General features: G+C 62.9%; 103 protein-coding genes (2 of these 103 cut by a window edge). 70 read left to right on the forward strand and 33 right to left on the reverse strand.

Annotation, left to right across the window (positions count from 1 at the left end; genetic code table 11):
* The 20 genes from FA94_RS24190 to nadC all read left to right on the forward strand — a co-directional run.
* On the forward strand, positions 1–72 hold the 3' end of the coding sequence (locus FA94_RS24190) for an SDR family NAD(P)-dependent oxidoreductase (protein ID WP_197070239.1). Its footprint begins 669 nt before the window's first position; 72 of the gene's 741 nt are visible here — the last part of the coding sequence; its start codon lies off the left edge, out of view; its stop codon occupies positions 70–72.
* Positions 69–1,445, forward strand: coding sequence for a class I adenylate-forming enzyme family protein (locus tag FA94_RS24195; RefSeq protein WP_035556012.1), 1,377 nt, complete (start codon positions 69–71; stop codon positions 1,443–1,445). The genes FA94_RS24190 and FA94_RS24195 overlap by 4 nt, the downstream gene beginning before the upstream one ends.
* Positions 1,446–1,449: 4 nt before the next feature.
* Complete coding sequence (locus FA94_RS24200) at positions 1,450–1,692, forward strand: hypothetical protein (RefSeq protein ID WP_035556013.1); 243 nt, start codon at positions 1,450–1,452, stop codon at positions 1,690–1,692.
* Positions 1,689–2,735, forward strand: coding sequence for a 3-oxoacyl-ACP synthase III family protein (locus FA94_RS24205; RefSeq protein ID WP_051980706.1), 1,047 nt, complete (start codon positions 1,689–1,691; stop codon positions 2,733–2,735). Before FA94_RS24200 ends, FA94_RS24205 begins: the two co-directional genes overlap by 4 nt.
* On the forward strand, positions 2,732–3,601 hold the full coding sequence (locus FA94_RS24210; protein ID WP_081936083.1) for an alpha/beta fold hydrolase: 870 nt from the start codon (positions 2,732–2,734) through the stop codon (positions 3,599–3,601). Before FA94_RS24205 ends, FA94_RS24210 begins: the two co-directional genes overlap by 4 nt.
* Positions 3,602–3,682: 81 nt before the next feature.
* Positions 3,683–3,973, forward strand: coding sequence for a YciI family protein (locus FA94_RS24215; protein ID WP_035556017.1), 291 nt, complete (start codon positions 3,683–3,685; stop codon positions 3,971–3,973).
* A 62-nt stretch (positions 3,974–4,035) separates the two neighbouring features.
* The gene (locus tag FA94_RS24220) at positions 4,036–5,628 is read left to right on the forward strand and encodes an FAD-dependent monooxygenase (RefSeq protein WP_156126698.1); all 1,593 of its coding nucleotides are present in this window, start codon (positions 4,036–4,038) and stop codon (positions 5,626–5,628) included.
* A 108-nt stretch (positions 5,629–5,736) separates the two neighbouring features.
* Positions 5,737–6,399, forward strand: a complete 663-nt coding sequence (locus FA94_RS24225) for an HAD hydrolase-like protein (protein ID WP_197070240.1) — start codon at positions 5,737–5,739, stop codon at positions 6,397–6,399.
* 43 nt (positions 6,400–6,442) lie between these two features.
* On the forward strand, positions 6,443–7,129 hold the full coding sequence (locus FA94_RS24230; RefSeq protein WP_051980708.1) for an HAD family hydrolase: 687 nt from the start codon (positions 6,443–6,445) through the stop codon (positions 7,127–7,129).
* 73 nt (positions 7,130–7,202) lie between these two features.
* Positions 7,203–8,447, forward strand: a complete 1,245-nt coding sequence (locus FA94_RS24235; RefSeq protein ID WP_035556022.1) for a Rieske 2Fe-2S domain-containing protein — start codon at positions 7,203–7,205, stop codon at positions 8,445–8,447.
* Positions 8,444–8,923 (forward strand): aromatic-ring-hydroxylating dioxygenase subunit beta, encoded by a 480-nt coding sequence (locus tag FA94_RS24240; RefSeq protein ID WP_035556024.1) that lies wholly within the window; start codon positions 8,444–8,446, stop codon positions 8,921–8,923. The genes FA94_RS24235 and FA94_RS24240 overlap by 4 nt, the downstream gene beginning before the upstream one ends.
* Positions 8,920–9,267: a non-heme iron oxygenase ferredoxin subunit gene (locus FA94_RS24245; protein ID WP_035556026.1), complete on the forward strand. Its 348-nt coding sequence runs from the start codon at positions 8,920–8,922 to the stop codon at positions 9,265–9,267. Before FA94_RS24240 ends, FA94_RS24245 begins: the two co-directional genes overlap by 4 nt.
* Before the next feature lie 74 nt (positions 9,268–9,341).
* The gene (locus FA94_RS24250) at positions 9,342–10,550 is read left to right on the forward strand and encodes an ABC transporter substrate-binding protein (protein WP_035556028.1); all 1,209 of its coding nucleotides are present in this window, start codon (positions 9,342–9,344) and stop codon (positions 10,548–10,550) included.
* A 104-nt stretch (positions 10,551–10,654) separates the two neighbouring features.
* Positions 10,655–11,386 carry a bifunctional nicotinamidase/pyrazinamidase gene (pncA, locus tag FA94_RS24255; RefSeq protein ID WP_035556030.1) on the forward strand — a complete coding sequence of 244 codons (732 nt, stop codon included), beginning with the start codon at positions 10,655–10,657 and terminating at the stop codon, positions 11,384–11,386.
* 138 nt (positions 11,387–11,524) lie between these two features.
* Positions 11,525–13,510: an acyltransferase family protein gene (locus FA94_RS37380; RefSeq protein WP_051980709.1), complete on the forward strand. Its 1,986-nt coding sequence runs from the start codon at positions 11,525–11,527 to the stop codon at positions 13,508–13,510.
* Between the two features lie 80 nt (positions 13,511–13,590).
* The gene (locus FA94_RS24265) at positions 13,591–14,535 is read left to right on the forward strand and encodes an ABC transporter substrate-binding protein (RefSeq protein WP_051980710.1); all 945 of its coding nucleotides are present in this window, start codon (positions 13,591–13,593) and stop codon (positions 14,533–14,535) included.
* Positions 14,532–15,404 (forward strand): ABC transporter ATP-binding protein, encoded by an 873-nt coding sequence (locus FA94_RS24270; RefSeq protein ID WP_035556032.1) that lies wholly within the window; start codon positions 14,532–14,534, stop codon positions 15,402–15,404. Before FA94_RS24265 ends, FA94_RS24270 begins: the two co-directional genes overlap by 4 nt.
* A gap of 51 nt (positions 15,405–15,455) precedes the next feature.
* Positions 15,456–16,172: an ABC transporter permease gene (locus FA94_RS24275; protein ID WP_231585022.1), complete on the forward strand. Its 717-nt coding sequence runs from the start codon at positions 15,456–15,458 to the stop codon at positions 16,170–16,172.
* 38 nt (positions 16,173–16,210) lie between these two features.
* Positions 16,211–16,942 (forward strand): ABC transporter permease, encoded by a 732-nt coding sequence (locus tag FA94_RS24280; protein ID WP_051980711.1) that lies wholly within the window; start codon positions 16,211–16,213, stop codon positions 16,940–16,942.
* A gap of 48 nt (positions 16,943–16,990) precedes the next feature.
* Positions 16,991–17,827, forward strand: coding sequence for a carboxylating nicotinate-nucleotide diphosphorylase (gene nadC / locus FA94_RS24285; protein WP_035556038.1), 837 nt, complete (start codon positions 16,991–16,993; stop codon positions 17,825–17,827).
* Positions 17,828–17,892: 65 nt separating this feature from the next.
* On the opposite strand, the gene FA94_RS24290 is transcribed toward nadC, so the two are convergent.
* Positions 17,893–18,717 (reverse strand): IclR family transcriptional regulator, encoded by an 825-nt coding sequence (locus tag FA94_RS24290; protein WP_035556040.1) that lies wholly within the window; start codon positions 18,715–18,717, stop codon positions 17,893–17,895.
* 249 nt (positions 18,718–18,966) lie between these two features.
* Between FA94_RS24290 and otnK the strand changes: the two genes are divergently transcribed.
* The 6 genes from otnK (at position 18,967) to FA94_RS24320 (ending at position 25,412) form a co-directional block, all read left to right on the forward strand.
* Positions 18,967–20,292 carry a 3-oxo-tetronate kinase gene (gene otnK / locus FA94_RS24295; protein ID WP_035556042.1) on the forward strand — a complete coding sequence of 442 codons (1,326 nt, stop codon included), beginning with the start codon at positions 18,967–18,969 and terminating at the stop codon, positions 20,290–20,292.
* Entirely contained in the window at positions 20,289–20,951 is a 663-nt protein-coding gene (gene otnC / locus FA94_RS24300; RefSeq protein WP_035556044.1) for a 3-oxo-tetronate 4-phosphate decarboxylase, read from the forward strand. The genes otnK and otnC overlap by 4 nt, the downstream gene beginning before the upstream one ends.
* Before the next feature lie 169 nt (positions 20,952–21,120).
* On the forward strand, positions 21,121–21,912 hold the full coding sequence (gene otnI, locus FA94_RS24305) for a 2-oxo-tetronate isomerase (protein ID WP_035556045.1): 792 nt from the start codon (positions 21,121–21,123) through the stop codon (positions 21,910–21,912).
* A 58-nt stretch (positions 21,913–21,970) separates the two neighbouring features.
* Entirely contained in the window at positions 21,971–22,951 is a 981-nt protein-coding gene (denD, locus tag FA94_RS24310; protein ID WP_035556047.1) for a D-erythronate dehydrogenase, read from the forward strand.
* A gap of 229 nt (positions 22,952–23,180) precedes the next feature.
* Positions 23,181–24,383, forward strand: a complete 1,203-nt coding sequence (gene pcaF / locus FA94_RS24315) for a 3-oxoadipyl-CoA thiolase (protein WP_035556049.1) — start codon at positions 23,181–23,183, stop codon at positions 24,381–24,383.
* 432 nt (positions 24,384–24,815) lie between these two features.
* The gene (locus FA94_RS24320) at positions 24,816–25,412 is read left to right on the forward strand and encodes a hypothetical protein (RefSeq protein WP_035556051.1); all 597 of its coding nucleotides are present in this window, start codon (positions 24,816–24,818) and stop codon (positions 25,410–25,412) included.
* Positions 25,413–25,457: 45 nt separating this feature from the next.
* Here the strand turns inward: FA94_RS24320 and FA94_RS24325 are convergent, their stop codons facing one another.
* A complete protein-coding gene (locus tag FA94_RS24325; RefSeq protein WP_035556052.1) occupies positions 25,458–26,429 on the reverse strand; it encodes a DUF535 family protein in 972 nt (323 codons plus the stop codon).
* Positions 26,430–26,619: 190 nt separating this feature from the next.
* Between FA94_RS24325 and FA94_RS24330 the strand changes: the two genes are divergently transcribed.
* From FA94_RS24330 to FA94_RS24340, 3 genes are all read left to right on the forward strand, one after another.
* Positions 26,620–27,324: a response regulator gene (locus FA94_RS24330; protein WP_035556054.1), complete on the forward strand. Its 705-nt coding sequence runs from the start codon at positions 26,620–26,622 to the stop codon at positions 27,322–27,324.
* Positions 27,325–27,462: 138 nt separating this feature from the next.
* Complete coding sequence (locus FA94_RS24335) at positions 27,463–28,263, forward strand: alpha/beta hydrolase (RefSeq protein ID WP_051980712.1); 801 nt, start codon at positions 27,463–27,465, stop codon at positions 28,261–28,263.
* A gap of 13 nt (positions 28,264–28,276) precedes the next feature.
* Complete coding sequence (locus tag FA94_RS24340) at positions 28,277–29,404, forward strand: ATP-binding protein (RefSeq protein WP_035556058.1); 1,128 nt, start codon at positions 28,277–28,279, stop codon at positions 29,402–29,404.
* Between the two features lie 97 nt (positions 29,405–29,501).
* Here the strand turns inward: FA94_RS24340 and FA94_RS24345 are convergent, their stop codons facing one another.
* Positions 29,502–31,838, reverse strand: a complete 2,337-nt coding sequence (locus FA94_RS24345) for a patatin-like phospholipase family protein (RefSeq protein ID WP_081936087.1) — start codon at positions 31,836–31,838, stop codon at positions 29,502–29,504.
* 439 nt (positions 31,839–32,277) lie between these two features.
* On the opposite strand from FA94_RS24345, the gene FA94_RS24350 reads away from it, so the two are divergent.
* Together FA94_RS24350 and FA94_RS39565 are read left to right on the forward strand one after the other, a co-directional pair.
* Positions 32,278–33,273 (forward strand): hypothetical protein, encoded by a 996-nt coding sequence (locus tag FA94_RS24350; protein ID WP_035556059.1) that lies wholly within the window; start codon positions 32,278–32,280, stop codon positions 33,271–33,273.
* An 11-nt stretch (positions 33,274–33,284) separates the two neighbouring features.
* On the forward strand, positions 33,285–33,767 hold the full coding sequence (locus FA94_RS39565; RefSeq protein ID WP_063771796.1) for a hypothetical protein: 483 nt from the start codon (positions 33,285–33,287) through the stop codon (positions 33,765–33,767).
* Between the two features lie 72 nt (positions 33,768–33,839).
* Here the strand turns inward: FA94_RS39565 and FA94_RS24360 are convergent, their stop codons facing one another.
* The 3 genes from FA94_RS24360 to FA94_RS24370 all read right to left on the reverse strand — a co-directional run bounded on the left by FA94_RS24360 (position 33,840) and on the right by FA94_RS24370 (position 37,929).
* Positions 33,840–34,232 (reverse strand): hypothetical protein, encoded by a 393-nt coding sequence (locus tag FA94_RS24360; RefSeq protein ID WP_035556061.1) that lies wholly within the window; start codon positions 34,230–34,232, stop codon positions 33,840–33,842.
* Between the two features lie 58 nt (positions 34,233–34,290).
* Positions 34,291–36,132 (reverse strand): S10 family serine carboxypeptidase-like protein, encoded by a 1,842-nt coding sequence (locus FA94_RS24365; RefSeq protein WP_035556062.1) that lies wholly within the window; start codon positions 36,130–36,132, stop codon positions 34,291–34,293.
* A 579-nt stretch (positions 36,133–36,711) separates the two neighbouring features.
* Positions 36,712–37,929: a sensor histidine kinase gene (locus FA94_RS24370; RefSeq protein WP_035556064.1), complete on the reverse strand. Its 1,218-nt coding sequence runs from the start codon at positions 37,927–37,929 to the stop codon at positions 36,712–36,714.
* Between the two features lie 274 nt (positions 37,930–38,203).
* Between FA94_RS24370 and FA94_RS24375 the strand changes: the two genes are divergently transcribed.
* Positions 38,204–38,575, forward strand: a complete 372-nt coding sequence (locus FA94_RS24375) for a response regulator (RefSeq protein ID WP_035556066.1) — start codon at positions 38,204–38,206, stop codon at positions 38,573–38,575.
* A 59-nt stretch (positions 38,576–38,634) separates the two neighbouring features.
* On the opposite strand, the gene FA94_RS24380 is transcribed toward FA94_RS24375, so the two are convergent.
* Positions 38,635–39,543 (reverse strand): LysR family transcriptional regulator, encoded by a 909-nt coding sequence (locus FA94_RS24380; RefSeq protein WP_035556069.1) that lies wholly within the window; start codon positions 39,541–39,543, stop codon positions 38,635–38,637.
* Between the two features lie 106 nt (positions 39,544–39,649).
* Here FA94_RS24380 and FA94_RS24385 point away from each other — a divergent pair, with 106 nt between their 5' ends.
* Positions 39,650–40,531: an aldo/keto reductase family oxidoreductase gene (locus FA94_RS24385; RefSeq protein WP_035556071.1), complete on the forward strand. Its 882-nt coding sequence runs from the start codon at positions 39,650–39,652 to the stop codon at positions 40,529–40,531.
* Between the two features lie 234 nt (positions 40,532–40,765).
* Positions 40,766–41,923, forward strand: coding sequence for an acyltransferase family protein (locus FA94_RS24390; RefSeq protein WP_051980714.1), 1,158 nt, complete (start codon positions 40,766–40,768; stop codon positions 41,921–41,923).
* A 32-nt stretch (positions 41,924–41,955) separates the two neighbouring features.
* Here the strand turns inward: FA94_RS24390 and FA94_RS24395 are convergent, their stop codons facing one another.
* Positions 41,956–42,849 (reverse strand): LysR family transcriptional regulator, encoded by an 894-nt coding sequence (locus FA94_RS24395; protein ID WP_035556073.1) that lies wholly within the window; start codon positions 42,847–42,849, stop codon positions 41,956–41,958.
* Positions 42,850–43,029: 180 nt separating this feature from the next.
* Between FA94_RS24395 and FA94_RS24400 the strand changes: the two genes are divergently transcribed.
* On the forward strand, positions 43,030–43,356 hold the full coding sequence (locus tag FA94_RS24400) for a carboxymuconolactone decarboxylase family protein (RefSeq protein ID WP_035556075.1): 327 nt from the start codon (positions 43,030–43,032) through the stop codon (positions 43,354–43,356).
* A 92-nt stretch (positions 43,357–43,448) separates the two neighbouring features.
* Complete coding sequence (locus tag FA94_RS24405; protein ID WP_035556077.1) at positions 43,449–44,453, forward strand: aldo/keto reductase; 1,005 nt, start codon at positions 43,449–43,451, stop codon at positions 44,451–44,453.
* A gap of 43 nt (positions 44,454–44,496) precedes the next feature.
* Here the strand turns inward: FA94_RS24405 and FA94_RS24410 are convergent, their stop codons facing one another.
* On the reverse strand, positions 44,497–45,405 hold the full coding sequence (locus FA94_RS24410) for a LysR family transcriptional regulator (RefSeq protein WP_081936089.1): 909 nt from the start codon (positions 45,403–45,405) through the stop codon (positions 44,497–44,499).
* Positions 45,406–45,475: 70 nt separating this feature from the next.
* On the opposite strand from FA94_RS24410, the gene FA94_RS24415 reads away from it, so the two are divergent.
* Positions 45,476–46,252 (forward strand): NAD(P)H-dependent oxidoreductase, encoded by a 777-nt coding sequence (locus FA94_RS24415; protein WP_035556081.1) that lies wholly within the window; start codon positions 45,476–45,478, stop codon positions 46,250–46,252.
* A gap of 223 nt (positions 46,253–46,475) precedes the next feature.
* A complete protein-coding gene (locus tag FA94_RS24420) occupies positions 46,476–47,327 on the forward strand; it encodes an alpha/beta hydrolase (protein ID WP_035556082.1) in 852 nt (283 codons plus the stop codon).
* Positions 47,328–47,375: 48 nt separating this feature from the next.
* On the opposite strand, the gene FA94_RS24425 is transcribed toward FA94_RS24420, so the two are convergent.
* Complete coding sequence (locus FA94_RS24425) at positions 47,376–48,668, reverse strand: aspartate carbamoyltransferase (protein WP_035556083.1); 1,293 nt, start codon at positions 48,666–48,668, stop codon at positions 47,376–47,378.
* A gap of 423 nt (positions 48,669–49,091) precedes the next feature.
* Between FA94_RS24425 and dapA the strand changes: the two genes are divergently transcribed.
* Positions 49,092–50,030, forward strand: coding sequence for a 4-hydroxy-tetrahydrodipicolinate synthase (gene dapA, locus FA94_RS24430; protein WP_051980715.1), 939 nt, complete (start codon positions 49,092–49,094; stop codon positions 50,028–50,030).
* Here the strand turns inward: dapA and FA94_RS24435 are convergent.
* The 4 genes from FA94_RS24435 to FA94_RS24450 all read right to left on the reverse strand — a co-directional run bounded on the left by FA94_RS24435 (position 50,027) and on the right by FA94_RS24450 (position 54,858).
* Entirely contained in the window at positions 50,027–50,833 is an 807-nt protein-coding gene (locus FA94_RS24435; RefSeq protein WP_035556084.1) for a hypothetical protein, read from the reverse strand. The genes dapA and FA94_RS24435 overlap by 4 nt on opposite strands.
* Before the next feature lie 96 nt (positions 50,834–50,929).
* On the reverse strand, positions 50,930–53,041 hold the full coding sequence (locus FA94_RS24440) for an EAL domain-containing protein (protein ID WP_494471396.1): 2,112 nt from the start codon (positions 53,039–53,041) through the stop codon (positions 50,930–50,932).
* Between the two features lie 90 nt (positions 53,042–53,131).
* On the reverse strand, positions 53,132–53,473 hold the full coding sequence (locus FA94_RS24445; RefSeq protein WP_035556086.1) for a DUF4148 domain-containing protein: 342 nt from the start codon (positions 53,471–53,473) through the stop codon (positions 53,132–53,134).
* Between the two features lie 410 nt (positions 53,474–53,883).
* Entirely contained in the window at positions 53,884–54,858 is a 975-nt protein-coding gene (locus FA94_RS24450; protein WP_231585024.1) for an HPP family protein, read from the reverse strand.
* 156 nt (positions 54,859–55,014) lie between these two features.
* Between FA94_RS24450 and FA94_RS24455 the strand changes: the two genes are divergently transcribed.
* The 3 genes from FA94_RS24455 to tetH all read left to right on the forward strand — a co-directional run bounded on the left by FA94_RS24455 (position 55,015) and on the right by tetH (position 58,640).
* The gene (locus FA94_RS24455) at positions 55,015–55,887 is read left to right on the forward strand and encodes a LysR family transcriptional regulator (RefSeq protein ID WP_035556090.1); all 873 of its coding nucleotides are present in this window, start codon (positions 55,015–55,017) and stop codon (positions 55,885–55,887) included.
* 264 nt (positions 55,888–56,151) lie between these two features.
* The gene (locus FA94_RS24460; protein WP_197070241.1) at positions 56,152–57,741 is read left to right on the forward strand and encodes a serine hydrolase; all 1,590 of its coding nucleotides are present in this window, start codon (positions 56,152–56,154) and stop codon (positions 57,739–57,741) included.
* An 89-nt stretch (positions 57,742–57,830) separates the two neighbouring features.
* Positions 57,831–58,640, forward strand: a complete 810-nt coding sequence (gene tetH, locus FA94_RS24465) for a thiosulfate dehydrogenase (protein WP_035556092.1) — start codon at positions 57,831–57,833, stop codon at positions 58,638–58,640.
* A gap of 145 nt (positions 58,641–58,785) precedes the next feature.
* Here the strand turns inward: tetH and FA94_RS24470 are convergent, their stop codons facing one another.
* Positions 58,786–59,478, reverse strand: a complete 693-nt coding sequence (locus tag FA94_RS24470) for a response regulator transcription factor (protein WP_035556094.1) — start codon at positions 59,476–59,478, stop codon at positions 58,786–58,788.
* 463 nt (positions 59,479–59,941) lie between these two features.
* Between FA94_RS24470 and FA94_RS24475 the strand changes: the two genes are divergently transcribed.
* From FA94_RS24475 to FA94_RS24490, 4 genes are all read left to right on the forward strand, one after another.
* Complete coding sequence (locus FA94_RS24475) at positions 59,942–60,319, forward strand: response regulator (RefSeq protein ID WP_035556095.1); 378 nt, start codon at positions 59,942–59,944, stop codon at positions 60,317–60,319.
* A gap of 153 nt (positions 60,320–60,472) precedes the next feature.
* Complete coding sequence (locus tag FA94_RS24480) at positions 60,473–61,696, forward strand: cytochrome P450 (RefSeq protein ID WP_035556097.1); 1,224 nt, start codon at positions 60,473–60,475, stop codon at positions 61,694–61,696.
* Between the two features lie 204 nt (positions 61,697–61,900).
* The gene (locus tag FA94_RS24485) at positions 61,901–62,887 is read left to right on the forward strand and encodes a zinc-dependent alcohol dehydrogenase family protein (RefSeq protein WP_035556099.1); all 987 of its coding nucleotides are present in this window, start codon (positions 61,901–61,903) and stop codon (positions 62,885–62,887) included.
* Positions 62,888–62,959: 72 nt separating this feature from the next.
* Positions 62,960–64,213, forward strand: a complete 1,254-nt coding sequence (locus tag FA94_RS24490; RefSeq protein WP_231585025.1) for an ABC transporter substrate-binding protein — start codon at positions 62,960–62,962, stop codon at positions 64,211–64,213.
* Here the strand turns inward: FA94_RS24490 and FA94_RS24495 are convergent.
* Positions 64,210–69,531 (reverse strand): trifunctional serine/threonine-protein kinase/ATP-binding protein/sensor histidine kinase, encoded by a 5,322-nt coding sequence (locus tag FA94_RS24495; RefSeq protein ID WP_081936091.1) that lies wholly within the window; start codon positions 69,529–69,531, stop codon positions 64,210–64,212. The two genes, FA94_RS24490 and FA94_RS24495, sit on opposite strands and share 4 nt — an antisense overlap.
* A 95-nt stretch (positions 69,532–69,626) precedes the next feature.
* On the opposite strand from FA94_RS24495, the gene FA94_RS24500 reads away from it, so the two are divergent.
* Positions 69,627–71,285: a GMC family oxidoreductase gene (locus tag FA94_RS24500; RefSeq protein ID WP_197070242.1), complete on the forward strand. Its 1,659-nt coding sequence runs from the start codon at positions 69,627–69,629 to the stop codon at positions 71,283–71,285.
* A gap of 118 nt (positions 71,286–71,403) precedes the next feature.
* Here the strand turns inward: FA94_RS24500 and FA94_RS24505 are convergent, their stop codons facing one another.
* The 4 genes from FA94_RS24505 to FA94_RS24520 all read right to left on the reverse strand — a co-directional run bounded on the left by FA94_RS24505 (position 71,404) and on the right by FA94_RS24520 (position 75,399).
* On the reverse strand, positions 71,404–72,870 hold the full coding sequence (locus FA94_RS24505; protein ID WP_197070243.1) for a YncE family protein: 1,467 nt from the start codon (positions 72,868–72,870) through the stop codon (positions 71,404–71,406).
* Positions 72,871–72,907: 37 nt separating this feature from the next.
* Positions 72,908–73,324: a DUF305 domain-containing protein gene (locus tag FA94_RS24510; protein WP_156126824.1), complete on the reverse strand. Its 417-nt coding sequence runs from the start codon at positions 73,322–73,324 to the stop codon at positions 72,908–72,910.
* A 253-nt stretch (positions 73,325–73,577) separates the two neighbouring features.
* Entirely contained in the window at positions 73,578–74,654 is a 1,077-nt protein-coding gene (locus tag FA94_RS24515) for an NAD(P)H-dependent flavin oxidoreductase (protein WP_035556103.1), read from the reverse strand.
* A gap of 4 nt (positions 74,655–74,658) precedes the next feature.
* The gene (locus FA94_RS24520) at positions 74,659–75,399 is read right to left on the reverse strand and encodes an SDR family NAD(P)-dependent oxidoreductase (RefSeq protein WP_035556105.1); all 741 of its coding nucleotides are present in this window, start codon (positions 75,397–75,399) and stop codon (positions 74,659–74,661) included.
* 433 nt (positions 75,400–75,832) lie between these two features.
* Here FA94_RS24520 and FA94_RS24525 point away from each other — a divergent pair, with 433 nt between their 5' ends.
* The 9 genes from FA94_RS24525 (at position 75,833) to FA94_RS24565 (ending at position 86,248) form a co-directional block, all read left to right on the forward strand.
* Entirely contained in the window at positions 75,833–76,777 is a 945-nt protein-coding gene (locus FA94_RS24525) for a hypothetical protein (RefSeq protein WP_035556107.1), read from the forward strand.
* A 138-nt stretch (positions 76,778–76,915) separates the two neighbouring features.
* A complete protein-coding gene (locus FA94_RS24530; RefSeq protein WP_035556108.1) occupies positions 76,916–77,683 on the forward strand; it encodes a bestrophin-like domain in 768 nt (255 codons plus the stop codon).
* A 66-nt stretch (positions 77,684–77,749) separates the two neighbouring features.
* Positions 77,750–78,964, forward strand: coding sequence for a DUF2252 domain-containing protein (locus FA94_RS24535; RefSeq protein ID WP_035556111.1), 1,215 nt, complete (start codon positions 77,750–77,752; stop codon positions 78,962–78,964).
* 270 nt (positions 78,965–79,234) lie between these two features.
* Positions 79,235–80,638: a GH1 family beta-glucosidase gene (locus tag FA94_RS24540; RefSeq protein ID WP_035556113.1), complete on the forward strand. Its 1,404-nt coding sequence runs from the start codon at positions 79,235–79,237 to the stop codon at positions 80,636–80,638.
* Positions 80,639–80,809: 171 nt separating this feature from the next.
* Positions 80,810–82,048 carry an ABC transporter substrate-binding protein gene (locus tag FA94_RS24545; protein WP_035556115.1) on the forward strand — a complete coding sequence of 413 codons (1,239 nt, stop codon included), beginning with the start codon at positions 80,810–80,812 and terminating at the stop codon, positions 82,046–82,048.
* Positions 82,049–82,059: 11 nt separating this feature from the next.
* Positions 82,060–83,040: a carbohydrate ABC transporter permease gene (locus tag FA94_RS24550; protein ID WP_035556117.1), complete on the forward strand. Its 981-nt coding sequence runs from the start codon at positions 82,060–82,062 to the stop codon at positions 83,038–83,040.
* The gene (locus FA94_RS24555) at positions 83,040–83,957 is read left to right on the forward strand and encodes a carbohydrate ABC transporter permease (RefSeq protein WP_035556119.1); all 918 of its coding nucleotides are present in this window, start codon (positions 83,040–83,042) and stop codon (positions 83,955–83,957) included. The genes FA94_RS24550 and FA94_RS24555 overlap by 1 nt, the downstream gene beginning before the upstream one ends.
* A gap of 6 nt (positions 83,958–83,963) precedes the next feature.
* The gene (locus FA94_RS24560; RefSeq protein WP_035556121.1) at positions 83,964–85,136 is read left to right on the forward strand and encodes an ABC transporter ATP-binding protein; all 1,173 of its coding nucleotides are present in this window, start codon (positions 83,964–83,966) and stop codon (positions 85,134–85,136) included.
* Positions 85,137–85,204: 68 nt separating this feature from the next.
* On the forward strand, positions 85,205–86,248 hold the full coding sequence (locus tag FA94_RS24565; protein WP_035562928.1) for a LacI family DNA-binding transcriptional regulator: 1,044 nt from the start codon (positions 85,205–85,207) through the stop codon (positions 86,246–86,248).
* Here FA94_RS24565 and FA94_RS24570 read toward each other — a convergent pair.
* From FA94_RS24570 to FA94_RS24580, 3 genes are all read right to left on the reverse strand, one after another.
* Positions 86,218–87,075, reverse strand: coding sequence for a PA4780 family RIO1-like protein kinase (locus FA94_RS24570; RefSeq protein WP_035556123.1), 858 nt, complete (start codon positions 87,073–87,075; stop codon positions 86,218–86,220). The genes FA94_RS24565 and FA94_RS24570 overlap by 31 nt on opposite strands.
* 179 nt (positions 87,076–87,254) lie before the next feature.
* On the reverse strand, positions 87,255–88,511 hold the full coding sequence (locus tag FA94_RS24575; protein WP_035556124.1) for a type II toxin-antitoxin system HipA family toxin: 1,257 nt from the start codon (positions 88,509–88,511) through the stop codon (positions 87,255–87,257).
* Positions 88,498–88,881 carry a helix-turn-helix domain-containing protein gene (locus FA94_RS24580; RefSeq protein ID WP_063771797.1) on the reverse strand — a complete coding sequence of 128 codons (384 nt, stop codon included), beginning with the start codon at positions 88,879–88,881 and terminating at the stop codon, positions 88,498–88,500. Before FA94_RS24580 ends, FA94_RS24575 begins: the two co-directional genes overlap by 14 nt.
* A 488-nt stretch (positions 88,882–89,369) precedes the next feature.
* On the opposite strand from FA94_RS24580, the gene FA94_RS24585 reads away from it, so the two are divergent.
* A complete protein-coding gene (locus FA94_RS24585) occupies positions 89,370–91,082 on the forward strand; it encodes a SulP family inorganic anion transporter (protein WP_035556126.1) in 1,713 nt (570 codons plus the stop codon).
* A 13-nt stretch (positions 91,083–91,095) separates the two neighbouring features.
* On the opposite strand, the gene FA94_RS24590 is transcribed toward FA94_RS24585, so the two are convergent.
* The 3 genes from FA94_RS24590 to FA94_RS24600 all read right to left on the reverse strand — a co-directional run bounded on the left by FA94_RS24590 (position 91,096) and on the right by FA94_RS24600 (position 93,220).
* Entirely contained in the window at positions 91,096–91,455 is a 360-nt protein-coding gene (locus FA94_RS24590; protein ID WP_035556128.1) for a hypothetical protein, read from the reverse strand.
* A gap of 76 nt (positions 91,456–91,531) precedes the next feature.
* Complete coding sequence (locus FA94_RS24595; RefSeq protein WP_035556129.1) at positions 91,532–92,170, reverse strand: LysE family translocator; 639 nt, start codon at positions 92,168–92,170, stop codon at positions 91,532–91,534.
* 174 nt (positions 92,171–92,344) lie between these two features.
* Positions 92,345–93,220 carry a LysR family transcriptional regulator gene (locus FA94_RS24600; protein ID WP_035562933.1) on the reverse strand — a complete coding sequence of 292 codons (876 nt, stop codon included), beginning with the start codon at positions 93,218–93,220 and terminating at the stop codon, positions 92,345–92,347.
* Between the two features lie 183 nt (positions 93,221–93,403).
* Between FA94_RS24600 and FA94_RS24605 the strand changes: the two genes are divergently transcribed.
* From FA94_RS24605 to FA94_RS24630, 6 genes are all read left to right on the forward strand, one after another.
* On the forward strand, positions 93,404–93,838 hold the full coding sequence (locus tag FA94_RS24605) for a VOC family protein (protein WP_035556130.1): 435 nt from the start codon (positions 93,404–93,406) through the stop codon (positions 93,836–93,838).
* A gap of 328 nt (positions 93,839–94,166) precedes the next feature.
* The gene (locus FA94_RS24610; protein WP_035556132.1) at positions 94,167–97,421 is read left to right on the forward strand and encodes an efflux RND transporter permease subunit; all 3,255 of its coding nucleotides are present in this window, start codon (positions 94,167–94,169) and stop codon (positions 97,419–97,421) included.
* 22 nt (positions 97,422–97,443) lie between these two features.
* Positions 97,444–98,667 carry an efflux RND transporter periplasmic adaptor subunit gene (locus FA94_RS24615; protein ID WP_035556134.1) on the forward strand — a complete coding sequence of 408 codons (1,224 nt, stop codon included), beginning with the start codon at positions 97,444–97,446 and terminating at the stop codon, positions 98,665–98,667.
* Entirely contained in the window at positions 98,664–100,160 is a 1,497-nt protein-coding gene (locus FA94_RS24620) for an efflux transporter outer membrane subunit (protein WP_035556136.1), read from the forward strand. Before FA94_RS24615 ends, FA94_RS24620 begins: the two co-directional genes overlap by 4 nt.
* A gap of 88 nt (positions 100,161–100,248) precedes the next feature.
* The gene (locus FA94_RS24625) at positions 100,249–100,935 is read left to right on the forward strand and encodes a heavy metal response regulator transcription factor (protein ID WP_007176723.1); all 687 of its coding nucleotides are present in this window, start codon (positions 100,249–100,251) and stop codon (positions 100,933–100,935) included.
* Positions 100,932–102,398, forward strand: coding sequence for a heavy metal sensor histidine kinase (locus FA94_RS24630; protein WP_035556138.1), 1,467 nt, complete (start codon positions 100,932–100,934; stop codon positions 102,396–102,398). Before FA94_RS24625 ends, FA94_RS24630 begins: the two co-directional genes overlap by 4 nt.
* On the opposite strand, the gene dinB is transcribed toward FA94_RS24630, so the two are convergent.
* A complete protein-coding gene (gene dinB / locus FA94_RS24635; RefSeq protein ID WP_035556141.1) occupies positions 102,365–103,531 on the reverse strand; it encodes a DNA polymerase IV in 1,167 nt (388 codons plus the stop codon). The two genes, FA94_RS24630 and dinB, sit on opposite strands and share 34 nt — an antisense overlap.
* Positions 103,528–103,866, reverse strand: a complete 339-nt coding sequence (locus FA94_RS24640; protein ID WP_156126699.1) for a type 2 periplasmic-binding domain-containing protein — start codon at positions 103,864–103,866, stop codon at positions 103,528–103,530. Before FA94_RS24640 ends, dinB begins: the two co-directional genes overlap by 4 nt.
* Positions 103,867–104,207: 341 nt before the next feature.
* On the opposite strand from FA94_RS24640, the gene FA94_RS24645 reads away from it, so the two are divergent.
* Together FA94_RS24645 and FA94_RS24650 are read left to right on the forward strand one after the other, a co-directional pair.
* Positions 104,208–104,561: a BON domain-containing protein gene (locus tag FA94_RS24645; protein ID WP_035556144.1), complete on the forward strand. Its 354-nt coding sequence runs from the start codon at positions 104,208–104,210 to the stop codon at positions 104,559–104,561.
* 42 nt (positions 104,562–104,603) lie between these two features.
* On the forward strand, positions 104,604–105,482 hold the full coding sequence (locus FA94_RS24650; RefSeq protein ID WP_035556146.1) for an alpha/beta fold hydrolase: 879 nt from the start codon (positions 104,604–104,606) through the stop codon (positions 105,480–105,482).
* Positions 105,483–105,579: 97 nt separating this feature from the next.
* On the opposite strand, the gene FA94_RS24655 is transcribed toward FA94_RS24650, so the two are convergent.
* Positions 105,580–106,521: an AEC family transporter gene (locus FA94_RS24655; RefSeq protein ID WP_035556148.1), complete on the reverse strand. Its 942-nt coding sequence runs from the start codon at positions 106,519–106,521 to the stop codon at positions 105,580–105,582.
* Positions 106,522–106,833: 312 nt separating this feature from the next.
* Between FA94_RS24655 and FA94_RS24660 the strand changes: the two genes are divergently transcribed.
* The 3 genes from FA94_RS24660 (at position 106,834) to FA94_RS24670 (ending at position 110,730) form a co-directional block, all read left to right on the forward strand.
* The gene (locus FA94_RS24660; RefSeq protein ID WP_035556150.1) at positions 106,834–107,529 is read left to right on the forward strand and encodes a gluconate 2-dehydrogenase subunit 3 family protein; all 696 of its coding nucleotides are present in this window, start codon (positions 106,834–106,836) and stop codon (positions 107,527–107,529) included.
* A gap of 82 nt (positions 107,530–107,611) precedes the next feature.
* On the forward strand, positions 107,612–109,390 hold the full coding sequence (locus tag FA94_RS24665; protein ID WP_035556152.1) for a GMC family oxidoreductase: 1,779 nt from the start codon (positions 107,612–107,614) through the stop codon (positions 109,388–109,390).
* Positions 109,390–110,730, forward strand: coding sequence for a c-type cytochrome (locus tag FA94_RS24670; RefSeq protein WP_051980719.1), 1,341 nt, complete (start codon positions 109,390–109,392; stop codon positions 110,728–110,730). The genes FA94_RS24665 and FA94_RS24670 overlap by 1 nt, the downstream gene beginning before the upstream one ends.
* A gap of 30 nt (positions 110,731–110,760) precedes the next feature.
* Here FA94_RS24670 and FA94_RS24675 read toward each other — a convergent pair whose 3' ends face one another.
* The 4 genes from FA94_RS24675 to FA94_RS24690 all read right to left on the reverse strand — a co-directional run bounded on the left by FA94_RS24675 (position 110,761) and on the right by FA94_RS24690 (position 113,657).
* A complete protein-coding gene (locus FA94_RS24675; RefSeq protein ID WP_051981300.1) occupies positions 110,761–111,381 on the reverse strand; it encodes a hypothetical protein in 621 nt (206 codons plus the stop codon).
* A 367-nt stretch (positions 111,382–111,748) separates the two neighbouring features.
* Positions 111,749–112,327, reverse strand: a complete 579-nt coding sequence (locus FA94_RS24680) for a YceI family protein (RefSeq protein ID WP_035556154.1) — start codon at positions 112,325–112,327, stop codon at positions 111,749–111,751.
* A gap of 60 nt (positions 112,328–112,387) precedes the next feature.
* Positions 112,388–112,987 (reverse strand): YceI family protein, encoded by a 600-nt coding sequence (locus FA94_RS24685; protein WP_035556156.1) that lies wholly within the window; start codon positions 112,985–112,987, stop codon positions 112,388–112,390.
* A gap of 115 nt (positions 112,988–113,102) precedes the next feature.
* A complete protein-coding gene (locus FA94_RS24690; RefSeq protein ID WP_035556157.1) occupies positions 113,103–113,657 on the reverse strand; it encodes a cytochrome b in 555 nt (184 codons plus the stop codon).
* A gap of 228 nt (positions 113,658–113,885) precedes the next feature.
* Between FA94_RS24690 and FA94_RS24695 the strand changes: the two genes are divergently transcribed.
* Both FA94_RS24695 and FA94_RS24700 read left to right on the forward strand, forming a co-directional pair.
* The gene (locus tag FA94_RS24695) at positions 113,886–114,902 is read left to right on the forward strand and encodes a GGDEF domain-containing protein (RefSeq protein ID WP_035556159.1); all 1,017 of its coding nucleotides are present in this window, start codon (positions 113,886–113,888) and stop codon (positions 114,900–114,902) included.
* A gap of 144 nt (positions 114,903–115,046) precedes the next feature.
* Positions 115,047–115,343 carry the 5' end (the start) of an arsenic transporter gene (locus tag FA94_RS24700; RefSeq protein WP_035556161.1) on the forward strand. It continues 954 nt past the right edge of the window, so the window shows 297 of its 1,251 coding nt (coding positions 1–297); its start codon is at positions 115,047–115,049; its stop codon lies off the right edge, out of view.

Consider the following 115,343-nt stretch of genomic DNA (forward strand, 5'->3'; position numbering starts at 1 on the left):
GCGATCGATTTCTTCCTGCGGCCCACGAGCGACTTCGTGACCGGGCAGAACCTCTTCCTGGGTGGGGTATGAACGCGCTCGACGTCCTCGACGCGCGGTTCACCGCCGCCGGCGATGCGACTGCGCTGGTGATCGGCGGCGACAGATTTTCCTATGCGGAGCTGCGCGCCGAGGTCATGCGAGTCGAGCGGGTGCTCAGCGCGCAGGACTGCATCGCGGGAACCGTCGCCCTCGTCGCCGACTACTCCTTGCAGTCGGTCGCTTATCTGGTCGCGCTCTGGCGGCTGCATAACGTGGTCGCGTTGTTGAGCGGGCGTCAGGCGAATCAGGAGAGCGAGCTGATTTGCCTCGCCGAAGCGCGTTGGGAAATCCGCATAGACGCAGGAAAAGGCGTCGAACTCAGGCGCACCGGCGTCGCGACCACGCATGCTTTGCTCGCGGGGCTGAGCAGAAGGCGCGAACCGGGGTTCATCATTTTTTCCTCGGGCTCGACCGGACGTCCGAAAGCGAGCGTCCATCGGGCATGGCCGTTTCTGGACAAACACCTCGCGCCCAAACGGTGTCTGCGCTCGATTTCGTTTCTGTTGTTCGATCACATTGGCGGTCTGAACACGCTGCTTTATGTCCTGTTCAACCAGGGTACGTTGATCGTGCCCGCGTCCCGGCGCCCGGAAGTGGTCGCGCAGGCTATCGAAACGCAGCGCGTGCAGGCACTGACGACGTCGCCCACTTTTCTGAATCTGCTGATCTTTAGCGGGGCGCTTGAGCGTTTCGACCTGAGTTCGCTGCAGGTCGTGAACTACGGCACCGAGCCGATGCCCGAGCGCGTGCTGGAACGGCTCACGGCCGTGCTACCGGCAACACGCTTCTCCCAGGCGTACGGATTGACCGAGACGGGCGTCGTACCCACCCGGTCGGAATCGTCGAGGTCGAACTGGCTCAAGATCGGCGGCGCGGGATGTGAGGTTCGCGTGGTGGACGGCCTGCTCGAGATCCGTAGCGAAACGACGATGCTTGGCTATCTGAATGCCGAAAGCCCGTTCACCGCCGACGGTTACTTCAAGACGGGCGATGCAGTCGTGCAGAAGGGGGACCACTACAGGATCGTAGGTCGCCAGTCGGATCTGATCAACGTGGGCGGCGAGAAGGTGTATCCGGCGGAGATCGAGCATGTGCTCAAAGATGTCGACGGTGTGATCGACGTCATGGTGAGCCGCGCCGAGCATCCGCTTGTCGGTCACATGGTGGCAGCGACCTTCCGCCTCGCCGAAGTCGAAACGCTCGACACATTTCGTAAGCGGCTGTACGCGTTCTGCCTGGACAGACTCCCATCTGCCTGGATTCCTCGCAAGATTCGTATCACGACCGAGCCGCTGCACGGCGAGCGCTTCAAGAAATTGCGCACGCCGCTCAGCCTTGATTCACTTGCCAATGAAGAGGCCTGACGTCATGGACATGGAAGAACTACGGGTGGAACTTGCCGCCCTCCTCGAAGTGCCGGTCAGCGAACTGACCGACGACGCGTCGCTGCACCAGTTTGTCAACTGGGATTCGCTTTCGATGGTCTCGCTGATCGCAATTCTCGCTGGCGGCGGCTTGAACTCCGTGAATGTATCGAGGCTCGAGAAGCTCGACACAGTGGGCGATATTCGCGGCCTGCTCACGCCGGTTTGCGAGAGCACTGCGCGATGATCGTCTCGTTCGATCGTGTCCGCGTGTCCGCGATCACGGCCGCGCTACCCGCCGCGAGGCTCGACATGGCGAGCCTCGCCGACGAGCACGGAGCGCTCGAGGTCCGGCGCATCATCGAGAGTACCGGGATTCGCTCGGTGCGGGTGGCGGGCGGCCTGTCGACGGGTGATTTGTGCGAAGCGGCCGCGCGGCACCTGCTCGCCGAGGCGTGCGTGCAAACAGAGGCAATCGACGCGGTAGTCGTCGTCACGCAGACTCCCGACGATTTCATGCCAGGCGCAGCGGTTGGTCTGCAGGCGCGACTCGGTCTATCAGAGGAGTGCCTCGCGTTCGACATCGACTACGGTTGCTCGGGCTACGTGTATGGCCTTTTGCAGGCGTCGATGCTCGTGCAGGCTGGTTGCCGGTCGGTGCTGCTGTGCACGGGTGACGTCACTACCAAGCTGCTTAAACCCGGTGACCGTCACGTGCGGATGGTGTTCGGCGACGCGGCGAGCGCGTCGCTTGTCGAGGCGGGCGATGGGCGAATCGACTATGCGTGCCGTACCGACGGAAGCGGTGCGAGCCACTTAAAGACGCCGATTAACTATGCCAACGGTCCGCACGGCTCGGCGCGGGTCGGGCATCTCCATATGAGCGGCAACGAGGTCATGAATTTTGCGTTGTCGCGTGTGCCGCCGCTGATCGACCAACTGCTTGCGCACTGCGGTATCGACAAGGCTGCGCTCGATCTCGTGGCTCTCCATCAGGCCAACCAGTTCATGCTGCGCTACCTGCGCAAGATCATGAAACTCTCCGAGGAGCAGACACCAATCGGTTTGTCCGACGTCGGCAATACCGGGCCTTCATCGATTCCGCTGCTGCTGGCAGGCGGTCATGGCTTTGCTGGACGCTCGCTCAAGGAGTCACTGCTGTGCGGGTTTGGTATTGGCTTGTCGCTGGCGGCGGCGCGGCTCGATCTTTCTGCAACGCGCCTGATCGCGCCGGTCAATGTCGCCGCACCGCTCGTGCCTGACCACGTTGCCGCGCAGGTGCTCGTATGACAGGACCGGTGCTTTTCCATCGTGTCGCTGGCACGGGCCAGGACGCGGTGATGCTGCTGCCGGGTCTGCAGGCGGATCACCGGATCTGGCGGGCGGTCCTGTCCATTCTTGCGGTCGACTGGCGAACCGTGGCGGCAGACAACCGCGGCTTCGGACAAACCCGCTTCAACGGCGAGCCATTGTCGATCGAAGCGATGGCGCACGACGTGCTGAGATTGATGGACACCCTGTCAGTTTCACGCGTTTGTATCGCAGGACATTCAATGGGCGGAGCAATTGCCCAGTGGATCGCGTACCACCGCCCTGACCGTGTACGCGCGCTCGCGCTTTGCAACACGTTTCGCGCGATGCGCAGCGTCGAGCTCACGGCGATCGCCGATCGCCTGAAAGAGCCGTGTGACGCCAGAGACTGGGCGGATATCCAGCGGCGGCTGTCGAACCATCTGTTTACGCGCGGGGCGTTGCTCAGCGCGGCGGGCGCCGCAATCGCCGCGCAGCGTGCCTCCACAACGAATGCAACCCATGCCAGCGGCCTGCGTCGACAGCTCGAGGCGCTGCTGTCGTTTGATTCGCGAGACTGGGTCGGGCAGTTGAGCGTACCCACATTGATCGTGGATTCAGCCGCAGACCGTCCCTTCTTCGCGGACGAAGCCAGTTCGATGAGCAAGGCCATCCGCACGTCGCGGCGCGTCACGCTGCCCGGTGGCCATGCGAGCACCGTCGAGCAGTGGCGACCGCTTGGGCATTTGTTGAAGACGTTCTTTGGTGAGCTCGAGTACCCGAATCGAAGCCCGCGGTGGCGCCCATGTCCGGCGGTCAGGACGGCTGGCGGGTCCAGCGACCGCCCCGGAGCCGGCAGGTCTTGATGAACGTAACGCAGTCGTAGCACGGGCTTCAGACGCGCATGACCGTCTCGACGTCTTTTTAATCACTTTAAAGGAGCATTCATGTATCTGATCGTTTCCCAATACGTCGTGGAACCGGCCAAGGTCGATCCGCACCGCAAGTCACACTCGGAATGGGTGGCGAAGTACATCGGCGACGGCACGTTCATCGCAGCCGGCCCGCGCGAATCTAAAACGGGTGGCGTGATCATCGCGAAGGGCATTGACCAGACGACGCTTAACACGATCCTTGCCGAGGATTCGTTCGTCGTCCAGAAACTTGTGGAGATCGAGATCGTCGGCTTCGATCCGGTGTTCGCCGCCGAGCAGTTCCTGGCGCTCAAGGAGCAGTAACGAGCCCAGTACCGTAACCGGGTCTCCGGGTCGGCGCGAGCCCGGAGACGGACCGATCCCAGTTGCGCCACGGCGCGCCGGACACTACTCACGACTCACGAACAACACTCATCATGACGCACTCACGGACGCATTATGACGTCGTCGTTGCGGGCGCCGGCCCGATCGGGCTGCTGCTTGCCGCCAACCTGAAACGGCTCGGCCTGCGCGTTGCTGTCGTCGAGAAGCGAGCGACCCGCTCGACGCAATCAAAGGCGTCGTCGATGAACGCCTATTCTCTCGCGATCCTGCATGCGCTCGGTGTCGCGCCGCGCTTTCTGGCGGCTGGCAAACCGATCGAGGAGCTCGTGCTTTACTGGAACGAACGCAGGCTGGTTCGGGTGAACTACCGGAACCTGCCTTCGCGCTACCGCTACATCCTCGGCCTGTCGCAACCAGAAACGGAACAGCTACTCGAGGAATACTTCGTCGAACTCGGCGGCGATCTGCTCCGTTCGACCGAGTTACTCGGCTTTACCGAGACGGAAGATGCGGTGTTGCTCGAGACGTCGCCCGGACGGTCGCTGTCATGCCGTTATCTCGTCGGCTGCGATGGCGGGAAGAGTACGGTCAGGACCCTGCTCGGTCTCGACTTCGACGGGGTCGATCACGGCGTCGGATTCATCATGTTCGACAGCCGGATCGAGTGGGATGGCGATCTCGATCAGGTTCACTACTTCGTGAAGGAAGGTAGTTTCCTGATCGTCATTCCGCAAGCGACCGGTACGCACCGGATTATCATCAAAACGCGTGATGGCGAAATCGTGAAAGAAGACGAGCCTGGGAAGGCCGTCGCGTACCAGGCACTGGTCGACAAGTACGGGCCGCCCGGCATACGTGTCGAGGCTGTGCTCTGGGAATCGAAGACCCAGTACTACAACCGCCTTGCAGATCGCTACGATCATGGCCGGGTGTTTCTCGCGGGCGACGCGTGTCACCTGTTCAGCTCGATCGGCGGCCTCGGCATGAACACCGGTTTTCAGGATGCGTTTGGTCTCGGGTGGCGCCTCGCCGGCGTGATCAAGGGCCGCCTCAGCATGCGCGTGCTCGAGTCGTATACCGAAGAGCGTCGCGGCATCACGGAGCAATTGATAGCAAGCACCGACATCAATACGCGCCTCATCACACGGCTTGACAAGGGCGAGCACGGTCCGCTGCGCGACTGGTTACCGACGATGCGGAACCGGCCGCGGATCGCGCACGGCTTCCCCTACAATTTCTCGGGGCTCGGCCAGCGCTACGCGAGCGGTTTGATGCTCGCTGGCGGAGGCTTGGTCGGCAAGCTGGTGCCCTACACGGAGTTTCTCGCAGGCGACACGCGGATCAGCAGCTACGACCTGATTGATAGCGAGCACTTTGTGTTGCTGACCTCGGGCAACTCATCGCGCGCGATCGAGGCGCGGTTGTCGTCCAGTCAGCTAGTGAAGGTCGTCGCGATCGATCGCACAGCGGCGAACCTGTGCGCACTCGACAGGCTCGAACTCACCGGGCAGCACGCGCTACTCGTACGTCCTGACGGGATTGTGTGCGTTCAGGACGTCGTGACAAACGAGGCGGCATTCGCATCGTTCGTCGACGAGGTCTCACTCGAAACGGAGACCTCGCGCTGCGCCTGAAGGTGCCGTGACATGCGCCCGTCCGACATTCGTCAGGCCGCCATGCCGGCACGTTAACCGCACCGCGCCATCCACTTTCAATCGAGGATCAAAATGAAACCTCTTCTGGTGTTCGATCTTGACGGCACCCTGGTCGACACGGCCCAGGATCTCGTGGGAACGCTGAACGCACTACTAGGCGAGCACGATTTACCTCCCGTCGACCTGCGCGACGCGCAGAACCTGATCGGTCGCGGCGCCACGTCGTTGATCGAGCGCGGCTTCGGAGAGCATCTGCAACGCTATTCGACCGAGCAGAGACATGCGCTGCTTCAACGTTTCGTTGCCTACTACGAAGCGCACCTGCTGGACAACACCGTACCGTACGCAGGCGTGGCGACAATACTCGAGAAACTGCGCGAGCTCGGCTACGAAATGGCCGTCTGCACGAGCAAGGGTACGGGCCCCGCGAAGGCAATTATGGAGGGACTCGGAATCGCGCACTTCTTCTCAGCCGTGTGCGGAGGGGATTACTTCCCCGGTGTGAAGAAGCCCGACAAAGCACATGTGTTCGGTACGGTCGAGGCGGCGGGTAGAAATCTGGAACAGCGCGCGATCTTTATCGGCGATTCCGGCGTCGATGTAAAGGCGGCAAAAAACGCTGGCATCCCGCTTATCTATGCAACCTATGGTTACAACGACGTCGCCGCGGAGTCGATCGACGCCGACGGCGTGATCGCGGCGTTCGGTGAATTGCCGGACGCAATCGCAACGCTTGAAGCCCACATCTGATGCCCGCGTCGATTCGCTTTCCGACGACAACGATAAAACCCATATGAACCGCTTCAAGAAGATCAAACTGATTGCAGTCGATACGAACGGTGTGCTGCTAAAGGACACCTTCGGGATCACGATTAAACGGTTCATCGAAAGCCGCGGCGGCGTTTATACGGCCGAACTGGAACGGCTGGTGCTGGGCGCGCCGCATATCGCGGGCGGCCACATTATGGCGCTCGCCTGCAAATTGCCATGGACCGCGCAGGAGACCATCGACGCGTTTCTGGCCGAGCACAAGACATACACGCGCGACGATCCGGTGGTTGTCAATCCGGGCGTAGGCGATGCGCTCGCGTTGCTGCATGACACGGGTGTCCGGATTACGACCTACGGCGGCCGTCCCGAAGACTCCATGTTTGCCGAATTCCTGCATCCGTTTCGCGCGTACTTTGACCGCGACATCCCGTACGTCAACATCGATCAAATTCGCCCTGGCATGAAGGAGATCGTCAAGGAGCGTTTCGGTTACCACTTCGATGAGGTGCTGTTCATCGATGATCTTGGCAAGGTCGGCGAGGTGTGCAAGACGCTCGGTTGCGGATTCATCGGCGTGCCCGTGACCGATTTTCAGCGGCAATTGATGCAGGATGCAGGCGCCGCGCACCTCGTCGACTCCCTCGCTGAGGTCGGCGTAGAGCTACTCGATCGGATTGACAACGCGCTGTTTAACGGGCGCTTCTGGTGAAGGGGCAACTGCTGCGTGCAAGCCGTCCGCTCGCGGTGTCCGATGGGAACTTCAATTTGAGAGGTAGGTTCACATGTCCCAGCATGTTTCAAATTTATTGCCCGATGGCATTAACCGGACGCCGTATACCGTCTATACGGATACGGAATTGTATCGGCGGGAACTGGAAAGATTTTTCTACTCCCGGCACTGGTGCTATCTCGGGCTGGATGCGGAAATTCCGAATCCGGGTGATTTCAGGCTGACCGAAGTTGGCGAACGCCAGGTCATCATGACGCGACTCGAGGACGGTTCAGTCAGCGTGGTCGAAAACGTGTGTGCTCATAAGGGCATGCGGTTTTGCCGCAAGCGGGCGGGTAACGCAACCGAATTCAGATGCCCCTATCACCAGTGGAGCTACAACCTGAACGGCGACCTTGAGGGCGTGCCGTTCCGGCGTGGCGTGAAGCAGGGCGACCGCGTGAATGGCGGCATGCCTGCGGATTTTCGGCTCGAAGACCACGGACTCGTCAAGTTGAAGGTCGCGACGCGCGGCGGCGTGATATTCGGGAGCTTCGATCACGATGTCGAATCGCTTGAGGATTTTCTCGGGCCGGCAATTCTGAAATATTTCGACCGGCTATTTCATGGTCCGAAGCTGACATTGCTCGGGTACACCCGTCAGCGCATTCCAGGCAACTGGAAGCTGATGCAGGAAAACATCAAGGACCCGTATCACGGCGGATTGCTGCATACCTGGTTCGTCAACTTCGGCCTGTGGAGGGTCGACAACAAAGGCGAGATGGTCATGGATGCGCATCATCGACATGCCGCGATGGTTTCGACGCGTAGCGAAGGAGGGAGCGGAGCGGCAACGGAGGGCATCACGAGTTTCAAGAACACGATGGCGCTGAACGATCACCGGCTCCTCGACGTCGAGGCGGAGGCATGGTGGGGGAACTCGACCGTGGTCATGCTGACGCTGATGCCGAGCGTGATCATTCAGCAGAACGTCAATACGCTCGCCACGCGTCGGATTCACCCCGTTTCGCCCGGTGTGTTCGATTATGTGTGGACCCACTTCGGCTTCGAGACCGACGACGAAGCGATGACGCAGCGACGTCTGCGTCAGGCGAACCTGGTTGGCCCAGCCGGCTACGTGTCGGCGGATGACGGCGAGGTGGTCGAATGCCTGCAGCAGGCCTTTGCGGCGAACTCGTCCGGTTCGACCGTTAGCCTGCTCGATGGACAGGGCGCGGAAGAATATACCGGCCATATGGTCACCGAAACGCTCGTGCGCGGCATGTACGACTACTGGCGTCGCGTGATGGAGGAATGACGACAGTGGAATTCAAGGACTATCACGCGCTAATGGCGCTGTATGCCGACTATAGCGCCGCGCTCGACTCGGGTGACTGGGACCGTTGGCCGGACTTCTTCATGGACGACTGCCTGTACCGGATCGTGCCGCGCGAGAATCACGAGCAGAACCTGCCGCTCGCGCTGCTGGAACTCGAAAACAAGGCGATGCTCAAGGATCGGGTCTACGGGATCAAGGAGACGTTCTTCTACGATCCCTACTACCAGCGGCATATCGTGGACAACCCGCTGATCCGCGAGATCAATGGCGATGTCTGGACGGTGGAAGCCAACTACGTGGTGTTGCGCACGAAAACCAACCAGCTCAGCGAGGTCTATAACACGGGGCGGTATTTCGACCGGATCAGGAAAACGCCCGACGGTTTGCGGTTCGAAGCGAGGGTCTGCATCTTCGACAGCGAGCTGATTCCTAACTCCATCATTTTTCCGCTATGAGCACGTTGTTTGATGCATCGTGGGCGTTCGTCGCGCTGCTCGGCGATCTTTCCGGAGACAGCGTGACGGCGGTGACGGTCGACGGTCAGGAGGTCGCGCTGTATCGCCTCGCGGACGGAGTGTTCGCCACCGCCAACGCGTGCACGCATGGCAACGCGCGGCTGTGTGACGGATTTGTCGAGGCGGGCGAGATCGAATGCCCGCTGCACCAGGGCCGTTTCGATATCAGGACGGGCAAGGCGATGTGCCGCCCGCTCAGGGAGGATTTGCGGATCTATCCGGTGAAGCTCGACGGCGAGCGTATTTATGTCTGTCTGAATACCGCGTCGCCGTCGGCCGGATGACGCGGGCATTCCAGTCGGCGGCAGTAGGTCACATCATTCCAGTCAACCACTAACGAGTAAGCGGCGCTATTTTTATGAAGATCAATTTTTTGTGGATTTCCAGGGTCGTCGCATTGACGGCCGGCCTGGCGGGAGCGGTAGGGGCGATCGCGCAAGACACGATCAGGATCGGGGAGATCAACAGCTATCGGGCGCAGCCGGCGTTTCTCGAGCCGTACCGGCAAGGCTGGCAAATGGCGCTTGATGAAATCAACGCGTCGGGTGGCGTGCTTGGCAAGAAGATCGAGGTCATCTCGCGCGACGACAACGGCAATCCCGGCGACTCGATCCGCGCGGCGCAGGAGCTCGTGACGCGCGAGCAGGTTTCGCTGCTGTTCGGCGGTTTTCTGTCGAATACGGGGTTGGCACTCACCGATTTCGCGAAGCAGCGCCAGATATTCTTTCTAGCCGCCGAGCCACTGACAGACAAGATCGTCTGGGAGGATGGCAACCGTTATACCTATCGCCTGCGTCCGTCGACCTACATGTTCGTTTCGATGCTCGTCAACGAGGCCGTCAAGCTCAAGAAGAAGCGGTGGGCGCTCGTCTACCCGAACTACGAATATGGTCAGTCGGCGGCGGCGACCTTCAAGCGGCAGATGAAGCTCGCACAGCCCGATGTCGAGTTCGTCGCCGAGCAGGCGCCGCCGCTTGGCAACGTCGACGCCGGTGCGATTGTGCAAGCGTTGGCCGATGCGAAACCGGACGCGATCTTCAATGCGCTGTTTGCGGCCGATCTCGCAAAGTTCGTGCGTGAAGGCAATACGCGTGGCCTGTTCGAAGGACGAGAGGTGGTGTCGCTATTGACCGGTGAGCCCGAGTACCTCGACCCGCTGCAGGCCGAGGCGCCCGTCAATTGGCTCGTGACGGGCTATCCATGGTATGCGGTGTCGAGCGCCGAGAATCAACGCTTCGTCGATGCGTATCGCAAGCGATACGGCACGGCACCGCGCATGGGCTCCGTGGTGGGTTATACGGCGTTGATGTCGATTGCGGCCGGCCTCAGGAAAGCGGGTAGCCCGGAAACGAACCGGATGACGGCAGCGTTCAGCGGACTCTGCCTGGATTCGCCGTTCGGACCGATCTGTTACCGCGCGCAGGACCATCAGTCGACGATGGGTGCTTATGTCGGTCGTACCGCGCTCAGCGACGGTAAGGGCGTGATGACGAAGTTCGTCTATGTCAACGGTGCCAGTGTGCAGCCGTCCGATGCGGAAGTCAGGAAGCTGCGCCATGCGGACTGATCTGTGAGCCGGTCAGCGCGTGCGTGTTCGGTGTGAACCGCATCGTTAATCTCGCGCATGGTTAGTTCTACATCTTGGGCATTTATATTGCCAAAGGAGCCGAAGTGAATCGACGATTTTTTCTGCAGGCCGTGAGCATTTTCGGGCTGACTGCATCCGGACCGGCGGCAAGCGTTGCATTCGGCCAGAGCGCGCCGGCCAGGGTCCGGCCCGGTCCCGAAAGCGTGCTGCTCGTGGTGGATACGCAGAACTGCTTTACGCCGGGCGGCACCCTGGCCGTTAAGGGCGGGGAGCAGGTAGTCCCGGTGATCAACCGTATCGGCAAGGCGTTCGAGAACGTCGTGCTAACCCAGGACTGGCATCCACGCGGACACGTGTCGTTTGCGTCGTCGCACCGGGGGAAGAAGCCGTTCGATACCGTACACCTCTTCTACGGCACCCAGGTACTTTGGCCCGACCATTGTATTCAGGGCACCGAGGACGCCGGACTGCGCAAGGACCTCGATCTCCCTCAGGCGCAGCTCGTCATTCGCAAGGGCTATCACAAGGATGTCGATAGCTACTCCGCGTTCATGGAGGCAGACCGGCACACGTCGACGGGGCTGGGTGTCTATCTGAAGGCACACGGTATTCGGCGCGTATTTGTAACTGGGCTGGCAACCGATTTCTGCGTTGCGAACAGCGCACTCGACGCGCGAGCAGAGGGATTCGATGTCTACGTCATCGAGGACGCCACGCGTGCTGTCGATCTGAACGGATCGCTTGCGCAGGCGTGGGACGCAATGAGTCGCGCAGGCGTCAAGCGAATCCGGTCGGACGATCTCGTGCTGAGTTGAATGCATGATCGTTAACTCGTGGACCCGTCAGAAAACGCAATAACCCTGCGTATCAATGGTCTGCGATAAACCAGGAAACGCTCGAATTCTCAGAACGAACAGGAATGTGAATCGCTTTGTGTCCGACTACGTAAAACCATGAACAAGTTGACTCGACGTCCGGACATCGACGGACTCCGCGCCGTCGCCATTCTGTCGGTGATGGCATTTCACTTCAATCCACGATGGCTTCCGGGCGGTTTCGCGGGGGTCGACATTTTCTTCGTGATCTCGGCGTACCTGATCACGGGCATCATCCACGCGAGCCTGCTCGACGGAAATTTCTCGTATCGAGCCTTCTACGTGAGACGAATCAAGCGCATCTTTCCCGCGTCGATTCTTGTGTTCGGCGTCACCGCGTTTCTCGCAAGCCAACTGAACGGCCTGTTACTGCCGGACGCGAAGTACGTGCTGCTGTTCCTGTTTAACTACCATACGAGTAACTACTTCACCCAGAACAGCCAGACCAACTTCTTCCTGCATTACTGGTCGCTGTCTATCGAAGAGCAGTTCTATTTCATCTGGCCACTGTTGTTGGGGTTTGCTCTGTGGGCTAACGCACGCCTGTTCGGGCCGAATGCACGCCGAGGTTTACCGCGCGTGCTGCCACTGGCGATCGCCGTCATCGGGTTCGCGTTAGGCGAGTTTTGGGTTCACGATCCTGTCGCGGCGGGGACGGCCTATTTTTACTCGATGCCGCGGTTTGGCGAGCTGGCCATCGGCGCGTTCGCCGCACTGTTGCCGCGCTCACCGGGGCCCAGCAGGCTGACCGGCAACCTGCTAAGCGCGGCGGGCGCACTTGCGATCGCGCTCGCCTTCGTGCTCCTCAGCGAGAAAGGCTATCCCGGTGTTCGGGCACTCGTGCCGTGCGTCGGTGCCGCGCTGATTCTGTATTGCTGGAACCCGACCGGCGGCGTTGCAGTGGTGAACCGCGTTCTGGGTAGCCGTCCGCTTGTCCTTATCGGGCTCATTTCCTATTCGCTCTATCTATGGCACTGGCCAGTGCTGTCGATCATGCGCTTCTGGCTCGGGCAGAACGCGCTGCCCGCGTCGTACATGGCCATCGCGCTCGCGTTGATTTTCCTGCTGTCGATCGGGACTTACCGCTTTATCGAGCAGCCATTCATCCGTTCGAAACCGGGCTTCAAGGTCGTATTTCCCGCGTTTGTGAGTACGACGCTCGCGGGAGTCGTAGTGATCCTGATGATGACGGGCGTCGAAAACTACAACATTCCTCCCATGCTCGGAGGGGAGTTTACCAACGTCACAATCGACGGGCAGAACACCCATCTGACGAGCGGCTGGATAGACCCATGCTTTGACAAGACGTTTCGTGGAGCGACGAAAGACCTGATCGACAAGACCTGTGCGATCGGTGCCGCGAAGCCACCGTCGATCCTGCTGGTCGGCGATTCACACGGCGCGGCGATCGGCGCGTTCATGGACCGGCTGGGCCGGCGCGAAGGCTTCGCGTTGACGTCGTACGAAGTGGGCGCCTGTCAGATTGCCGAATGGGGGCTCGCGGCGCGAGCGCCCGGAGTGGTCCGAACGCCGGAACGCATCCAGAACTGCGAGGACATGCTGGCCTACATCAAGGCCAATCACCAGAAATACCAGGCGATCTTCGTCGTCAATGCGTTCAATCTGTTCGCGGGCGACTACAACGTGTTCTCGCATGCGCCGGAAGCGGCACCGGGCGTTCGCATCGACATCCTGCGGGAGATTGCGAAGACGACGCCGATCTATTTCTTTTATGACAGTCCGGTTATCGACCGCTCGATTCAATACTCGCCGTTCTTCGCATGGCTAAACGTCCCGACTGGCGGGTATCCCGTGAAAGACGGCGATCAGGGCAACCCGCTTATCGCGCGCGCCGTGGCGTCGATTCCGGGCGCGCACTGGGTCGATCTGGGCGATAGCTACCGTGCACTTACGAAGGATCACTTCGTCTACAAGGGCTACCCGGTGTATGTGGACAGCAATCATCTGAACGGCTATGGCTCGCGCTCGCTCGCCGACATCTTTATGCAGAGCGACGGCGCCTGTTTCATCTGCCGTGTTCTTTCGGCGCAGGCGTCCCGTTGACGCCGGCGCGCTGGATATCACCGCGGGTAGACCGGTGTTTCCTCAAACGGGTATGCGCGACGCTCGGTGCGTCGCTGGTCATGGCGGCTGCCGGTCTGCACGGCGCTGCCGCCCACGCCGACGAGATCTCGGTGACGCAGTGGGGCAGCAGCCTCTACGGGCTGCCGTACGCCGCGGCGATGGATAAGGGACTCTTCAGGAAAGCGGGCGTCGATATCACCGGCATTCTCACGTCGGGCGGCGGCGGCACGACGGCGCGCAATATTCTCGCGAGCAAGATGCCGTATGGCGAAGTCGCCGTGGCCGCGGCGCTCGCCGCGCAGCGTCAGCGGCACGACCTGGTGATCGTCAACGTCGGCACGCGCAGCGTCGCGGAAGCGTCGATGGTGACGATGCCGAACTCGACCGTTCACAGCGTCGCCGATCTGACCGGCAAGAAAGTCGCGATCACGTCGCCGCGCGGCGTGTCCGAAATGCTGCTGCTGATGGTCCTGAAGGCGAAGGGTGTCGACGCGGGCAAGGTGCAACGGGTCGCGTCCGGCGGCTACGTGAACGGGCTGACGATGCTCGAGCAGGGCGCGGTCTCGGGTGCCGTGCTGATCGAGCCGCTGTCGATCATCCGCCAGGACAGGTATCGCACCTTCTACCGCGCCGGCGATGTTCTGCAACCAATGACCACCTCGGTCGGCATCACCACGCGCGAATTCGCGAAGAGCCATCCTGACGAACTGCGCGCGATCATCGCGGGGCGACGCGCGGGTGTCGATGCGGTGTATGCCGATCCGGCCGGCGCGGCGAAGCTGCTGGAAACGAGTTTCAGGCTCACGCCTGACGTCGCGCGCGAAGCGGTCGACAACATGGTCAAGTCGCACATGTGGAGCACCGGCGAATTCGATCGCACCGAGCTCGACCGGATGACGGACGGCCTGAAGCTGATCGGCGAACTGGATGGCGACGTGGACTGGTCGAAGCTCGTCGACACGAGCTTCCTGCCCGCCGACCTCAAAGCGAGGAGCAAGCTATGAATGCGCTGAATGCGACGCCCGCATTGCAGATCGTCGAGACATCGACGTTGCGGGTGGCCGCGCCGAAAGGGGCGCACGTCGAACTGGCCGGCGTCACGCGCTATTTCAGCAAGAGCGGTTCAAAAGAGCTGTTTCACGCATTGGGGCCGATCGATCTCACGCTGACCAGGGGCGAGTTCTTTTCGGTGGTCGGACCGTCGGGCTGCGGCAAATCCACTTTAGTCGATGCGCTCGCCGGCCTCGTCAAGCCGAGTTCCGGCACCGTCACGTTCGAGGGCCTGCCGGTGAAGGGCGTGCCTGACGGCGTGGGCGTCGTATTCCAGGAAGACGCGTCGTTTCCGTGGCTGACGGTGCGCGACAACATATCGTTCGGGCTGCGCATGGCGGGCGTGGACGCGGCGGAGATCCGGCGCCGGGTCGACTACGCGCTCGGCTTCATGGGCTTGAAAGATTTCGCGGGGGTGTATCCGGCGCATTTGTCGGGCGGCATGCGGCAACGCGTGTGCATCGCGCGCACGCTGGTGCTCCAGCCGCGCCTGATCCTGCTCGACGAACCGTTCGGCGCGCTCGACCAGCAGACGCGTCTCCTGATGGGCGACGAACTGCTGCGCCTGTGGCGCGAAACCTCCGCGACGGTGCTGCTGATCACCCACGCGCTCGACGAGGCCGCAATGCTTTCGGACCGAATCGGCGTCATGTCGGCGCGGCGGGGTCCGTTTATCGATATGGTCGAGACCGGCTGGGCGCGCTCGCGCGACAGCCGTGTCGTCTCGACGCCGCGCTTCGGCGAAATCAATGCGCGTCTGTGGGAGAGGCTGCGGGCGGAATCGTTGAAGGTCATGGGCGCGCGCGAGGCACGCGAGTTTTAGCGGACGCGGGAGTTCGAAGTGAAAACCGAAAGTGTCGTACGGACCGTCGTCGTGGCAGCATTCTTCGCGCTCGTCGAACTGTTGTGCCGCACCGGCGTGATTTCCGCGGCGGTGCTGGTGCCGCCTTCCGCGATGGTGACGCACGGCATCGACATGCTGCGCGGCGGCAAGTTCGACCACGATATCGTCACGAGCCTGCTCGACATCGTTGCCGCATCGGTCGTGTCGGTGCTGCTTGGCTTCGTGTTCGGGCTCGTCCTGCACGCGCTGCCGTCGGTGCGGCGCCCGCTCGAGCCGCTGCTGTCGGCCTATTACGCGGTGCCGACCTTCATCTTCTATCCGGTCTTCATCGTGCTGCTCGGCGTCGGCTCGCTGCCGATCATCGCGGTCGCCGTGATGCTCGCCGTCGTCACGATGATTACGGCGACGCTCAACGGGCTCGACCGCATTCCGCGCGCGCTGCATGAGGGCGCCCAGGTGATGCGGCTGTCGCCGTGGCGCTCGGCGCTGCACGTCAAGCTGCCCGCGACGCTGCCGTACCTGTTCACCGGCGTCAAGCTGTCGGTCGCGTATGCGTTCATCGGCGTGATCGCGTCGGAGTTCATCCTGTCCGGATCGGGCATCGGCTACGCGATCGGTTATGCGTACAACAACTTCCAGAACGACGACATGTACTCGCTGATGCTGTTCGTTCTGCTGCTCGTCACGCTGGTCAACTTCGTGCTGAACCGGATCGATCACCGGTTCCAGGCGCGCCGGCAGCGATGACCCTGTCGACCACCGCGTGAGCTTTGGGAGCACCCGTCATGAAGCGTTTCACCGATTCGCTGCTGGTCGCCGTAGCGATCGTCGCGTGCTGGCAGTGTCTGCACTGGGCGGTCGGCGACAGCGCGATGGGTTCGCCGTGGAGCACCGTGCAGGCGCTGACCGGCATGCTCGGCACGGCAGCGTTCTGGGGCAATGTCGGCGAGACTGCACGCGCGCTCGCATACGCGCTGGTCATCGCGCTAGCAGGTGGCGTCGCGCTCGGCGTGCTGCTTGGCGTGAACCGTCTGTCGGGCCTCGTCGTCGAACCGATCCTGCTGAACCTGTATTCGCTGCCCAAGGTGACGCTGTATCCGCTGGTGCTACTGGTGTTCGGGCTCGGTCTGTCGGCGAAGGTTGCCTTCGGCGTGATGCACGGCCTGATCCCGATCCTGATGTTCACGATGAACGCGATCCGCCAGATGCGGCCGGCGTACCTGCGCGCGTCGAAGACGATGCGGCTGTCGCCGTGGCGCACGGTTGTCCACGTCGTGCTGCCGGCAATCTTCCCGGAGGTCGTCGCGGGCCTGCGGCTCGGTTTTTCGCTGACGTTGCTCGGCGTGCTGATCGGCGAGATGTTCGCGTCGCAACGCGGCCTCGGCTATCTGCTGACGAGCGCGATGAATCTCGGCGATATCCGCACGATCATGGCCGTCGCGCTGTTTCTGACCGTGTTCGCGCTGTTGTGCAACGGTCTGCTGACGATGGCCGACCGGCGCCTGAGGCATCGCTGAGCGGCTTTGCCCGATTGAATTCACCCCGTTAAAAAAGGTAAGGACACCATGTACGACGTATTCCAGACGGACCGCCTGATCGACCTGTGGTTGACCGAGGACATTGGCTGCTGCGACCTCACCGCGCAGTTGATGATCGACGCGCACGAGACCGGCGCGTTCTACATGAATGCACGCGAGCCACTGATCGTCGCCGGTATCGATGTCGCCGCGCGCGTGTTCCGGCGCTACGACCCAACGCTCGATATTGTTGTGCGCGTGAAGGACGGCGACAAGGTCGGGCCGGGCGCGGTGCTACTCGACGTGCGCGGCGTCGCGCGCAGCATACTGACCGTCGAGCGCACGGCGCTGAACATCGTGCAGCGGCTCTCGGGCATCGCCAATCTGACCGCGCAGTATGTGGCCGCCGTTGCCGGCACGCGGGCGCGCCTGATCGATACGCGCAAGACCACGCCGGGCCTGCGGATGCTCGAAAAACACGCGGTGACGTGCGGCGGCGGATTGAATCACCGGCTCGGTCTCGACAACGGCGTGATGATCAAGGACAACCATATCGCCGTGTGCGGCGGCATTGCCAAGGCCGTCCAGCGCGCGCGCCGGCAACTGCCGGTGCTGACCAAGCTCGAAGTGGAGTGCGATCGTATCGAGCAGGTCGACGACGCGCTCGAAGCGGGCGTCGACGTCATCATGCTCGACAACATGTCGGTCGAAGACATGACGCGCGCGGTCGAGCGGGTCGGTGGCCGCGTGCAGCTCGAAGCGTCGGGCGGCATCAGCCTCGCGACCATCGGCGCGATTGCGAAGACCGGCGTCGACTTCATCTCCACCAGCAAGATCTGCCAGGCGGCGGCGTGCGTCGACATTGGTCTGGATGAGGCGGCGTAGCCGCCATCACGGCGGGCGTATTCTTCGTGGTGGGGCCGAGCGGGGCCGGCAAGGACCCGGCGTTATCACCCGCGCCGCGCCACCATCTCCGACACGGTCTGCGCAGCCTGCTGCAGCGGCTCCAGAAACGCCTTCACCATTTGCTTCGCCGAATTGCGCTGGGCGTTGCCGCTGATGTTCATCGCCGCGATCACACGCCCCTGGCGGTTGCGAATCGGCGCGGACAGTGAAATCAGTCCGCCTTCCAGTTCCTGATCGACGATTGCCCACCCCTGGCGGCGCACCTGCGCGATCAGTTTCTTCAGCTCTTCCTTGTCGGTGACCGTGCGCGGCGTGTGTGCGTAGAGCGGCGCGGAGCTCAGCGTCGCTTCAAGTGCGTCGTCGTCGAGCGCGGCCAGCAGCACGCGGCCCATCGACGTGCAATACGCCGGCAAGCGGCTGCCGATCGACAGGTTGATCGTCATGATCTTGTGCGTCGGCACACGCAGAACATAGACGATCTCGGTGCGATCGAGCACGGCCGCCGAGCAGCTTTCGTGCACTTGCGCGGACAGGCCTTCCATGACCGGCTCGGCCAGATTCCAGAACGGCATCGAGGTCAGATACGCGAAGCCGAGGTCGAGGATCTTCGGCGTGAGGCGGAACAGGCGGCCTTCGGCTTCCACGTAGCCGAGCGTCTGCAGGGTCAGCAGAATCCGCCGCGCGCCGGCGCGCGTCAGGCCGGTGGCGGTGGCGACGTCGGTGAGCGTCTGTTCCGGGCGCGTGGCGTTGAACGCGCGAATCACCGCGAGCCCCCGGGCGAACGACTGCACATACGAGTCGCCCGGTTTGTCCGGGGCCGGATCGGCGCTGGCAGGAACGGCGGAAGACGGCGGCAGGGCTTGGCTCATGGACCTTGAAGGATGCGTTCGGGAAAGCGCGGGCGGCGCACCGCGCAAAGCCGTGACGATAGCTTAAGCCTTCTGTTTCGCCAACTTCGCGCTGGTTTCGAGCAAAAATCCCAGGGTTAGCGTGGATGCTCCCGGCAGACGGACTTTGTATGATGAGCCGACGACTTGATCCATCGGGGTATCGATGTTCGACAGGATCTTCCCCGGCAATCCACCCGCCGCGAGCGAAGTCAGCCCGGAGTCCCCGCCATGACCGCCACTTCACGCCGCGCGCTGCTCGGCTGCATCGCCGACGACTTCACCGGCGCCACCGATCTTGCCAACATGCTGGTGCGCGGCGGCATGCGCACCGTGCAGAGCATCGGCGTGCCGACGGCGGCTGAATCAGCCGACACTTTCGCGGCCGATGCGCTGGTGGTCGCACTGAAATCGCGCACGATTCCCGCCGCCGACGCGGTCGCGCAATCGCTTGCCGCGCTCGACTGGTTGCGCGCGCAAGGATGCCGCCAGTTTCTTTTCAAATACTGCTCGACCTTCGATTCGACCGATGCCGGCAATATCGGTCGGGTCACGGACGCGTTGCTGGACGCGTTGTCCGCCCAAGGCGGCGCGGGCGCATTGACGATCGCCTGTCCGGCGTTTCCCGAGAACGGCCGGACGATCTTTCGCGGCCATCTGTTTGTGGGCGATACGTTGCTGAACGCGTCGGGCATGGAAAACCATCCGCTCACGCCGATGCGTGACGCCAACCTGGTCAATGTGCTGCAACGGCAGACCCGCTCGCAAGTCGGTCTGGTGCGTTACGACACCGTGGCCGAAGGCGTGTCGGCCGTGCGCGAGGCGTTCGACGCGTTGCGCGGGCAGGGCGTGCGAATGGCGATCGCCGATGCGCTGTCCGACGCCGACCTCTACACGCTCGGCGCCGCGTGCGCCGAGTTCCCGCTGATTACGGGTGGCTCGGGCATCGCGCTGGGCTTGCCGGGCAATTTCCGCGAGGCGGGGCTGCTCGCCGATCACGCCGACGCTGCTGAGTTGCCGCGTGTGGAAGGCTTGTCGGCGGTGCTGGCCGGCAGCGCGTCGAAGGCAACCAACGCCCAGGTGGCGGCATGGCGCGAGACACGGCCCGCGTATCGCATCGATCCGCTCGCGGTGGCGCGCGGCGAGGCGGTGGTCGAGCAGGCGCTGGCGTTTGCCCAGCCCTACCTCGAACGCGCCGAGCCGGTGCTGATCTACGCCACCGCCACGCCCGACGAAGTCAACGCGGTGCAGCGCGAACTCGGCGTCAATCAGGCGGGGCATCTGGTCGAGGCCACACTGGCCGCGATCGCGCGCGGCTTGCGCGAGCGTGGCGTGCGCAGGTTCGTGGTGGCAGGCGGCGAGACATCGGGCGCGGTGGTGCAGGCGCTCGACGTGCGCACGCTGCGCATCGGCGCGCAAATCGATCCGGGCGTGCCGGCCACCGTCGCGACGGCGACCGATTCCGAACCGCTCGCGCTCGCGCTGAAATCCGGCAACTTCGGCTCGACCGATTTCTTTGCCAAAGCGTTGCGTCATCTCGACGGAGCCGTGTCGTGACCGGCAAGCCCGCTCTGCTCATCACGAACGAAGCCCGCGTGCGCGAGGAAATTTGCGCGACCGGCGCGAGTCTGTACCAGCGCGGCTACACGGTCGGTACGGCCGGCAACATCAGCGCGCGACTCGACGACGGCTGGCTGATTACGCCGACCGACGCCTGTCTCGGCCGGCTCGATCCGGCCGACATCGCCAAAGTTGATCTGGACGGTCACGCGGTGTCGGGCGGCCCGCCGTCGAAGACCCTGGCGCTGCATCGCGGCATCTATGCCCGCAACAGCGCGGCGCGCGGCATCGTCCATACGCATTCGACGCATCTGGTCGCGTTGACGCTGGCGGGCGTCTGGAGCGAGGCCGACGTGCTGCCGCCGATCACGCCGTACTACGTGATGAAAGTGGGCCACGTGCCGCTGATACGCTACCGTCGGCCGGGCGATCCGCAGGTGGCGGAGCAGATCGCCGCGTTGGCCGATCGGGTTCGCGCGGTGCTGCTCGAACGGCTCGGTCCGGTGGTGTGGGAGCGCTCCGTCGCGCAGGCCGCGTACGCGCTTGAAGAACTCGAAGAGACCGCGCGCCTGTGGTTGATGACGAATCCGCGGCCGGCGCCGCTGAGCGAAACCGCGCTCGACGAGTTGCGCGCCGTGTTCGGGGCGCGCTGGTAGTGGAAGGTGGCTCCAGCCTTAACCGAGCCGAGGCGAGTCGAACCGAACCGCGTCGAACCGAACCGAGCCGTACCGCTGTTTAAGCCATGAATCGAATCGCGCACGCGGCGCAGGTTTTCCCGCTCATGCCGCGCGCGCAGAATCCATCCGTTTTCCTGGAGTTGCTGTCATGCCCCGTTTCGCCGCGAACCTGACGATGATGTACAACGAGCACGCGTTCCTCGACCGCTTCGCCGCCGCGGCGAAAGACGGCTTCGACGCGGTCGAGTTCCTGTTTCCCTACGACTTCCGCGCCGACGAGATCAAGGCGCGACTCGACGCCCACGGTCTGACCCAGGCGCTCTTCAATGCGCCGCCCGGCGACTGGGCGGCGGGCGAGCGCGGCCTTGCGTCGTTGCCGGGCCGCGAGGACGAGTTTCGCCGCGGCATCGACACGGCGCTCGACTACGCGCGCGTTATCGGCAATCGCAAGCTGCATGTGATGGCCGGCCTGATCGGCGCCGATCAGCCGCGCGCGCAGCATCGCGACGTGTATCTGCGCAACCTCGCGCATACCGCGCAGGCGGCGCGAGCCGAAGGCATCCTGATCGTGATCGAGCCGATCAACCTGCGCGATATGCCAGGCTTCTTTCTGAACCGCCAGGACGACGCGCAGGCGATTTGCGCGGAAGTGGGCGCGCCGAATCTGAAGGTGCAGTTCGACTGTTACCACTGCCAGATTGTGGAAGGCGACCTCGCGGTGAAACTCAAACGCGACATGGCCGGCATCGGCCACATTCAGATCGCGGGCGTGCCGGAGCGCCACGAGCCCGATAGCGGCGAACTGAACTACCCCTATCTGCTGGAGTTGATCGACGCGCTCGGCTATGACGGCTACATCGGCTGCGAATACCGGCCGCGCGCGGGGACGTCGGCGGGGCTTGGCTGGCTCAAGCCGTATCTGGACGCCGCCGCCCGCTAACCGCGCCTGAACGACGACGCAATCCCGACGCACCCCGACGAAAAAAGGAAAACCGATCATGAAGGTTCTGATTACCGGCGGCGCGGGTTTTCTCGGTCAGCGGCTCGCCCGTGAACTGCTCGCGCGTGGTGCGTTGAAGGACGCGCAAGGCGTGCCGCAAGCGCTCACCGAACTGGTGCTGCTCGACGTGGTGCGCGGCGACGATTTCGGCGATCCGCGCGTGCGCACGGAAGTGGGCGACATCGCGGAGCGCAGCGTGCTCGAGCGCGCGATCGACGAGAAAACCACGACGATCTTCCATCTCGCCGCGATCGTGAGCGGCCAGGCCGAAGCGGATTTCGATCTCGGCATGCGGATCAATCTGGACGCGCCGCGCCTGCTGCTGGACATCTGCCGGCAGCGCGGGCATCGGCCGCGCGTGGTGTTCACGAGTTCGGTGGCGGTGTATGGCGGCGATCTGCCCGAGGTCGTGCAGAACGACACCGCGTTGAATCCGCAGTCGTCGTACGGCGCGCAGAAGGCGATCGCGGAGTTGCTGCTCAACGAATATTCGCGGCGCGGTTTCGTCGACGGCCGGGTGCTGCGGCTGCCGACCATCAGCGTGCGGCCGGGCAAGCCGAATGCGGCGGCGTCGTCGTTCGCGAGCGGCATCATTCGCGAGCCGTTGAACGGTGTAACGGCCGTGTGCCCGGTGGCGGGTTCGACGCGCCTGTGGCTGCTGTCGCCGCGCAAGGCGATCGAGAGCCTGATCGCCGGGCTCGAACTCGACGCCGCCGCGCTCGGCAACCAGCGGGTGCTGAATCTGCCGGGGATTTCGGTGAGCGTCGACGAGATGGTCGCCGCGCTGCGCGAGGTCGCGGGCGATGCCGTCGCTCAGCGGATTCTGTGGGAGCCGGATGCGCGGGTGGAAAAGATCGTCGGCAGTTGGCCGGGGCGGTGGGATACGTCGCGCGCCGAACGGCTGGGCCTGAGCGGCGAGCGCAGCTTCGCCGACGTGATCCGCAGCTATATCGCCGACGAGCGCATCGCGATTCGCTGAAGCGTGCCACGGGCCTCGTGTGGGCGGCGCCGAAGCAGACGCGCCGGCGCGAGCGCTTCAATCGTCTGATCCTTCGAACGACACGGGTCGCCCGGCGCAGATTCGCCGGCGCGGGACGGTCCGCGCTTGACATGGTTTCCGCCACGCGCCTATTATCGAGTCTGATTGTTCGATATATGACCTTGTGTTCGTGTAACGAACAAATTGCACATCGACCGGAGACATTCCTATGACCGAAGCATTCCTGTGCGACGCGATTCGCACCCCCATCGGCCGCTATGCGGGCTCGTTGTCGTCGGTTCGCGCCGACGATCTGGGCGCGGTGCCGCTCAAAGCGCTGATGGAGCGCAACAAGGAGGTTGACTGGAACGCGGTCGACGACGTGATCTACGGCTGCGCGAATCAGGCCGGCGAAGATAACCGCAACGTCGCGCGCATGTCGCTGCTGCTGGCCGGCTTGCCGAAAGACATGCCGGGTTCGACGGTGAACCGCCTGTGCGGTTCGGGCATGGACGCGGTGGGGATCGCCGCGCGTGCGATCAAATCGGGCGAGGCGGCGCTGATGCTGGCGGGCGGCGTCGAAAGCATGAGCCGCGCGCCGTTCGTGATGGGCAAGGCGACCAGCGCGTTTTCGCGCCAGGCTGATGTCTTCGACACAACGATCGGCTGGCGCTTCGTCAACCCGCTGATGAAGCAGCTCTACGGCGTCGACTCGATGCCGGAAACCGGCGAAAACGTCGCGACGGATTACGGCATCAGCCGCGCCGATCAGGACGCGTTCGCGCAGCGCAGCCAGCAGAAGGCCGCTCGCGCGCAACGCGACGGCACGCTTGCGCAGGAAATCGTCGGCGTGACGATCGCGCAGAAGAAGGGCGACCCGGTCACGGTGTTGCAGGACGAGCATCCGCGCGAGACCAGTCTGGAAACGCTCGCGAAACTCAAAGGCGTGGTGCGGCCGGACGGCACGGTGACGGCGGGCAACGCGTCGGGCGTGAATGACGGCGCGGCGGCACTGCTGCTCGCGAATGAGGAAACCGCCCGGCGCTTCGGCCTCACGCCGCGCGCCCGTGTGCTCGGCATCGCGACGGCCGGCGTCGCACCGCGCGTGATGGGCATCGGCCCGGCGCCCGCCACGCAAAAGTTGCTGGCGCGGCTGAACATGCGCCTCGATCAATTCGACGTGATTGAACTGAACGAGGCGTTCGCGTCGCAAGGTCTCGCCGTGTTGCGCGCACTCGGTGTCGCCGACGACGACGCACGCGTGAATCCGAACGGCGGCGCGATCGCGCTCGGCCATCCGCTGGGGATGAGCGGCGCGCGCCTGGTGACCACCGCAATGTATCAACTGCATCGCACGCAAGGCCGCTTCGCGCTGTGCACGATGTGTATCGGCGTCGGCCAGGGCATCGCGATCGCGATTGAACGCGTGTGACGGGATGACGGTTGGGGCGATGCGCGCCGTTTATCGAATGGAGGCCTGATTCGGGCTTAAGGCCCGTTTCGATTTTCAATTCGGCCGCGTCGCCCCATTCGCTTTTGATTCAATGTCTGTGCAGTATGTATTTAATGCTGGCTGGATATTTCTGCTGGCATCGAATACGATGAACGGAATCGGATAAAAACGCCGCGGCGGTCCGAAAGGGCGCCGCGGCTTGCCTTTCCAGCCCTTTGCGCTGGCTTGCGATCGACTTGAAGTCAATATTCAAACAATTGCGGCTTCCTGTCAGGCATGTACTATCATTCGCGCTGTATTTTTTTTAAATTGTCGTTCTGAAAAACCGGTATTCATGGCGTTATAAATCGGCATATCAGTGTGTCGAATCGCCGTTACGCCAGATCGAACAATTTCTCGAGGAGAGCGGAGATGAAGGCAGCCCTGGCCCAAGCCCTATCGGCAGCAGCATTCACGGTCGCGACGCTCGCGGCGAGTCAGCCGGCGTCGGCACAAGACGCGATGGCCAGCGCCGCGCGCGGTATCGTCAGCGCGGTGCAGCCGGTGCATGTGAAGGCGGAGATCGTCGGTATCGACCCGGGCAGCCGCACGCTCACGCTCAAGGGTCCGGGCGGCAACGCGGTCGTCGTGCTGGTGAGCCAGCAGGTCGCCGGCTTCGATCAACTCAAGGTCGGCGACCGGGTCGACGTGCTCTACAAAAACGCGTTGCTCGTGAAGGCCGACAAGGTCACCGGCAAAGACAACGGAATTCGCAAGCGCGTCGATACGCAGGTCTACGCGCCGGCCTCGGGCGGCTTCGAAGCGGCGCGTCAGATCGAAGTGCTCGCCACCGTGCAGAAGATCGATCACAAGAACCGCCTCGTCACGTTGCGCGGCGCGTATCAGACGCAAACGCTCGAGGTCGGTCCGGACGTCGATCTGAAAGGCGTCAAGGTGGGCGACACGATCCACGCGGTGTTCGTGTCGGCGGCGGCCGTGCAGGTGACGCCGCAAGAAGCGGCGCAATAAGCGAAGTAATAAGCGAAGCAATGAGCGAAGCAATGAGCGCGCGTCTCAGTTCGCCCGGCTGGTCGCGACGCTCATGCGAATCTGCGCGGTGAGCGCGGTTCGCAATGCATAGCGTTTGCGCTTCAACGCATTGCCGGTATCGGCGCCTTGATGCTCGGCCAGATAGCGCAACGGCGGCGCCAGCACGAACCAGCCGTTCCAGCGCGCGAGCGCGCCGCATTCGAGCGACAGGCCGTCATAGTCGGCGGCCACACGGCGTTTGCGCAGGCAGTAGCGCCAGTTCGCGTAGATGTGCGCCTGCTTCGAGACGATAAACGTGCCGCCCGCGTTGAGCGACGCCGCGACGCATTGCGCCAGATAGATCACCAGCACCTTGGGCCGCAGTCCGTGCCAACGTTTGGTCAGCGCGCGAAACAGCTCGCGGCCGTTGACCGTGCGGTCCGGACCTTGCACCGAGCCGATGCACAGGCGCGGCCGCCGCACTTTACCGCCGAGATACGCGAGGCTGAAGGTGCAGGACACAACGCGCTGGTCGCGTCCGTCGCGAATGCACAAGGTCCAGTCGCCTTCCTTCTGAAACTGCTCGATCGACTCCAGCGACACATACCAGCGCTCGCCGCCAATCGTGAACGACGCGATCTCCGCCGAACCGGTCGCGGCGATCCGCGCGGCGAGCAGCGGCACACGTTGCTGCGTCAGCCCATGATGATCCAGGCTCGCCGCCAGGCGCTCACGCGGACTGAAACGGCTGTGCAGAAATGGCCGGTGCATCCGTTCGAGCGCGGTAGGGTGGCGTTGCACCAGGTCGCGCAACGGCGAAATCGCGCAACGGTTCAGCCAGACCTGGGTTGAACGCCAGGACACCAGCGAGCGCAGCCACAGGCGGGCGCGCCGCCAACGGTGAAACAGACTGGTGCCGGGGTAGAGGGCGTGAGCGGCTTGCTGAATCGCCGTGAAGGAAGCCTGGACTCGCGTGAACCACGGCGAGCGGGCGGTCTGGTTGGAAACAGTCGTCATGGCAACTCCTAGGCCTATTTCAACCGGGGCGATGCTATCGGCGCGTTTCAGGCAGCCTTGTTGAATTGGTTGCGCGTTTGTCGAGTTTTGTCGTCTGTGTCGCATGATGTAGGGCGCATCAGCTATGCTGTGCGTCGGACGCGGCCTCCGACGCCGCCATTCATACCGTCAGCCCTGAACGATTCGCCCCATGCCCTTCCGGATACTGCTTGTCGAAGACGATGACCGCCTGTCCGAACTGGTCGCCGCCTATCTGCGCAAACACGAGTACGAAGTCGAAACCGTGCTGCACGGAAACGACGCCGTACCGGCCATTCTCAAGCGCCGCCCGGACCTGGTGATTCTCGACGTCAACCTGCCGGGCAAGGACGGTTTCCAGATTTGCCGCGAGGCGCGCGAGCAGTTCGACGGCGTGATCATCATGGTGACCGCGCGCGACGAGCAGTTCGACGAAGTGCTAGGCCTCGAATTCGGCGCCGACGATTACGTGCACAAACCGGTCGAGCCGCGTGTACTGCTGGCGCGTATCAAGGCGCAGCTGCGCCGTGTCACCGCGCGCACGCCGGAATCGGCCCAGCCCGAGGGCTACGTGTTCGGCAAGTTCGAGATCAACCGCGCGAGCCGCACGGTCAAGCTGCCGGACGGCAGCCTGCCCGATCTGACGTCGGCGGAATTCGATCTGTTGTGGGCGCTGGTCAGTTGCGCGGGCGAGGTGGTCAGCCGCGACGAGCTGATGCGGCAGTTGCGCGGCATCGAATTCGATGGTCTGGACCGTACGATCGACGGCGGCATCTCCAAGCTGCGCCGCAAGCTGCATGACGACGCCAGCACGCCGCAGCGCATCAAAACCGTGCGCGGCAAAGGCTATCAATTCAGCAAGCTGGCGTGGGACTAACAAAGCGGCGCGGCCGGCTTCGTCCCGTAATTCACGGAAATTTGACGCGACAAAAATCCACAGTCGCCTCAGCAAATCGACAGTCGCGCCAGCCTCGCGCGACTAGGATCGCAGACTTGTCCTTCGACCGGTTTCGCGATGTCTGCATCCGTCTCTCCTCTTTCCCGCCATGCCGTGCTGATGATTCACGGCCTGGGCGGTACACGTCATGATTTCGGCACGCTCGATCGCAAGTTCGAGCAGATCGGCTGCGACGTGCATCTGCCGTCGCTCCCGGGGCACGGCTCGAATCCCGACGCGTTGAGCGGCGTGACGCTGAACGACTACATGAAGCTGCTCAGCCGCACGTACCGCGAACTGCTGACGCGCTATGAACGCGTCGACGTCGCCGGTATTTCAATGGGCGCGTTGCTCGCGTTGATGCTGAGCGCGCGCGAACGGATGACCAACGGCCGTTTGATCCTGCTGTCGCCGCCGGTGTTCCTCGACGGTTGGGGCGGTTCGCGCCTGCAGCCGCTGCGCTATCTGCTGTATTGCGTGCCCGGCTTGCGGCATCTGATTCGCGTGCCGGAAGGCGAGCCGTTCGGTATCAAGAACGCGCGGATTCGCAACCTGATCCGCCGGCATTTGCAGAAGGGCAGCGGGGTTCATTACCCGTATGTGCCGCTGTCGGCGATCGAACAGGTCGACTGGATGCGCTTCGCGGCGAAGCGCGCGATGCGGCGTGTTACCTGCGAGACGCTGGTGATGCATTCGGAAGAAGACGAAGTGACGAGCATCCGCTCGGCGGAGTTCGTCTGCGACAATCTCGGCAGCCGTTCGGTGACGCTGGTGCGCTTGACCGACAGCTATCACATGATCACACTGGACAACGAACGCGATACGGTAGCGCAGCAAACCATGGCGTTCGTTCAAAGGGCGCCCATGTTGGCGCCGTAGCACAGAGAGAAAGATGCCACACCGAGCGGAGCCAAAAAAACTCAATCCCTACCGCTACTGCAAGTGGCGTTTGCTTCGTTTCCGTCGCTCATGGACCGACATTCGGGCCGATCGAATTCCGAGCTGGTCGCGTCTCTACGTACGGGTCTACACGCGTCTGCTGACACTCACCGTGCTCGTGCTGGCGTTCTCGATCACCACACTCGGGCTGGCGCTCAATAGCACGCCGTCGCTCTGGCAAACCTTGATGAATAGCCGGGTGCTGCTGCCTATCCTGATCGTTACGCTGGTGCTGCCGGCCATTACCGCCTACCGCTGGATGCGTCCCGTCTGGCTGGATCTGGTGATGGTCCGCGAACGCGCCATCGACTTCACCGGCGGCCGCTTCAACACGCGTGCGCGCGAGTCGTATAGCGTCATCATCGGTCCGCTGGCGCGCACGTTGAACGCGCTGGCCGAACGCATGGAACGTCTGATCGCCGCGCAGCGCGAACTCACCAACGGCATCTCCCACGAACTGCGCACGCCGCTGGCGCGCGTGCGTTTTGCGCTGGAGAGCCTGCGCGAACCGGCCTCCGCCGCCGAATATCACAGTGCGTTGATGAGCATCGACCAGGACGTCACGGAGCTCGACGAACTGATCGACATGAGCCTGACTTACGCGCGCCTCGAATACAGCTCGCTGCAATCGAACCTCGAAGCGACCTCGCTGGCCGCCTGGTTCGACAGTCAGATCACCGACGCGACCCTGCTCTACGCGGACAAACAGATCGTTCCGCACAAGGATATCGACGTCGCGTTGCGGGTGGTGATGGACAAGCGGCTGATGTCGTACGCCATGCGCAATCTGCTGCGCAACGCGAGCAAATACGCGCAGTCGCGCATCATGGTCGGCCTGAGCGCGCGGCACGGCAACGTGGAGATCTACGTGGAAGACGACGGCGCCGGCATACCGCCCGAGCAGCGCGAGCGCATTTTCAATGCCTTCGTGCGGCTCGATCGCCAGACCGGCGGCTATGGCCTCGGGCTCGCGATCACGCAGCAGGTGCTGCGCGCGCATCATGGCCGCATCGCCGTGACCGACCCGCAGACGCTGAGCGGGGCGCGCTTCGAAATGAGCTGGCCGGTCGGCACGGTGTGAGCTCCACGGCGCTGGCCGGAAAAGTGAACCCGGCCGGTACGACACGAACGCCGTGCAGGCGCGGCCACGCTCGACACGTCAGTACTTCAAGACGTCATCAATACGTGTGGCCGAGCTGGAAATAGAAGTTGCTGCGGCCACCCGGCGCGAACGCGACGCCCAGATAGATCGGTCCGAACGAACTGGTCAGCGCGGTGAAAAACGTCACGCTGCGTTTCAGCGATCCGCTGCCGAAATCGGAGTCGCGATTCCACACGTTGCCGGCTTCGACGCTCAATCCCGCGAACAGGCCGCGAATCGGCGACGCATTGAAGGTGGCGAGCTGGTTCATGTACGTGACCTGCGCGTACGCCATCGAGTTGCCGGATAGCTGGTCGGCAGCGTAGGCGGACAAATGCTGGAAGCCGCCCAACGTGAAGCCGAACGGATTGGTCAGATTGGTGCCGCCGAAATCGTTGCCCGCCTCGATACTCGCGTTGATGCTGTGGCGCCCATAGCTCGCCGCGACGATGGTCTTGGCGTACACCTCGGTGAAACTGTTGTCGCCCGCGAACAGCGAGCGCTCGGCGCGCAATTCGCCGAAATAGCCCTTGCGCGCGAACAGCGGATCGTCGAGCTGATCGATCACGAGGCGCGCGCGTACGCTGAGCTGCCGGCCGTAGATGTCGGGGAACAGCAGCGGCGAATTGGACGCGCTGTCGTCGAGCGGCAGATTGTATTCAGGTGTGGCGTAGCCGTGCGCGTACGCGATGCCGACCCGGAAGTCGCCCAGACGCGCGAGCGGCAGGCCGAGGTCGAGGCCCGCGCGCTCGGTCTGCAAGCGGTATTGCGTGACCTTGACGTTGCCCGGGTCGTCGTAGATGTTTGCGTAGCGGCGTTGAAACTCCACATACGGCGCGACGTAGTAGCCGAACGAACTCGACAGCGGCTGGCGCAGCTCCGCATGAAAGTTGAGCAGATCGCTGCCGAGGGTGCTGTCCACGCGTCCTTCGAGCCCGGACTCCGTCAGCCACGGACGGCGATAACCCAGATGCAGCCGGAAGCCGCCTTCGTCCGTCGAACTGCTCGACAGGCCGAGCCCGAACAGCAGGAAATTCGGTCCCCACATTTTCTCGTGCGCGTTGACCACGAGCTTGTGCTGATCGCCGTCGTCGACGAGTTGCTGGCTCACGCTGTCGAAGTCGCCGGCGGTGGTGAGCGAGAGCAGGTCCTTGTTGAGCGCGACGGGATCGTAGACGTCGCCGGGTTTGACGTGCAGCGCGTTGCGAATGCGTGACTGCGGCACCGCGCCGTGCGAGTCGATCTCGATCTGTGTGATCCGCACCGGGTGCACGACCGGCGTGCCATGGTGCGCGCGCCACGCGGCGTAATCGGCCGGCGACAGCGCGAGGTGCTGGAGTTGCGGCAGCATCGCGCGCGTGGCGGCGGCGCCCGCCGCGATCGCCTGGCTCGCGTTGGCGAAATCGGTGAAGCTCAGCGACCCCAGCGCCGGCTGGATCAATACGTCTTCAGGTTGCAACTGCTCGCGTTGTCGCGCGACGTTCTGGTGAATCAGAATGCCGATCATCTGCTGCATCACGTCGGCGGGCGACGCCAGTGCGTCGAGCGACCGCAGCGGCGAGCCGATGTCGACCGCGATCACCACATTGGCGCCCATGTCGCGCGCCGTTTCGATCGGCAGATTACTGACGATGCCGCCGTCCACCAGCGTGCGTCCGTCGATATCGGCGGGGGCGAACAGACCGGGCAGCGCCATGCTGGCGCGAATCGCCTGCGGCAGCGAACCATGGTCGAGCACGACTTTTTCGCCGGTGCGCAGGTCGGTGGCGATCGCGCGATAGGGGATCGGCAGGCGGTCGAACGAGACATTGCCCGGCACCGCCGAGGTCCAGTCCTGCAACAGCGCCTGCAGCCGGTTGCCCTGCACGAGCCCGACCGGCAGCCGGAAACCGTTCGCGCCGTAGCCGAGCGCGAGGCTGTTCACATACAGCCGCTCGTCTTCACGACGCGATTGCGGAAGATCGGCGCGGTCGGTGACGTCGAACGCGATATCCGCGAGGTTGACGCCCGCGAGGCGGTTTTGCATGTCCTGCGCGGTCATCCCGCTCGCGTAGAGACCGCCGACGACCGAGCCCATGCTGGTCGCGGCAATGCAATCCACCGGAATGCGATTTTCTTCCAGCACTTTCAGAACGCCGAGGTGTGCGTAGCCGCGCGCGCCGCCGCCGGACAGCACGAGTCCGACGGACTGCCGGCCCGGCGGACCGGCTTCGGCCTGGCAGGCGGAGTCGGCGGCCAGCGCGCGCTGGCTGAAAGCGGCGATCCCACACGCCAGCAACACGGCGGCGGTGCAGCGTAAATGAAGAGCGATAGGCCGGTGACGCGTGTCAGGCGCTGCTTGTCGTCGTCGGTGGCTGGCCAACACTCGGTTCATCTATTTCGGGATGGAGAGAAAACCGAGAGATTACATGGTTTTGCATCGGTAAAAACAGGGTATTTCGTGTAAGCGGGCGTTTACGGAAAAACGTAAGGGTCGCGCAGTCGATGCCGGCCGTGGCGACTCTCGATCTGCGCGCATAGCGCTCACGCCGTGTGGCTTGCATGGCGTTGCAGGGCGTTGCGATGCCGGGCGGCGCGGCTATCGGCGGGTACGCTCCATACGCTCCCGCGACCGCTCATCGCGCTGCGGCGATCTATGTCGGGATATGTCACGGCCTCGGCAAAATGCCCGCAAACCCTTGTCGCACGGGCTTCCTCCGTGGTGAAACAGGGCGACATATGTTCGTTGCTGATTAACCCGGGCCATCCTTCTATAGTCCGTTCGTCGCCACGCCGAAGTGACCGCAGTGGCCCGAATCCCAGAAGGACATACCGTGAAAATCCGTTCATTTGCCACGCCGGCCACTCCGGCCAACGCCGCCTGCGTTGTCTCAGCCACACCGCTTTCCTCCACTCGCCATGCGCTGCGCAAGCTCGTGCTCAGCGCCACCGTCGCCGTGCTCGCGTTAGGTAGCGCGTCGGCGTTCGCGTGGTCGCAGCATGGCACCGCGTACACCTCGCGCGGCACGTATAACGGCGCGCGTTACGGCTCGTGCGGCGGCGGCAGTTGCTCGCATGCGGGCGGCGTCGTCGGTCCTTATGGCGGTCTGGCCACCAACACCGGCACGGTGACGCGCAACGCGCCGGGGCAATTCTCGAACTCGGGCACCGCGACCGGACGCTACGGCAACTCCGTCCAGCATGCCGGCGACACCAATTGCGCCGGCGGCACCTGCGCGCATACCGGTTCCCTGACCGGGCCGGACGGTAAAACCGCCACCACGTCCGGCTCGGTGACGAAGACCGCGCCGGGGCAGTATTCGTCGTCGGGCTCGGTCACGGGGGCGAACGGCAACACGGTCGACCATTCGGCGTCGACCAATTGCGCCGGCGCGACGTGTTCGCGTTCTGGCACGGTGACCGGTGCGGACGGTGGCACGGTTAATCACGCCGGCACGGCCACGCGGGTCGCGCCGGGCGTCGTGACGACTTCGACGAGCGTGACCGGCACGCATGGCAATACGGTGACGTCGAGTGGGGCCGTGGTCGCGACGGGCGGGGTTGTCACGACGGGCGCGGTCGTTACGACGGGCGGCGCGACGGTGGTGGTTGCGCCCAAGCCGGTGGTGGTCGCGCCGCCGGTGGTTTATGTGCCGCCGCCTCCGGTGGTTTATGCGCCGCCGCCGCCGGTCGTCTACGTGCCGCCGCCCCCGCCGCGGGCGGTTTATGTCGCGCCGCGTGTCGTGTATGTCGCGCCAGCGCCGCGCCCAGTCGTGTGGGTGCCGGGGCACTGGATCGGTAATGTCTGGGTGCCGGCGCACTGGTCGTGAGGAGGCCGGTCATGCGAGTCAGAATCTTCACAAGGATGCTGTCATGCCGCGATCGGACGATGGGCGAGCGGCGTGCGGTTTCGCAGTCGCCCGTCGCGGTTCATGGGGCCCAAGCGATCCGCTCAACTCATGCGACTCATGCGGCCCACGCAGCCCAAGCAACCCACACGATCCGCTCCTGCCGCAAAGCAGCTGTATTAGCAACGATCGTCGTCGCCGCGAGCCTTGCGCTCGCCACGAGCCGCTACGTGGCAGCCCATGTCGATACCTCCCGCGAGCAGCGGGAAATACAAACCTCGCAGGATTGTTCGGCACGCTACGCCGCATTGCTCGATCTTGCCGAACTCGCCAGGCGTGACGGCAAATCGTCCGAGGTCGTGGTGCGCGGCCTGAGCGACCGCGCGGGCGCGATGAGCGCGTGTCTGCCGACCGTCCACGCCGCTCAGCCAGCCCGTCGCGCCGACGCCACAAAGAAAAGCGCTCCCGATTCCTGAGGGAACCCGGAGCGCTTGCAGAACAGCTACTGCTACTTTTCTACTTCTACTGCCAGATACCAAGCCCCTGGCTTAACGTCCCTGCTGCTGCAGATACTGCTTCACATCGCTCAGCGTCACGCTGCCTTTATGCCCGCTGTCGATCTGATCGAAGTGCTTGGCCACAAAACCCAGCCCTTGGGTTTGCGCCTGCGTCTTCGTGACCGCCGCGCCATTGCTCAGTGCCGAGTTGGCCCCGAGGCGCGCTTCAAGCCGTTGCTGGGCCTGTTGCTGCAGCGCGGTCCCGGTCGACGGCGCGACCGGCGCCGCCCGATTCTGCGGAAAGAACGGACCGTCGACGCCAAGCGCGCCGCTCGGCGGCGTCGCGGGCGCCACCGCTTGGGGCGGTAACGCATGCGCACTGCCGATCAAACCGGCGATCGCGAGCAACGGGGAGAGACGTCGCAACTGAGTGAAAAGAGACATGATGACTCACCTGAATTGAGTAATAGGGTATCGCGAACCGCGCATCTCGTCCGGCCGCTCAAGGCGACGGCAGTTGCGTGGAAGCGTTGGCGGTAGCGGTCGGCTCGCTGGCGGGACTTTCGTCGCGCCACGGGGCCGGCAGCGTCCACAGCGCGAGCGCGTCAGGCAACGGCGTGCCGCGGTAGAAGCGCACCAGATCGCGCTTCATCGCCGGACGGGCGGTGTCGTCCAGATAAATCATGTGGCCGCCCGGGAAGAAGTTGACCTGCAAGTCCGGATTGATGCCGGGCACCGTCTGCAGTCGCGCCAACTGTTTCTCGGTATTGAAGAACGGCGTCGCCAGATCGTGGAAGCCGTTTTCCGACAACACCTTCAGCTTCGGATTGAGCGTTAGCGCGCCGAGCAGATCGGGGATCGTGTCGGGCATCGCCTGGCCGTCGTGCGAGAAATTCCACACCTGGATGATGGCGTCGTTCAGCGGCATATACGTCGCGTTCGGCGCCGTGTAGCCGAGGTAGTCCGGCATCTGGGTCGCCAGCGCGTTGGTGAACGGCTGCGAGATCAGAATGTCGGACGGGTCGCCGTCGCTTGCCAGACGCGGATCCGAGTTCGGCAACGACACGCGTCCGTCATACCGGCCGATCGTCGTGCCGGGCAGCAGGCTCGTCGAGAAGCCATTGACGTTGAAGTAGCCTTGCAGCGCCTGCATCGTCAAACCGGACGGAATGGTCCACGCTTGCAGCGTCTTGTCGTTCGGCAACACGGGCTTGCCGAGCGCGTTCGGTGCGCCGAGCTGACTCAGCACCCACGACTGCGAGTAGCGTCTGAGCTTGCTGTACTCGGCGGTCACGAACAGACTGGTTTGCAGCGCGTAAAGGCCCTGGTTGACCGGCGCCGGCGACACCTGGTTGTAGTACGACGCAACCGCTGCGTAGCCCGGAAAATAGCCCGCCAGCGTATCCGTATCCAGCGCGAGCGCGCTGGTCGAATTGGTGATGGCGACGGCTTCGATCGCATCCGCGAAATAATTGAGAATCGCGGACTGCAACACGATGCCGGTCAGATGCACGCCCGACGATTCCAGCGCGAGCGCCAGCATGTCGGTACGCGGCGTCCCATACGATTCGCCGTACAGATAGATCGGCGAACTGCTGCGATTGTTGACCGTCAGATAGCGCTGAATGAAGTCGCGCATGATGTCGACGTCGGCGTCGGTCGTCCAGTACTTCTGGTTCGTATTCGGCAACACCGCTTCGGAGAGGCCGGTGCCCGGCGGGTCGATGAAGACCATGTCCGTGGTGTCGATCAGGCTGTCCTTGTTATCGACCAGCGGGTAGTTCGGCCAGTTGCCGAACACCGGATCGGGCGTGGACACGCGCGTCGGCGCGAACGAGCCGAGCCGCAACCAGATCGACGACGAACCCGGGCCGCCGTTGTAGACGAACGTGACCGGGCGCGGTGCACCGTTGGTGCTCGGCGCGGTGTAGGCCACGTAGGACATCGAGGCTTCGGGGTTGCCGTTCGCGTCGGCGGCGGTCAGGTGGCCGGTGGTCGTCGTGTAGTTGACCGGCGCTTTGCCCTGGGTCCACTGGTAATGCATGACCGCGGCTTTTTCCGACACCTGCGAGGGCGTGAGACCGTCCGTGGCGTTCAACGAATAGGCGACCGGATCGATATAGGTCTGATTGGCGGTCGACGCTTGCGACTGCGCGGCGGCCTTGGCATTGAGCTGCTGACTTGCGGGGGTTTGCTGCATGCTTACCGCCGCGCCGTTCGACGAACTGCCGTCGCCGCCGCCGCAGCCGCCGAGAAGTGTGATTGCAACCGCTAAAGTCCCTATGGCCGGCAGCTTGCGCTGGCGTAGAGGGGAGTTGCCTCTAAGACGCTCGTGTCGTTTCATCTCATTCCTTGGTGGATGGGTTCAGCTACCGTTTCACAAAGGTCTCTTCGCGGATGAATGTGCATTGAATTGGAATTATTTTTAATGCATCGCCGACGTGTAATAGTGAACAACGACAGACTCGAACAGCAACACGCGTCAATACCCACGGGCATTAAAAAATGCCCATGCTTATTGAATAAAAATGACTAACACTCTGAATGGGATAAGCCGGTTCTTTTCGGGAATTTTTTCCGTGAGTTCCGTTTGGTAAGAATTCGTAATATCAGCGGCAGAAGAAAAATAGGCGACGCGCTAGGGCCTTGTCAAGCATTTAGCGAAATTACGTAATTCGAATATCGGCGGCTTGAATTTAAAGGCGGGTAGGGTTTAGGCGAGGTGAATGACTGCGCGGGTTTGTTTATTACGGCTGTAAATATAATCGTTTGCTAAATGTAATTGTTAATTGACGCATTGCGTCAAATCGCATTCCATAAAAATCGTTCCGGGAATGGGATTGAATACGTAAGCGGGAATCGGCACAAAACCCAGTAACGCATAAAGCCGTTGTGCATCATTGCTTCGATTGCGCTCTACGCTTTATTGCGGTTCCTCGAGCACCAGCGGAAAGCGGATGTTGAACGTGGTGCCCACCCCTTCGCGCGATACGAAATCGATCTGCCCATCGAGCACGCGGCACAGCTCCTTGACGATCGCGAGGCCGAGACCCGTGCCGGGAATATCGTCGCCCGCGGCGCGTTCGAATTCGTCGAACACGCGGTCCGCATCCGCGGGCGCAATGCCTTCGCCGGTATCCGATACGCGGATCGACCAGTGGTCCGCATCGGCCATTGCGAAACCGAATTCGATTTCGCCGGACTTCGTGTACTTGGTCGCGTTGGACAGCAGATTCACCGCGATCTGTTTCAGCTTGAGCCGATTGGACGTGATCGCGGGCAACGCCGGATCGAAGGCCGTGCGCAGCTTCAGTGCTTTGGCTTCGATCAAAGGGCGCGACGCGGCGTCGAGTTCGTCGAAGAGCTCGCGCAGTTCGACGGTTTCGAGCGTGAGCGGCGCACCGTCGCCGAGCACGACCGAATACTCGACCATCTGATCGACCAGTTGCTTCATGTCGGCGGCTTGCCGGTTCGCCAGTGTCAACGCGGTCTCGGCTTTGGCGGGGGCGCGCGCGATCAATTGCAGCGCGATGGAAAACGCGTTCAGAAAGTTGCGCAGATCGTGAACCACGCTGCGGGTGATCTGCATCCGCGACTCGTACAGATCGCCCACGAGCCGCTGTTTCAGCGTGAGTTCGTGGTTGGCGCGTTCGAGCCTGCCGGTGTATTCGTCGATCTTGCGGTCGCGTTCGCTGACCACCTGCTTGATTGACGTGAGCGTGACCACGCTGAGCGCCTCGGCGATCAGACGCCGCGCGCGGCGTTCGTGGCGGCGCGTGAACGCGCTGTCGCGTTCGGCGAATTCGTCCAGCGCGTCGGCGAGCACCTGATGAAACAGATCGAGTTCGCGCACCAGTTCTTCGATCCGGTAACCCTGGCGCCAGCGGACCATGCCGTGCTTTCTCGCGTCGCTTTCAATGCTCGACTCGACGAGTTCGAGGTCTTCGATGTCGAGCGCGGTGCAGAGTCCGTCGAGAATGTCCGGCAGATGGTCGGCCAGTTGCTGGTAAGTGAGCTTGTCGGCTTCGACGAGTTCGACGTCGCCGAATACGGCTTTCATCCATTGCTCGGTGAAGCGGGTTCGTTCGGTGCGAACGAAGTCGGCGAAATTGCGCAGCGGGCTAACGAGGGTTTCGGCCATGGCACGTTTCAGGATGAAGTTTCTACAACCTACAAAGGCTCGAACCACTCCAGACGCGCCGAACCGGAAACCGGCGCCCGCGCTCCGCGAGAAAACACGCTGTTGGCTGGAGTGAATGAGAAGCTTGGCCGGCGGGCACCGTGCTTTCCGAACACGCCGAAAGCCTGCTGCCGCGGCCAATAATCCGCCTCATTATCACCGCAATTGCGGATCGTGGAACAGCCCTTGCGTGACGGTGGATAGATGATAAAGATGTTCAAACCGGCGACCCCTGATGCATTCAATCCTGTTGGTGGACGACGAGCCGGAAATTCTGGCGGCGTGGCGCCTGATTCTTGAAAACGAAGGTTACGAAGTCGGTTGCGCGAGCAACGGAGTCGAGGCGGTCGCGCGCGTGGCATTGCGGATGCCCGACACGCCCGATCTGATCATTACCGACTGGATGATGCCGCTGATGGACGGCGCGGAACTCTGCCGCCGTCTGCGCGCAATGCCGGAACTCGCCAACGTGCCGATTCTCGTCCACACGGCTGTGCCGCCGTCCTCCGACGGCCGCGACAAACATTGGGACGCGTGCCTGAGAAAGCCGGTCGGCGCGGATCTGTTTTTGACCACCGTGGCGCAGCTTTGCAAGCAGCGGCATTGAAGGAACGGGCCTTGCGGTGGGAGCGGCGGCTTGCCGTTTGCCGCATCGCCCAAGTCTGTTCACGACCATTCACTCCCGTGACCCGCCTTCACAAAATCGACGAACACGCGTAGCGGCGCGGGCACATGCCGGTGCCCCGGATAGTAGAGAAACGGCCCCGAAAAGCTCGGCCACCACGACTCCAGAATCGGCTCCAACGCACCGCTGTCAAGCTGCGGACGCAGCCAGTCTTCGAACAGATGGATCACGCCCACGCCGGCGACCGCTGCGCTGATCGCCAGATCGAGCGCCGCGCCCGGACGCACGAGCAGCGGCCCAGTCGGATTCAACTGAAGCGCTTCGCCGTCGCGCTCGAAATGCCACATCGGAATCGCGCCGCCGGCGAATTGGCCGCGCAGGCACGCATGCGCGAGCAACTCGCGCGGGTGCTCGGGGCGGCCGTGCTCGTCGAGATAAGCGGGCGCCGCGGCGGTCGCGAAGCGCTGCACGCGCGGCCCGATCGGCACGGCGATCATGTCCTGTTCGAGCCGCTCGTCGTAACGAATGCCCGCGTCGCAACCAATCGACAGCAGGTCGACGAACCCGTCCTCCACCACGACCTCGACGCGAATGTCGGGATACGCCTTGAGGAAGGGCACGATCACCGTGGGCAGCGTAATGCGCGCGGCGCTGGACGGCACGTTCAGCTTGAGCGTGCCGGTCGGCTTGTCGCGAAAGCCGTTCAGCACGTCGAGCGCGGCTTCCATTTCGGTGAACAGCGGCGTCAGCTTTTCGATCAGGCGCAGACCGGCTTCGGTCGGCGCCACGCTGCGCGTGGTGCGGTTGAGCAGGCGCAAGCCGAGTTTCGCTTCGAGACGCCGCACGGCAATGCTGAGACTCGACGCGGACACGCCGCCGATGCGCGCCGCGTCGCGAAAGCCGCCGGCCCGCGCGACGGAAACGAAAGCGGAAAGATCATTTAATTCCATGGTGGCTGTGCATATTTTTGAACAACCCGTGCACGTTATGCCTATTTATTTGACAACACAACCCGGTGATACTGCGGCTTAACCCCACCCATTCAAGGAGCGCACCATGTCCGACCTCAAGACCACCGACACTTTCCCGCTAGCCGGACGTCCCGTGCGGCGGATGGGCTACGGCGCGATGCAACTGGCCGGTCCCGGCGTATTCGGGCCGCCGAAGGATCGCGAGGCGGCCGTCGCGGTGCTGCGCGAGGCGCTGGCAGCGGGCGTCAATCACATCGATACGAGCGATTTTTACGGGCCGCACGTCACCAACCAGATCATTCGCGAAGCGCTGCATCCTTATCCGGACGATCTGGTGATCGTCAGCAAGCTCGGCGCGGTGCGCGACGACAAGGGCGGCTGGTTGCCGGCGATGGAGCCGCAAGCGATCGAACGCGGTCTGCACGACAACCTGCGCAATCTCGGGCTCGACGCAATGGAGATCGTCAACCTGCGCATCATGGGCAGCATTCATGCGCCCTCCGAAGGCTCGATCGAGAAAGAGGTCACGGCGCTGGCCGAACTGAAACAGCGTGGCCTGGTTCGCCATATCGGTTTGAGCAACGTGACGTCGGCGCAGATTGCCGAGGCGCAGCGCATTACGGAAGTGGTCTGCGTGCAGAACCACTACAACCTGGTGCATCGCCACGACGACGCCCTGATCGACGAACTGGCGGCGCAGGGTATCGCGTATGTGCCGTTTTTCCCGCTGGGCGGCTTTACGCCGATTCAGTCGTCGGCGCTGTCGGACCTCGCGAGTACTTTGGGCGCGACGCCGATGCAGGTCGCGCTGGCCTGGCTGTTGCAGCGCGCGCCGAACATTCTGCTGATTCCCGGCACGTCGAGCCTTCAGCATTTGCGCGAGAACCTGCAGGCCGCGCATTTGACGCTGAGCGATGAGGTTCGCGCCGAACTCGACGCGATCGGCCGCGCGAACGGCGCAGCGTAAGCTTAGGCATCAAGGCGCGGCGGAGAACAGCCTCCGCCACGCCTCACGTGGTTCTCACCGCACCCGCACCCACTTCGAATCGCATCGAGCTCCTGGCACACGCACCACGCCCGCTAGCCGCATCGCGCCAATCGCCCGCTCACACCCGCCATTGCGGCGGTCGACCCGACCCCATGCGCATTCCTGCGATTCTGGAATGGTAGATTGGTCCGCGCTTAATCGGGGGCAAACTCTATGGCGGTGGGCTCAAACCAGTCGGGCGGTGGGTTTCCCGCGTTGACCAGTATCCGGTTCATTGCCGCTTTCGCGGTCGTCATCTCTCACTTCTCGGAACGCGACCTGCTGCCATTGCCGGCTGCGTTGTTCAATTTCATCGACGGCGGCCGCTCGGCCGTGTCGCTGTTCTTCGTGCTGTCCGGTTTCATTCTGACCTTCACGTATCGCGACAAACTGGCCCACGGCGGCGTGCGCTCGTTTTACGAGGCACGGGTCGCGCGCATTTATCCGATGATCCTGCTCGGCCTGCTGATGTGCGTGCCGGTTGTGATCTACCTCGTGCTGAATGACAATCCGCAACTCATGCTGGAGTGGTACGCGCTGAAGGGCGCGATCTATCCGGCGCTGCTCGTCAGTCTGATCGCGCAGTTGCTGTTGCTCAACGGCTGGCTGCCGTTTTCGGCCATCAATCAGCCATGGAACGGACCCTCGGATAGCGTCTCCTGCGAGGCGTTCTTCTATCTTCTGTTTCCGTTTCTATTGCGCCGAATGACGACGATGAGCGCCGCGCGAATCGGTTTGATCGCCGTCGCGATGTGGCTCGTGACCGGTGCGTGGATAGCGTTGTTGCAAAACTTCGTACCGCTGTCGCGCAGCGCCGCGATGATTTACGCGATGCCGGTCACGCGGCTCGCCGAGTTCGTGATGGGTATCGCGGTGGCGATCTACTATCTGCGTCTCAGAGCGAGCGGCAGGTCGCAGCATGGTAAAGGTATCGTGCTGATCGGCGTGGCGTTGAGCGCGATCTTCATACTCAGCGTGTGGCGGCCGATCTGGCCGGCCTACTATCTGGAGTCGCCGTTTTACGCGGCGTTGATACTGGGACTCGCGTTGCTGGAGCGACCCGTGTTGGGCCTGTTGAGCTGGCGGCCGCTGGTGCGATTGGGGGAGGCGAGTTATTCGTTGTACCTCACGCATTTGCCGCTTGCGCTCTGGTCGGTGATGCTGGGTTTCGGGCCGTCGAACGGCTGGATCATGATTCCCGTGAGCGTGCTGATCAGTCTGCTGTGCTTCCGCTTCTATGAAGAGCCGATGCGTCGGAAGATCAAGACGCGCTTTGCCAGTCAGAAGACCGCTCGACTGCCCGCGGCGGAGTCGGGGCAGACGGCGGTTTAAGCGCGGCGTGGTCACGTCTCACGCTAAACAGCCTAAGGCCGGTAGCGCAACGCGTCGATCAATACCGCGAGCGCGCGCGACGACTGCCGGCGGCTCGGGTAGTACAGGTGATAACCGGGGAACGTCGGACACCAGTCCTTCAGCACCGCTTTCAGCCGCCCCTCGGCGACATGCGGCCGCGCCAGTTCCTCGGGTACGTACGCAAGACCGCAGCCCGTCAACGCCGCGTTGAACATCTGCTGCGTGCCGTTGCACGTCATTTGTCCTTCGACGCGCACCTTCAGTTCGTGCCCGGCCTTTTCGAATTCCCACGCGTACAAACCGCCATAGGTCGGCAGCCGCAAGTTGATGCAGTTGTGCCCGGTCAGATCCTGCGGCGTCTTCGGCCGCGCGCGCTTTGCGAAGTAGGCGGGCGCGCCGACCACCGCCATGCGCATGTCCGGCGCAATGCGAACCGCGATCATGTCTTTGGCCACCTGGTCGCCTAGACGGATACCCACGTCGTAACGTTGCGCGACGATATCGGTCAGCCCGAAATCCACCACCAGTTCGATCTTGATGTCGGGATAGTCGGGCAGCAGTTGCGCGAGCTTCGGTTGAAGAATCGTGTTCGCCGCGTGTTCGTCCGTCGTGACGCGGATCGTGCCGGCCGGTTTGTCGCGCAATTCGCCCAGCGCCGCGAGTTCCTCGTCGATTTCGTCGAAGCGCGGCCCCACCGCGGTCAGCAAGCGCTCGCCGGCCGGCGTGGGCGACACGCTGCGCGTCGTGCGGGTGAGCAGGCGCAGACCGAGCCGCGTTTCGAGGCCGCGGATCGTGTGGCTCAGCGCCGATTGCGATACGCCCAGTTTCGCCGCCGCTTTGGTGAAGCTGCGTTCGCGGGCGACCGCGATAAAAGCCAGCAGGTCGTTCAGATTGTCGCGTGCCATTCATGAATCTCACTCATGGGTGTTTGCCGATTCTACCGTCTAGTCGCGAGCCGCCGCAGCGCTTAAATTGAAGGTCTGATGCAACCGGATCGACGTGAGGCGCGGCTTGCCCCACGCATCGATGCCGATGCTGCTTCTTAACCGAACCGAACCGCACCAAATCGAACTGGAGAATCTTGCATGGCGAACGAACCCAACACCGCGCACAAAGCGTTCGGCGATATCGCACCCGCGCTGGCGGACTACACCGACAAGGTGCTGTTCGGCGAGGTCTGGCAACGGCCGGGGCTGTCGCCGCGCGATCGCAGTCTCGTCACCGTGGCCGGCCTGGTGGCGATGTATCGCAGCAACGAACTGCCGTTTCATCTCGGCAAGGCGCTCGACAACGGCGTGTCGCGCGACGAGCTGATCGAGTTGATCACGCACCTCGCGTTCTATTCGGGTTGGCCGACCGCCAGCACGGCGCTCGGCATCGCGCGACAGGTTTTCGCGAGCCGCGACGCTTGATCATCTGATCGCCCGATCGCCGCTCGGGCGCGTCGCTTCACAGCGTATCGAGCCATGCAGGCGCCAGGCATGGCGTGACAGGAGAGCAAGGAATGGATTACCGGTATCTGGGCCGCAGCGCCCTCAAGGTTTCGCCGTTATGTCTCGGCGCGATGATGTTCGGCGGCGAGACCGACGAAGCGACGTCGACGCGCATCATCGACAAGGCCTACGATCAGGGCGTCAATTTCATCGACACCGCGGACGTGTATCACGCGGGACGCTCGGAAGAAATCGTCGGACGGGCTATCGCGCCGCATCGCGATAACTGGGTGGTCGCCACCAAGTTCGGCTATCCGGGCGGGCAAGGTCCGAACGAACAGGGGCAGTCGCGCAAGTGGATCATGCAGTCCGTCGACGCGAGCCTGAAACGGCTCGGCACCGACTACATCGATATTCTGTACTTTCACCGCGCGCTGACCGATGCGCCGATGGAAGAGGCCGTGCGCGCGATCGGCGATCTGATCCGTCAGGGCAAGATCCGCTACTTCGGCGTGTCGAATTTCCGTGGCTGGCGTATTGCCGAAATCGTGCGACTCGCTGATCAGCTCGGCATCGACCGACCGGTCGCGAGCGAGCCGTTGTACAACCTCGTGGACCGTACCGCGGAAGTCGAGCAACTGCCCGCCGCGCATCACTACGGTCTGGGCGTCGTGCCGTACAGCCCGCTCGCGCGCGGCGTGCTCAGCGGCAAATACGCGGTGGATACGCCGCCGCCGGCCGACTCGCGCGCGGGCCGCGGCGACAAGCGGATTCAGCAGACCGAGTGGCGTCCCGAGTCGTTGCACATCGCGCGGACTATCGCCGATCACGCGAAGCAACGTGGCACGACCTCGATCGCGTTCGCGCTTGCGTGGGTGCTGAAGAACCAGATGGTCAGCAGCACGATCGCCGGTCCGCGTACCGAAGCGCACTGGGATGGCTACATGGAAGCCCTGAAACTGCAACTCGGCCCCGACGACGAGGCACTCGTGAATAGCCTCGTACCGCCTGGCCATGCGTCGACGCCGGGTTATACGGACCCCGGCTATCCGATCGAAGGGCGGCGCGTTGCGTGACCGTGTCTCATGACCGTGTGAGGCGCCTGCGAAAACCGGCGCCTCACACCGAAGCCGCGATCGTGTCCCGTAGCCACCGATGCGCGGGATCGCGATGCACGCGCTCATGCCACAGCATCGCCATCTCGTAGCCCGGCACCTCGACGGGCGGTTCGACCATTCGCAGCGCGCTGTTTTCGCGCACCAGCCGCGCCGGCACCATGCCGACCAGATCGGTGCTCGCGAGCGCCGACACCATGAACAGAAAATGCGGCACGGACAGCACCACGCGGCGCGTGAGGCCGATCTTCGCGAGCGATTCATCCGTGACGCCGAAGAATCCGCCGCCGTCCGGCGACACGATCACCTGCTCCAGTTTGCAGAACTGCGCGAGCGTCGGCCGGCGCTTCAGACGCGGGTGGCCGGCGCGGCCCACCAGCACGTAGCGCTCGGCGAACAGCACGCGACGGCGCAAACCGTCGGGCGCGCCTTCGCTGGTATGGAAGCCCAGATCGATTTCGCCCTGTTCCGCCAGGCGCATCAGCCGCGGCGGCACTGCTTCGACGACCGCCAGACGCGTGCCCGGCGCGGCCGCTCTCAACGTGGCCAACGTGGGGAGGATGATGGTCGATTCGGCGTAGTCGGTGGCGGCGATTCGCCAACTGTGAGTGGCTTCGGCCGGATCGAACGGACTCGCCGGCGCGACCGCGCGTTCGAGTGCTTCGAGCGCCTCGCGCAACGGTTCGCGCAACGCTTCGGCCCGGGCAGTGGGACGCATGCCGCGCGGTCCCGGCAGCAACAGCGGGTCGCCGAACAGATCGCGCAATTTCGCGAGATGCACGCTGACCGACGGCTGCGAGAAGTTCAAACGTTCGGCCGCGCGCGTCACGTTGTGCTCGGACAGCAGCACGTCGAGCGTGACCAGCAGGTTCAGATCCAGCCTTCTAAGATTAACCACAGCAATACCTAATATATTGGGAATTCATTTCCAATATACCGGAGCGGAATCTATCGTGGTTTCTTTTAGCCACGAAGGCACGATCATGAACGTTCTAATTGTCTACGCCCACCCGGAACCCAAATCGTTGAATGGGTCGCTGAAGGACTTTTCAGTCAAACGTCTCGAAGACGCGGGGCACACCGTACAGGTCTCCGATCTCTATGCGATGAACTGGAAAGCGCCGCTCGACGCGCACGACAGCGTCGAGCGCCAGGCCGGCGAGCGCTTCGATCCGTCGCGCGAGTCGAAGCATGCGTATGCCAATGGATTGCAGAGCAAAGATATCGAACGCGAGCAGGAGAAGCTGAAGTGGGCGGATGCCGTGATCCTGCAGTTTCCGCTCTGGTGGTTCTCCATGCCGGCCATTCTCAAAGGCTGGGTGGAGCGCGTTTATGCGTACGGTTTCGCGTATGGCGTCGGTGAGCATTCCGACGTGCGCTGGGGCGAACGCTATGGCGAGGGCATGTTCGCCGGCAAACGCGCGATGCTGGTCGTCAGCACCGGCGGATGGGAGTCGCACTACAGTTCGCGCGGCATCAACGGTCCGATGAACGAGTTGTTGTTTCCGATTCAGCACGGCATTCTGTATTACCCCGGTTTCGACGTGTTGCCGCCGTTCGTGATTCATCGGACGAGCCGTGTCGACGCAGCGAAATATGCGGAGGTGAGCGACGCGCTCGGTCAACGCCTGGACGCGCTGTGGACCACCACGCCGATTCCGTTCCGGCCGCAGAACGACGGCGCCTATACGATTCCGGATCTCACGTTGCGGGCGGACATTGCGCCGGATCGGGTTGGGTTTGCGGCGCACGTCGAATAAGGCGCCGTAGTGCGATGCAGCATGGAACCGCTGTCAACGCCCCAAGCTGACGAGGCCGTAGGGTTGGCTGAAATATGGTTGTAAGTCCTCCTTGCTAGAGTCGGCGACAGAATTTTGCCGCCGGATGCCTGACGTGTTCGTCGAACACCTCAGGCCACTTCGTTGCATGGGATCGGAGTCAGCGCTAGAGCGCTAGCGCCGGTCGACACGAGAGCGACAAACCATGATTCAAGCGCGTACGTTCTGGCTCATTCTGATGCTGCTCGTCACGGCCCCCGCATGGGCGTTTCAGTCGAGGGTCGTGACCATTCCGAGCGCCGCCATGCACAAGTCGCTCGAAGCGACAGTGGTGCTGCCCGATCAATACCGGCGCGGCAAAGCGGCCGACCGTTTCCCCGTTGTCTATCTGCTGCACGGCTCGGGCGGCGACTACACCGACTGGACCAGCAATTCCCACATCGGCAAACTCGCCGACCGCTACCACGTGATTCTCGTGATGCCCGACGGCGGCCACGAGAGCTGGTATATCGACAGTCCGGTCGATCCGCGCAGCCGTTACGAAACCTATGTAGGCACCGAAGTAGTCGGCTATATCGACGCTCATTTCCGCACCATCGCAACACGCCAGGCGCGTGCGATTACCGGCTTGAGCATGGGCGGTTTCGGCGCCTTGCATATCGCGTTGGACCGGCCGGACGAATTCGGCGCGGCGGGCAGTATCAGCGGCGCGGTGGATCCGCGCGGCTGCGAAGACGAGCCCGGCATCGACGATGTGTTCGGCGATCCCACCCGGCATGCGGACTTCTGGAACAACGAGGCGATCGTCGCGAACGCGCGGACCTTCGGCAACGCGCATATCGCGCTGACGATCGATTGCGGCGTGAACGACTCGCTCGTGCAATCGAACCGCATGCTGCACGCGCGGCTCGTCGAACTCGGCGTGCCGCACGATTATGCCGAGCGGCCCGGCGGCCATACGTGGACTTATTGGGCCAATGCGGTGCAGTACCAGGTGCTGTTCTTCTCCGGCACGTTCAAACGGAACGGAAGCGCCGCGGGCAGCGCTGCGGCCTGATGTCGAACGGTTGCGGCGCCCGCATCGCGCAGGCGCCGCGCCCGCATCTCAATCGATGCCGTGAAACACCGCGTCGTCCGGACCGAGATAAACCGGCGGCCGCCACGCGGCGTCGCGCATGGAATGCTGGACCAGTTTTTCGACACCCAGCAGCACCGCGAAAATCGCCATCCGCACCGGAATGCCGTTGTCGGTCTGGCGGAAAATCGCCAGCCGCGAATCGTGATTCAAATCCACGCTCAGATCGTTCGCGCCCGGCCGGCTGTCGCGCGGCAGCGGATGCATGATCAGCGTATCGGGGCCGCACACGCTGTCCATTAGCGCCTGGTTGATCTGGAAGTCGGGTGTGTAGCCTTCGAACGATTCGTCGGTGAAGCGCTCTTTCTGAATCCGCGTGGCGTACACCACGTCGGCGCCTTGGAGCCCGGTGCGCAGGTCGCTGGTCTGTTCGATCACGTGGCCGTTGCGTGAAATCTGCTCGATGATGTAGCTCGGCATTTCCAGCATGGGCGGCGAGATCAGCGTGAACTTGATGCCGCGGTACAGCGCCAGCAGCTTCACCAGCGAGTGCACCGTCCGCCCGTATTTCAGGTCGCCGACCAACGCGATATGGGCGCCGTCGACGATCTTGCCCAGCCGCGAAAACTCGCGCTGAATCGTGTAGAGGTCGAGCAGCGCCTGGCTCGGGTGTTCGCCGGGACCGTCGCCGCCGTTGATCACCGGCACGTTGGTGGCGCGCGCGAATTCGGCCACCGAACCTTGCTCCGGGTGACGGATCACCAGTGCGTCCACGTAGCCGCTCATCACGCGGCTGGTGTCGTAGATCGACTCGCCCTTTGCCATCGACGAAAACGTGAAACCCGTGGTGTCGCACACCGAACCGCCCAGCCGGCAGAAGGCCGCGCCGAAGCTCACGCGGGTCCGCGTGCTGGCTTCGAAGAACAGATTGCCGAGCACCGCGCCTTCCAGCACGCGCGAGATTTTGCGGCGCCGCGCGATGGGTTGCATGATGTCGGCCACTCGAAACAGCGCCTCCACCGAATCGCGCGAGAACTGATCCACCGACAGCAACTGCGCCTTGCCCTCGAACAGCATCTGACTGGCGAGCGACTGCGAATCTACGCTTTGCGTATATTTATCGCCCGGTTCGCCGTGCACCACGATTTCCGACACGAAACGCTCGACGATCTCCGGCATGGCGCGCGATTCCTGCGAGTCGTCCGGCAGCAGCCACGTGTCCAGCGCCCGTTTCGACACACCGATACGGCTGGCGAAGGTATCACGGGTCATGTTCAGACGACGCATCGCGTCGCGGAGGAAGGCTTGCTGCGGGACGCTCATGAGGGCACCTGTCGGGGAAAGGGAGGGCGTGGCGGATGTACGCGGTGCGTATATTAGTTTCCCTGCCGCAGAAGTCAAGCAATTTTGCGATGGGTTTTGCCAAGCCGCGCCGGAGGCGGTTACACTGCGCTTCATGCATGCCGCCCTCACGCTCCGCCCCTGTTCGTCGACCGTCGCCCGTCTCGCTTTCGCGAGCGTCGTCGGTGCACGTGCGCGTCGCTTGAGCCGTCGGGCGGTTCGCGCGTTGGGCCGTATTCCGGCCGTTAGCGCCAAAGCCAAAAAACAGCCGCTCATCTGACCGGAGCACGCTGTTCCGTCGTCAGATGTGCGACGGAACAGCGGTCAAGCCACCCCGGCATCTCCCTGTTTTTCCTCCTTCGCACCGCTGCACGGAATCGATACGGTCGTCATCGAGGTAAAGACATGTCTATTTTTTCGGGTATCTGGGTTCCGCTGATCACACCGTTTGCCGACGGCGCGGTCGATCACGCCGCGTTGCGCGCGCTGGTGCGCCGTTATGCCGAAGCCGGCGTCGCCGGGTTGTGCGCGCTCGGCACGACCGGCGAACCGGCCACGCTCGACGCCGCGGAACAGGACGCCGTGCTGGCGACGATTCTCGACGAGGCGCAAGCGTACGCGCATGCCCACGCCCATGCTGCCGCGCAGCGTCGACCGCTCCCTGTGCTGGTCGGTGTATCGGGCAACCACACCGCCAGCATGCTCGAGCGCATCGAGCAACTGAACCTGCTGCCTATCGCCGGTGTGCTGATGGCCGCGCCGTATTACATCCGGCCGTCGCAGGCGGGCATCGTCGGGCATTTCACCGCGTTGGCCGACGCGAGCGAAAAGCCGGTCGTGCTGTACGACATTCCCTATCGCACCGGCGTGCGGCTCGAACTGGACACGCTGCTGACGCTCGCCGCGCATCCGCGGATTCAGGCCGTGAAGGATTGCGCGGGGTCGCTCGATACCACGCTCACGCTGATTCGCGACGGCCGCCTGCAGGTGCTCACCGGTGAAGACATGCAGATCTTCAACACCTTGTGTCTGGGCGGCAGCGGGGCGATCGCGGCGTCCGCGCATGTGCGCCCGGAGCGCTTCGTCGCGCTGTACGAGGCTCTGGCGGCGGGCCGTCTTGCAGAAGGCCGGCGGATGTTTCACGCGCTCGCGCCGCTGATCCAGGCGCTGTTCGTCGAACCGAATCCGGCGCCGGTGAAGGCGCTACTGGCCGCACAGGGATGGATCCGCGACGAACTACGCATGCCGATGACGCGCGCCGGCGCCGCGCTGGCCGAGCGGCTCAGGGCGCTGGACGCGGAACTGGAAGTGGAAGTGGAATGGGACGTGAAACTGGCGGTTTAAATCGTCCCCGGCAGCGACTGCCGTTGCGTCGATCCGTCATGACCCAGCGCCTCGCCGCGGGCGCTGTGCAATTCACGTTCGACGCGCGCCAGCCGCGCGTGGGCGAGGCGGTCGATGGCGCCGCGGTCGAGCGTGGCAAGCATGTCGCGCTCGACCACCAGCAGTTTGAACGCCAGCACGATCAGTCCCGACGCCAGCAGCAGATCACCCGCGAACACCACCGCGTATAACGCCGACGTGGTTTGCGGATTGCCGAGCAGCAACGACAGGTTGGCGCGATCGAGCAGCACGAGCGTGAGCGGCACGATCGCGTTGAGCATCGCGATCACGCTGCCGATCACCACGATCAGCCGCGCCGGCCCGAGTTCCGGGCGACGGCGGCGGCACACCTCATACAGCGTCGCGGCGCGGCAGGGCAGGAAAAACAGCGTGAGCAGCAAGGCGCGTAGCACCAGCGGCGCCTTGAACTGCAACGCGCTGCCGTACAGCACGCAGAACAGCGCCGAAATGGCGAGCCCGGTGCGCCAGAACGCGGCGCTGCCGAACAGGTCGCGCGTGCCGGCCCAGATCAGCAGCCGGCTCTGCAGCGCGAGCGTTGCGGTGGCGACCAGCAGCAGATCGCTACGCCACGTGAGATGCAACGCGAAACACGCCGACGACGCGGCGAGCAGATAGAAACCGATGGCCCAGAAGCGGAACGCGCCGACCCGCGTGAACATACGTGACAGGGCGGTCGTGATGAGCGCGCAGCACAGGAACGTGATCAACCACAGCGAGGTGAACGTCGCTACATCGAATTTCATGAAATCTCCAGCACCTGAGTTGCTTATTGTTCTTCATTCGTGGAACGACGGTTTGTTACTGGCCGCGACGCAACGTATTTCAGAAGAGTGACAGGCTCATGCGGCCACCATGCGGTTCTTGAGCAGATCGCCGAAGTCGTCGGCGCTGAGCGGTTTGCCGAGCAGGAAGCCTTGCATCTCGTCGCACATCATTGCCTTGAGCATGTCCAGTTGCGATTCGGTTTCGACGCCTTCGGCCACCACGTCCATTTCCAGCGAGTGCGCGAGCGCGATGATCGCCGACACGATCGCGCTGCCTTCCGGGCCGTGTTCGTCGAGCCCGTTCGTGAAGAAGCGATCGATCTTCAACTGCTTGACGCGAAAGCGCTGCAGATAGGCGAGGCTGGAATAGCCGGTGCCGAAATCGTCGATCGCGATCTCGAAGCCGCTCGCCTGGAATTCACGGATCATTTCGATGGTTTTGGGCGCGTCCTGCATGGCCACCGTTTCGGTGATCTCGAACATGATCTGCTCGCAGGCCACGCCTTCGGCCTCGACGATCTCGAGCATGCTGGCCACCAGATTCGGCTGCATCAACTGGCGCGGCGACAGGTTGATCGCCACCTTCATTGACGGCAGGCCTTGCGCGACCCACACGCCAATCTGCCGGCAAGCCTCGCGCACGACCCAGTAGCCGATCTGCACGATCTGGCCCGAGCGCTCGGCGATCGGAATGAATTCGAGCGGCGCCAGCGAGCCGAGTTGCGGATGAGTCAGACGGATCAGCGCTTCGGCGCCGACCAGCGCGTCGCTGCCGCCGTGAAACTTCGGCTGGAAGTGCAGCGAGAAATGGCCGGCGGCGAGCGCGTCGTGCAACGCGTTCTGGATTTGCAGCGTGCGCGTGACGGCTTCGTTCATGCTCTGTTCGAAGAAGCGATAGGTGCTGCGGCCCGCGCGCTTGGCCTCGTACATGGCCGCGTCCGCGTGCTTGAGCAGTTCGTCGACGGTGTCGCCGTCGTACGGATAAAGCGCAATGCCGATGCTCGGCATCACCTGCAGCGGTTGCGAGTCGCCCCAGGCGCCGTTGCGCATCCGTTCGAGCACGCCTTCGGCGAGCGTGCCGGCGTCTGCGCGCGAACTCAGGTTCTCGGACAGCACCACGAATTCATCGCCGCCCAGTCGGGCCACGGTGTCGCTCGAACGCACGCATTGCAGCAGGCGCTGCGCGAAAGCGGTCAGCACCTGGTCGCCGGCCGAGTGGCCGAGCGAATCGTTGATGGTCTTGAAACCGTCGAGGTCCATGAACAGGATCGCGAACACCGTGCGCTGCCGGCGCGAGTTCAGAATCGCGCGCTCGATGCGCTCCGTTAGCGTGCTGCGGTTCGGCAGGCCGGTCAGCGTGTCGATGGTGGCGAGCCGCACGATCTGGCCGTTCAGATTCGATACCGCGCCGACCAGGTAGGTGGTGCGCGCGTCGAAACGCGACAGGATCAGCGTGACGATCAGAATCGCAAAGGTAAGCAGAATCACCGAACTGGCAAGCCACGGCGCGTTCAAGCCGTTGGCCGCGCCGCACACGGCGCCCAGCGGAATCTCGGCGGCGGCCATGCCGGCGTAATGCATGCCGCTGATCGCGACGGCCATTACGAGCGCCGCGCCCAGACGTTTGAGCACCACGTGGCCGGCGTTTTCGTTGCTGAGCGCACGCGCTATCCATAGCGCGGCGGTCGAGGCGCCGACCGCGATCGCAAGCGAGCCCGTGAACCAGGCCGGCTGGTAGTCGATGCCCGGTGACATCCGCATGGCAGCCATGCCGGTGTAATGCATGCCCGCGATGCCGCAGCCCATCAGCACGCCGCCAGCCAGCAGGCGGGGCGCGGTGAGCCGTTCGAGGGTGGTGACGTAGAGCGCCAGATACGACGCGCCGATCGCCAGCCCGAGCGAACACGCGGTGGTGGCCAGATCGTAGCCGAGCGGAATGGGCAGCGAGAACGCGAGCATGGCGACGAAGTGCATCGACCAGACGCCGACGCCAAGTGCCGCGGCGCCGCCCAGGCGCCACGCATGCCGCAGACGTGCCGACGCCAGCAGGAAGATGCGGCCGGTCAGATCGAGCGCCGTGTACGACGCCAATGTCGCGACGACGAACGAGATACCGACCAGCCAAAAATTGTATGAGCTCTGCATGTTAAGTCCAACCGCTGCGAAGGAAGCGGCTGAACTTGTTATCGACAGATCGTGGCGTTTATTTAATTGATTTTCAATATGTTAGGCATTGGTTGCGCCAATCTCGCCGATGCGCTCGGGTTGCCCGGCGTCTCAGCTTCCGAAATACGGCATGCAGTAGCTGTTCGGACCCACGCAATTGTTGTTCATCGCATGGCTTGAACGCCGTCCGGATTCGGTGCGAGTCGTCGAACCGCCTACGCTGCTTGTCGCGACCATCGCGACCTCGGCGCTGACTTTAGCTTCGGCCGCCTGGATATCTTTGGGATACGCCTGGTCTTCACCGGTGGACGGCGAATAGCCGGCCTTTTCTATCTGAACCAGCTCGGCGCGAACTTCGGCGCGGGTGAGCGGGGCGCTGGTTTGCTGGGCGAAGCCGCACAACGGGATGACGAGAAAGCTAGTCGCAACGACGAGGGAAGCGAGGGATTTCATGGCAACTCCTTTGAACGCCGGGTGGCGAATGAATGTAGGAAAGACCGACGCGATCAACGCTTGCCGCCGGGTGGGTTGTCGGCCAAGCGATGCACGAATGTCGAGCCGGTCGGATACGAACGAAGCGCATGAACAGCGCTTTCGCAATCCAGCTTGTCCGCGTTCGTATTCGACCGTGCTGTAAGAAGCTTAGGGGCGGCGACCTGTCCAGGCCATTCTGCGAACGTGTAGCGCGGCACGATCCTTCGATGGGGTCACCCATACCAACGTGGAGGTAGGCGCTTGTCGGCCAGCATGACGAGACACGTATTGCCGGCCGTGCGTGGCAGCAACCCCATACCTTCGTTCAGGGGACGCTGTCCCGTCGAAGAGGACAGGCCTCAGTCGTCATGATGTGATTTGAAAAATGTCTACGTGGAGGTGCCTGCCGACGCGCCCTGACGTCTGGCTCCCGACGTTTTCTCGAAGAGCAGGAAGCTCGCTGTCAAAAACGTGCTGCCGATGCCGACCGCGAGCGGGAAATGCCAGTCGGCACGCGTCATGACTCGCGGAAGGAGGCCAATGGCCAGTGCGGGGATCGCATGCAGGCGAGTCGCGCGCAGCATGACGACGCCGAACAGCATGGTCAAGACCGTTGAGGTAACGCCTGGACCAAAGGTCGCCAACGCGGCGACGCCGGCCGCCGCCGCGAGCGTGCATACCGCGGGCAACAGCACCGGTCGCTGGGCCCAGGGACAAACGTCGGCATGCGCGAACATTTCGAAGGCAATCACGACGAGTGGCGGGAAAAATACCATTCTCAGTCCGGTCGCCATCGAAAGCAGATACGCGGCGCCGAGAAACACGACATAGAACGGCACCCACCTGAACTGTCCGGGCAGCGATTCGATTTCGTCGTCGACCCGATCGGCGGTGCTTGGCGCGGCGTGCGCGGCTCCTTTATCGAAGAACCTCCGGTACGCCGAGGACAGGATGGCAAGCGCACCCGTGCCAAGCAGAATCGCAAGCGGATACAGCCAGCTTTTCTCGCCGAGCGAGAGTGCGAGAACGCAGGCCGAGATGGCTGGCGCAATGGGCGAGCGCGTTAGCTTGAGAACGACGATCGCCCCGACGATGCAGATCGCCATGGATACAGCGGAATACGGCAGATAGCGCGTGACGAACACGCCCAGCACGGCGGTAAGGGCTGGAGAGAGCGCGAGCATCCAGGGCGCACGAGCCCAGGTGCCGCGCGGCCGCAGGAATACGTCGTAGGACAGTGCAGCTAATTCGGGAAAAAGCAGCAACGCCATGCCGGTCGCCGAGGCGGCGCCGGCGATCCCGCCCATGAAGCAGAGCGAGATAAGCACGGCAGACATGATGCGGCGAGATTCGGGAGTTCTCATGTAACAGACCTATGTTGTACGGAGTTCCATCGGCAGGTCAGGCGGGGAATAGACCTTGCCCTAGACCTTGTCGGCTGAAGTCGTCCCCATGGTAGAGGCATTGGCTTTGTGCGAATATTCCCCATCACTGCGCACCCTCCTTGAGAAAATGCACCGATGTTCGATTGGGAAAACATGCGTCATTTCCTCGCGCTCGCCCGCATCGGGACGTTTTCGGGGGCCGCACGCAGCCTGAAGGTCGATCACGCGACGGTGAGCCGACGCCTGAGCGCATTGGAGGACGAGATGAAGACCCGTCTGGTCGAGCGTCTCCCCCGATCGTGCAAGCTCACTCATGCCGGCCAGCGGGTGTTCGAACTGGCGCAAGGCATGGAAGAGCATGCCTATTCGATCGAACGATTCCTGGATGTCAGCCTTTCCCCGCCGAGGCACAAAGTCTCACTGAGCGCACCGCCTGTGCTGGTGGCGAGTTATCTGGTGAAGCATCTGGCGGACTTCCGGATTGCCAATCCCGGTGTGCAGTTGTCTCTGTCGGGCGAACCCCGGCAAGTCTCCTTGAGTCGACGCGAAGCAGACATCGCCCTCAGGCTGGTTCGGCCAACGGAAGCGACCACGGTGGTACGAAAGCTTGGGCGCATGTCGTTTGATCTTTACGCCAGCAAGGACTACCCGCATCTGCACGATCCGGCTGCCTGGGAGTTCATTGCCTACGATGCCGGCCTCGTGGATGTTCCCCAGCAGACCTGGTTGATGAACGTGGCAGCAGGGAGACCGATTGCCTGCGAAATCGGCGACATCACCGGTCATGTCGCCGCGGCTCGAGCGGGCGTCGGCGTGGCGGGCTTACCGTGCTTCCTGGCGGACACGGACCCGAATCTGCGGCGAGTCGCCTACGATGGCGAACGATTTGCACGAGATATCTGGATGGCCGTGCATCGGGATCTGCGCCGCTTGCCGCAAGTGCGGGCGGTGATGAACTTTCTACTAAGGATCATCGCGGAAAATGCCGCCTTTACGGCCGGCGATTAAAAAAACGCGTTTGCCGTAGAACCTTAATCAACTGCCGCGCGCGAGTTGAAAAGCGACCGTATCCAATACCAACGGATACCTCGAGTACTGTTAAGACTACCTTCCGGACGCCGAAGGTACGATGGTCGTCAGCCTCCGCCAAATCTAATCTACCTACATCCGGGTACAGATGAACCCGGCTTCCGGTTGGGACCCAGCGCATCGGCGACAACGCCTGAAAAGCGCATCCCACGAATAAAACGTTCTATTTGCGGAGCAGATCAAATGAAGACATCCAGCATCAGCCTGGCCGCTGCGGTTTTGTCCATCGGCATGGCATTGTCGGTCGCGTCGCCTTCAACCTACGCAGCACGAGGCGACGCGCGTCTTGAATATTACGGACAAAGCATCGACACGATGATTGCCGATTTCATGCAGGAAAAGCACATTTCCGGCTTGAGCATGGCTATCGTCGAGGCGCCTTATATTCCCCGCGTCGCAGGCTATGGTGAAAGCGACACGACGAAGAAACTGCTGGCGTCTCAGGGCACACTCTGGAATATCGGGCCGATCACTCAGGGTTATACGGCAGTCGCGGTAATGCAACTGGTCGAAGCCGGCAAGATGGATCTGCACGCGCCGATCGCGACCTATGTTCAGGGCCTGCCGTCCGCGTGGTCGAAGCTCACGGTGATGCAATTGCTACAACACGCCACGGGTCTCGCCGACTATCGGCAAGTGCCGGGCTATGACGCGACCCGTGAATATCAGCCGCAACAGCTTCTTGATCTGGTGAAAGACAACAAGCTGGCATTCAAGCCAGGGACCGCCGTGGCGCAAAGCGCGACGAATTTTCTGCTGCTGGGCATGGCAATCGAAACGGCTAGCGGCATGAGCTATCACGACTTCATTTGGAACGGTCAGATCAAGCCGTTGAATCTGACGCACACCATGTTCATTGAAGACTTTCCCGCGCATGCCGCGATCGATCCGGTCGAGAAGACCGGAATGCGCCACCACCTGTTCACCACCGACGGCCACTATATCAATCCCGTCGAACCGTCCGCCGGTTATCGGCTGGTCGACGGAAAGCTGACGGATGCGCCGCCCGCGACCTCGTCGAGCTCGTTTGCGTTCGGTTCGTTGTGGGCCTCGGCGGAGGATGTCAGCACCTGGGATATCGCACTGGCCGGCAACGAGGTGATCAAGGAGGCGGCCCATCGCGAGCTCGTCTACAAGCCGACCCGCCTCGACAACGGCACGGTTGTGCCGGCCATGGCCGGCTGGCAGTTCACGAGGCATAAAGGCTTCATGGATATCAAGGGCAATGCGCCGGGCTATAGCGCTTACCTGAGCCGCTTCACCGATCCTGACGAACTGGTTTGCGTGACGCTGCTCGCGAATACCGAAGGCGTCGATCTGACGGATCTCGCGCGACGCATCGCGTCGGCCTATGACGCCCGTTTGGGCTCGGGTAACGATCCCGCGCAAACCTCCACGTATGAAAGTGTATTCGGCGTGAAGGACACGGTGGCACGCCTTGAAAAGAACATCAAAGCGGCGAATGGCCAGATCTTCGCGCACTTCGATCATCAGATGAACGCGCAGCAGGTGGGACTCACCATGCGCCCGACCGAAGTCATCGTGTTCGGCAATCCGGCAGCCGGCACCCGGCTGATGCAGGAACAACCGGGTATCGCCAGTGAATTGCCGTTGCGTGTCGCGGTGTGGGAAGACGAGCGCGGCAGAACGTGGGTGAGCTATACCAACTTCGACCGGCTCGCGGAACGTTACGGCATTCACGACGCCAAGACTATCGCTGCCATGAAAGCCGGCGTTGCCGAACTCGTGCGCAAGTCGAGTAGCGCGTATTGAACCGAACGGTTTGTCTGGCGTGTGCACGGCGCCGCCAGCAAAACACCGTCAGACAGACACACAAATAAATACCAATCATGAGGTTTGACATGTCGACTACTCTGCAAGGCTCAAAACGCCGCGACGTTCTTCGAACAATGGGTTTCGCCGCGCTCTCCGTCGCCGCGCTTCTGCCGCAACGGCGCGCAGAAGCGAAGGAAGCGCACGACATCGAGATGACGTCGGATCTGAATGGCGCGACGACGCTCGCGCAACTCGGCAAGCGCCTCGCCGCCGTACCGCGTCGCCGTAATTTCGAGTCCGTGCCATTCATGCTCACGGATCGCCAGTACTGGGATTACGACGCCGCCGAGCAGTTGTTGCGGTATCGGCACAAAGCCCGTCAGGTCTGGGAAAACACGGATCTCGCCGGGCCATGGCCTGGACTGATGCGTGAGGCGATGAACGGGCAGGTCTTTGCCAACGGCGATGCGGATTTTCTGGCGGTTTCCGCAACTCACGGTCTTGCGCACCTGGCGCTGTTCGCGCAACCGATGTGGGACAAGTACAACCTCGCCGCGCTCGCGGGGCCGAAGTTCGCCACGAACACGCTGATCGTCGAAAAAGCAGGGGCTTCGCGATCGGACAGCACGGAAGACGTGGCCGGGTTTTACGGGCCGGCGAATAACAACGTGACTTCGCTGCAGCGTCGTGGGGCGGTCTTTATCGCCTGTCACGATTCCATTCACGCCATCTCGCGTGCGGTTCAGAGTTCGGCGGGGCGGCCTGCGGCATCGGCCGATAAAATTGCCGCGGATCTGACTAACAACCTGATTCCGGATGCCGTGCTGGTCCCGAGCGTGGTGTCGTTTATGGTCGACCTCCAAAGCCGGGGCTTCACCTATTCGAAAGGCGGTTGAGTGTTTTGGTAGGCGGTAGATGGGACCGATGGAGCGCGGCGCGCTCCGTCGTCTATGTTGTTGTTCGTTGTTGTTCGTCGCCGCTCGCACGCAGCGACTCTTTCTCAACAGGCTACAGCGCGCGTAGTGGACAGGGCGGCCTGAATCAAGCCTGACTGCGAGGAAGCGCTTCGCTCTTCACGCCAGGTTCGACACCCAACGTTTGCACCTTGCGAACCAGATCGGCCACCGAGCGGGCCGCCATCTTCCGCATGGCCTGTCCGCGGTGCATCTTCACCGTGACTTCGCTGACACTCATTTCCGAAGCGATCTGTTTATTGAGCAGGCCGGCAAGGACGAAACTCACCACTTCGCGCTCGCGTGGCGTGAGCGAATCATAAGACGCGCGCAACGACAGCACGGATTGCTCGGCCACCATTCTCCCGCGGTCTTTCTCCAGCGCGTTCGACACGGCGTCGAGCATGTCCTGATCGCGAAACGGTTTCGCGAGGAAATCCTGCGCGCCGGCTTTCATGGCTTTGACGGTCATGGCAATGTCGCCGTAGCCGGTCAGGAAGATGACCGGCATGCGCAGATTGCGGCTCGCCATTGCGTCCTGAAACTGCAGTCCGTTCTCGCCGCGTAAGCGGACGTCGAGAATCAGGCAACTCGGCATGGCCTGTTTCGAATAATCGAGAAATTCTTGCGACGACGCGAACGTCTCGACCGACAGTCCCACTGAGCGCAGCAGGCCGACCAACGCCCGCCGCACGGATTCGTCGTCGTCGACGACATAGACGATCGATGTCTCCATAGTTGGGTTGGATTTGTTCGCGGCGGGATGTCGCTGGGGAATCATCTGGAGTGCTCCTTCGTCCTTCAGTGCAACGCACTGGCTTGCTTGACCGGACCGGCAGTCGGCGCGCGCCTGGTTGATTGTTATTAGGCTTGATTGACTGATTCAGCCGATTCTCACGGCGCGCAGCGGATCGAATTGCGGGGGCTATACGTTGCGCTGGGCCATTTTAGGCCAGCTTGACCATGCCGCGCCAGCGTCGCGCCATGCTTTCGAAACGTAAGCGGCAGGAAGCTGTGAGTCGGCGTGGCGGCCGGGCAATCAGCGCGTGCCACTATCCCTTGGTCTAGGGGTGTTCGACACGCCGCCCCGGTGTCGACCGGCGTTGCGCGATGCCGGCGGGAAAAAGCGGGTGGCGTCCCATACTTTAGTATGCTTTTCGTCAGGCAACGCAGTGGATAGGCTCAGGTTGTGCCCGCGTCCAGTGCCGTCCCGGCCTCGACAGGCATTCTCTATTGAGCACCGATTGCGCACCGAACCCATCAAGATTGTCGCCGTCGTGGAAGATGACGAGGCCATCAGGAACGCCACGGCCGGTCTCGTCCGTTCGCTCGGATGGAGCGTGCGCCTGTTCGATTCGGCCAGTGCGTTTCTGCAGTCGTCCGGCATCGCGGAAACGGACTGTCTGATTTCGGACGTGCGGATGCCGACCATGTCCGGCATCGAAATGCACAACCGGCTCGTGCAGGCCGGCTACTCGCTGACCACCATTTTCATCACGGCGTTCTCCACGCCGGCGCTCAACGCCAAGCTTCAGGAGCCGGGCGTGGTGGCCATTCTGGAAAAACCGATCGACGCCGCCGCGATGGCCGATTGCCTCACGCGCGCGTTAGGCTTGCCTTGAGTTCGGCGCGCGCGCCGCGCCGATCGTTTGAGACGAATGAGCAGGTTTTTGAGTCGTTCGAGTCTTCGCGCGGCTCAACGGTCCGTCTATGCTGAGGTTGAATCAAGGGCACGCATGCCCTAAGACAACTCACCACCACGACCGGATTGAACGATGAACTTCCACGATTTTGCGTCGCCAGCATTTTTCGAAAATCCCTATCCGTTCTACGAAAAGATACGACGCGCCGGCGCGATCGTGCCCGTCGGTCCGAATGCGGTCGTCACGGGCCGGGCCTCCGTGATCGAAGCGCTGCTGCGTCACCGCGCCATGGGCAAAACCTACCTGCAGAGCGTGATTGCGCGATACGGTGAAAGCGCGCCGTCGCAGCCCGTGTTCAAGGCGTTGAGCCGCACGTTCCTGTTGCTGAATCCGCCTGTGCATACCTCGTTGCGCGCCAATCTGATGCAGGCTTTCAACGCCCGCCAGGTGGACACGTTGCGGGACATTGTCGAGTCGACGGCGAGCCGCCTCGCTGAACGTCTGGCCGCACAACCGGAGTTCGATGTGATGCGCGACTACGCGCCGCCGCTGCCGGTGGAAATCATTTGCCGCCTGCTCGATATTCCGCGCGAGCACGGTGAGAACCTCGGGGCCGATGCCAGCCGGCTGGTCGCGGCCTTCGACCTGGCGCCGCTGAACGACGCCGCACTCGCGCAAGCGAACCAGGCCGCGTTGTCGCTGGAGGCGTACTTCCGGATTGTGGTCGCGCAAAGACGAACCACGCCGGGAGACGACATTGTTTCGTCGCTGCTGAGCGTTGCGGAAGGCGGCGTGCCGCTGACCGACGACGAAGTCATTTCCAACGTGATCCTGCTGTTCATCGCCGGGCATGAGACCACCTCGAACATGATCGGCAATGCGCTGATCTCGCTGCATCGTCATCCGGAAAAACTCGCGGAGCTGAAGCGAGAGCCGGCGCTCATGCCGAAGGCGGTATTGGAATGCATGCGTTACGACAGTTCGGTGCACATGGTGGTGCGTACCGCGCTGGAAGAGGTGGTGGTGGATGAGGTGACGCTGGCGCCGGGAACGATCGTTTTCATGCTGATCGGCGCGGCCAATCGCGATCCCGACTTATATGTGCAGCCCGATCAGATCGACTTCGAGCGCGCCGAAAACACGCGGTTTCTGTCGTTTGGGGCGGGCATTCACTACTGCCTTGGCGCGCGCGTCGCGTTGCTGGAAATCGAGGTCGCGTTGAAGACGTTGTTCCGCTATTTCCCCGATCTGCAAATCGTCGAACCCGATCGTCTGCAATGGCACCAGCACAATAACCTGCGCGGCGTGCATTCGCTGACTGCACGCACCTCTGCTCGCACAGTTGCGGTTCGTTAATCCAGATGAATTGAGCCATGGCGATATGGACCAAGGTATGGGACGACATGACCTATGGCCACTTGTTCGCTCAACCCAGGCCCACTAATCTGGAACCGTTGTAGCGTCGCCGATTGTTCATGACATGACATGACGCTTCGTTACGCCGCCATCGCGCGCTCTCCAATCTCTTTACGACCAGCCGGTCACTCAAAGGACGTCATCATGTCCATGCAAGCTCTTGTACTCAACCGTTATAACGGACCACTCGAACTCACCACCCTCGTGCGCCCCGAACCGGCGCGAGGCGAGGTGCTGATTCGCATCGCGGCCAGCGGATTGAACCCGCTCGACACGAAGATCCGTGCCGGTAGCGCGGCCCATGCGAAGCATCCGCTGCCTCTCGTGCTCGGTATCGATATGGCGGGCGTCGTGGAATCGGTCGGTGCTGGCGTGAGCGCGTTCAAGCCGGGTGACGAGGTGTATGGAATGACCGGCGGCGTAGGCGGCATTCAAGGGTCGCTCGCGCAGTACGCCGCGGTCGACGCCGAGCTGTTGGCACTCAAACCATCCAGTCTGTCGATGCGCGAAGCCGCCGCGCTGCCCCTCGCTTTTATTACGTCTTACTCGGGCATTGTCGATCGTGCCCATCTGCAGCCCGGTCAAACGGTGCTGGTGCAAGGCGGCGCGGGCGGTGTGGGTCATGTCTCGGTGCAACTCGCGCGGGCGCTCGGCGCGAAGGTGTTCGCCACGGCGAGCGCCGGCAACCAGGCCGTGCTCGCGCAGTTTGGCGCGACGCCGATCGATTACGCGACGCAGACGGTTGAACAGTACGTTGGCTCGTGTACGGAAGGCGCGGGCTTCGATCTGGTGGTCGACACCGTGGGCGGCCCGACGCTCGACGCGTCGTTCGCCGCCGTGAAGCACTTTGGCCATGTGGTGAGCGCGCTCGGCTGGGGCACCCATGCGCTTGCACCGCTATCGTTCCGCGAAGCGACGTACTCCGGTGTTTTCACGTTGCACGCGCTGTTGAGCGGCACAGGCCGTGCACACCACGGCGAGATGATGCGCGAAGCCACACGGCTCGCGCAGACCGGCAAACTGGTTCCGCGCGTCGATCCACGCCGCTTCGATCTGAGTTCCGCCGAGCAGGCTTACGAGGCGCTCATCGACGGCACGGCGCAAGGTAAGATCGTGGTGGATATCGCGTGAAACGGTGCGCCAACTCGTTGGCCTGTCGCAGGACCGCGTAACTTCTCAATTAGAAAAAAGGAGGCGGGACAGATGCCATTCAAGATGCCGTTCAAGGCGCGAGTTGGTCAGATCGTTTTATTCAGCGGCGCGGCCGCCGCATTGCTTGGCCCCGGCCATGTCGTTGCGCAGCCGCTTCGTTTGTCGGACGGGATCGTCAAGATTGGCGTGTTGACCGACCTGTCCGGGGTTTATTCGGCGGTGGGCGGGCAGGGCGCCGTCGAAGCCGTGAGAATGGCGGCGGACGATTTCATGAAGGCCAATCCTGGCATCAAGGTCGAAGTCATTTACGCGGATCATCAGAACAAGGCGGATATCGCGGCGAGCAAAGCACGCGAATGGTTCGATACGCAACAGGTCGACATGATTACCGATCTGGCTTCCTCGGGTGCGGGCCTTGCCGTGGTCGACGTCGCCAACCAGAAAAACCGCATTGCGATTGCCACCGGGCCGTCCACCTCGGATCTGACGGGGATGAAGTGCACGCCGGTTAGCGTGCATTACGTCTACGACACTTACGCGCTGGCTCACGGCGCGGGAGACGCGATGGCAAAACGCGGCGCCGATAGCTGGTACTTTATCGCGGCCGACTACGCGTTCGGCGCGGCACTCGTCAAAGACACGACCGAAGCCATCAAGGGGGACGGCGGCAAGGTGCTCGGCACCGTGCGCGCGCCGCTCGACACGGCTGATTTTTCGTCGTACATGCTGCAGGCGCAGTCGTCCGGCGCCAAGGTGATCGGGCTCGCGAACGCGGGCGGCGATTTCGTCAATGCAGTGAAAAGCGCGAACGAATTCGGCATTACCCGATCCGGCAAACAGCAGATTGCGGGCTTGCTGGTGTTCCTGTCCGACATTCACGCGCTTGGCCTGCAAACCGCGCAAGGCCTCCAGTTCGCCACCGGTTTCTACTGGGATCGGAATGACGCGTCCCGCAAGTGGTCGAAGCGCTTTTACGACAAGATGAAAGTCATGCCGACCCAGGTCCAGGCCGGCGACTATTCATCGACCCTGCACTATCTGGAGGCCGTCAAGGCGGCGGGCACGGACGACACGGCCGCCGTGATGAAGAAAATGAAGGAACTGCCGATCAACGACTTCTTTGCCACGAATGGCCGGATTCGCGAAGACGGTCGGATGGTGCACGACATGTATCTGGTGCAGGTGAAGAGCCCGGCGCAGTCCCACTATCCGTGGGATTACTACAGCATCAAAGCGGTGATACCCGCCGACCAGGCGTTCCGGCCGCTCGCCGAAAGCACCTGCCCACTCGTCAAAAAACCCTAGCGAAGGGGGGCGGCCGGCAGGACGAGACTGAACACGGCGCCATGAGGATCGCCCGGCGCCACCGTCAGTTCGCCGCCATGGACTTCTGCGATTGACCGGCAGATCGACAGCCCCATGCCCATGCCCGACTGCTTGGTTGTCACGAACGGCTCGAAGACCCGCTCGGCCACCTCGGGGGCGAGCCCCGGCCCCGTGTCCTCGACCCGTACGAGGGCGCGTTCTCCCTGCAGCGCTTCGCAGGCCAGGGTCAGGACGCGAGGTCGTTCGTTCACGGCACTCATGGCTTCCGTCGCGTTCATGATCAGGTTCAGCACGACCTGCTGTACCTGAATGCGATCGCCATTCACCCGGACTTCGTGCGGCGGCCGGTGAATGACGTCGACGTGATGGTCCTGTATCTGGCCGCGCAACATGGTCAGTACTTCGAAGACGGCATCGCCGAGATCGAACACGCTGAAAGTCGGCTCCGATTGCTTCGCCATGGCCCGCAGGCTTTTGATGACCTGAGACGCCCGCTGACTGTCTTCGGCAACATTGGTGAGCATGATCCTCGCCTCGGCGACCTCGGGCGTGGGCCGGTCGAGCCAGCGCAAAGCCGCCCCGATCGACGTCTGAATAGCCATGAGCGGCTGGCTCACCTCGTGGACGATCGACACCACCAGTTCGCCCATCGTCGTCACCCGCGTCATTCGCGCCAGGTTGGCCAGCGCGCTGCTCAGCGCCTCTTCGGCTTTCGCTCGCGCCCGGTTCTGTTCGATCAGGTCTTCGTAGAGTCGCGCGTTGTCCACGGCGATCGCCGCCTGGCTTCCGAGTACGGACAACACCGCGGTCTTGTCGGCCGTGAACGCGCCGACGGCCAGCTCGTTTTCCACGTACAGCACGCCGATCAGGTTCGCCTGTTTGAGGAGCGGCGTGCAGACAATCGAGCGGGAGCGATTACGCTGCACGTAGTCGTCGCGAACGAATGCACCGATCTCGCAGGCATTGTCCAGCACCACATGCTTGCCCGTACGCACGACCGCGTGCACTACCGAGGTCGCGACGTCGGCAGGCGAAATCGGCGAGGTGGCGACGCTAACCTCGATGCGATCCGGCCGTACCCGCGCCTGTGCCTCGATCCGCATCTCGGTGCCGTGCGCCAGCGCCAGCACGCAGCGCCTCGCGCCCGCATGTTGCAGCGCGGTCGTGACCAGGGTTTCGATCAGCCGGGCCAGAACGATTTCACTGGCAAGCGCGTTCGACGCCTTGATGACGGCGGCGATATCGAGTTGCTGAAAGGCCGGATCTTCCTGTCGTGGCGCCACGGCGGCGGGATCCGTTTCGCGCGGTAGGCCGTAGCGGCGATCCAGTTCATCGGTCTTGGCTTTGGCGCCCCATTGCGCGTAAGCGCGACGCGCGTCGCGCAGATAGGCGCGTGCGTTCTCCTTGAGTCCGCGCGTCAGGTAAAACGCAGCCGCGAGTTCATTGGCCACTGCCTCGATCGGCAAGAACCGGTTCGCTTTGGAATGACGGATCGCTTCGTCGTAGAGGTGTTCCGCGCGGGCCGACGAGTGCTCCTGTCTGTCCAGTTGGGCGATGCGCGCGGTGACGAGGGCACTGCGGCCCGCGAAGTTGACCGGACAGGTTTGCGCCCACGCAGCCAGCTGGGCGGAATGCGCGGCGAGCGCGGTCCAATGAATGCGCCGGGTGTCCTCGTCGACGGCCGACGCACACGCGTCAGCTCGCGTGAGCGCGCCGTAGAAGTGATAGTCGATCACTTCGAGAATGGTCGTCGAGGCGCGCAGCGACGGCTGGGCCATCTGTTCGGCCTCAAGCGCCGCGTCGATCCGTCCGAACGTGAAGCGGGCCTGCAAACGGTACGTCCACTCGGAAAATGCCACGCTCGTTGTCATGTCCCGCGCGGCTTCGTCGATATCGTGGTGACGCTCGGCGCCGGTTTCGCGAAGGGCTTTCACGAGTTCGAGCTGGCCGCCCAATAGCCCGAGGTACAAGGCAAAGCGTGACGCGCTCGCAATCGAGAAGCCTTTTTCCGCCTCGCGCTGGACCTCCTCGAGCGGCGCGCCGGCGAGAAGCAGAAGACTCGCCACGTTCCTCGCGCTGGAGACGTCGAACACCAGATTGCCGATTTCCGACGAAATCCGGTAAGCCTGTTCGACAAACGGCATGCACTCGTCGAGCGGCCGGGTCCACGGAATCACGAGACTGCCGAAGCGCATGTAGACCCGCGACTTGTAGCGCGACTGGCCGCAACGGTCGATCACCTCGATAGCCAGTTTTCCAAATTCGTAGCCGCTCGCATAGTCGCCATAACGCGCGCCGTACACGAAATTCAGAAAGACAAACCCAAAGCTCGATGCATCGCACAGACCATGCTCGACGCTCAGGTTGGCGACATTCAGCAGGATGATGTCGAGCAGGTTGACGTCGATGAACAGCGCGGGCGGGATCATGTCCGCCAACGCCTCGATCGCGCTGTGCCAGAGCGGATCGCTGATGGTGGGCAACTGCGCGAGGTCCGCCACTTTGCGGTTACCGATGCGGCGTTGCAGACTGGCAAATGCCTCATCGACCTGCGCGTGAGTCGGCCTTGCTTCGATGTGCAGTCCAAGGCGGCGCAGATAGTCGAGGCCCGCCTCCATGCCCAGATCGGCGCGACTTTGCGCGGTGTACAGACCCGTTATCAACCGTGTCAATTCGGCGCGCAACGCCATGCGGATCTCGCGGGTGCCCAGCCTCAGCAGCCGTTCCTCAGCCGCCCCGAGTAGGCCGAGCAGGCACTCGCAGTCGGCGCGGTAGAACTCGACCCAATGCGTGGTCTCGTCTTCGGGTTCCGTGCTCAATAGCGCAGCCGCCGCGACGAAATAGGTCAAGGCCGACGCGTAGGCCGTCGCGGCCTTGGCACGCCGGCCCGCAATGACGTTCAGTTCGGCGAAGCGCCGCCGCTCGTTGCCCGGCGCAACATGGTCGATGCCGAAATTGATCTGGCTGACAATGTCGAACACGTCTTCGACGTTCTGGTCGTCGGTCACGCGCGCGATCATGCGCCGACCGATCTCGAGGTGCAGGGCGACACGCTCGTGTTCCGTCATCGAACCATAGGCGGCTTCGCGAAAGCGGTCGTGTCTGAAGTGATACGCGTCTGCGGCGAGATACACGAGATCGGTGCGCAAGGCGTCGATCAGCGAATCGTGCAGGTCGGCCTCGGAACAGTCTGTGGCGATGGCGAGTGTCGCCACCGGGGCAAAACTGCCCAGACAGGAAAAGTGTCTCAGCGTGGACCGTGTCGCGGCGCCCAGCCGTTCCAGGCGTCGCAGCATCAGATCGACGACGTTATCCGTGTAGGCCTTGGCGCGAATGCGGTCGAAGTCGCGAACATGCAGGCTGGACTGCTGTTCGAATTCGATCAGGCCTTCCTGCGACAGTTCGATCGCGAACTGGGTGGCAAAAAATGGATTGCCGCCGGTTTTTTCCTCGACAAGATCCACCACGGGGTTCACCTGTTCGAGCGAGCATTGCAGGGTACTCGCGATCAACCGTGCGGTGTCGTCGCGATTGAGCGGCGCCAGGTCGAGATGTTGCAGATTGGCGTGCTCCGCCGCCATGAGTTGCCGCAGCGGATGATCGGGGCCGACCTCGTTGCTGCGATAAGCGCCGACCAGCAGAAGATAGGGCGCGCACGACTTTTCGCTCAGATGTGCCAGTGCGCTCATCGTGCCTTCGTCCGACCACTGAAGATCGTCGAAGAAAAGAATCAGCGGGCGCTCGGGTTTGCAGAACACCTTGATCAGATCGGCGGCGGCCGTCAGGAATCGCTCGCGATCGACAGGCACGGGCGCGCCGTCATCCGCGAACTTGTCGCCCAGGATCAGTTGCAGATCGGGGATGACGGTCCACAGCATGCGCGCCTTGCTCCCGAGCGCGTCGAGCAGGCGGCGTTGCGACACCAGAAACGTATCCTGATCTTCGCCGAGAATGGGACGGACCAGTTGCTCGATGATCTGAATCAGCGCGACGTAAGGCGTTGCGCTATTGACCTGCTCGCAGGTGCCGGCGGCGAACAGATGCGACGACGCACCGAGCTGCTTGATCCACTGGCTCACGAGGGAGGTTTTGCCGGCGCCCGAATAGCCCTTCACCAGAATGAGTTGCGACGGTTCGCCGGCGGCGGTTCGCTCGTACGCGCTGCGCAGAACGCCGGTTTCCCCTTCGCGTCCGAAGAGTTGTTGCGAGGTGTGCTGGCGCCCGGACAGCGCGCATATGTCCAGCGGAAACAGGGTGATCCGGTCGCCGGCCTGCCACATCGTTTCGCAGCGTGCCAGGTCGGTGGTCAGGCTCGCGGCCGACTGATAGCGCTCCTCGGGACCTTTCGCGAGGAGCTTCATGACGATCATCTCGACCTGTCTGGGCAGTCCCGCGACCAGCTCCGACGGCAGCGCGGGACGCCGGGCGAGGTGCGCATGCACGAGCGCCAGCCGATCGTTGCCGGCGACCGGTAAGGTGCCCGTCAACATTTCATAGAACGTGCAGCCTAGCGAGTACAGGTCAGCGCGTGCATCGATGCGACGGTTCATCTGCCCGCACACTTCGGGGGCCATGTATTCCACCGCGCCCCGATTCGCATGTCGCAAATCGCTTTCGCGATGTTTCGGGTCGTCGCGAAGCGCGCAGCCGAATCCTGTCAGACGCGCGCTCAGCCGCGCGCCGGCGTCGGGGGTCACGAGAATGTTGTCGGGATTCAGGTCGCAGTGAACGAGACCTTGCTCGTGCGCGCCGCTCAACGCGGCACTGATGCCGCTTGCCAGCCGCAGGAAAACGTCGACGGGCATGGGCGCCCGGCACCTGTCCCGGAGCAGGTCGCCGCCGGGATCGTCCAGCATTAGCACGAGCCTGTTGCCCTGATGCATTAAGTCGGTTGGCCGTGCCGCCCACGGTGAACGCAACGCGGCGCGCAAATCGTATTCGTGATGCAGCCGGCGCGAAGCGTCACGTTCAGCGTTTGGGTTATCGATCGACGCGAAAAGGGCGCGTGCCGCCGTTGGACTCGTGCCGCGCTGCAGCAGTGGCGCAGCGCGAAGCAGGACGAGTGAATAGTCGGTCAAATCCGTCATGGGCGCCGTTGAAAAAAGGAATTCGTCGTGATCTGTGTTTAGCCGCAGGCTCCGGCCAGTTCGAACGTTGCGGACCTGCTGTTCTCCTGCCGACAGTATATTGCTGCGTCCGCTTTGCAAAATCATTCTTCGGCACAGTGTGTGTAATCGACCGCTGTTCACCAGAGGGTGACGTTGAGCCGAACGCGCTATTTTTTGAGCCGTTTGCATGCCCGTGCGGCAACGGGGTTCCTCTACAGTGGTCAGGCAATTGCCTGATCACGCGGACCAGGCGGGACGTCAGGTGGGTTGTGCTAGCGCCGGCAATGACTATCGCTTCGCCGCACCCCTCAACTGAAGATGTGGATACCGGAATGATGACAAACGACACCGACACCCTGTCAGGTTTCGCAGAGCGAGTGCGAAAGAACCAGCAAGAACTTCTGTTGAACCTGGAATCCAGGTTTGATTACATTGTTTGTGGAGCCGGGACGTCAGGCTGCGTTGTTGCAGCAAGACTGGCGTCCGATGCGAACGTCAAGGTTCTGCTTCTTGAAGCAGGCACCGACGACGAAGCCGATGTGATTTCCAACCCCAACTTATGGCCCATGACGCTGGGTAGCGAATTCGACTGGGGCTTTGTCGCGGAACCCAACCCACATCTCAATGGAAGAGCCATTCCCTACTCGATGGGGAAGGGGCTTGGCGGCGGTTCGAGTATCAACGTTTCAACATGGTCCAGAGGGCATAAGGCCGATTGGGATTTTTATGCCTCTGAAACAGGCCATTCGGCGTGGAGTTACGAAAACGTTCTCGCGCTCTATCGGAATCGAATCGAAAGGTGGACCGGAAGCCCCGATCCGGCGTACCGCGGCACCTACGGCGCGGTGCATGTACAACCCGCGGCGAATCCTCACGAATTTTCCGCCGCGCTGCTTGAGGGTGCCGAATCAGCGGGGCTGAGCCGCTTTCCCAACGCGAACGGTCGCATGATGGAGGCGGACGGCGGCTGCGCGCTCGTCGACGAAACAGTGACGGACGGCAAAAGACGGTCCCTGTTCCGCTCTTATGTGATCCCGTTGATGGATCAGCCCAATATCACGGTCCTGACTGGCGCGCTTGTGACTCGGATTACCTTCGATAAGCGCCGTGCCACAGGTGTCGATTTCGAACATCAGGGGAAGTCGATCCACGTGGATGCCACGCGTGAAATCGTGCTCTCTCTCAGTGCGATTCACACGCCGAAGTTGCTCATGCAGTCCGGGATTGGAGACCCCACAGAACTGGGCCGTTTCGAGATTCCGGTTGTGCAGTCGCTCCAGGGTGTGGGGCGTAATCTCCACGATCATTTATCGTTCGGTTGGTCCTGGGAAAATACCGACAAGCCGTTGCCCGCCGAACCCAGAAGTCAAACTGCGTGCTTCTGGAAAACGCGTGACGATCTTGAGAGCCCTAACTTTTACGCGTACGCCATTCAAGGTCCCGTATCGACACCCGAGATCGCGACGCGCTTCAGTCCGCCCGCGTCATCGTGGTCGCTGGTAGTCGGTATGCGGCCGGGCAGTCGAGGTTCGGTTCATCTCACTGGTGCAAATCCGTCGGACCCGGTGAGGATCGAAGCCAACTATCTCGCCGACGCGCAGGACCTCGACGATCTGAAAGCGGGACTCGCCACCGCGCGCGCGATTGGCAATTCGGCGGCTTTGCGGCCTTATAGCGGGCGCGAGATTATGCAAGGGTCGTTGCACGAGTCTGAACTCGCGCGGTTTTTCCGCGATGCGGCCAGTACGTTCTGGCACCAGTGCAGTACGGCAAAGATGGGCCGCGACGAGATGTCCGTGGTCGATGGGGAATTGAAGGTCCACGGGATTGAAGGTCTTCGCGTCGCCGATGCCTCGGTTCTTCCGCGCGTGACGACCGGGAACACGATGGCGCCGTGTGTTGTGATTGGCGAGCAGGCGGCGTTGTTTCTACAGCGCGGCTGACTAGCATAACCAGCCGTTCGAGTGCGGTATCAACGTTGCGCCCGCCGACAAGTCGGCGGGCGCAACGTTGCCCAGAAGGCCCAGCGCTATAGATAGCGCATGGGCCGGTTGACCCGCGTCAGAGTGTCTGGATCTGCACGGCGGTTGCATTCGCGTCGCCGGCTGGCGTGATGACCAGATAGCGCCGTTTATCCGTAGTGGCAGGCGTGGAAGGCGACACGATCTGGCGGATCTGCCCGATCGTATCGACGATCGCCGAGCCCGCTGGGTTTGTCATGAAACGCGCGAGCGGCTCGACCGGGCCGTGGCCATCGGCGTTATCGCTCAAACCGAGCACATACGGCTGTTTTGGTTCGAGTCCCGTTACCGATGCCTGCAGCACCTGCACGACGCCCTGGTCGTACAGCACCACCGAGGTCGGCCGCTTCGCCTCTTTTTTCGCCCCAACCGCGGACAACGAGAGATGGGCGGCTTGTCCCGCGGCGCCAAGCGGTTGCAGGTTTTCCGCGCTTTCGCCGTCGGCGACGGCATTCGTCACATACGCGATCGCCTGCGGCGCCTGTCCGATCGGGACGGTAGCGACAACCTGGTTGAGCAGCGTATCGATGGCGGTCATGGTGTCGGAATTCTCCAGTCCAACGTAGATGCGGCTGCCGTCACCCGACGGCCACACACCGTGCGGCATATCCCCGACGGGGATCGTCGCGACCTGTTTGAAGTCGGTCGTGCGATAGACCTTGACGGCGTTCTGGCCGCCCACGGTGATATACGCGAACGTACCGTTCGCATTGGCGGCGAAATTGACGTGATTCGTGATCGGCCCGGTCTGCAGCGTCTTGAGCAGCGCGAACGGCGGATGCGCATCGAAGACCTGAGTCTCGCCAACGTCTTTCAGCGTAAACCAGACCTGCTTGCCGTCCGGCGTCGCGGCAATGTTGGGGCAAAACGGGCTTGCCTGCGTCACCTTGCCAACAATCTGATGGGTCGCTACCGCGACCACATCGACTTCCGGATTGAACGACGAGCAGATATAGCCATACTTGCCGTCGGGCGAGAAGATCGTCATGCCGGGTCCAGCCGGCGTGGTGATGTGCAGCTTCTCTTCGTATGTCTTCGCGTCAATTACGTCGACGTAATTTTCGCCCCGCACCGTTACCCAGACTTCGCTGCCGTCGGGCGTGAAAAACGCTTCGTGCGGCGAGCGCCCGACGTAGCTGGTGTGCTTGACGAGGTTAGTCTGCGTATCGATAAAGCTCACCGAATTCGAGCCGATCGCGACCACGGCGAGGGTGTGATGATCCGGCGAAAAACCCATGCCGTGCACAAGTACCTGCCCCTTGTAGAGCGGACTGAAATTGCCCGGTGACGGATCGCCGAGCCGGATGACGCCCAGCAGACGGTTGGCGCTGGGATCGATGACGGACACGGTATTCGAAAACTGTTCGGCGGCATAAACCCGGTCGTGGCTCGTGATCGGCACGTTGGCATCGGACGATGCGCCTGGTGCCTGGCCGGCATGCGCGGCGAGCCCGCCGACTGCCGCCGCGATTGAAATGATCAGCCTGGATAGTGTGCGCAGTTGCATGATGTCTCCGATGAAGCGTTCTGAGGAAAGGGCGAAGTCACTGGTCATGCATCGACATCTGCCTATGCGCCGGCATAGGTGTGTCGAGCGATGAGTGGGGGAGGTTCGTGGCAGACGACGGCTGCGTTGGTGCAGGCGCCTGCGGTGGTAACGTCTGCTGGATCGCGACACTCATTGCCGTGATCTCCTGCTGCTGGTCCACGATGATTTCCTGCGCGATCCGTCGAAGCTGTTCGTTGTGGCCATAGCGCAGCTCCGCTTCGGCCATGTCGATTGCGCCCTGGTGATGCGGTTGCATCATGGCGACGAAGTCGCGATCAATGTCGCCGCTCGGCTTGACGCTCATGTGATCCATCATCGTCGTCATGGCACGGTCGTTTTCCGCCATGAACGACGACTCGTTCGGATCTCGCGCGCTGGCTTGCGCGTGCGCGAGGACCGGTGTCAATGCCATGCCTAGCAAGACTGCAAGCACGCCGTAATACCTGGGTGGGCAAGTCGGGACCGTGTGACGTTGCACTGCGGTTGTCATCTAAGCTCTCCTGGTTGACGCTACAGAATGTATGGCGGCCGATCACGCCGGCCAACCTGGCAATCGGCTGAAATCGCTGCGCCAGTATGCGCGCCGATATTTCTCACAACCATGCTGCATTGGGCGAGCGAATCTATACGAACGTATGTTGTCGGCGCGGTCGTTGGCAATGTCATTACTGACGCAAAACGTCCAATGCCTGTTCGGCGATGCGGCGTGTGATTTCCGCGGCAGGCTGGGCCCGCGCAAGACTCGCGGACTGACCACTCCACAACGGCGTGAAGTCGTCGGACCCGGCTGACTCGGCATGGGCGCGCAAAGACGCTAGCGACAATCCGGCAAACGGAAATGGCGGAGCGTGCTCGGAAAGCGGACCCAGCTCGCGAACCGCGCGGTTGACAATGGCACGCGCGGGACGTCCCGTGAAAATGTTCGTCAGCACGGTCGATTGATCTCCCGCCTGCTCCAAGGCACGCCGATAAACACCGGGTAGCGGAATTTCATCTGCCAGCAGATAGGCCGTACCCATCTGCACGGCCGACGCACCCAGCATGAGCGCTGCGGCAAGGCCGCGCCCATCTGCGATACCTCCGGCGGCGATCACCGGCACGTCGACCGCATCGACGATCTGCGGCACCAGCGCGAGTGTGCCCGCCTGCGTATCGAGTGCCCCAGGCAGGAAGCTGCCACGGTGGCCACCCGCTTCCGTGCCCATCGCGATGATGGCATCGCACCCGTTAGCGGCAAGCCATCGCGCTTCAGCCACCGTCGTCGCGGATGAAACGATTTTGGCCCCTGTTGCAGGAACTCTCGCAACCAGAGAGGCTTCCGGCAGGCCGAAATGAAAGCTCACCACTTCTGGAGCGACGTTTTCCACGAACGAGCACCAGCTTTCGTCGAAGGTATGTATGCCTGAGTTGGCAGGCAGCGCCGGCTCCAGCGGCAAGGCCGCCGCCATCGCATGAGGGCGGATGATCTCCGACCAAACGGCGAGGCGCGGCTCGTCGCGCACGGGTGGCGTATGGCAAAAGAAATTCAGGTTCAGCGGCGCCGCCGTTTGCGTCCGGATCAGCGCGACCGCTTCGCGCGCCTGGTCCACACTCAGCAATGCACACGGCAGCGAGCCCAGACCGCCGGCACGCGCAACCGCAATGGCCAGTGGGGCATTACCGACGCCTGCCATCGGCGCCTGAATGATCGGCAATTCAATGCCGAAGAGCGACAGGATTCGCTCGTCGCGCCACGTTTTCATGGTGTCACCAGACACCTGTGGTCGAACCGCCGTCGACCGGCATGACAACGCCCGTGACAAAACTCGAATCGACGAGGTAGAGCACCGCGTCGACGACGTCTTTCGTCTTGCCCACGGCACCCGTTGGCGCCAGCGCCCGGTATTGATGGACGGCACCCGGCTCATGCAACGGTGTGTCGATAACGCCCGGCGCGACGGCGTTGACCATGACGTTGTTCGCTGCCAGTTCGAGCGCGAGCGAGCGGGTCGCGGCGTTGATGCCGCCTTTGACGAGCGCGGGAATCACGGACGGCACCTGAACGTTCGGTTGCATCGCGATGCTGGCCGTTATATTGACGATGTGCCCTTTTCCGTTGGTCGCCATATGCCGGGCGGCGAGTTGCGCCGGAAAGAAGAACCCTTTCAGGTTCGTGTCGATCAATGCACTGAGATCGTCTTCTGTATAGGCATCGACCGGCTTTGCGATGAATGCGCCTGCGCAGTTCACCAGAATGTCGACGGCGCCGAAACGCGCGATGGCCGTGTCGAACAACTCGCGCGCCACGGCGGCATGGCCGATGTCGCCCGCAACGGGGATGAAACTCGCCGTGTCGCCCCACTGCGCCGCAGCGGCTTCCAGACGTTGAATGGTCCGCGCATTGCCGACCACGTTATAGCCGCGCGCCAGAAATGCCTCGGCGATGGCAAAGCCGATGCCACTGGACGCACCGGTGACAATCGCGGTACGCGTGTGTGTGTTGTTCATGAACCCTTCCAGTCGGTGTGAACGCCCCGCGGCCGATTACGCCGCCAGGTCGGCGCATGCAGCGCCTGTTTGTTCCGAACACACATTGGCAGGTCTTTATTCCGCCGCCGGACGGAAATGTTGAAATAAGGCGGCGCGTCAGCATAGTCAGGACCCGATGCCCGGCGCCGGCGAAACGGGCGCGAGAGAAGGTCGGTCAAAAGTCCTGGCGTCGACGGGTGGGTGGGCTATCGTGGAACTAGCACAAACCCGTGCCGCGCGAGACTATCCGCAACGGGTTCGCACAATCGCCGTTTTTCTGTCAGCATCTCGGCCAGCGTCTGTGTTGATCGCCGTGTCAACGTACTGCATGTGCCACGCATAGATCTCAGCGAAGCAGATTCTCGAAACGCGTTGTTCGAACAGCGTCATGGCCACCGTCCCGCCCTTTCCAATGAACGTCAAAACTGTCTTCGCCACTGCTGTCGTCGTCACCTGGGGTGCGTGCGCCGCGCTCGCGTCCGGCTACGTCGCGGCTCAGACGCCGCGCGGCGACTCGCGCGCTGAACTGTATCGCCGCAACCTGCTGTCGGGTAAAGACGTGCCGTGCCGGACCAACGCGTCCTGCGCGGCGCTGGGTGTCGTCGCGCTCGATGCGGGCCGCATCAAGGAAGCGCAAACCCTGGTCGCGATGGAAGGCGCGCTCGCCGAGGCCACCGCGATGCAGGCCGAAGAAGAGAACTCGCCGAAAGCCAGCAGTTCGGCGCGCGCCCGCATTGCCATGGCGTATGTGCATCAGGGCGACGTGCAACTGAAGCTGGGCGAGCTGCCCGACGCGCGCGCCTCTTACCGCACCGCGGTGAGCCGCGGCGACGACTATCCCGGCGATGCGCTGCTGGGCCGCGCGGTGGCGGCCGCGCGTGAACGCCTCGAAGCGATCGCCGATAAAGCGGTCGTGCACGGCGTGCCGCCGCAAGGCGCGCGCTTTATCCACTACGTGACCTTCGACGCGTGGAACAGCATTGCGCTGAAGCCGGTGAAAGGGCGCCACGGCGTGTATCGGATCGATGGCGACTTCATGCATCCGAGCGTCAGCGAAGACGGCCAACCGAGCGCGAGCACCGGCAATCTGTCGGCCTACGTGCGCTTCTACGACGGCGTGGCGCGCGTGCCGGTGAGCGAGGCCGGCGGCGATGCGCCGCTGGAGGCCACCGCGAAGATCGCCAACCTCGCGCCCTACGACAAACACAACGACAGGCGCGACGACAAATGCCTGCTCGAGTTCAGGCTCTCCGCGCCGGAAACGCTCGACGTGCTCACGCATGGTTCGGTGCTGGAGTGCGGATTCGGCGTCAACGTGAGCGCCGACGGCCGCTACTATCTGGCGACCGGTTCCTGAGCGGCGGCGCGCGCCGCTCCATTCCGCGCGCGTATCTTCCACGCGGGCGCGGCGGCGCTTATCATGCAGCGGTGGCACAGGTTTTGTAGCTGTCAGAAGGCGTTCCCCGATCAACCGCTCAGAGAAAAACGCTCGCCCATGCAGAACATCCTCGACTATCCCGCGCTCGTGTTTATCGTGTCTTTTGTCATCATGTGGCTGGCGGCGCGCATCGGCGCGGCGCTGCTGAGGCGCTTCAGAAGAATCGAGGACGACGCCCGCGAAGACTTCAGCGTGATTCAGGCCGCTACGCTCACGCTGCTGGCGTTGATCATCGGCTTTACGTTTTCGATGGCGGTGGGGCGCTACGACCAGCGCAAGAACTACGAGGAAGAAGAGGCGAACGCGATCGGCACCGAATACGTCCGTGCCGATCTGCTGCCCGCCGCCGACGCGGCCACCGTGCGTGGCTTGCTGAAAGCTTATCTCGACGAGCGCGTGCTGTACTACACCACGCGCGACAGCCAGGAACTCGCCAAGGTCAACCGCGAGACCGAGCGCCTGCAGAACGCCATGTGGGCCACCGTGAAGAACGCCGCCGTTGCGCAACCCACGCCGATCGCCGCGCTGACCGTCTCTGGGATGAACGACGTGCTGAACACTCAGGGCTACACCCAGGCCGCGTGGTGGAACCGCATACCGTATGCCGCGTGGGCGCTGATGACCCTGATGGCAGTGTGCGCGAACGTGCTGGTCGGCTACGGCGCGCGCGCGCTGAAAGCGGGCGCCGGCTTGCTGCTGATCGTGCCGCTGGTGGTGTCGTTGTCGTTCACGCTGATCGCGGATATCGACAGTCCGCGCGGCGGCGTGATTCGCGTGAAGCCTCTCAATCTTCATGCGCTCGCAGATTCGTTCCGGGCGCCTTGAACGCGCCCCGAAGCGGCGGTGTCGAGCCGCTTCGGGGCGCACCGTACTGTATTCGAGAGGAATGTGATGTCCGATATCGTCAAGACCATGACCCGGTTCAACGCCGGCCGCGATCCCGAACGGCTCGCCATGAAATACCAGGCCATGCGCAGTTCGCCGTTCGTGTTTCTGCGCGGCACCTGTCATCTGTTCTACGCGGGTTTGCCGCGTGACAAGATCCTCGACGAAGCGCCGCCGGTCTGGATTTGTGGCGATATGCATCTGGAAAATTTCGGCAGCTACAAGGGCGATAACCGCCTGATCTACTTCGACAACAACGACTTCGACGAAGCCTGCCTCGCGCCGAATCTCTACGAACTGGCGCGGCTGCTGACGAGCGTGCTGGTCGGCGCCGCCGACCTCAAGCTGAGCCGCGCGCAGGCGCTCGCGCTCTGCCATACCGCGCTCGATTCGTACGGCGCGGCGCTCGCATTCGGCAAGGCGCGCTGGATCGAAGCGGAGACCTCGGTCGGGATGGTGCGCGATCTGTTCGACGCGCTGGCAAGCCGCCCGCGCGCCGCGTTTCTGGACCGGCGCAGTGTGCTGAAGGGCAAGACCCGCGTGCTGAAAGTGGACGGCAAAAAGGCGTTGCCGATCAGCGATCAACAGCGCGCAGCGGTCACGGAATTCATGAACAAGTTTGCCGCGAGCCAGCCCAATCCGGACTTCTATCGCATTCTCGACGTCGCGCGGCGCATTGCCGGCACCGGCAGTCTCGGCGTGGATCGTTACGTGATGCTGGTCGAAGGCAAAGGCTCGCCGGACAGCAACTTTCTGATCGATCTGAAAGAAGCGCTGCCGTCTTCGGTCATGCCGCATGTGCGTACGCCGCAGCCCACCTGGCAGAGCGAGGCGCAACGCGTCGTGGAAGTGCAGCGGCGCAATCAGGCGGTCTCGCAGGCGTTCCTGCACGCGGTCGATTTCAATCAGCGTTCCTACGTGTTGCGCAGTTTGCAGCCGTCGGAGGATCGCGTGGCCCTCAGCGATTGGAACGGCAAGCTGCCGCGTCTCGAAGAAGTGATCAACAGCATGGCCCAACTGAGCGCGTGGGCCCATCTTCGCAGCGGCGGCCGGCAGCACTCGTCGATTGCGGACGAGCTGATCGCGTTCGGCCATCGCAAGGACTGGCAGTTGCCGTTGATCGAACTGGCAACGCAGTGCGAGACCCAGGTCGCCGACGACTGGAAAGCGTATTGCGAAGCCTACGACCGCGGCGAGTTCAAACTGCCTGCGGCCCATTGAGGTTCGCGCGCGCTACCGTGCATGACACGCGGCGCGCTTGATTCACCTCACTCGCGCGCTGCCTCGCTTCACGCAATCTTGCCAAATGCATGGCGCATGACAGCGCCGTGCATGCCAGCCTCGCTCCAGACAAACCCTGATTGCTGCGCGGATTGCCCCGCTGATATCGTTCGCTGGACCGTTGTGGAAGCGCTTCCACTCACGCGCCGGCTTCACCGGCGCCGTGCCTTCCGCCGTACCCGGTTCAATGACCTCAGCGCAGGAGAATCCGTGGCAAACGACGCATCCGCTGTATCCGACGCACGCTCCCCCCAATCGCTCACCGATCCGTTCACGCCGCCCGCCGACTCGTCGCTGTGGCGCAAAAACTTTCTGTTCGGCGCGGCCACCGCGTCATATCAGATCGAAGGCGCCGTGGATGAAGACGGCCGCCTGCCGTCGATCTGGGACACCTTCTCGGCCACGCCCGGCAAGGTGCTCGCCGGCGACACCGGCGCGGTGGCCTGCGATCACTATCATCGCTGGCAAGAGGACGTGGACATGCTGGCGGGGCTCGGCCTCGAAGGCTATCGGCTGTCGATCGCGTGGCCGCGCGTGATGGGCGCGTCCGGCGTGCCGAATCGCAAAGGGCTCGACTTTTACAAGCGCTTGCTGGCGCGCCTGAAAGAGAAGGGCATCACGACCTTCGTCACGCTGTATCACTGGGATCTGCCGCAGCACCTGGAAGATCGCGGCGGCTGGCTGAATCGCGATACCGCGTACCGTTTCGCCGACTACGCCGACCTGATGAGCCGCGAACTGGCCTGCAGCGTCGACGCCTGGGCCACGCTCAACGAGCCCTGGTGTTCCGCGTATCTCGGCTACGGCAATGGTCATCACGCGCCGGGTCTTGCCGATGGGCGCTTCGCGACGCAAGCCATGCATCATTTGCTGCTCGCGCATGGTCTCGCGATACCGGTGTTGCGCGCCAACGATCCGGCCTCGCAGAAAGGGATTGTCGCCAACATGGGGCGCGGCACGGCGAATAGCGACAGCGCCGCCGACCAGCGCGCCGCGCATCTGTTCGAAGTTCAGCACAACGCGTGGATTCTCGATCCGCTGCTCAAGGGCGCGTATCCGCGCGATCTGTTCGAGTTGTGGCCGGGCACGGAACCGCTGGTGCTGGACGGCGACCTGCAGACGATTGCCGCGCCGCTCGATTTTCTCGGCGTCAACTATTACTTCCGCACGAACCTGGCGAGCGACGGCGCGCACGGTTTCAAGGAAGTGCCGCCGGAAGGCGTGGAGCGCACGCAGATGGGCTGGGAGGTGCATCCGGATGGCTTGCGCGATCTGCTGACCGGCTTCAGGAAAACGTATGCGAACCTGCCGCCGATCTACATCACGGAAAACGGCATGGCGTCGGACGACAAGGTGACAGACGGCCACGTGGACGACACGCAGCGCATTGCGTTTCTCAAGCGCCATCTCGCCGCGGTCGATCAGGCGATCAAGGCGGGTGTCGACGTGCGCGGGTATTTTCTCTGGTCGCTGATGGATAACTTCGAGTGGGCGTTCGGTTACGAGCGGCGCTTTGGGGTCGTGCATGTGGACTACGCTACGCAGAAACGCACCATCAAACGCAGTGCGGAGCTGGTGGCGAAATTCCTGCGGGAGCGGAAGTTACTCACCTAAGTGACGCACATTAAGCGCGAACATAAAGCACGCGTATAAAAGCAGTAAAGCTGGTTTGCATGTCGACTTGAAACACGGGCGCCAGGCCTGGCGCAACTATGTGGCATGGGATCGGTGTCAACGCTTTGCCCAGGCGGCGAAAAGCGCTGACGCCGACCGACAGGAGACGGAATGAACAGCAAAAAAATGGCCTTGCGAGGCATCGTGGCAGCATTGGCGTTGTATGGCGTCGTCGCGCAGGCGGATCCCTTGAAGGCCAACGTGATTCACTGGTGGACCTCGGGCGGCGAGTCGGCCGCGATTCGCCAGTTCGCCGATGCGTATAACAAAGCCGGCGGCCAATGGGTCGACAACGCGGTAGCGGGCGCCGATCAGGCGCGCTCCACGGCGATCAACCGGATCATCGGCGGCGATCCCCCCACCGCCGCGCAGTTCAATACCTCCAAGCAGTTTCACGACCTGATCGATCAGGGCCTGCTGAACAACGTCGACGACGTCGCCGCGAAGGAAAACTGGAACGGCGTGTTCCCGCCTTCGATCATCGACAGCATCAAGGTGAAAGGGCACTACTACGCCGCGCCCGTCGACATTCACATGCCCGCCTGGTTCTTCTATTCGAAGCCGGCGTTCCAGAAGGCCGGCATTGCCGCCGAGCCGAAAAACTACGACGAATTCCTCGCCGATCTCGGCAAGCTGAAGACCGCGGGTGTGATTCCGCTCGCGCTCGGCGGCCAGCCGTGGCAGGAAAAAATCACCTTCGACGCCGTATTCGCCGACGTAGGCGGCCCCGACCTCTATCTGAAGGTGTATCGCGATCGCGACCAGAACGCGGTGAAGTCCGACGCGTTCAGGAAGGTGCTGGCCTCGTTCAAACGCCTGCACGATTTCGTCGACGCCGGTTCGCCGGGCCGCAACTGGAACGACGCGACCGCGCTGGTGATTTCCGGCAAGGCGGGCGTGCAGATCATGGGCGACTGGGCCAAGGGCGAATTCTCGGCGGCTAAACAGGTCGCGGGTAAGGACTTCGGCTGCTTCCCGGGCTTTGGTCCGCATTCGCCGTATCTGGTCGCGGGCGACGTGTTCGTGTTCCCGAAGACGGATAATCCGACCACGATCAAGGCGCAGAACCTGCTCGCCACGGTGATGACCTCGCCGGCCGCGCAAGTCGCGTTCAGCGCGAAGAAAGGCTCGATTCCGATTCGTCCCGACGTGGACGTGAGCAGTCTCGACATCTGCGCGAAGGAGGGCATGGCGATCATGAAGGACAAGTCGCGTCAGTTGCCGAATCCGGAAATGCTGCTGTCGCCCGACAGGCAGGGCGCGTTGATCGACGTCATCACCAATTTCTGGAACAAGAACCAGTCGGTGGATGACGCGCAAAAGGCCTTTGCCAGCGCGTTGAAGAGCTAGGGGGGCGCAGCATGCACGCGCTCAAGGTGCTGCCCGCCGCCGGGTCGAAGTCCGCTGCGCCGTTGCGCAATGCGCCACGCAACGGGTCACGTAAAGGACCGCACGGCAAGCCGCTGAAAAAGCGCTTTCCGTTCGCGGCCTGGCTGGCGTTGCTGCCGATGGTCCTGACCGTCGTGTTCGCGTATCTCGGCACGATGGTCTGGACCGCGCGTGTGTCGCTCAGCAATTCGCGCACGTTTCCTTCCGGCGACTTCGCGGGCCTCTCGCAATACACGCGGCTGTTCAACAACGACCGCTGGTTGCTGTCGCTGCAGAACATCGTGATCTACGGCGCGTGCTTTATCGTTGCGTGCATGGTGATCGGTTTGCTGCTGGCGATCTTCATCGATCAGCGCGTGGTCGCGGAAGGTGCGTTGCGGACGATCTTTCTCTATCCGTACGCGATGTCGTTCGTCGCGACCGGCCTCGTCTGGCAGTGGATTCTGAATCCGGAGCTCGGCGCGCAGGCCGTGTTGCACAAGCTCGGCTTCGCGCATGCGCGCTTCGACTGGATCGTCGATCAGGACTGGGTGATCTACACGATCGTGATCGCGACCGTGTGGCAGGCCTCGGGGCTGGTGATGGCGTTATTGCTCGCCGGCTTGCGCGGGATCGACGAGGAACTGTGGAAAGCCGCGCGCATCGACGGTATTCCGCGTTGGCGCGTTTATGCGAGCATCGTGGTGCCGATGCTCGGGCCGTCGATGTCCACCGCCTTCGTGCTGCTGTTCGTGATGGTCGTGAAGCTCTACGACGCCGTGGTCGCGATGACGCAGGGCGGTCCCGGCACCGCCAGCGAAGTGCCGGCCAAGTTCATCATGGACTATCTGTTCGGACGCGCCAATATCGGCCTCGCGTCGGCGGCTTCCATCGTGTTGCTGGCCACCGTGCTAGCGATTCTCGCGCCGTTCTTCTATGCCCGCAGCCGCGCCGCGTTGCGCAAGGAGGCGTGATGAACACGCTCAGTTCTCCGCTGAAAAACGGCACGCCGGGCCGCGTACGCCCGCGTCGCCGACGTGCCGCATTCACACCGGCGCGCCTTGGCGTCTACGCGTTTCTGCTGACCGCCGCGCTGTTTTTCCTGCTGCCTTTGTATGTGATGCTCGTGACGTCGGTCAAGCCGATGAGCGAGATCCGTCTCGGCAATCTGCTGGCGTTTCCCGCGCATTTCACGTTGAGCGCCTGGAGCGCCGCGTGGCAATCCGCCTGCACCGGACTCGACTGCAACGGCATTCAGGTCGGCTTCTGGAACTCGGTGCGGATTGTCGTGCCGAGCACGGTCTTGTCGATCGCGATCGGCGCGGTGAACGGCTACGCGTTGTCGTTCTGGCGGCCGCGCGGCGCCGGGTTGCTGTTCGGCGTGCTGCTGATGGGCGCGTTCATTCCGGTGCAGGTGATGGTCTATCCGCTCGTGCGGGTGCTGGCGAGCGTGCATCTGTTCAGTTCGTTGCCGGGCATCGTGGTGATTCATACGATCTTCGGCATGCCGGTCATGACGCTGCTGTTCCGCAACTACTACACGTCGATTCCGCAGGAACTGTTCAAGGCCGCGCGCATCGACGGCGGCGGCTTCTGGCGCATCTTCACGCAACTCATGCTGCCCATGTCCACGCCGATCATCGTGGTGGCGGTCATCATGCAGGTAACGGGCATCTGGAACGACTTCATTCTTGGGCTGGTGTTCGCCGGCACCAAAAATCTGCCGATGACCGTGCAACTGAACAACATCATCAACACGACAACCGGCGAGCGGCTCTATAACGTCAATATGGCGGCGACCATTCTGACTTCCATGGTGCCGCTGGCGGTGTATTTCGTTTCGGGCCGCTGGTTTGTGCGCGGCATTGCATCCGGCGCGGTGAAGGGGTAGACGGGTATGGCAAATCTTGCGAATACGGTTGATATGGCGGACGCGACTGACACCAACGACGCAACAGGCACGGCGGACCGGGTCGACGCGGCGGGTCTCGCGAATCCGGCCAACGTGGCGGTGCGTAATCTCACCATCCGCCTCGGCGCGAACACCGTAATCGAAAATCTCGATCTCGACGTGCGTGCCGGCGAGTTCGTGGTGTTGCTCGGCCCCTCGGGCTGCGGCAAATCCACGTTGCTGCACAGCATTGCCGGACTGATCGACGTGAGCGACGGCAGCATCGAAATTGCCGGTGAAGACATGACGTGGGCCGATCCGAAAGATCGCCGCATTGCGCTGGTGTTTCAGTCGTACGCGCTGTATCCGACCATGAGCGTGGAGCGTAATCTGTCGTTCGCATTGCGCATCAACGGTACGCCGAAGGCGGAAATTGCACGGCGCGTGGCGCGCGCGTCCGACATGCTGCAACTCGGCCCGCTGCTCAAGCGCAAACCGGCGCAGCTGTCGGGCGGCCAACGGCAGCGCGTGGCGATCGGCCGCGCGATCGTGCGCGAGGCGGACGTGTTTCTGTTCGACGAACCGCTGTCGAATCTCGACGCCAAATTGCGCACCGAACTGCGCCGCGAACTCAAGCAATTGCACCAGCGTCTGGGCGCGACGATGATCTACGTGACGCACGATCAGGTCGAGGCGATGACGCTCGCCACCCGCATGGCGGTGATGCGCGGCGGCGTGATCCAGCAGTTCGGCACGCCCGCCGAAGTCTATGCGCGGCCCGACAATCTGTTCGTCGCGACCTTCCTGGGTTCGCCCGCGATGAACCTCCTCAAGGGCACGCTGGAGACGCGCGACGGCGCGGTCTACTTCTGCACGCCGCAATGGCGGCTCGAGGTGTCGGCGTATCCGTTCAAACACGCACCCGCGCAAGCGTTGCCCTGCGTGCTCGGGGTGCGGGCCGAAGACGTCAAGGTCGGCGCAGGCCTGAGCGAGCGTGCAAAAGTTTCGCTGGTGGAGCCGATGGGCAACCACCGCGTCATTTGGCTCGACTATCATGGCGTACAGGTCGCCTCGATCGATCAGACGAAGACACCGGTGGCGCTCGCGGACACGGTCGCGTTTTCGTTCGATAGCGAACAGGTCTCGCTGTTCGACGAAGCGGGGGGCGAACGGTTATAGCGCGATTGGCGACGCTAACGGCGCTCTCGAATACAACAGGGATAAAACGAGGCTTGACGGAGATCCGCGTGGCTACACTCAAAGATGTCGCGGCACTCGCCGGCGTGGGCATGTCGACCGCGTCGCGCGCCATTTCCGGCAAAGGGCCGATCTCGGCCGATGCGGCCGCCCGCGTGAATGCGGCCATCGAAACACTGAACTTCCGCCCGTCGTCGATCGGGCGCGCCATGGCCACGCAGTCGCTCGGCATGGTCGGCATTTTCGTGCCGACTTTCTTCGGCTCGTACTACGGCACGATTCTCAAACAGACCGATACCGAACTACGCGCGGTGCGCCGTCACGTGGTGGTGGCGACCGGCTGCGGGGAAGTGTCGCCGCGCGAGCAGGCCATGGAAGCGGTGCGCTTTCTGATCGGCCGCGATTGCGACGGCGTGGTGGTGATCAGTCACGATCTGCACGACGAAGACCTGATCATGCTGCACAAGATGCATCCGAAAATGGTGTTTCTGAATCGCGCGTTCGATCAGTTGCCGGAGGCGTCGTTTTGCGCGGATCACCGGCGCGGCGGCGAGTTGGCGGCACGCACGCTGCTCGATCACGGGCACCGCGATATCGCGGTGATTTCGGGGCCGTTCAGCGCGTCGGACAACCAGATCCGGCTCGGGGGTTTCTTCGCCGAACTGGCGCGTGAAGGCATCGCGCAAGACGATGTCACGCTGATCGAATCGGACTTCTCGCCGGAGGGCGGTTACGCCGCCACGCGCAAGCTGCTCGACACGACGCGGCGCTTCACGGGGCTGTTCTGCGCGAACGACACCATGGCGGTGAGCGCGCTCGCGTACCTGCACGAGGCCGGGGTTGCGGTGCCGGAGGAAGTGTCGGTGATTGGGTACGACGACGATTACTCGGCCGCTTATGCGTCGCCCGGGCTGACGTCAGTGCATATTCCGACCGCGGAGTTGACGCAGAACGCGGTACGGTGGTTGCTCAACGAGTGCTACCGGACTACGTGGGAAGTGTTCCGCGAGTTTCCGGTGAGCGTAACGATGCGCAAGTCGGTGGGGCCGGCGCCGGGTGTGGCTCAGGTGCCGCTGCGCAACGACTGTTCGTGACGCTGACGCGCTTCTTCGTCGAGCCGCGTGTCTTCGAGTTCCTGCAGCACCGCTTCCAGATCGATCGGCGTGGTGTCGAGTTCGACGCGGCCGGTCAATTCACTCTCCACATGTAACGCACCCGCTTCGTAAAGCGCCCAGATTTCCTTGCCGTAACTGGCCTCGAGCAAGGCCGGTGCGAACTGCCCGAAATACGTGGCGAGGTTATTCACGTCGCGTTCCAGCATGGCGGGTGCTTCGAGATTGCCGGCGGCGTTCACCGCTTGCGGCAGGTCGATGATGACCGGGCCGTCGGCGGCCAGCAGGATGTTGTATTCGGACAGGTCGCCGTGAATCATGCCGGCGCACAGCATGCGCACCACTTCCCGAACCAGCACGGCGTGCAGTTCGATTGCGCGTGCTTCGCTCATGTCCACGTCGTTCAGACGCGGCGCAACGTTGCCGTCGGCGTCGGTGACCAATTCCATCAGCAATACGCCGTCGGTGCAGATAAACGGCTGCGGCACGCGCACGCCCGCGTTGGCGAGCTGGAACAGCGCGTCGACTTCGGCGTTCTGCCATGCCTGTTCCTGCACCTCGCGGCCGTAGCGGCTGCCTTTTTCCATGGCGCGCTGTTCGCGGCTGTTCTTGACCTTGCGGCCTTCGCGATACGACGCGGCCTGGCGGAAACTGCGCTGTTTGGCGTCTTTATAGACCTTCGCGCAGCGGATGGAGTCGCCGCTGCGCACCACGTAGACGGTGGCTTCCTTGCCGCTCATCAACTGCGAGATGACTTCGTCGATCAGGCCTTCTTCGACCAGCGGCAGCAGACGTTTCGGTGTTTTCATGCGGCGGCCTTGGAGCGGAAGGCGGCGCGGCGGCCGTGTGCGGCCGGTTGGGAGAGGGTATCGAGCGAAATTCGGATCATGCCGGATTATAAAGGGTTAGGCGGTCCCTACCGGAACGCGCTCGCCAATGCGCCGGTTTTCGCCGGTTTTCGTTGGGAAATGGCTGCGCCGACGTCGTATCAGACCTGAAAGACACTTTCCATCCGCTGGATTTCGGGCCGCGACAGATTGAGCGCGGCGGCCTCGTCCCGCCATGTTGCGACGGCATCCCGCACCTCGCCGACGATCTGCCGCGCCTGGGCCGCGTCGACGCGATAGAACCCGGCTGTGTCGATCACGGCGTCGAGATCGGGCAGGGCGCTCATCGAGTCCAGCGTCAACGCATGTTCGCGCTTGCTCGGGTTCGGATTCATGTCGAAGGCGGGCGACAGACGCCAGCCCGACGCTTCACGAATAAAGCCGTGATTGCGCAGATGATCGTCGCGATTGCCCACCACGACGTTGAAGACGACGCGTTTGAAGAGCTGCGCGAGATCGCTGTCGATATGGCCTTGCGCGCCGTTGTTCGCCAGATATTCGGCGAGGTCCAGATAGCTTGCGTCCGAATCGCCGTCCTGCCGTTCAAGCAAGGTCATGGCCGACGCAACCATACGCCGGCGGCTGTCGTGCCGGTCGAATCGTTCGACGCAGAAGGTGCCGTAACGCGCGCCCACGTATTTGAGCTCGGACGCGGGCACCCAGATACCCGCTTTGCTTGCCAGCCGATGAACGAGGTATTCCCACGCGCCAATGTCATAGCGGTCCTCTTTCGCCGGGAATTTGGCGATCCACAGGTCATTGCCGAGGCTGGTGAAATTGGCTTTGGGACGCGCGCCGCCCAGCGACGTGCCGGGCGCGATCAGCATGGCCAGCCATTGTTCGTATTCCGGCATTTTTTCGATGTCGGCCTCTTCGATGCGAAGGCTGATATAGGCGAGGGTCGCGAGATCGGTGACCGGCGGCGCGGCCTCGGCGCTGTTGTCGAGAAAATCGCCGGCGGTGTTCTGAAACCGCAGCGCGCCGACTCTCGTCAGGTCGTGAACGCCGAGCAGGAAATCGATTTCCTGCAATTGACGCATGGGCCGGTCTTCCCGATCCGCGGCGGCGGCTTCGCGACGCTCCATCAACACGCGGCCCCAGCGGTCCGGCGCCGAGTCCATGAAGATGCCGAACGCCACGGCTTTCGCGGGCGGGTATTGCTCGTCGGTCCACAACTCGAGGCGCGGGTCGAGCATGAAGGCGTGGCGTCCGTCCACCCAGTTCTGCTCATAGGCAAACGAAGCGGGCAAGTCGGACCGCGTGGTCTGGCGATACAGCGTGCCGACCTGCTGCAGGCTGCCGACCGTGACGTCGTCGAGGAACACCTTGAAGGTGTCGCGAGGTTTATTGCTGGCCATCGGTTTTCCGGGCGGGTTTGCCGGCCGGCCGCGCGGCCTTGGTGCGAGCGACGCCCGGCGCGTTCGCACGCGGCTTGCGTTGACCCGCCAGCTTGAGGTCCTGCAGCTTCCGGCCGAGTGCGTCGTCGCGGGCGACGACGTCCATGTCCTTGTCGAGTCCCAGGACCCGCAGCGCTCGCATATAGGTGCCGAGCGCGATGCCAGAATCGCCTTTCTCGAGACGGTGCAGCGTATCGCGCGAAATGCCGAGCCGTTCGGCGAACAGCGTAGCGGGCAGTTCGCGGCGCAGGCGGGCCAGTTTCAGGCGTTCGCCGAGCGCGCGTATCTGCTTCTCGACGGACGGAAAGGGGCGCTGAAGGGTGCGGGACATGTCCGATAGATTAGTCAAATAGATTAAATATGTCAAAAGTATCGGACAAATATCTATTTTTTCAATGTCTTGGACATCGTGATAGCGCTGTTTCTTGGAGATAGCGTCCGATATTTCAGGCAAAAATGGTATCTGTGTCTGAAGTATCGGACGTTTTGGCGTATCAAAGGTACTCGAAAAGTGTGCCGTCGCCGTAACGACGCCGCAACCACCTGCAACAGTGTTTTGCTGTTTCCCCTCCTGCGGTTTGTTTTTGCTTCGCTTAAACTCGCCGGTAACAAATTGTTACGGGGTCCGAGATGTTGACCGCATTCTTCATTGCCTGTCCGCTTTGCATCGTCGTGCTGTTCCATTTCGCGCGTCATGTCGATCCAGCCACGGGCCACTTCAAGCGTTAAATCCAGAAACCGGATAGCCCGGGACTTGCCTTTGTGTGCCGAATAGCGGCACGATGCGCGATTACCATCAAGAATGGGGCAGCATCGCGTATGCGAGATTTTCTGGCGGGTATGACGGCGCGCATGAGCGTGTTGAAGGGCGTCCTTCCGTTGACGCGCGGCAGCGCCGTGCGTGATGCGCTAGCCGGCGTGCAACTCGCGTCGATGGATATTCCGCAAGTCCTGGGCTACGCGCGTATCGCCGGCATGCCGGCCGTGGCAGGGCTTTACACCGTTTTCCTGCCGTTGCTCGCCTTTGCGTTTTTCGGTGCCTCCCGGCACCTCGTGGTCGCCGCCGATTCCGCGACCGCCACCATCTTCGCAAGCCGGCTCTCTACCATGGCGCCGCCGTCGAGCGTCGAATACGCGTCGCTCGCCGCGATGGTCGCGTTGCTGACCGCCGGGTTGCTGCTCGTCGCGCGTATTTTCAAACTGGGTTTTCTGGCCGACTTCCTGTCGCGCACCGTGCTGGTCGGTTTTCTCGCGGGCGTCGGCGTGCAGGTCGGCATTGCCATGCTCGGCGACATGTTCGGTGTGCCCGGCCATGCGGCGAGCAGCGTTGCGCAAGTGGCGCTGGTGGTGCGCGAAGCGGCGCAGATCCATCTGCCGACGCCAGGTATTTCGCTGCTGGTGGTCGTCGCCATTCTCGCGTGCAAACGCTTTTTGCCGCGTGCGCCGGTGCCGCTGTTCGCCGTCGTGGCGGGCATCGCCGCCAGCGATATCTACGGCTTCGCGGCGCACGGCATCTCCGTGCTCGGGCCGGTGGCGGGCGGACTGCCGCCGCTGCGCATGCCTTCCGTGACGTGGCAGCAGATGCTCGATCTGTTGCCGGTCGCAGCCTCCTGTTTCGTGATGATCGTCGCGCAGAGCGCCGCCGCGAGCCGTGTGTTCGCGGAGCGTTATCACGAACCCGTGGATACCAACGCCGACCTGCTGGGCATCGCCGCGGCCAACGCGGCGGCGGCGTTCACCGGCGCCTTCGTGGTCAACGGCAGCCCGACACAAACGGCCATGGGCGATCGCGCGGGCACGCGCAGCCAGTTCGCGCAGGTCGTGTTCGCGGCGGTGGTGGTGGTCGTGCTGCTGTTTTTCAGCCGCTTTTTGCAGTATCTGCCGCATTGCATTCTCGCCAGCATCGTCTTCACGATCGCCGTCGGGCTGATCAATGTGCAGGCGCTGTTTTCGATTCGCCGCGAAAGTCCGGGCGAATTCACGCTGGCCGTGTTTACCGCGCTGGCGGTCGTGCTGATCGGTGTCGAGCACGGCATTCTGGTGGCCGTGGCGCTCTCGCTGCTGCGCCACGTGCGCCACAGTTACCGTCCTCACACGATGATTCTCGCGCCCGGCGACGACGGCGTCTGGGTGCCGGTGCCTGCCGCGCCCGGCATGCAGACCGCGCCGGGGTTGATCGTCTATCGCTTCGGCGCCGACCTGTTCTACGCGAACGATCACTTTTTCGTCGACGATTCGCGCCGTTTGATTGATCACGCGCCGAGCAAGGTGCGCTGGTTCGTCGTCGACGCGAGTGCGATTACCGACCTCGACTATTCGGCGGCGCGTTCGGTGGGGGAGTTGTGCGAGGCGTTGAAGGCGAGCGGCATCGAAGTGATCTTCGCCCGCGTGAACCGCTATCTGCGCGCGGACATGGACCGGCATGGGATCACGCCGGTGATCGACACGAGCTGCATTTTCAGCACCTTGCATGAGGCGCTGCGCTCGGCCGGCGTGGAGAAGCCGGACCTGCACGTCAAGGAAGCCACCTAGCCGCTGGTTCTGTTTAGCGCGGCGCTTCGTCGTCGAAGAAGAAGTGGCCGATAAAGAAGCACGCACCGGCAACGGCCACGCCCAGCACGGCCACCGTATAAGCGAGCGCGGCGCCGTGCCACAGTCCGTCGAACCAGTCGTGAAGCTGCGCCATCAGCACTTCCGCCGTGCCGCCGATACGCTGCAATTCGATCTGATAGCGCGGATCGGCCATGCCGTACTGGGAGACGGCGCTGTCGGGCGGCGCGGCCGTCGCGTAGAGAATCACCGCGGCGATCAGACTGGCGATCAGCACCGCGGCGCCCGCCAGATAAAACCGCTTCTGCGATGACGGACGTTGCGCGCCCGGGTTTGAATGGTCGCTACCGCTCATTGTGTTCGTGGATCCGCTCTGCCTGTCGTGGCGACAGTATCGCAGAGCGGCGCCGCGCGTCATGCACCGCGCGCGGCTAGCTTTTCGATGTCAGCATCTTGAACCCGGCGATCCCGAACATGATCGCGAGCGAGCCGTCGAGCCAGCGCCGGACCGCCAGATAGATACGGCGCGCCGACGCGGTCGAGAACAGCACCGCGTAGCTGCTGAACACCGAAACGCCGATGCACATGCACCCCAGCACCACCGGCAAGGTACGCGAGGCGCCGCTGGCCGGCGACATGGCCAGCGACACGATCGACAGCCAGACCAGAATCGCCTTCGGATTGGTGAGATGCAGCAGCAGGCCACGCAGATAGAGACGCTGCGGTGCCTCGTTCTGGCGGGTCGCGCTGGTCGGCAACGCGCTAGCGCTGAAGGCGGAACGCGCGGACTTGAAACCGAGCCACAGCAGATAGAGTCCGCCGGCAATCTTGATTGCGACCAGACACTCCGAGTAAGAGGCCAGCACCGCCGACAACCCCAGCGACGCCAGCAGCGCCCAGAAGAATGAACCCGATACCACGCCGAGCGCGAACGTGAGCGCGGCGCGGCGGCCCGCGCTCATGGCCAGCGACATGATCGCCAGGTTGCTCGGCCCGGGGCTCGCGGTGCCGACGAAGTACGCGCCGTAGGCGATCAGGACATCGGCGGTGACGAAGCTGCTGGTGATCATGGGTTGAAAACCTCAATGGCGGGCAAACCGTGCCGCTCGACACGAACACGGGAAGAAAAGGCGACTCGATGCGCGAGCAACGATTCTGAGTGCTCACGCGCCAGGCTCACAGATACAGTTGGTACGGACGGCGACAGCACAATCGCAGGTGGCCGTTGGCGTCGGCATGATCGCTCACGCGCCGGCTGCCGTGCCGATGCAGTCGGCGAGCGCCGCCGCCACCGCTTGCCGGCTGTGCCGCGGACGCTGCACGAGGCCGATTTCACGATGAAAAGTCGCGTCGCCGAGTTCGAGTGCGACGACATTGGCGGGCCACTTGCCGAGCCCGACCGTGTTCGGAATCAACGCCACGCCGATGCCGCGCGCGACGAGTTGCACGATTCCCTGCAACTCGTCGAGCTCGATCACGTCCTGCACATTCAGCCGCGAGCGCCGCAGAAACCGGTCGACCAGCCGCCCGCCGAACGACGCGCGGTCGTAGCGGATAAACGGCGCGCTCCTGAGCAATTCGCGCCAGGCGGGCTGGTTGCGCGCGAGCGCTTTCGGCGCGAGCAGCACGAACGGCTCGCTGGCGAGCGTGCGCCATTCGAGTTCGGACGGCAGCGCGAACGGCGGCCGGATGATCACCGCCAGGTCGAGCTCGCCGGAATCCACCTGACCCAGCAAGCCCAGCGATACGCCCGGCACGACGCGAATTCGCCAGCCGGGGCGGTCGTCGCGAAAGCGCGCCAGCGCGTCGGCCAGAAACGACACCTGCGCGGACGCGATCGCGCCCACCCGCAGCATGCCGCTTTCCGCCGCGACCGCGCCGCGTTCCGAGAGCCGGGCGTACAGCGTCATCATTTCTTCGGCGAGCGCCAGCGTTTCGCGGCCCGCGTCGTTCAGCGTGGCGGAGCGCCCGGTGCGGTCGAACAGCGCGAAGCCGAGTTGTTCCTCGAGCCGCTGCATCTGCGCGCTCACGGCGGATTGCGTCAGGCCGATACGCGCGCCCGCGCCGGAAAACGTGCCGTACTGACTGACGGCGATAAAGGTCTTGAGTTCGCTCAGCATGATCGATTGATCGAATTTAGTGTTGGTCAGGTCAAGTATATATCGTTTTGAAGCAATTTTGGTCATGGTTAAAATTGGCTTCAACGGTGTGGCGTTGTGCGCCGTGGTGCGCTTATCTCAGCCCACCGCAATGTCAACCCGACGCATTTCAATCCCTCATACCCACCACGAGCCTTTCCCATCATGAGCGTTGCCGAAACCAGTTTGCCGCCGTTCCATCTGGCGTTTCCTGTTCATAGTCTCGCCGCCGCGCGCGAGTTTTACGGCGACCTGCTGGGTTGTCCGGAAGGCCGCAGTTCGGAGGCATGGGTCGATTTCAATTTCTACGGTCATCAGATCGTCGCGCACCTCGCGCCGGACGAAATTGGCCACCGCCAAACCAGTAAGGTGGACGGCGACGCCGTGCCGGTCCGTCACTTCGGCGCCGTGCTGTCCATGCCGCAATGGCAGGCTGCCGCCGACAAACTGCAACAGGCCGGTATCGATTTCATCATCGAACCGCATGTGCGTTTCAAGGGCGAAGTCGGCGAGCAGGCGACCATGTTCTTTCTCGATCCGTCGGGCAATGCGCTGGAATTCAAGGCGTTTGCCGATATGTCGTCGTTGTTCGCGAAGTAGTTTTTTTACGGATGTAATGCGGTTCGGCGTTGAGACTGAACCCGTTTTGAAGGACAAGTTAAGTATTTGCTTGTCATAATTTGTTCTGAGCGCCTGTCTCGTGGTTTCCGCGCGAGGCGGGCGATTTCAAGTATCGCCAACAGCGCCTATCTTCATTCAACAAACGTTTGCTCATCGCCAATTGCGGCGGTGTTTCAAACGCATTTCGCCTTACATTAACCTTCCTGACAGTTCCGCCATTTTCACGCCATGCAGGTGTTGGTGCTAGCGATCTAGCATATGCGCTGGATTCAACCATCCCTTACCAGCATTCTCTCGGGCGCGTTTCATGTGGATCGTCAACGTTGCGCTTAAACGGCCATACACGTTCATCGTGATGGCCATTCTGATCTTGCTGGCGACGCCGTTCGTGCTGTTGACCACGCCGGTCGACGTGTTGCCGGAAATCAATATTCCGGTGGTCAGCATCATCTGGAATTACACCGGTTTGTCGGCCGAAGATATGGCCAACCGTATCACCTCGGTCAACGAGCGCAGCCTGACCACCACCGTCAACGACATCGAGCACATCGAGTCGCAGTCGCTGGCGGGCATTGCGATTCTGAAAATCTTTCTGCAACCCACGGCGAACATCCAGACCGCGATCGCACAGACCGTTGCGGTGGAGCAGGCGCAGCTCAAGCAGATGCCGCCGGGCGCGACGCCGCCGCTCGTGATCAGCTATTCGGCCTCGAGCATTCCGGTGATCCAGCTCGGCCTGTCGAGCCCGAAGCTCTCGGAGCAGGCGCTCAACGACACCGCGCTGAACTTCCTGCGTCCGCAACTCGTGACGATTCCCGGCGCGGCCGTGCCGTATCCGTACGGCGGCAAGTCGCGTCTGATCTCGGTCGACCTCGACACGCGCGCGTTGCTGGCGAAAGGCCTGACGCCCTCGGACGTGGTCAGCGCGTTCAACGCGCAGAACCTGATTCTGCCGACCGGTACGGCCAAGATCGGGCCGAAGGAATACACGATCAACATGAACGGCTCGCCCGCCACGGTGGAAGGGCTCAACGACATTCCGGTGCGCACGCTCAACGGCGCGACGACTTATCTACGCGAGGTCGCGCACGTGCGCGACGGCTTCTCGCCGCAGACCAACGTGGTGCGTCAGGACGGCCACCGCGGCGTGTTGATCTCGGTACTCAAGAACGGCAGTGCGTCGACGCTGTCGATCGTCAATACGTTGCGCGATCTGCTGCCGAACGCGCGCGCGTCGTTGCCGCCCGACCTGAACGTGACGGCGCTGTTCGATCAGTCGGTGTTCGTGAAGGCGGCCGTGCAGGGCGTGGTGCGTGAGGCGCTGGTGGCCGCCGCGCTGACCGCCGCGATGATTCTGCTGTTCCTCGGCAACTGGCGCAGTACCTGCATCATCGCGATCTCGATTCCGTTGTCGATTCTGTCTTCGCTGATTGCCTTGCATGCGCTCGGGCAGACCATCAACATCATGACGCTCGGCGGGCTCGCGCTCGCTGTCGGGATTCTGGTCGACGATGCAACGGTGACGATCGAGAATATCGAACGGCATCTGCATATGGGCACGAATCTGCACGACGCGATTCTCGACGGCGCGGGCGAAATCGCGATTCCGGCGCTGGTGTCCACGCTGTGTATCTGTATCGTGTTCGTGCCGATGTTCTTCCTGACCGGTGTGGCGCGCTATCTGTTCGTGCCGCTCGCCGAAGCGGTGGTGTTCGCGATGCTCGCCTCGTACATTCTGTCGCGCACGCTGGTGCCGACCATGGCGATGCTGCTGATGGGCCACGCGCACAAGCCGAAAGCCGGCGCGAAACCGAATCCGTTCATGCGCATCTATCACCGCTTCGATCAGGGTTTCGAGCGCATGCGGGCCGGCTACATCATGATTCTGAGCAGTGTGCTGGTGCGGCGCGGGCGCTTCGGCAGCCTGTTTCTCGGCTTCTGCATTGTCTCGATGGGGCTGGTTTTCGTGCTCGGCGAAGACTTCTTTCCGAGTGTCGACGCGGGCGATATCCGCCTGCATATGCGTGCGCCGACCGGCACCCGGATCGAGGAAACCGCGCGTCTCGCGGACGAGGTCGAGAAGGCGATTCGCGAGGTCGTTCCCGCGAAGGAACTGGGCACGATTCTCGACAACCTCGGCTTGCCGTATAGCGGTATCAATCTCTCGTACAGCAATGCCGGCACGATCGGCACGCTCGACGGCGAGATCCAGGTCGCGCTGAACGAAGACCACAAGCCGACGCAAACCTACATGGACAAGTTGCGCACGATTCTGCCGCAGCGTTTTCCAGGCGTGGAGTTTTTCTTCCAGCCGGCCGACATCGTCACGCAGATTCTGAACTTCGGTTTGCCGGCGGCAGTGGACGTGCAGATTTCCGGTGCGGATCAGCAGGGCAACTTCGACATTGCGCGCAAACTGCTGAAGCAGGTGCGGATGATTCCCGGCACAGTGGATACGCACATCCAGCAGAAACTGGATGAGCCGGCCATCAATCTTCAGATGGATCGCACCCGTTTGCAGCAGCTCAATCTGAGCGCGAGCAACGTGGCGCAAAACGTGCTGATTTCGTTGTCGGGCAGCTCGCAAACGTCGCCGGGTTTCTGGTTCAACAACCGCAACGGGGTCGAATACAGCGTCGCGGTGCAGACGCCGCAGTACCAGGTGTCGTCGATCGACGAATTGCTGCGCACGCCCGTGTCGGGCTCGGCCAACGGGCCGACGCAACTGCTCGGCAACCTGGTGCGTGTGTCGCCGCAGAGTCAGTTCGCGGAAGTCACGCACTACAACATCAAACCGGTGATCGATCTGTACGTGAGCGTGGAAAACCGCGACCTGGGCAGCGTGGCGAGCCAGGTCGACAAGCTGGTGAATGACGCGCGCGCGTCGCTGCCGCGCGGCAGTCAGATCGTCGTGCGCGGCCAGGTGCAGACCATGCGCAGTTCGTTCTTCGGGCTAGGTATTGGCGTGGCGATGGCGATCGTGCTGGTGTACCTGTTGATCGTGGTGAACTTCCAGTCGTGGGTCGATCCGCTGATCATCGTCAGCGCGTTGCCGGCGGCGCTCGCGGGCATTGTGTGGATGCTGTTTCTGACCGGCACGCATCTGAGCGTACCGGCGCTGACCGGCGCGATCATGACGATGGGCGTGGCGACCGCCAACAGTATTCTGATGGTGTCGTTCGCGCGCCAGCGGCTCTCGGCCGGCGCACCGCCGCTGACCGCCGCGCTCGAAGCCGGTGCGAGCCGGATCCGGCCGGTGCTGATGACCGCTTTCGCCATGATCATCGGCATGATTCCGATGGCGCTCGGTCTCGGCGAAGGCGCCGAGCAGAACGCGCCGCTCGGCCGCGCGGTGATCGGCGGCCTGCTGTTCGCCACGGTGTCCACGCTGTTTTTCGTGCCGCTGGTGTTTGCGGGTATTCATACCCGGCTCGCGCGGCGCCACGGTAAAGACGACGATGCGGACCACTCGGGCCGCCACGACGATGGCCACGACGGCGGTAACGGTAATGGCAACGACGGCCCCGCGCCGGACCACGGCGGCGCTGCCAAGCCCGCGTAAAGTTAAATGATGGCTGACTGAAATGACCGAAAAAACCCATGCATCGCTAGCGATCCCCGCGCGAGAGACCGAAGGCGGGCACGCATTGCCGCCGCGCCATCGCGAATGGAAGCGCGCCAAAATCGCCATCTGGATCGTGCTGGCGCTGCTCGCCGTGGGCGCGTTGCGCACCGTGGTCGCAGACGTGCTGCAGAGCCGTTCGGTGGCGGAGACGACCAAACAGAACGCCACCCAATACGTGAACGTGGTGAGCCCGACGCAGACCGCGGGCGGCGGTGACACGCTGTTGCCGGGCACCTTGCGCGGTAACGTGGAGTCGCCGATCTATGCGCGCTCGACGGGTTATCTGCTGCACTGGTACGCCGATATCGGCGCGCGGGTGAAGCAGGGGCAACTGCTGGCCGATCTGGACACGCCGGAAATCGATCAGGAATTGGCGCAGGCGTTGGCGCAGCGTCAACAGACCAGCTCGAGTCTCGGCCTCGCGAAGAGCTCGCTGGACCGCTGGCAGCAATTGCGTCAGCGCGACGCGGTGTCGCAACAGGAACTCGACGAGCGGCAGAGCACGTACACGCAGGGCGTCGCCAACCTTGCCGCCGCCGATGCCAACGTCAAACGTCTGCAGCAACTGGAATCGTTCAAGCGCATCGTCGCGCCGTTCGCGGGCGTGGTCACGCAACGCAATGTCGACGTCGGCGACCTGATCGACGCGGGCAGCGGCACGAGCCGCGCGCTGTTCGCGCTGGCGCAGTCGGATCCGCTGCGCGTTTATGTGCAATTGCCGCAGGCTTACGCGCAAAACGTCTCGGTTGGCCAGAAGGTGGTGGTGACCCAGGCGGAACTGCCGGGTCAGCAATTCCACGGCACGATCACGCACATGTCCGGCGCGATCGACGTGCCGACGCGTTCGCTGCAGATCGAAGTGACGCTGCCGAACCCCGACGACAAGCTGCGCCCCGGCGCGTATGTCCAGGTTGCGGTGCCGGCCGTGGCCCACGCGCAACTGATGGTGCCGGGCAACGCGCTGCTGTTCCGCGCGGAAGGTCCGCGGCTCGCGGTGGTCGACGGGGACGGCAAGGTGCAGTTGCGCAAGATCGTGATTGCGCAGGATCTCGGGCAGACGCTCGAAATCGAAAGCGGGATCGAGGCGAGCGACAAGGTGATCATCAACCCGAGCGATTCGATCGCGGACGGCGATCACGTGCAGATCACCCAGCCGCAGAAAAACGGCAAGGGGGCGTCTTGAAGGTCGCAGGCCCCTGCCGGGCGATCACGACACTCGCGGGCGCGGCGTTGCTCGCGGCGTGCACGGTCGGTCCGGACTATCAGCGCCCGCAAGCCGAGGTGCCGCCTACATGGCAGACCGATTCGTACTGGCGGGTGGCCGAGCCGTCGCACGCGCCGATCGCGCTGGACTGGTGGAGCGGTTTCGGCGATCCGGCGCTGGCCGCGCTGGAAACTCAGGCGCTCGCGCAGAACCAGACGCTGGTGGCCGCTAGCGCCCACTATGCGCAGGCCACGGCGACGCTCGCGAATACGCGCGCGCAGCAGATTCCCGAGGTCGACCTTGGCGCAACCGGCTCGCGCTTCCGTATTTCGAAGGACCGTCCGCTGACCAATTACGCGACGCCGACCGAGTCGACGGTGCAGAACAACGTGCAGCTCGGCCCCACGATCAACTACGACACCGATCTATTCGGCCGGATACGTCGTCAGGTGGAAGGCGCGACGGCGTCGGCGCAGCAATCGGCCGACGACCTCGCCAACGCGCGGCTGGTGCTGACCACCGACCTCGCCACCGACTATTTCTCGCTGCGCGAACTCGACGCCGAGATCGACGTGCTGAACCAGTCGGTGAAACTGCAGCAGAAGGCGCTCGATTACGTGAGCTCCGAGCATGAGTTGGGCTCGGTGTCGGGGCTCGACGTGCTGCAGCAGAAGTCGCTGCTCGACTCGACCAAGGTGCAGGCGCAACTACTGCTGAATCAGCGCGCGCAATTCGAACATGCGATCGCCGCGCTGGTCGGCGTACCCGCGCCGCAGTTCGCCATCGCGCCCAAGGTGCTCGACACGCAGGTGCCGGCAATTCCGCTCGGCGTGCCGAGCGACGTGTTGCAGCGCCGCCCGGATATCGCCTCCGCCGAACGGGCGATGGCCGCGGCGAATGCGCAGATCGGCGTGGCCAAGGCGGCGTTTTTCCCGAGCCTGACGCTGACGCCGGGCATCGGCTGGGAAGCCACGCAGTTCGCCAGCCTGCTGAGCGCGCCAACGCTGATGTGGACGCTCGGCGCGACGGTCGGCCAGGTGCTGTTCGACGGCGGCCGCCGCGCGGCGAACGTGAAGTTCGCGAGCGAAGGCTACAGGGCCAACGAGGCCAACTACCGGCAAACCGTGCTGACCGCATTCCAGCAGGTGCAGGACGGTATCACCGGGCTGTCGGTGCTGGACGGCGCGGCGAAGCAGTCGCACGAAGCGGTGACCGACGCGCAGCATCTGCTGTCGCTCGCCAACGACCGCTATTCGGGCGGCCTCGTCGCGTATCTCGACGTGATCACCGCGCAGCAGTCGCTGCTCACGAGCGAGCGCCAGGACGTGCAGATTCACGGCCAGCAGATGACGCTGTCGGTGGCGCTGGTGAAGGCATTGGGCGGCGGCTGGGAGGCCGGCACGGCAGTCGCGGCCACCTCGACAGACGCACAATCGAACGACGCGAAGGAGGCGATGGCTCCCGCGCGGTGAGCCGGCCGATCATGAGCAGGCATGGGTGGGAGAGGGATGCGCAAGCAATGCGAGGCGTTTCGTATAATGCACAGACAAGGGGACGCGCATGAAATTGCTGATTGTTGAAGACGAGCACAAGGTGGTGGACTATCTGCGCTCCGGTTTGACAGAGCAGGGCTGGGTCGTGGACGTCGCGCTAGATGGCGAGGAGGGCATGCATCTCGCCACCGAATTCGATTACGACGTGATCGTGCTCGACGTGATGCTGCCCAAACGCGACGGCTTCAGCGTGCTGAAGGCGCTGCGCATGCGCAAGTCCACGCCGGTCATCATGCTGACCGCGCGCGACCATGTGAACGACCGCGTGCGCGGCCTGCGCGAAGGCGCGGACGACTACCTCACCAAACCGTTTTCGTTCCTCGAACTGGTCGAGCGGCTGCATGCGCTGGCGCGCCGCACGCGCTCGCAGGAATCGACGCTGATTTCAGTGGGCGATCTGTTCGTCGATCTGATCGGCCGCCGCGCGACCCGCGACGGCGTACGCCTCGACCTGACCGCCAAAGAGTTTCAGTTGCTCAGCGTGCTGGCTCGCCGGCAAGGCGACATTCTGTCGAAGACCGCGATCACCGAACTCGTCTGGGACGTCAATTTCGACAGCCACACGAACGTGGTGGAGACCGCGATCAAGCGCCTGCGCGCGAAGCTCGACGGTCCGTTTCCGTCCAAGCTGCTGCATACCGTGCGCGGCATGGGCTATGTGCTCGAAGTGCGCGAGGAGGCTGAGCAGTCATGAACCGATCGATCGCCCGCCGCCTCGCGCTGATGTTCGCGCTGGTCGCGTTGTCCGTGTTCACGCTGGTGGGCACGGGACTTTTCGTGGTGTTGCGTACGCAGCTCGAACACCATCTGCGCGAGTCGCTCGACGATCGCGTGCAGATCGCGCGCATCATCGTTTATCACGCCGTGACGCCGGAAAAATGGCGCATGTGCCGCGAAAAACTCACCGACATGACGCCGCACGACGGCAGCACGGTGTACTCGGTGTCGAGCACCGATCCGTATTTCCATTACGGCCAGCCGGTCGAAGGCACGGCGGTGAAAAACTGGCCGGGCGGTTACGCGCGCGTGAAGCCGGCCGGCGGCGGCCAGGACATGCTGACCTCCACGGTGACGGTCCCGTCTTACGACGCGCGCCCGCCGCTGCAATTGCAGGTGGCCGCGAGCTATTCGCCGAACATTCGCACCATGCGCGTATTCGGCTCGGCGCTCGCCGCGCTGTCCGCGTTGGGCAGTCTCGCGGTGCTGCTGCTCAGTTATTCGGTGACGCGTCTCGGCCTCGCGCCGCTCACGCGCCTCACGCGCGACGCGTCCGCCGTCAGTCCGAACAACCGCTCGCAGCGCCTGAATACCGCCTCGCTGCCGCTCGAACTGAACGACCTGGCCAACTCATTCAACGGTGCGCTCGAACGGCTGGACGGCGCGTATGGCCGCCTCGAATCGTTCAATGCCGACGTGGCTCACGAACTGCGTACGCCGGTGACGATTCTGATCGGCCAGACCGAAGTGGCGTTGACCCGTAATCGTTCGGTGGACGACCTGCGTCATACGCTGCAATCGAACCTCGAAGAATACGAGCGGATGCGCGCGATCATCAACGACATGCTGTTCCTCGCGCGCGCCGATCAGGGCGAACGCGCGACCGGTTTGGTCGAGGTGTCGCTGGCCGCGGAAGTGGCGCACACGCTGGAGTTCCTCGAGATTCCACTCGAGGAAGCGCGCGTGCATGCCCAGCTTCGCGGTGACGCGCAGATCCGCGTGAACCGCTCGCTGTTCGGCCGCGCCTGCACGAATCTGCTGATGAACGCGATCCAGCACTGCGAACCCGGCGCGTCGATCAGCGTAACGATTGCGCGCGACAACGATCAGGTGCGTGTGGCGGTGGCGAATCCCGGCGAGCCGATCGAGCCCGGCGTGCTCGAGCATCTGTTCGACCGCTTCTATCGCGCGGAGGTCTCGCGCACGAATAGCCGCGAAAACCATGGCCTCGGTCTGGCGATCGTGAAGGCGATCGCGGAGATGCATCGCGGCACGGTGTCGGCGCACAGCGCGAACGGCATCAATACGTTTTCGTTTTCGATCGCGGCCTCGCAGATCGACACGGCCTTGCCGACCATGCGTCAAGCTACTGGCAACAGCGCCAATGTCGCGGCCGAGGCGACGGGTTATTCGTCGCTGGTGAAAGGCAAATCCGCCTGAACCGGCAGGCGCGGTTTGGCCGCTTGCGCGTTGGCCGGCGTCAACGCGCTCACGCGTACGCCCAGCAGCCGCAGCTTGCGGTTCAATTCCACCCGCCGCAGACATTCGGTCGCCGCGCGGCGGATTTCGGCGGCGTCGGCGGTGGGTTCGTCCAGCGTCAGGTCGCGCGTGACCGTGCGGAAGTCGTCGTAGCGCAGTTTGATGCCCACGGTGCGGCCCACATAACCCTTGCGCACGAGATCTTCCGCGACCCGCACGCACAGGCCCGTAAACGAACTGGATAGCGCAGGCCGGTCGTGGCGCGGGTGCAGATCGCGCTCAAAAGTGGTTTCGCGGCTCATCGACTTGGGCTCGGATTCGACCACCACCGGCCGTTCGTCATGACCTTGCGCGATCTGCATCAGCCACGCCGAATAGCTGCGCCCGAAGTGATCCTGCAATAGCCCCGCGTCCGCCGCGGCCAGATCGCCGACCGTCGCGAGACCCAGCCCCGTGAGTTTTTCCGCGGCCTTCGGGCCGATCCCGTTGACCTTTCGCACCGGCAGCGGCCAGACGCGCAACGGCACGTCGGCCGGTGTGAGGATCGTGAGGCCGTTGGGTTTGTCGAGTTCGGAACCGATCTTGGCCAGCAGCTTGTTCGGCGCGACGCAGATCGAACACGTGAGGCCAGTGGCTTCATTGACCGCGTTCTTGATGCGCGCGGCGATCTCGTGCGGCTCGCCCGGCAGGTCGGTGAGATCGATATAGATTTCGTCGATGCCGCGATCTTCGATCCGATCCGTGAACGTGGCGACCGCCGTTTTGAAGACGCGTGAGTAATGGCGATAGGAGTCGAAATCGGTGGGCAGCAGAATTGCGTCGGGCGCGAGCACGGCGGCTTTCATCATGCCCATGGCCGAGAACACGCCGAGCGCGCGCGCTTCATACGTGGACGTGGTGACCACGCCGCGACCCGCGTAATCGCGCAGTTTCGCAAAGCGGCGAGTGCCGTCTTCAAGGAGTTGCGGCGCGGCGTTGCGGCCGCCGCCGATCACCACGGCCTGACCACGCAGTTCCGGATAGCGCAACAACTCGACGGACGCATAAAACGCGTCCATGTCGAGGTGCGCGATGCGGCGGCTTGCAGAATTCATGACGATGGGTAATGGCAATAACGGGGATAACGGCAGCAGATGAGGCGTTTAATGCGCTTGCCGTGCTGCGTTGCGATAGCGTATGCCGCGCGGGAAGCCAAACCATCATAGTACCTTGCCATGCGGCGGAGTAGCCGCACCAGCCGGCCGCTTTCGATATGCGGCCGCACAAGGTACTCCGTCGATTGACTGAAGCCCAGGCCGGCGCACGCGACGTCGATTTCCGCCTGCATGTCGTCCGTCACGAACACGGCCGACGACGGTTGAAACTGCCGTTCGCCTCGAAATACCCACGGCCACGGCCGGCCGCTCGCCCGATCGATCAGATTGGTCACTGGCATTGACTCCCGATCCTTCAGCGTGCGCGGTTCGCCGACCCGGTAAGTGTCCGGTCACGCGCGGGTGGCCGACGGCGGCTATTCGGTTGCGTGATCAACTGAGCGCGAGCCGCGAAGCGATTCCTTCAGGAATATTCACGCTTTTTAACAGGTGGGGGCAGCGGCGAGAGGCGGCCGCTTTTCGCGGGCAGATCGCGCTTAGTAAGGCTTAAGAAGGATTTAGGGGCGTTAGCGGGAAACGGCCACTACGATGGTGTCGTTGCAATGGCGGCAGGCTCAGCATGCCGCGACAGGGCCTTTACGGTCTCTTCTCCCCGAACCTCTATCAGGAATCCATCATGCGAATTTCCGCATTCGCCGCGGTAGGTATCGCGGCCGCGTTTGCCTCCCACCTCGCCATCGCTCAAACCGCCAATGACGCCGCCGCATCGCAGCCGGCAGTTGCCATGACGAAAGCGGATGCCCGTCTGCACAACCGTCAACTGTCGAAGTCCGTGCGCCACGCGCTGTATTCGACCAAGGGTCTGCAGGCCAGCAACATCGCGGTGCTGGTGAAAGGCGGTACGGTCTCGCTCGTTGGCACGGTACCCGATGCAAGCCAGATCCAGAAAGCGGGCGATGTCGCGCAACGCGTTCCGCAAGTGGCGGCCGTCGACAATCGTCTGATCGTCGAAGAAGAAGGCGCGCAGTAAGCGCAGTAGCGTCGCGCATTCAATCACTTCGAGGATCACAACATGGAAACAGAGTCGATCGCGATCAGGCACCACACGATTCGTGCCAATGGTATCCGGCAACATTACCTGGATGCCGGCAGTGGCCCGGTAGTCGTGCTACTGCATGGCTTTCCCGAGACCAGCTTCGCATGGCGTTATCAGATGCCCGTGCTGGCCCGGCATTATCGGGTCATTGCGCCCGACCTGCGGGGCTACGGCGAAACCGACAAGCCCAGTTCGGGCTACGACAAGCGCAATATGGCGCTGGATATCATCAGCCTGCTCGACCAGTTGGGTATCGGCAAGGTCGCGCTCGTCGGGCACGATCGCGGCGCGCGCGTGGCGACGCGGCTGACCAAGGATCATCCCGAGCGGGTGGACCGGCTGGTGGTGATGGACAACGTGCCGACCCGCGTGGTCGCACAGAACATGAATCCGCAGACGGCGCGCGCGTACTGGTTCTTCCTGTTCCACCTCGTGGCGGACCTGCCGGAAACGCTGATCGCGGGTAAGGAAGAGGCGTGGCTGCATCACTTCTTCGCGGACTGGTGCTACAACCCGCACACGATCGAAGGCGCGGACTTCGATACTTATGTGAAGGCCTACAAGCGGCCGGGCGCGGTGCGCGGCGCGATGTCCGACTACCGCGCGAATGCCGACGATGTCGCGCAGGATCTGGTCGACGCCGACGTGAAGATTGCCTGTCCGACCATGGCACTGTGGGGCGAAGACTTCTACGCGGTGGGCGGCATGTTCGACATGAAGGCGGTGTGGGAAGGCATGGCGACCCATCTGCGCGCGGAGCCGATTGCGCAATGCGGGCATTTGCCCCAGGAAGAGCAACCGGAACGGGTCAACGAACTGCTGATCGATTTCCTGCGCGGCTGGACCGGCAACTGATCGTCCGACGTGGAATGGCAGGCAGCGTGCCGGCGCGGCTACCGATCTTCGGGTCAGTGGCCTCGCCGGCTATTCCGCGTGCTTGCGGACTACGCGGTCAAAGATAGCCCAGCAGAAAAATCGTGGCCGTCAGCGAGACGATCGACAACACGCTAGACATGACCAGCGTCGTCCCGGCCGTGGTGTCCTGCACGCCATACGAGAGGCCGAACAGAATGCCGAACGAACCGCAGGGAATGGCCGACAGCAAAATCGCTTCACCAGCAATCTGTTTGGGCAATGCGAGCACGACGACGAGCGCGAGCGCGATCAGCGGCTGAACGATATTACTGAGCGCCACGCCCGCCCACACTTCCCGGTCGAGCCGGAACGGTTGAGACGCCAGGATCAGCCCGGTTGAAAACAAGGCGAGGCCCGCAGTCGTGCTGCCGATAATCCCGAGCGACTGAACCAGCAGCCCCGGCAATTCCCAGCCTGCCAGCGAAACAAACACACCGAGAATCGGCGCGATCACGATCGGTTTAACGAAGGTCGTGACCAGTGCCTTCGCCAGCAGGTTAGTGTGCGGGCCGCCACTGTCCCGCGTTTTCGCGCGCTCCAGCAGAATCAATCCGGCCGGCGACATCACGACCGACGCCGTCGTGATCGCGAGCGCCACCGTCAGATTGCTCTCGTCGCCGTAAACACTGTGCAGCAGCGGCAAGCCGATCGCGGCGAAGTTCGGCATGCCGATGGTGACGGCGCGAACCGCCGCATTCGACGGCGCCACGTTGAAGACGAAACGTGACAGCGCGAGCGACGCGAAATACGGCACCAGCATCACCGCGACCAGCAACAGGATCAGCATGAGATGGCTGCCGAGGCTGGCGCGCTGCATCTTCGCCGTATAGAGAAACAGCGCGAATGGCAGCGCGTAGTCGACCAGCATCGAGTTGATCGCCGACAGCGGCATCGCGCCCCGCGCGAGTTTTCCGGCCAGATAGCCCATTGCCATCGAGAAGAAAAACGGCACGAGTGCATAACTGATTTCGTGAAGCATGGGTGGTGGCTCGCTTGATGGTGTCGCGGTGGACTTGAGGACCTGACACGGGCGCAACCGCTCAGCGCCGCATCGATCTCGATCAACGAGTCTATTGAGCAGCGTGCATTTAGTCGTTTGATAAAAATGAAATGTTCTGAATCGCGGGGGCAGTGACTTAAGCGTTGCTTCGCGATCGCTTGATCGGCCACGCAACAGCAGGGTGGTGCGCCACATTAATAACTCTTCAGGCTCGGCTAATTTAATTAATGGCTTGCCCACGTAGGATCTCGCTCAACCACGATCCAATGCATTCCCAATCGGAGCGCTTGCATGAAACCCATTGGTATCTCTCCTGGGCGACGCGCATTCATGCGCAGTGTCGCCAGCGCGGCGCCGGCCGCCGTGGCGATCGGCGCGGGCGTTGCCGGCGTGATGGCGAATTCGACGGCGGGCAGCGCGGCTCCTTTCCAGCCTCGCTATTTCACGGCGACGGAATGGCGGCTGCTGGTCGGCCTGGTGGATCGTCTGATCCCCGCGGACCGTGAAGGGCCCGGCGCGCTCGAAGCCGGCGTGCCGGAATTCATCGACCTGCAGATGAACACGCCGTACGGCTATGGCGCGCTCTGGTACATGCATGGACCCTTCGTCGCGGGGCCGGCAACGCTGGGCTATCAGCTCGAATACAGTCCGCGCGCGATGTACCGCGTGGCACTCGCCGGACTCGACGAACAGTTGCGCAAGCAATTTTCCCGGCACTTCGACGAACTCGACAGCGCGACGCGCGACAGCGTGATCGGCCAACTGGAGCAGGGCAAGCTCGATATCGGCGCGGCGCCCGCCGCGGACTTTTTCAACCAGCTACTGCAGAACACGCATGAAGGCTACTTCTGCGATCCGAAGCACGGCGGTAATCGCGATATGGCGGCCTGGAAGATGATCAATTTTCCAGGTGCACGTGCCGACTACATCGACTGGGTCGAGCAATACGGGAAACGTTATCCGCTTGGGCCGGTGTCCAGCGCCTGAATACGACGTTCCGATGCCGGTTTATGGCGTTTGCACCTTGGGGCAAACGGCGGAACCGGCACGTCCCCATCAGGACCATTCAATGACCGATAAAACGATGAAAGAGGTCGACGTGGTGATCGTCGGCTTCGGCTGGGCCGGCGCTATCATGGCGAAAGAGTTGACCGAGGCCGGCTTGCAGGTACTCGCGCTGGAGCGCGGACAGTACCGCGATACCTATCCGGATGGCGCGTATCCGACCACGCTGGACGAGCTCACTTATCTGCAGCGTTTCAAGCTGTTTCAGGATATGTCGCGCAGTACTTTCACGTTCCGTCACAACGTGAACGACACCGCATTGCCTTATCGGCAGATCGGTGCATTCAAACCGGGCGAGGGCGTAGGCGGCGCCGGTTTGCACTGGGCGGGCCAGCACTGGCGAATCTATCCGGAAGAATTGCGGTTGCGCTCGCATTACGTCGAGCGTTACGGCGCGAAGTTCATTCCGAAGGACATGACGCTGCAGGATTTCGGCGTGTCTTATGAAGAACTCGAACCGTACTTCGATTTTGCCGAGAAGGTGTTTGGCACTTCGGGCCAGGCGTACCGTGTGAACGGTACGGTGGTGGGCGACGGCAATCCGTTCGAAGCGAACCGCTCGGCGGCGTTCCCGCTACCCGCGCAGAAAGTGCCGTACGGTCCACACCTGTTCATGAAGGCGGCGCGAGAAGTCGGCTTTCATCCGTTCCGTGCGCCGTCGGCCACCGTCTCGGCCGCTTATACGAATCCGTATGGCTGCCAGATGGGACCGTGCAACTTCTGTGGTTTCTGTTCGGGCTATGCGTGCTACAACTACTCGAAAGCCTCGCCCAACGTGAACATTCTGCCCGCGCTGCGCGGCCTGCCGAACTTCGAGCTGCGGCCTGATTGCACCGTGCTGCGCATTACGCTCGACACGGCCGGCAAAGTGGCGACCGGTGTGGAGTATGTGGATGCCGCCGGCAAAGTGGTCGCGCAACCGGCGCGGATCGTGATTGCCAGTACCTTCGCCTATAACAACGCGCATCTGTTCATGCTGTCGGGCATTGGCCGTCAATATGATCCGGTGAGCGGCGAAGGCACGGTTGGCAAGAATGTGTCGTACCAGATGCTCTCGAATATTCAGCTCTTCTTCGAGCCCGGCAAGAACAGCAATCCGTTCATTGGCGCGGGCGGCAATAGCGTCGCGTTCGACGACTTCAACGGCGATAACTTCGATCACGGTCCGCACGGTTTTGTCGGCGGCGCGGCGCTATGGTGCAATCCCGCCGGCGCCAAACCGATTTCCGGCATTGCGGTGCCGGCCGGCACGCCGCGCTGGGGCAGCACGTGGAAAAAGGCGGTCAAGGACAACTACGTGAACACCGTGTCGATCGATTCGAACGGCGCCAACATGGTGTATCGGGATTGCTACCTCGATCTCGACCCCACGTACCGGAACAAGTTCGGGCAGCCGCTGTTGCGCTTTACGTTCGACTGGAAAGACAACGATATCCGCATGACGCGCTTCGTGACCGACAAGCTGGTTCAGGTCGCGAAAGCCATGGGACCGAAGGACTACACGGTCACGCAAAAGAACTTCGGCGATCACTTCGACGTACGGCCGTATCAGACGACGCATTGGGCCGGCGGCCTGATCATGGGCGAGTCGCCGCGAACCAGCGCGTTGAACCGCTACCTGCAAAGCTGGGACGTGCACAACGTGTTCGCGATCGGCTCGAACGTGTTTCCGGTCGGGCTGGGTTACAACCCCACGGGCGCGGTCGCCGCGCTGGCTTACTGGTCGGCGAAAGCGATCCGCACGCAATATCTGAAAGACCCGCGACCGCTGGTGGATGCGTGATGACGAATCTCGAAGCTTTGCGATATCGCTTTGGCGCGGCGCTCTCCATCCTGTCGCTGTCATGGAGCGCTTACGCGGCGCCGGCAGCGGACTCCGCGCAAATTGAACGAGGCGCTTATCTGGCTAGCGCCGGCGATTGCGTGTCCTGTCACACGGCGAAGAACGGCAAGCCGTTCGCCGGTGGTCTACCGCTCGCCACACCGCTCGGCAAGGTCTATTCGACCAACATCACGCCTGATCCGGCGACGGGTATCGGCACGTGGTCTTATGAGGATTTCGCGGCGCTGATGCGGCACGGTAAAACCCGAGAGGGGCATACGGTTTATCCGGCCATGCCGTACCCGTCGTACGCGCATATCGACGATACCGACATGCACGCGTTGTACATGTACTTCATGCATGGCGTCACGCCGGTCTCGCGGACCAACCGCGCGAGCGATATTCCCTGGCCGCTGTCCATGCGCTGGCCGCTGAGCGTGTGGAGTCGGCTCTTCGGACCGGCAACGAAGGCGTACGTGGCTCAGCCCGGCTCTTCGACACAGAGCGCGGCACAGATCGCACGCGGCGCGTATCTCGTGCAAGGTCTCGGCCATTGCGGCAGTTGCCATACGCCGCGAGGCTTCGCGCTGCAGGAGTTGTCGCTCGGCGACGACGCGAATCCGGTTTTTCTGGCCGGCGGCCAGTCGGTCGACGGCTGGATTGCGCCGTCGTTACGCAACGAACACGGCGACGGGCTCGCCGCCATGCCGGCCGCGGAGATCGTCGCGTTTCTGCGCAGCGGTCGCAATGCGCATGCGGCGTCATTCGGCGCCATGAACGACGTCGTGGCCAACTCGATGCAGCACATGAGCGAAGCGGACCTGACGAGTATCGCGGCCTATCTGAAGTCGCTGCCGCCGCACAAGCAGGACGCGCCGCCTTATCGCTACGACGCAACCGTCGCGACGCAGCTTTATCACGGGCAGGTGCCGAATGCCGGCGCGCAGATCTATCTCGATCGCTGTGCCGGCTGCCATCGCTCGGACGGGAAAGGTAACGGCAAGGCCTTCCCGGCGCTGGCAGGCAATCCGGTCCTGCAGACCAACGACCCGACCTCGGCGATTCATATCGTGCTGACGGGCGGTTCGATGCCGCCGACGCGCAGCGCGCCGTCGGCGCTCGCCATGGGGCCGTACGCGGCCCTCCTGAGCGATCGCGAGATCGCGCAGGTGGTGACCTTCGTGCAGACCAGTTGGGGCAATCGGGGCGGCGCGGCCAGCGATCGTCAGGTCGCGAAACTGCGCAAGGCATCGGCGCCGCCGGTTACGTCCAGAACGGCTTCGGCCGGCGTGCTGGAATGATCGCCCTCCAATCGCCAAAAGCGCCGCGCGTTAATTGAACCGATAACTCACACCGATCTGCACGACCGGATAGACCTTGTAGCGCTCCACCTTATTGCTGATGTTCTGCTCTTCCTGGTCGATGTTGGCCTGGGTGGCGAGCATCGAATAGATCGCCGGCACGCTGTACGAGGTGCGCGGCCGTCCATAGGCGACACCGAGATCGAACGTCACGCCGAAGCCCTTCGAAACGGGCTTATGCCCATAGCCGATGCCGAGGTAAGGCATCACGCGCGGCAGCGTGATCGTGGTGGATGGCGCGGCGCCCACCGCCGGCACGAACGCGTCGCCGATCTTGTAGTTGCCCTGCGCGTTCGGCACGGCGTGGGCCGTGACTTCGTCGTCGTTGATCAGCGCGCCCGCGGTCACGCGAAACCCGCTCGATTTGAACGGGAACAGATCGACATAGAGGCCGCCTTGCAGAAGCTTCAGATGGCCGTCGTACTGGTTGCCGTCCACATTGAACGAACGCGACAGGCCGAAGCCTTCGAATTCCGCATGCACGCCCGCCCACGAATTCAGCGGCAGCGCCGCGCCGACACCCGCGCCGAGCGTGCCGCCGTGTGCGTAGATTTCCTGAGCCTCGGCCTGCGTGCCCGCCGTCATTACCATCACCGTTGCGGCCAGGGCCGCAAGTTTCACCTGTTTCACCCAACGTCTCCAGACAAGGTTATTTCCGTGCTGGCGACTTTAAGGTTGAGCGGAGCAGTTCAAATGGGTGAATAGCGGGGAGATGTGGCGGCTCTTCGCGCTCAAGTTTTCTGGCGCGACGAAACCGGAACTTATGACCTGAAAAAGACGGAATACGCCTGTTTTAAAGGGGTATTCGTAGGATGAATCGCGTGCTCGACGCTGTGCCCGGCACCCGCGCTGCACTCGAAAAGCGAGCCGATTCGTCAGATAAAAAAAGCGGTCGCGGTAATACGCGGATCTGCCGACCCGCTACCGCGACCGCCTTGCTACTCAACCAGAACGGCGTTTATTGCTTGATGCCTTCAGCCTGAATGTGCAGCGTGGTTTGCATCTTGAAGCCGTAAGCCTTGCCGAAGTCGATGCCAAAGTCGTCGCGATTGAACGTGGCGGTCGATTCGGTGCCGCACACTTCACGCTTGAGCATCGGGTTCGTGAAGCACTTGAACGATTCGATCTTCAGATTGACCGGCTTGGTGATGCCGTGCATGGTCAGCGTGCCGATCACTTCAACCGGCTTGTCGCCGTCGAAGCGGATCTGCGTGCCCTTGTACGTTGCGGTCGGGTACTTCGCGGCGTCGAAGAATTTTTCCGTGACCAGTTCCGCATCGAGCTTGTCATTGCCGATATCCACCGAGCTCATGTCGATCGTCACGTCCACCGTGCCGGTCTTCGCCGCGCGATCCAGCACGACGGTGCCGCTGCTCTTCTTGAACTTGCCGCGCCACGTCGAGATGCCGCCGAAGTGGTCGGTTTCGAAGCTCGGGTAGGTGTGGGTCGGATCGAGCTGATACGTGTCGGCCGCCATTGCGTTGAACGACAGGGCAGCGGCCAGCGCGCTGGCGGCGAGCAAAAAGGATTTCTTCAAGGTGTTCTCCAGATTTCTAAAGGGGATTTCTAAAAAGACTGCGGCGCTTCGGGTGTCGAATTACTTCTTCGAAGCGACGAGGTGAAATTTGATGACGACTTCGTCGGCCACCACCGAGGTATCTTTCCATTCGCCCGTGCCGACATCGAACTGCGAGCGTTTGATGGGCAGCGAGCCGTCGAAGGTTTGCGTGGCGCCTTGCGCCGTGACGGTGACCGGCACGACGACGGTTTGCGATTTACCCTTGATGGTCAGCTTGCCGGTGATCTTGTACTGGTTGCCGCCGGCCGGCGCGATCGCGCTGGAAACAAAGGTCGCGGCCGGATAGGTTGCGCTGTCGAACCATTCCTTGCCTTGCGCCTGCTTGTTGTAGTCGTCTGCGCCGAGGTCGTAGCTGCCGGTGTCGATCGACACATTGGCGCTGCCGGCGGTCGGCCTGGCGGGATCGAAATTCAGTTGCGCGGAGAACTTTCTGAACTTGCCGTCGACCGGCACGTTCATCTGTTTCGTGGTGGCAATGACCGTGCTTTTGCTGGCGTCGACGTCGGCATGCGCGAGCCCGGCGCCGAACAGCGAAAGCGCCGCGATGCCGGCGAGGATCGGTCGAATCGCGGGACGAATTGCCGCGCGAACGGCGGAGTGATAAAGGTTTGATTTCATAGTGGTACGCATCCTATCGAACCCGCGTGCGTTGATTGCACACCGTGGGGAATTAGATTGCCAACAGGCTGTAGCCAATCGCCGGCTACGCCTGTCACATGATGGTCAGGCGACGTTACTTGAGGAACGGAATCATCCTTGCAAGCAAGCCGTCGCGGTCGACGAATTGATGCTTGAGCGCCGCCAGCACATGCATGACAACCAGCGCGAGCAGCGTGTAATTGAGCAGCACATGAACCGTGCGCAGCGTGGCCTTGAGCGCCTGATCCGGGCCGATGAAGGTAGGCAACGGCACGATGCCCAGATACACCACCTGAATACCGGCGGCGGAACTATAGAAGTAGCCGGACAGCGGAACAGCCAGCATCAGCAGATATAACAGACCATGCACCAGATGCGCCGCGGCCTTCTGCCACGTGGGCGTAGCGCTGTCGAGCGCCGGCGCGCGGTGGGTGGCGCGCCACAGCACGCGGATCACGGCGAGCGCGAAGACGGTCACGCCGATCCACTTGTGCCACGAGAAGTACTTGAGCTTGGTGGGCGTAAAGCCGTGGATATCGGTCATGATCCAGCCGATATAGAAACCGCAGATGATCAATGCAGCGATCAGCCAATGCAGCGCAATGGCGGTTCCGTGATAGCGATCAGGATCTGAAGGACGGGTTTTCATTCTTGTGCTGTGGGTTGGGCATGCGGTATCGCAGGTGAATGCGGATAGTAGGCAGGCCAATGAAAACTGAATAGACGGGTAGAAGAGAACAGATTGTTCTAGTGGTGACGCTAATGGCGCGTGGCATGAAACGCGAGGCGCTACGTAAGCCACATAAACGCGAAAACGCCTGACCGTACCCGGCGCTGTGTTAATTTGCCGGCTGGACCGCGAGGAAGGATTGAATCGATGAACAGCACTGGCAAACACAACGCGCCGCTCGGCGCGGATTTTCTGCGTCACGATTCCGCACCGGCCGCTGCCGGCGTGGAAGGTTACATGGAGCACGACGCCGCCGTCTACCGTACTTTGCTCGAATCGACGAAAGCGATTCCGTGGAAGATCGATTGGGCGACCATGGGGTTCGCCTATATCGGCCCGCAGATCGAAGCGCTGCTCGGCTGGGCGCCGTCGAGCTGGAAAACCGTGCAGGACTGGGCCGCGCGCATGCATCCGGAAGACCGTGACAAGGTGGTCGATTTCTGCGTCGCGCAGTCGAAGGCGGGCACCGATCACGAAGCGGACTATCGCGCGTTGACGAGCCGCGGCGAATACGTGTGGTTGCGCGACGTGGTGCATGTGGTGCGCGACGCGAACGGCGAGGTCGAGGCACTGGTCGGCTTCATGTTCGACATCAGCGAGCGCAAGAAGACCGAAGAGAAACTGGCCGAACTACAGCGCGAACTCGAAGCGCTGTCGTTCAAGGACGGCCTCACGGGCGTCGGCAATCGCCGCGAATTCGACGCCGTCTTGCAGCGCGAATGGAGCGCGGCGCAGCGGCATGCCGCGCCGCTATCGCTGATCATGGGCGACATCGATTTCTTCAAGTCGTACAACGACTACTACGGCCACGTGCAAGGCGATGCGTGCCTGAAGCGGGTGGCTGCCGTGCTGGGCGAAGCGGTGCGGCCGGGCGATTTCGTCGGCCGCTTCGGCGGCGAGGAATTCGTGCTGATTCTGCCGAATACCGGTGCGGAGGCCGCGCGGCAAGTCGTCGAACGATGCCGCGACCGGCTCTCGGCGGAGGAGATTGCGCACGAGCGTTCGCCGTTCCGGCAAACAGTGACCGCGAGTTTCGGCGTCGGCACGCTGATTCCGGCGGCCGATGCCGATCCGGTGGCGTTCGTGAATCTGGTGGACTCGCAGTTGTACCTCGCCAAAGACAATGGGCGCGACTGCATCGCGGCGGTGAACCGGGTGGGCTGATGGCGTGTGCCGTGGCGCCGGCGCGGCGTTGCTCTGGCACAAGCTTTGCTCCCTTAGCGCCGGCAGCGGGCGGCCCACCGGGCCTACCAGACCTGCCGCGTCCCGGACGCGCCTGTGCGCCACTCATTCTAATCAAGGCCACCTTTGAATTCCGTTTTGCTGTCCTGGGGTATCGCCGCGGCCGCCACGGCCGGTGTCATCACCCGGCCGTTCAAATGGCCCGAGGCGGTCTGGGCCGTGGCCGGCGCGCTGCTGCTGGTGTCGTTGGGGCTGTTGCCGGTCGATCTGGCCATCGCGGCGGTCGGCAAAGGCACCGACGTTTATCTGTTTCTGTTCGGCATGATGCTGCTGTCCGAAGTGGGCCGTCGCGAAGGACTGTTCGACTGGGTCGCGGTGCTCGCGGTCAATCATGCCCAGGGTTCGCCGCGCAAGCTGTTCCTG

The organism is Burkholderia sp. 9120 (assembly GCF_000745015.1).
Classification (GTDB): domain Bacteria; phylum Pseudomonadota; class Gammaproteobacteria; order Burkholderiales; family Burkholderiaceae; genus Paraburkholderia.

What these genes read in the sequence shown, in the direction of transcription:
- FA94_RS24330 (WP_035556054.1), top strand. Translation starts at nt 26,620, where the DNA reads ATGCCCTTCCGGATACTGCTTGTCGAAGACGATGACCGCCTGTCCGAA.
- FA94_RS24550 (WP_035556117.1), top strand. Translation starts at nt 82,060, where the DNA reads ATGCACGCGCTCAAGGTGCTGCCCGCCGCCGGGTCGAAGTCCGCTGCG.
- FA94_RS24695 (WP_035556159.1), top strand. Translation starts at nt 113,886, where the DNA reads ATGAACAGCACTGGCAAACACAACGCGCCGCTCGGCGCGGATTTTCTG.
- FA94_RS24375 (WP_035556066.1), top strand. Translation starts at nt 38,204, where the DNA reads ATGCATTCAATCCTGTTGGTGGACGACGAGCCGGAAATTCTGGCGGCG.
- FA94_RS24520 (WP_035556105.1), bottom strand. Translation starts at nt 75,399, where the DNA reads ATGAACAACACACACACGCGTACCGCGATTGTCACCGGTGCGTCCAGT.
- FA94_RS24510 (WP_156126824.1), bottom strand. Translation starts at nt 73,324, where the DNA reads ATGGCATTGACACCGGTCCTCGCGCACGCGCAAGCCAGCGCGCGAGAT.
- pcaF (WP_035556049.1), top strand. Translation starts at nt 23,181, where the DNA reads ATGACCGAAGCATTCCTGTGCGACGCGATTCGCACCCCCATCGGCCGC.
- FA94_RS24455 (WP_035556090.1), top strand. Translation starts at nt 55,015, where the DNA reads ATGTTCGATTGGGAAAACATGCGTCATTTCCTCGCGCTCGCCCGCATC.
- FA94_RS24420 (WP_035556082.1), top strand. Translation starts at nt 46,476, where the DNA reads ATGATTCAAGCGCGTACGTTCTGGCTCATTCTGATGCTGCTCGTCACG.
- FA94_RS24610 (WP_035556132.1), top strand. Translation starts at nt 94,167, where the DNA reads ATGTGGATCGTCAACGTTGCGCTTAAACGGCCATACACGTTCATCGTG.
- FA94_RS24415 (WP_035556081.1), top strand. Translation starts at nt 45,476, where the DNA reads ATGAACGTTCTAATTGTCTACGCCCACCCGGAACCCAAATCGTTGAAT.
- FA94_RS24480 (WP_035556097.1), top strand. Translation starts at nt 60,473, where the DNA reads ATGAACTTCCACGATTTTGCGTCGCCAGCATTTTTCGAAAATCCCTAT.
- FA94_RS24535 (WP_035556111.1), top strand. Translation starts at nt 77,750, where the DNA reads ATGTCCGATATCGTCAAGACCATGACCCGGTTCAACGCCGGCCGCGAT.
- FA94_RS24210 (WP_081936083.1), top strand. Translation starts at nt 2,732, where the DNA reads ATGACAGGACCGGTGCTTTTCCATCGTGTCGCTGGCACGGGCCAGGAC.
- otnK (WP_035556042.1), top strand. Translation starts at nt 18,967, where the DNA reads ATGACCGCCACTTCACGCCGCGCGCTGCTCGGCTGCATCGCCGACGAC.
- FA94_RS24495 (WP_081936091.1), bottom strand. Translation starts at nt 69,531, where the DNA reads ATGCAAACGGCTCAAAAAATAGCGCGTTCGGCTCAACGTCACCCTCTG.
- FA94_RS24380 (WP_035556069.1), bottom strand. Translation starts at nt 39,543, where the DNA reads ATGGAATTAAATGATCTTTCCGCTTTCGTTTCCGTCGCGCGGGCCGGC.
- FA94_RS24515 (WP_035556103.1), bottom strand. Translation starts at nt 74,654, where the DNA reads ATGAAAACGTGGCGCGACGAGCGAATCCTGTCGCTCTTCGGCATTGAA.
- FA94_RS24445 (WP_035556086.1), bottom strand. Translation starts at nt 53,473, where the DNA reads ATGAAATCCCTCGCTTCCCTCGTCGTTGCGACTAGCTTTCTCGTCATC.
- FA94_RS24360 (WP_035556061.1), bottom strand. Translation starts at nt 34,232, where the DNA reads ATGTCTCTTTTCACTCAGTTGCGACGTCTCTCCCCGTTGCTCGCGATC.
- FA94_RS24215 (WP_035556017.1), top strand. Translation starts at nt 3,683, where the DNA reads ATGTATCTGATCGTTTCCCAATACGTCGTGGAACCGGCCAAGGTCGAT.
- FA94_RS37380 (WP_051980709.1), top strand. Translation starts at nt 11,525, where the DNA reads ATGAACAAGTTGACTCGACGTCCGGACATCGACGGACTCCGCGCCGTC.
- FA94_RS24545 (WP_035556115.1), top strand. Translation starts at nt 80,810, where the DNA reads ATGAACAGCAAAAAAATGGCCTTGCGAGGCATCGTGGCAGCATTGGCG.
- otnI (WP_035556045.1), top strand. Translation starts at nt 21,121, where the DNA reads ATGCCCCGTTTCGCCGCGAACCTGACGATGATGTACAACGAGCACGCG.
- FA94_RS24200 (WP_035556013.1), top strand. Translation starts at nt 1,450, where the DNA reads ATGGACATGGAAGAACTACGGGTGGAACTTGCCGCCCTCCTCGAAGTG.
- FA94_RS24485 (WP_035556099.1), top strand. Translation starts at nt 61,901, where the DNA reads ATGTCCATGCAAGCTCTTGTACTCAACCGTTATAACGGACCACTCGAA.
- FA94_RS24270 (WP_035556032.1), top strand. Translation starts at nt 14,532, where the DNA reads ATGAATGCGCTGAATGCGACGCCCGCATTGCAGATCGTCGAGACATCG.
- FA94_RS24670 (WP_051980719.1), top strand. Translation starts at nt 109,390, where the DNA reads ATGACGAATCTCGAAGCTTTGCGATATCGCTTTGGCGCGGCGCTCTCC.
- dapA (WP_051980715.1), top strand. Translation starts at nt 49,092, where the DNA reads ATGTCTATTTTTTCGGGTATCTGGGTTCCGCTGATCACACCGTTTGCC.
- FA94_RS24690 (WP_035556157.1), bottom strand. Translation starts at nt 113,657, where the DNA reads ATGAAAACCCGTCCTTCAGATCCTGATCGCTATCACGGAACCGCCATT.
- FA94_RS24555 (WP_035556119.1), top strand. Translation starts at nt 83,040, where the DNA reads ATGAACACGCTCAGTTCTCCGCTGAAAAACGGCACGCCGGGCCGCGTA.
- FA94_RS24675 (WP_051981300.1), bottom strand. Translation starts at nt 111,381, where the DNA reads ATGGTAATGACGGCGGGCACGCAGGCCGAGGCTCAGGAAATCTACGCA.
- FA94_RS24290 (WP_035556040.1), bottom strand. Translation starts at nt 18,717, where the DNA reads ATGAGCCAAGCCCTGCCGCCGTCTTCCGCCGTTCCTGCCAGCGCCGAT.
- FA94_RS24240 (WP_035556024.1), top strand. Translation starts at nt 8,444, where the DNA reads ATGACGACAGTGGAATTCAAGGACTATCACGCGCTAATGGCGCTGTAT.
- FA94_RS24390 (WP_051980714.1), top strand. Translation starts at nt 40,766, where the DNA reads ATGGCGGTGGGCTCAAACCAGTCGGGCGGTGGGTTTCCCGCGTTGACC.
- FA94_RS24660 (WP_035556150.1), top strand. Translation starts at nt 106,834, where the DNA reads ATGAAACCCATTGGTATCTCTCCTGGGCGACGCGCATTCATGCGCAGT.
- FA94_RS24395 (WP_035556073.1), bottom strand. Translation starts at nt 42,849, where the DNA reads ATGGCACGCGACAATCTGAACGACCTGCTGGCTTTTATCGCGGTCGCC.
- FA94_RS24605 (WP_035556130.1), top strand. Translation starts at nt 93,404, where the DNA reads ATGAGCGTTGCCGAAACCAGTTTGCCGCCGTTCCATCTGGCGTTTCCT.
- FA94_RS24435 (WP_035556084.1), bottom strand. Translation starts at nt 50,833, where the DNA reads ATGAAATTCGATGTAGCGACGTTCACCTCGCTGTGGTTGATCACGTTC.
- FA94_RS24615 (WP_035556134.1), top strand. Translation starts at nt 97,444, where the DNA reads ATGACCGAAAAAACCCATGCATCGCTAGCGATCCCCGCGCGAGAGACC.
- tetH (WP_035556092.1), top strand. Translation starts at nt 57,831, where the DNA reads ATGTCGACTACTCTGCAAGGCTCAAAACGCCGCGACGTTCTTCGAACA.
- FA94_RS24460 (WP_197070241.1), top strand. Translation starts at nt 56,152, where the DNA reads ATGAAGACATCCAGCATCAGCCTGGCCGCTGCGGTTTTGTCCATCGGC.
- FA94_RS24340 (WP_035556058.1), top strand. Translation starts at nt 28,277, where the DNA reads ATGCCACACCGAGCGGAGCCAAAAAAACTCAATCCCTACCGCTACTGC.
- FA94_RS24655 (WP_035556148.1), bottom strand. Translation starts at nt 106,521, where the DNA reads ATGCTTCACGAAATCAGTTATGCACTCGTGCCGTTTTTCTTCTCGATG.
- FA94_RS24205 (WP_051980706.1), top strand. Translation starts at nt 1,689, where the DNA reads ATGATCGTCTCGTTCGATCGTGTCCGCGTGTCCGCGATCACGGCCGCG.
- FA94_RS24385 (WP_035556071.1), top strand. Translation starts at nt 39,650, where the DNA reads ATGTCCGACCTCAAGACCACCGACACTTTCCCGCTAGCCGGACGTCCC.
- FA94_RS24265 (WP_051980710.1), top strand. Translation starts at nt 13,591, where the DNA reads ATGGCGGCTGCCGGTCTGCACGGCGCTGCCGCCCACGCCGACGAGATC.
- FA94_RS24665 (WP_035556152.1), top strand. Translation starts at nt 107,612, where the DNA reads ATGACCGATAAAACGATGAAAGAGGTCGACGTGGTGATCGTCGGCTTC.
- FA94_RS24505 (WP_197070243.1), bottom strand. Translation starts at nt 72,870, where the DNA reads ATGCAACTGCGCACACTATCCAGGCTGATCATTTCAATCGCGGCGGCA.
- FA94_RS24500 (WP_197070242.1), top strand. Translation starts at nt 69,627, where the DNA reads ATGACTATCGCTTCGCCGCACCCCTCAACTGAAGATGTGGATACCGGA.
- FA94_RS24575 (WP_035556124.1), bottom strand. Translation starts at nt 88,511, where the DNA reads ATGGCCAGCAATAAACCTCGCGACACCTTCAAGGTGTTCCTCGACGAC.
- FA94_RS24235 (WP_035556022.1), top strand. Translation starts at nt 7,203, where the DNA reads ATGTCCCAGCATGTTTCAAATTTATTGCCCGATGGCATTAACCGGACG.
- FA94_RS24280 (WP_051980711.1), top strand. Translation starts at nt 16,211, where the DNA reads ATGAAGCGTTTCACCGATTCGCTGCTGGTCGCCGTAGCGATCGTCGCG.
- FA94_RS24600 (WP_035562933.1), bottom strand. Translation starts at nt 93,220, where the DNA reads ATGCTGAGCGAACTCAAGACCTTTATCGCCGTCAGTCAGTACGGCACG.
- FA94_RS24525 (WP_035556107.1), top strand. Translation starts at nt 75,833, where the DNA reads ATGAACGTCAAAACTGTCTTCGCCACTGCTGTCGTCGTCACCTGGGGT.
- FA94_RS24325 (WP_035556052.1), bottom strand. Translation starts at nt 26,429, where the DNA reads ATGACGACTGTTTCCAACCAGACCGCCCGCTCGCCGTGGTTCACGCGA.
- FA94_RS24570 (WP_035556123.1), bottom strand. Translation starts at nt 87,075, where the DNA reads ATGAAAACACCGAAACGTCTGCTGCCGCTGGTCGAAGAAGGCCTGATC.
- FA94_RS24650 (WP_035556146.1), top strand. Translation starts at nt 104,604, where the DNA reads ATGGAAACAGAGTCGATCGCGATCAGGCACCACACGATTCGTGCCAAT.
- FA94_RS24335 (WP_051980712.1), top strand. Translation starts at nt 27,463, where the DNA reads ATGTCTGCATCCGTCTCTCCTCTTTCCCGCCATGCCGTGCTGATGATT.
- FA94_RS24425 (WP_035556083.1), bottom strand. Translation starts at nt 48,668, where the DNA reads ATGAGCGTCCCGCAGCAAGCCTTCCTCCGCGACGCGATGCGTCGTCTG.
- FA94_RS24195 (WP_035556012.1), top strand. Translation starts at nt 69, where the DNA reads ATGAACGCGCTCGACGTCCTCGACGCGCGGTTCACCGCCGCCGGCGAT.
- nadC (WP_035556038.1), top strand. Translation starts at nt 16,991, where the DNA reads ATGTACGACGTATTCCAGACGGACCGCCTGATCGACCTGTGGTTGACC.
- FA94_RS24370 (WP_035556064.1), bottom strand. Translation starts at nt 37,929, where the DNA reads ATGGCCGAAACCCTCGTTAGCCCGCTGCGCAATTTCGCCGACTTCGTT.
- FA94_RS24590 (WP_035556128.1), bottom strand. Translation starts at nt 91,455, where the DNA reads ATGAGCGGTAGCGACCATTCAAACCCGGGCGCGCAACGTCCGTCATCG.
- FA94_RS24585 (WP_035556126.1), top strand. Translation starts at nt 89,370, where the DNA reads ATGCGAGATTTTCTGGCGGGTATGACGGCGCGCATGAGCGTGTTGAAG.
- FA94_RS24490 (WP_231585025.1), top strand. Translation starts at nt 62,960, where the DNA reads ATGCCATTCAAGATGCCGTTCAAGGCGCGAGTTGGTCAGATCGTTTTA.
- FA94_RS24245 (WP_035556026.1), top strand. Translation starts at nt 8,920, where the DNA reads ATGAGCACGTTGTTTGATGCATCGTGGGCGTTCGTCGCGCTGCTCGGC.
- FA94_RS24230 (WP_051980708.1), top strand. Translation starts at nt 6,443, where the DNA reads ATGAACCGCTTCAAGAAGATCAAACTGATTGCAGTCGATACGAACGGT.
- FA94_RS24645 (WP_035556144.1), top strand. Translation starts at nt 104,208, where the DNA reads ATGCGAATTTCCGCATTCGCCGCGGTAGGTATCGCGGCCGCGTTTGCC.
- FA94_RS24625 (WP_007176723.1), top strand. Translation starts at nt 100,249, where the DNA reads ATGAAATTGCTGATTGTTGAAGACGAGCACAAGGTGGTGGACTATCTG.
- FA94_RS24530 (WP_035556108.1), top strand. Translation starts at nt 76,916, where the DNA reads ATGCAGAACATCCTCGACTATCCCGCGCTCGTGTTTATCGTGTCTTTT.
- FA94_RS24405 (WP_035556077.1), top strand. Translation starts at nt 43,449, where the DNA reads ATGGATTACCGGTATCTGGGCCGCAGCGCCCTCAAGGTTTCGCCGTTA.
- FA94_RS24580 (WP_063771797.1), bottom strand. Translation starts at nt 88,881, where the DNA reads ATGTCCCGCACCCTTCAGCGCCCCTTTCCGTCCGTCGAGAAGCAGATA.
- FA94_RS24250 (WP_035556028.1), top strand. Translation starts at nt 9,342, where the DNA reads ATGAAGATCAATTTTTTGTGGATTTCCAGGGTCGTCGCATTGACGGCC.
- FA94_RS24365 (WP_035556062.1), bottom strand. Translation starts at nt 36,132, where the DNA reads ATGAAACGACACGAGCGTCTTAGAGGCAACTCCCCTCTACGCCAGCGC.
- dinB (WP_035556141.1), bottom strand. Translation starts at nt 103,531, where the DNA reads ATGAATTCTGCAAGCCGCCGCATCGCGCACCTCGACATGGACGCGTTT.
- FA94_RS24630 (WP_035556138.1), top strand. Translation starts at nt 100,932, where the DNA reads ATGAACCGATCGATCGCCCGCCGCCTCGCGCTGATGTTCGCGCTGGTC.
- FA94_RS24470 (WP_035556094.1), bottom strand. Translation starts at nt 59,478, where the DNA reads ATGATTCCCCAGCGACATCCCGCCGCGAACAAATCCAACCCAACTATG.
- FA94_RS24595 (WP_035556129.1), bottom strand. Translation starts at nt 92,170, where the DNA reads ATGATCACCAGCAGCTTCGTCACCGCCGATGTCCTGATCGCCTACGGC.
- FA94_RS24560 (WP_035556121.1), top strand. Translation starts at nt 83,964, where the DNA reads ATGGCAAATCTTGCGAATACGGTTGATATGGCGGACGCGACTGACACC.
- FA94_RS24345 (WP_081936087.1), bottom strand. Translation starts at nt 31,838, where the DNA reads ATGAACCGAGTGTTGGCCAGCCACCGACGACGACAAGCAGCGCCTGAC.
- FA94_RS39565 (WP_063771796.1), top strand. Translation starts at nt 33,285, where the DNA reads ATGCGAGTCAGAATCTTCACAAGGATGCTGTCATGCCGCGATCGGACG.
- FA94_RS24685 (WP_035556156.1), bottom strand. Translation starts at nt 112,987, where the DNA reads ATGAAATCAAACCTTTATCACTCCGCCGTTCGCGCGGCAATTCGTCCC.
- denD (WP_035556047.1), top strand. Translation starts at nt 21,971, where the DNA reads ATGAAGGTTCTGATTACCGGCGGCGCGGGTTTTCTCGGTCAGCGGCTC.
- FA94_RS24450 (WP_231585024.1), bottom strand. Translation starts at nt 54,858, where the DNA reads ATGAGAACTCCCGAATCTCGCCGCATCATGTCTGCCGTGCTTATCTCG.
- FA94_RS24320 (WP_035556051.1), top strand. Translation starts at nt 24,816, where the DNA reads ATGAAGGCAGCCCTGGCCCAAGCCCTATCGGCAGCAGCATTCACGGTC.
- FA94_RS24400 (WP_035556075.1), top strand. Translation starts at nt 43,030, where the DNA reads ATGGCGAACGAACCCAACACCGCGCACAAAGCGTTCGGCGATATCGCA.